This window comes from Bradyrhizobium sp. AZCC 1678 (assembly GCF_036924765.1).
Classification (GTDB): Bacteria; Pseudomonadota; Alphaproteobacteria; order Rhizobiales; family Xanthobacteraceae; genus Bradyrhizobium; species Bradyrhizobium algeriense.
In genome coordinates, this window is record NZ_JAZHSE010000001.1 from 3,411,143 (window position 1) to 3,526,485 (window position 115,343).

Consider the following 115,343-nt stretch of genomic DNA (forward strand, 5'->3'; position numbering starts at 1 on the left):
GCGCCTTGAACAGGCCGGCCAGCATGGCGGATTCCGCGAGATTGACGTCGCGCGCCGACTTGTTGAAGTAGAAATGCGCCGCGCCGTCGACGCCGAACGTGCCGCCGCCCATATAGGCGCGGTCCAGATAGAGCTTCAGGATCTCGTTCTTGGTCAGCCGCGTCTCCAGCCAGACCGCCAGAAACGCCTCCTTCACCTTGCGCTCGATGGTGCGCTCGTTGCTCAGGAACAGGTTCTTCGCCAATTGCTGCGTGATCGAGGAGCCGCCCTGGCGCACGCCGCCGGCTTGCGCGTTGGTGACGAGGGCGCGCGCGGTGCCGGGGAAGTCGATGCCGAAATGGTCGTAGAAGCGGCGGTCTTCGGTGGCGAGCGTCGCCTTGATCAAATTGTCCGGAAAATCTTCCAGCGGGATCGAGTCATTGTGCTTGATGCCGCGGCTGCCGATCGGATTGCCGTAGCGGTCGAGGAACGATACTGCGAGATCGGATTTCTTCAGCCAGTCGTCATCGGCGGTTTCGCGAAACGCGGGGATCGCGAGCGCCAGCATCACGATCAGCCCGCCGAGGCCGATCGTGGCGGCTTCCGAAAACGGTTCGATGAAGACCCAGCGCTTCCAGCGGCCGACATAGAAGCGGTCCATGAAGGTGGAGTAGCGCTCGTACAACTCGCGCAGGCCCTTGCCCGACGAGAACAGCGTCGAATCGATGCGCGCATCCAGATCCAGAAGGAAGTTCCGGATCTTCTGATTCCACTGCGGAGGTAGGATCTGGCGCACCGGGACCCTTGATCGTTTAAAACGCTCACGCACCCGGCCGGGCGCTGTCGAGACGTCATGCTTTGTTGTTGCGGCAAACCCAAGGCGCTTTTAGGACGCTTGGGGACTCGCAATTGTTCTATCCGAGCGGGGGCTATAAACCAATGCTCTCGCTCACCATTTTGGTGGTCAGCCCTAACGCGTTGCCACCCTTTTTTGTGCCCGTAGTCAGCCGGCTTGCGCCCCTGTCGCCGGACCTCCTAGAAGGGTTGCAACCGAACTCGAGCCGTAAACCAACCGACTTCATGACCGCACCGCCCAAGCGAGCTTCCAGCCAGGAGGGATTCTTCTGGAAAACCAAGACGTTGGAGGAAATGTCCAGCGCCGAATGGGAAAGCCTGTGCGACGGCTGCGCGCGCTGCTGCCTGGAAAAGCTCGAGGACGAGGATACCGGGAAAATCTACTTCACCCATGTTTCCTGCAAGCTGCTGGATTCCGGCCTATGCGCCTGCAAGGACTACCATAACCGTTCCGACAAGGTTCCGGATTGTGTCCGCCTGACGCCCGAGAACGTCCGCACCCTGACCTGGCTGCCGCCGAGCTGCGGCTACAAACTGGTCGCGGAGGGACGCGATCTCTATTGGTGGCACCCGCTGATTTCGGGGGACCCCAACACCGTGCATGAAGCCGGGGTTTCGGTGCGCGGCAGGGTGCTGGGCACCGAGGACGAGATTCCGGACGAAGACCTCGAAGACCATATTGTGCAATGGCCGGCGCTGTTGCCGAACCGGGCGCGGCTGAAGAAGCGGCCCAAAGCTTGAGTGTGGCGGCCGTGAACGGCAGGCGCTGATGCGGTGCGCCGGGCCCTCCGCGGACGACGGACAATTTCGGACGTGCTCGCGCAGGCCGGCTGACCCCGCCTTGATTTGACTTTGCCCGGACGCTACCTTGGCTTGTATTTTCGACAGATTGATTTTCAAGGATGAATTTTGAGGGGGAGCCGACATGCCGCGTGCTCACGCCAAGAAGACCCGGAACCCGACCTACAAGAAGACAGCCAAGAAGAAATCTGCCGTTCCTGTCACGAAATCTGCCATGCGCTTGTGTGCGCTGGCGCCGCGTACGGTTCGCCCCCTCAGCGCCACCGTAATGGCCGATCCGATCCGCGCGCGTTCGATCATGGTCTCGCAATCGAAATGGATGAACGGAACAGTACTGCATTATTGCTTCTTCACGTCGGGGCATTTCGCCGTTCCGAAACGGCAGGCGGCCGCGATCCGCAACGCCTTCGCCCGATGGAAGCGCGTCGGAATCGGGCTGCAGTTCAAGGAGGTGAAGGAACTCGGGGAAGCCGAGGTGCGGATCGGCTATTCGGTAAAGGACGGCGGCTCCTATTCGAGTGTCGGCCGTGAAGTGCTGAACGATCCGCTGACCCAGCCGACGACGGTCTATGGCTGGAGCCTCACCACGAAGGAAGGCCGCTCGACCGCGCTGCACGAGATCGGCCATGTGCTCGGCATGGAGCATGAGCACCAGAATCCATTTGCCGGAATCAAATGGCACGAGGAGGCGGTCTACAAGAATCTCAAAGCGCCGCCCAACGAGTGGACTCGCAAAGAGACGTTTGACAACATTCTGCAGAAACTCTCGCTGGAGCAGGTACAGGGATCGAAATGGGATCCAAAGTCGATCATGGAATATGAATTCGACCCGGGCCTCATCGCCGAGCCCAAGCGGTATGAGACCGAAGGTCTGTTTCCGCCGGGAACGCTGTCGGCGGCCGACAAGAAATGGGTCCGCAAATGGTACCCGCCGCTGAAAAAGTCACCGGACAGGCTGCACGCGTTAAAGCCCCTGGTCGTCTCGCTCGACGCCGGCAAGCAGATCGACTTCGTCATCGAACCGGCGTCGTCCAGGAAGTACACGATCGAGACCAAGGGGGCGTCGGACACGACGCTTGTCTTGTACGAAGTCATCGACGGTATGCCGCGCTATGTCTCGGGCGACGACGATAGCGGCGAAGAGCGAAACGCTGCGATCAGCCACAAGCTCTTCAGAGGCCGTCAGTATGTCGTGCGACTTCGCCTGGTGCACCCCGGTCCAACCGGCGAAGTATCGCTGGTGTACTCCTAGAGGGTCCAGTTTCCTACGAGGACCGTATCGTCCCGTACGATCACGGGATTGCGATGGTGCCTTCGCGGGATGCTCCCATGCGCGCAAGCGTCTGCCGCAAGGGAAATTTACCCTCTAAAGTGCGGGCGTTATGGCGATTCCATCTCGGCGGTTTTGGCCGCGCAGAACAATATTACGTCGGACATGAACAAGCACCAACGGCAGGACCGCGAGTCTGCCGACCAGACGACATTGCCTGACGATATCGGCAGCGAACTATCGCGCATCACGACGGAGGTCATCGATGTCAGCGATGCACCGCCGATTGCGCCACCTGCGCCCTTGAGCCCCGACGAGGTTCGCACCATCCTGATGAGTCTGTTGCTGACGATGTTTCTGGCCGCGCTCGACCAGACCATCGTGGCGACGGCGCTGCCGACCATCGGCCGCCAGTTCAACGACGTCAGCAACCTGTCCTGGGTCATCACGGCCTATCTCCTGGCCTCGACGGCGGTAGCGCCGGTGTTCGGCACGCTGAGCGACATTTACGGCCGCCGCGTGATGATTACCGTTTCGCTTGTCTTGTTCACGGTCGGCTCGATCCTCTGCGCGGTGGCGCCGAACATGCCGGTATTGATCGTCGCGCGTGGCCTGCAGGGGCTCGGCGGCGGTGGCATCATGCCGGTCGTGCAGACCGTGATCTCCGATGTGGTCTCACCGCGCGAGCGCGGCAGGTATCAGGCCTATTTCAGCGGCGTCTGGATGGCTGCAGGCCTGATGGGTCCCGTGCTCGGCGGCGTGTTCGCCGAGCATCTGCACTGGTCGATGATCTTCTGGATCAACGTGCCACTCGCCGTCGGCGCGCTGTTTCTGCTGCTGCCAAAGATGGGCAAGATCCCCGTGTTCCATCGCCGCCGCAAGGTCGACTGGCTCGGCGGCGTGCTGTTGATGGCGTCTGCGGTCGTCGTGATGCTGGTGCTGAGCTGGGGCGGCAACCGGTATGCCTGGCTGTCGCCGGCGATCATGGCGATGATTGGCGCGGCTGTCGCGCTGGCGTTCGCCTTCGTCTGGCACGCGCGCAATGCCGAGGAGCCGTTTCTGCCGCTGCCGCTGCTGGGTGGAACGGTGGTGCCTTACGCGATGGCGGCCGGCGGCTGCGCGCTGGGCGCCATCACCGCGCTCACCGTGCACCTGCCGCTGTATTACGAGGTCGTCTATCATTTGACCGCGAGCGAAGCGGGGCTTGCGCTGATCCCGCTCGCCGCGGTTTCGACCTGCGGTGCGGCGATCGCCGGACGGACCATGGCGCGCGCCAAGCACTACAAGCGCGTGGCGATTGCGGGTACTTCGGCGGCGGCGATCTTCGGTGCGGTGCTGACCGTGACGACGCTGCCACTGTGGGGCTTGCTGATCGTGCTGTCGCTGTTCGCGCTCGGGCTCGGCACCACATTCCCGGTCAGCGTGGTCTCGCTGCAGAACTCGGTGGCGCGCGCCCAGATCGGCACCGTGACGGGTGCGATGAATTTCTTCCGCTCGCTGATGTCGTCGTTCATGGTCGCCGCCTTCAGCGCGATCCTCCTGATGGCGCTGGGCGCGGGCATCTCGCTCGGCGAACACCGGGGACCGGCGAACGCAATTTCTGTAGCCGACATGATCACCGCGTTCCGCTACGTGTTCGGCGCCGCCACCGCGCTGCTGGCCTGTGCCGCGCTCTGCATCATTGCGATGGAGGAACGGCCGCTCGCCGGCCCAACGACGCCGGCGGAGATGGCGGAGTAGGGCTGCTTGGCTATTCAAGCTGCATACGGACACCCTTCGCGCCGTTGAGCAGCCGCTTCAGGTGAAAGTTGGCCAGAGGATCCTCGGCGTGTGAGCCGACAAGTGCAGCAAAGGCCGGCATTGCATTGCGATCACCGGCCTCAAGCTTGGCGAAAGCTTCGCCATACTGCGATGTCGCCGGCGCCCCGAAACTCGCTGCCGATAAGGGCTCGTAAGCGCGCAATGGTTCGCTGCGCCCACGCAGCATGAGATCGCCGACCGGTCGGCCCCTGAAATTCTCTACCGCGTTTGCAATTGTCGCGCTGACGCAGATCCGGGTGCCGAGAAACTTGTTCGCCGCTTCAAGCCTCGCCGCCGTGTTGATGGTGTCGCCGTAAGCCGTGTAGTCAAAGAAGCGGCTGCCCCCGAAATTGCCGACCAGTGCAGGACCGGCATGAACGCCGATGCGGGTGGCGCCGAAATTCACGCCTTTCGCCTTCCACCGTTCGCGAAACGCTTCCGCCCATACGTCAAGCTCCTGCGCGCAGGCGACTGCGCGCGTCGCATAGTCGGGCTGATCGCTGGGCGCATTGAACAGTACCTCGATCGCATCGCCGATCACCTTTGCCACAGTTCCCTCATGCGCGAAGACGACGTCGGTCATTCCGGCCACATATTGGTTGAGCAGTTCCCCAAGGAGTTCGGGCGCGGCAGTCTCCACGAGCGAGGTGAAGCCGGTTATATCGGTGAAGATGACCGCAACGTGGCGCCAAGTTACCTCCGTGCTGTCGCCCACGCTGGACGCAAGCCGCTTGGCGAGCTCGGGCGAGAAATAGCGGGAGAGCGAAGCATGGGCGCGCTCGGCTTCCGCCTGACGGCGACGTGTCTCGCGTAGCATTTCGATGTGCCGCAGGGTCTTGTCGATCGTCGCTTCGAGATCGGCGAAATCGATCGGCTTGGTCAGGAAGTCGAATGCGCCGCGATTCATCGCGGTGCGGATGTTGCTCATGTCGCCGTAGGCCGACACGATAATGGTAGATTTCTTGTCCTCGGATTCTTGCAGCTTGGCGAGCAGCGACAAGCCGTCCATTCGTGGCATGTTGATGTCGGCGACCACCAGGTCGACGTGCGGATGCGCTTCGAGCGACTGCAACGCCTCGAGCCCGTCACGCGCAAACATGAAGCTGACCAAACCCTCGCGAACCTGCCGTCGGAATTTCTGAAGGACCAACGCCTCCAGATCCGGCTCATCGTCGACCACGAGGATTGTTGCGGTCATGCGGCTTGCTCGAGCCTGGCATCGATCTCCTGACGCAGCGTCACGAAGTCGATCGGTTTGGTCAGAAGGTCAGTTGCGCCGTTCTCGAGTGCCTTGCGCCTGGTGTCGGCATCGCCATAGGCCGTGATCATGATGACGGGGACGTCGGGCCGCATTTCCTTGACCCTCGGCAGCATTTCCAGCCCGGTCATGCCGGGCATGTTGATATCGGACAGGATCAGGATCAGCGAATGTTCGGTGGGGGAGCCGACGCGCGCCAGCGCGTCCGACGCGGAACTGGCAAAGTCCATGACGAATCGCTGCGCGCGCAGGTCGCGGCGAAATTGCTGGCGGAACAGCGCTTCCACGTCGGGCTCGTCATCGACAACCAGGACCAGAACACTCACGGTTACCCTCTAGACTTTTCTGCAAAATTGCTTGTTCGCGGCAACACGATGCGGAATTCGGTGAAATGGCCCTGTTCGGTATCCACGTCAATGGTGCCGCCATGTTGCTTCACGATGATGTCGTGGCTCATCGATAGGCCCAACCCAGTGCCTTCGCCAGCCGGCTTGGTGGTGAAGAAGGGGTTGAACATCTTCTCCCTTACCTCGGCTGGAATGCCGGCGCCGTTGTCGCGAATGCGGATTTCGACGGCATCGCCAAGGTCCTTGGTGCTGGCCCGCAGCGTCGGCTCGAAGCCGGAGGCGCCGCTCTCCTTGTCGCGTTTGGTCACGGCATAGAACCCGTTCGAGACCAGATTGAGGAAGACGCGGGTGATCTCCTGCGGGAATAGGTCGATCTGGCCGGCGGCCGGATCGAAATCGCGCTCAAGTGTGACGTTGAAGCCGGGCTTCTCGGCGCGGGCGCCGTGATAGGCGAGGTTGAGGCTCTCGTCGATCAGCGCGTTGATGTCGGACGGCCGGTGCTCGCCGCCGCCCTCGCGGGAATGCAGCAGCATGTTCTTGACGATGGAATCCGCGCGCTTGCCGTGCTGCACAACCTTTTCGAGGTTGTCCTTCAAGAGCCCGGTCAGTTCTTCGACCTCGGCACGGACCTTCTCGGCGAACTCAGTGGGTTTGAGAACGTCATTCAACTCCTCGGTCAACTCGGCCGAAACGGCCGCGAAATTGTTGACGAAGTTGAGCGGGTTCTTGATCTCGTGGGCGATGCCAGCGGTGAGCTGGCCAAGCGAGGCGAGTTTCTCGGTCTGCACCAGGCGGTCCTGCGCGGTGCGCAGGTCTTCAAGCGATTTTGACAGCTCATGCGTTCTCGCCTGCACCTCCTCGAACAGGTGGACATTGCCGATGGCGATCACCGCCTGATCGGCAAAGGTTTGCAGCAGGGCGATCTGCTTGTCGCTGAATGGCTCTACCTCTTGGCGGCGAAGCGTGAGCGCTCCCAGGCTTTCGCCCTCGCGCAGCAGGGGAACGCTCAGTACGGTGCGGACGCCGTCCCCGCCGGTGTGATGCGAGAGTTCCCGGCTGCCGGCGAAGTCGTTCGCTTGCTCCGAAAAAACGTCGGTCACGTGGACTGTGGTTCGATCCAGGAATGCCCGACCGGCTGCCCAGTCGCGGCCAATCGGCCATTTCTCGACATTGATCTCGATCGGGCCATGATGTGCCCTAAAGCGCAGATCATCGCCGTCTCTGAGCTGCACGACCGCATCGCTGGCCGCGCACAGCTCGCAGGCGCTTTCGACGATAGACTGCAACACCGGATCGAGGTCCGTCGGCGAGGAGGCGATCACCTTCAGGATATTGGCGCTGCCGGTCTGGTAGGTGAGGGCTTCGGAGAGGTCGCGCGTCTTGGCCTGCACCTCCTCGAACAGACGAACATTGCCGATCGCAATCACGGCTTGGTCGGCAAAGGTCTGCAACAGGCTGATCTGCTTGTCGCTGAAGGCCACGGGCTCCAGACGGCGAAGCGCGATCGCGCCAATTGCTTCTCCCTCTCGCAACAACGGTACGCTCAGCGTACAGCGGTGACCCTGTTCGAGCGACTGCCGCTGCCCTTCGGGGAATTCGGCCGCGTCCGGAGCCTGGAAATCGGGCACCTGCACCGGTACGCGGTCGACGACCGAACGACCGGTGACCCAATCCCGATTGATCGGGCGGGCTTGCCGGCCCGTCGGAATGGGGCCGTGATGCGCGCTGAAATGCAAGTCGCTGCCGATCTTCAGCAGGATATTGGCATCGTACGCGTCGCAGAATTTGCAGGCGCTCTCAACAATCGCCTGCAGCGCCGGCCCGACCTCGGTCGGCGATGAGGCGATCACCTTAAGCACCTCCGCGGTCGCTGTCTGCTGCTGCAGCGCCTCGCTTAAATCCTCGGTGCGCTGCTGCACCTCATTAAACAGCCCGACATTCTTGATCGCGATCACGGCCTGGTCGGCGAACATCTGCAGCAAGCGGGTATGCTGTTCGCCGAATGGGCCGGGCGCGACGCGGGTGACGGTGATGATGCCGACGGCCTCGCCGTCGTTCATCAGCGGCGCGAACAGCATGCTGCGATAGCCGCGGGCCCGCGCAATGTCACGCGCCGCCGGCTCGCGTTCGGTATCAGGCAATTCCGCCGGCGCGCCGTTGCGCGTCAGCTGGTAGGGCGGAAACTGGTCCAGCGGGACCGGGAACGCAGATTGCAGGACGGCATCGCCGGCCGCGTCGGTCGGTGTAAAGGCGGTCAGATGAATCTTGCCGTCGATGTAGCGGAAGACCGCGGCCGAAAAGCCGCCGATCAACCGGTTGGCGCTGTCAGCAATGGCATCGAACACCGGCTGCACGTCGGAGGGCGAGGAGGCGATGACTTTCAGGATGTCGGCGGTGGCGGTCTGCCGTTCCAGCGCTTCTTTCGTCTCGTTGAACAGCCGCGTGTTCTCGATCGCGATCACGGCCTGGTCGGCGAAGGTCTGCAGCAACTGGACGTGATGCGGCGCGAAGGCGCCGGGCTCGGCGCGGGTGACGCTGATGATACCAACAGGGGTGCCCTGGTTCATCAGCGGGGTGAACAGCACGCTGCGAAAGCCGCGCAGCCGCGCCAACTCCCTGTTGGCGGGGGGCACATCACCAGCCTCGGTGTCCGGGAACTGGATCGTTTTTCCGTTGCGGACCAGTGCAAATACGGGGAGTTCGGCCAACGGCCGCGGGAACGACGATTTCAGCGCCTTATCGGCCTCGGGATCGGTGGGCGTGTAGGCCACAAGGTGAAGCTCTTCCCCGATGAAGCGCAATACCGTGGTGGAGAATGCGCCGAGCAGGGTCTTCGCGCTTGACGCGATGGCCTCGAACACGGGTTGGATGTCCGATGGTGAACTGGCGATGACCTTCAAGATCTCGGCGGTCGCGGTCTGCCGCTCCAGAGCCTCCCGGGTCTCATTGAACAGACGCGTGTTCTCGATGGCGATCACGGCTTGGTCGGCAAAGGTCCTGACCAGTGTCAGCTGCTTCTCGGACAGTCTGAAGCCCGCTTGCGGGGTGGTCAGATTGATGGTCCCAATGCCTTCACCCCGATGGATCAGGGGCACAAATGTCGCGCTTCGGAAGCCACCGGCCGCCGCAACCCGGCGGGTCAACTCGGGCGTACCGGGAGCTTCGATATCGGGAATCTCTATGATCCGGCGCTCCATGATTGCACGGCACGACGGGGAGCGGTCCGGGTCGAATGGGATCGGATAGATGGACTTCGCCTTTTCGTGGTCAAAACTCGGCCCGCTTGCTGCGATGGCGCGCCAATGCAGTTTGCCATCCTGCAGCGTCGTGATCACCGCGGTGTGCGGTGCGAACAGCTCGGCGGCGCTGTTCACGATGACATCCAGGACGGGCTGCACTTCGGAAGGGGAGGAGGCGATGACCTTCAGAATGTCAGCGGTTGCGGTTTGCCGCTCGAGCGCTTCGCGCGTCTCGTCGAACAGCCGCGCATTCTGGATGGCGATCACGGCCTGATCGGCGAAAACGTTCAGCAGGTCGCACTCCCTGTCCGCAAACGGCACCATCGAGGTGCGGCCCACGAAAATCGTGCCGATTGCCTTGTCTTCCCAGAGCATGGGTGCAATGGCCATCGAATAGTTTTGCCCGATCCTGCGAGCGGTCTCGCGCAGGTCGATCGGCACGTCCGAATCGTTCTGGACGTCGGCAGAACGCACCAGCCGCCGCTCGCGAATCGCAAGCTCGCTTGCGGTTCCTTCAATCGGAATTGGAAACCGCTCGCGCGCCGCCTCGGCGTTTGCACCGCGCGCGGCCGCAATTTGTAACAGGCCTTCTTCGCTGGTGAGGAAAATCAGGCTCTCCTCGCCGTCAAAAAGATGCTTGATGCTGGAGAGGATGCTTTCGAATACCGGTTTGGTATCGGCCACCGAACTGCTGATGACACTGAGGATGCCGGCGGAAGCCTTCTGCTGCTCACGCGCGAGGTTCAGTTCCCGACGCAGATTCGCATTCTCGATTTCGAGCTCGACCTGGCGCGCCTTCGCCCCGTCGCGTTCGGCGCGAACGGATTCGAGATGCGACTCCATCTCGGTGATGGCCGATCCCAGCTCATCGATCGCGACCGACATGTCCTCGGGAAGCGTCGCCATTCCAATGATCCATTGCGTCCGGGCGCGGGCAGGGCCAATTAGGCCGTCTTGCCGCGGTTCCAGTCGGATTATTTCATCCCGGAAGCGTTAGAGCCAGCGCTCATGGAGGTCTTAGGGCAGCCTTTTCTCGCGCGGTCGCCCATCTCACGTCACCTTGATCGCGTGAGGAAACGCGTGATCGCGCCTCCGAGCCTGACGTTTTCCAGCGGCTCGGTGAGCGAGGCCTTTGCGGCTGCGACCAGGCCGTCAGGTGCATGGCCTTTGGCCTGCGCCATCTCGCAGCAGGCCAGTGCGTAGCCGACGGAGAATTCCGGGTGTGGCTGCACCGAGAGCGTGGTGCCGCCGGCGTAAAGCAACCCGGCATGCGGCGTGAAATCCGAGGACAGGATGATCCTCGCGCCGACGGGTGGCGAGATGACCTGGTCCTGGTGCGAGGCGGCGAGGGCGGTGCGCTCGCCCTCGATCAGGCCATTATCAGGGGCGACGTCGTAGACGTGTCGCCCGATGCCCCAGCCTTTCTCCGACTTGCGCACCGTGCCGCCCAACGCCTGCGCGATCAGTTGATGACCGAAGCAGACGCCGGCCATCGGCACCTGCTTGTCGTGGGCTGCGCGCACGAAATCCTCGAGCGGCGCGATCCAGTCCAGGGGATCGTAGACGCCCGCCGCGGAGCCGGTGATGAGGATCGCCTCCAGCCCTTCGATATCAGGCAGCGGCTCGCCGGCTGGAATGCTGACGGTATTGAACGTGACGCTGGCGTCGGCGGCGCCGATCATCCGCTCGAACATCTGCGGATACGATCCGTGGAGTTCGCGGTTTTTGGGGCTGACGAGCCCGGTTTCAATGATGGTGACGCTTGACATGAGTGACGGTCTGGTTGCTTCGGGCTCAGGTCCCCGGCCGCGACACCTCGGTCTCCTTGCTGGTGATGAATTCCAGCAGCACCGGGACACCTTCTTTGGTCTTCGCAATGCCGCGCTGGATGGCGGGGATGATGTCTTCCGGCCTCAACACCCGTTCGCCATAGCCGCCGAACGCGCGCGCCATCGCCGCGTAGTCGCCGGAAATGTCGGTGGAGCGGTATTTCTCGGTCGAGATCGGCATCACCTTCAATTCGATAGCCATGGAAAAATTGTTCAAAAGGATCGACATGATCGGGATGCGCTCGCGCACCGCGGTTTCGAAATCCATGCCGGTGAAGCCGATCGCGGCATCGCCCCAGACATTGATGCAGAGCTTGTCGGGTTTTGCCAGCTTGGCGCCCATCGCCAGCCCAAGGCCGTAACCGAGCTGCGTGGTCTTGCCCCAGCCGATATAAGAGAGCGGTTCGACCGATTTCCAGAACGGCGAGAGCTGGTCGCGCGGGCTGCCGGCATCATGGGTGATGATGGTGTTGTTGATGTCGACGGTGTGCTGCAGATCCCACAGCACGCGGTAGGGGTTCAGCGGCGCGTCGTTATGGGTCAGCTTCGGCATCCATTTCGCCAGCCATTCTTTGTGGGAGGCCGCTATCTCGGCTGCGACCGCGGTCGCGTCGCGGTCCGTCGTGACGGTCTTGCCGATCTCTTCCAACAGCGCGTCGAGCACGAGGCCGGCGTCACCGACGAGGCCGATTTTGGCCTCGACGTCCTTGTTGAGATGGTTGGGGTCGAGCGTCGAATGGATGATGGTCTTGCCCTTCGGCATGGCGATGCCGAATGACGTCTCGGTGAACGAGCAGCCGATGCCGAAGATCACGTCGGCTTCGCTTAAGAATTTCGGCACCGCGCGCGGCACGGCGAGGCCGCCCGACCCCAGCGACAGCGGATGCGTCTCCGGAAAGGATGATTTGCCGCCAAGGCTGGTTGTGACGGGGATGGCGAGGCGCTCGGCCAGCCGCCTGAGCTGCGGCCAGGCTTTGGCGTAATGCACGCCCTGGCCGGCATAGATCACCGGGCGCTTCGCCGCGACGAGGAGAGCCGCCGCTTCCTTCACATGCAGGGGATCCGCGCCGTAGCGGGTGCGCAGCACCGGCGTGTAGTTCAGCGGTTCCGGCACTTCCTCGTTCCACATGTCGGCCGGAATTTCGACGATCACCGGCCCGCCGCGGCCGTTCTTCAGTTTGGTGAACGCGCGCCGGAAAATGTTGCAGACCTCAGTGGCGATGTTGATCGGCTCCGACGATTTCGAGAACGCCTTCATCGCCTGGCTGGAGTTGAAGTTCGGGTCGATGTTGGCGAGCCTGCGCGCATAGCCCATCGGCAGCACCAGCACGGGCACCGACTCGCCGTAACATTGCGCCACGCCGCCCATCGCGTTCTCGGCGCCGGGCCCATGCTGCATGCAGAACGCGCCGATCGATTGCCCCGAGGTGACGCGCGAGATCGCGTCCGCCATGTGAACGCCGATGCGTTCCTGGCGCACCATCACCGGGCGGATGTCGGCATTGGCGGCATATTCAATGAGATGATTGACCGGGTAGCCGCAGAGGATTTCGATCCCCTCCCGCTTCATGATTTCCGCAATGGCGGCGCCGAGCTTCATGACGGTCTCTCCTTGGATTGCAGGCCGGTTTGGTCCGGACGATTTGCAACAGTAGGAACAGGATTTTCCGGCCCGGTAAAGCGCTGACGAAGCATGCGTGCGGAAGTGCTGATATGCGTTTTGCCGCCTGACGGGCTCGTTCGGTCAGTTCCGCGCCCAGCGTAACTTCTGAGAACGACTTCCGGACCGGGCCGTTGTGCCCGGTCCCTTATTCAACGCCGCGGCAGCTGCACATCGCGGCCATCGGGCCCGTTTCGCGCTTCTGCGCTGTCATGTGCCTCGCTTCGTAAGACGCCGATCGGGCGACGATGGACGGGCGGCGCGCAATCGATGGTAAATTTTCCGTACCGTATGATTCCGGAGGCGCGGATTTCTTCGACCGCCTTAATCGATCGTTCATTCTGATCGTCAAGGCCTCTTCAACCGTTCCCGTCTAGAGTTTAACGAGTATGGCGCGGGAGAATTCCGGGGAGCGTCGATTGGAGTTTTGTCTATGCGTCGATTACTTGCACGATTTGTCGGCGATGAATGCGGTGCTACCGCCATCGAATATTGCCTCATTGCAGCTGGCATCAGCATCGTAATTGTCACCGCCGTCAACGGCGTTGGCAGCGCGCTCAACACGAAATTCAGCGACGTCAGCTCCTCGCTCAAGTAGCGGGGTTCGGCTGCACCATGCAGGAGCCGCTGCTCGGGCCACTGCCAACGGGGCGGGGGCGGCGATTGAAGCCGGCTAGCCCTCTTTCCCGTCCGCATTGAGCGCCCGCATCATCGCGATGCGTGCGAACATCAGCCAGCCGCCGCCGGTCTCCGCCGCATTGATCAGATTCTCGACTGCGATCTGCCAGTGCGCCTCGTGCTGCACTTTTTCCGGCAATGCCATGACGTAGTCGGCGGCCTGCTGCAGCGTCGCGAGCCTGCCTCCGCCGCGAAGCGCTATCGGGTCATCGAACGAGGTTGACCAGGGCATCGCGCGCTAGAAGATGCTATCGCACTCCTTGCCCAATCATCCGGCCTTCTTGGTACGGGCGGCTGATCGCGCCGGCTTCTCCGCCTTCTTCGGCGCTTCCTTAACGGTTTCCTTGGCCGTCTCCTTGGCGCCGCGTTTGCCGCCGCCGCTGATCGGCAACAGCATCTCGCGCTGGCCGGCGGCGGCCTTCTTCGGCTTCTTGCCCTTGGTCTTTTCTTGACCCTTTTCTTGACCCTTTTCTTGGGCCTTGGCGGCAGGGGTGGCCTGCTTTTCGCTGGCGAGGCTGCGCTTGAGCGCGTCCATCAGGTTGATGACGTTGCCGGTGGCTTTCGGGGCAGCCTTTGCCGTGGTGCTCAGGCCGTTGCGCTTCTGATTGATCAGGTCGATCAGCGCCTGCTCGTAGCGGTCCTCGAATTGTTCAGGCTCGAACGACCCGGACTTCTGCTCGACGATATGCTTAGCGAGATCAAGCATATCCTTGGTGATCTTCACGTCCTGGATATCCTCGAAATATTCCGTCTCGCTGCGGACTTCATAGGGGTAGCGCAGCAGCGTTCCCATCAGCCCCTTGTCGAGCGGCTCCAGCGCGATGATGTGTTCGCGGTTGGTCAGCACCACGCGTCCGATCGCGACTTTGTCCATGTTGCGGATGGTTTCGCGGATCACCGCAAAGGCGTCGTGGCCGACCTTGCCGTCCGGCACGAGGTAGTAGGGGCGAATCACGTAACGGCTGTCAATATCGGCCCTCGGCACGAACTCGTCGATCTCGATGGTGCGGGTCGATTCCAGCGCGAGTTCGTCAAGCTCGTCCTTCGTCACCTCGATGTAGGTGTCGGTGTCGACCTTGTAGCCCTTCATGATGTCGTCGTTGGCGACTTCCTCGCCAGTGTCGGCGTCAACCTTGGCGTATTTGATCCGATGGCCGGTCTTGCGGTTGATCTGGTTGAACGAGACCTTCTCGGTGTCCGACGTCGCCGGATAGAGGGCGACCGGACAGGTCACGAGCGAAAGGCGCAGAAAACCCTTCCAATTGGCGCGGGGGGCCATAGGGATACTCCGAAGACGCGACAGACGACCGGTAAGAATACCATCGGATCGCCGCCTCTCAAACACGGCGGGGCAGGGAATCGCGCAACGGCGTTAATTGCTGCACGGTCCCGTTCTGCGGCGGGCCTGCGGCCTTTTGGATGCTGCTGCCGCGCGGCACGGCCCGAAGGGCCGGAACATCGCTTCCGATCATGCGTTGCTTTAACCGGCGGTGTCGAAGCATTCGCTGGCATTACAGGCACTTACTCGAAGAGGTCCCTATGGCAACGCAACGACATGGCCAGATCGTCGAAACCCCAACCGAGGCGCGCCAGGCCGAGCCCGGCCCGTCGGTGCTCGCGCTCCTGACGGTTTCGACCGGGCTCGCGGTTCTGATCCTGGGCATCGTCTGGTTCGTATTTTTCCGCACGTGAGCGACTGACCGGTGAGGCGATCGGGCTTGCCGGCCCCTCTGCAGGCGGGGAGCGTCCCGCCTTTTCGGTAGTTGTCGACGCAAGCGACCTGGTGGCCCCCTTGGGGCAGTTAATTGGCTGTGCTAGGCGTTCGGCTTGCGGCCATGCCCGGCCGCGGAAAGCCCCATAACGAAAAAGTAACATTACACCGTGCGCCCCGTTCATGGCCCGTTCACGCCGGTTAGCCTCATCTTGAGATCTGATATCGTAGGGCTCACTTTTGGAGGCCAGCTTGCGCCTGCTTGTCGTTGAGGACGATCCGGATCTCAACCGTCAGCTTACGACGGCTTTGACGGATGCCGGTTATGTGGTCGATCGCGCGTTCGATGGTGAGGAGGGGCATTTCCTCGGTGACAGCGAACCTTATGACGCCGTCGTGCTCGACATAGGGCTGCCCAAGATGGACGGCATCTCGGTCCTGGAGGCGTGGCGCCGCGGCGGCCGCGCGATGCCGGTCCTGATCCTTACCGCGCGCGACCGCTGGAGCGACAAGGTGCAGGGATTTGACGCCGGCGCCGACGACTACGTCGCCAAGCCGTTCCACCTGGAAGAGGTGCTGGCGCGGATCCGCGCGCTGCTGCGCCGTTCCGCCGGTCACGCCCAATCCGAGTTGACCTGCGGTCCGGTCTCGCTGGATACCCGTACCAACAAGGTTACCGTCAACGGTAATTCGGTTAAGCTCACCTCGCATGAATATCGTTTGCTCGATTATCTCATGCATCACACCGGGCGCGTAGTGTCGCGTACCGAACTGGTCGAGCATCTCTACGACCAGGACTTCGACCGCGACTCCAACACCATCGAGGTGTTCGTCGGCCGCATCCGCAAGAAACTCGAGGTCGACATCATCCAGACCGTGCGCGGGCTCGGCTATCTGCTGACGCCGCCGTCGTCCGGGACTTGATTTGCTCGTTGTTTAATTCGAGCATGCCCCCATCCGAAGGCTGGTCTCCATCCTTCGGGTCGAGGCCTTAAAGACATGCTTTTCTGGATCGTGCCCTGATGCGCGGAAGCTCGCTCGCCACGCGCTTGTTCCTGTCGGCGACCGCGTGGGTGGTCGTGATCCTGGTCATCACGGGCGTGATCCTGTCGTCGGTCTATCGCAACGCGACCGAGCGCGCCTTCGACCGCCGCCTCAACCTCTATCTCCGCACCCTGATCGCCGAGGTCGCGACCCCGGACGAGCCGCCCGACCACCAGTTCCAGTCGCTCGGCGAGCCGCTGTTCGAATTGCCGCTGTCCGGCTGGTACTGGCAGATCGTCCGTACCGACGAGAAGGCCGAGACGCGGGCGTCGCGTTCGCTGTGGGACAAGAAGCTGCCGAAGCTCGAGGAGATCGGCGCGGAGCTGACCCCCGCCGGCATCCGTCTCGGTTACGTCGACGGGCCCGAGGGTCAGAGCCTGCGGGTCGTCGAGCGGCCGGTCGACCTCGGCGCCGACGGCAAGTTCCTGGTCAGCGTGGCCGGCGACGCATCGGAGATTTTCGACGAAATCCGCGCCTTCGACTATTATCTCGGCGGCACCTTCGCAGCGCTCGGCATCGTGCTGCTCCTGACCACGATCTTCCAGGTCCGCTTCGGGTTGGCGCCGCTCAAGCGCATTTCTGAATCGATCGCCGACATCCGCTCCGGCCGCGCCGAACGGCTGGAAGGCGAGTTTCCCGTCGAGATCGCGCCTCTGGCGCGCGAGACCAACGCGCTGATCGACGCCAACCGCGAGATCGTCGAGCGCGCACGTACCCATGTCGGCAATCTCGCCCACGCCATCAAGACGCCGCTCTCCGTTATCGTCAACGAGGCCTCTGCCCACGCGGTAGATTCCTTTGCCAGCAAGGTCTTGGAGCAGGCCGATGTGATGCGGGATCAAGTGGCGCATCATCTGGAACGGGCGCGCATCGCCGCGCGCGTCACCATCGTCGGCACCGTCACGGAGGTCGCGCCCGCCATCGAGGCGCTGCGGCGGACCATGGAAAAGATCCACCGGGATCGCAGCATCACGATCGCGGTGAAGGCCGACGCGCAAGCCAAGTTCCGCGGCGAGCGCCAGGACCTCGAGGAGATGGCCGGCAATCTGGTCGACAATGCCTGCAAATGGGCGGCCTCGCAGGTTCTCATCGAGGTGAGGGTGGAGCCGCCGTCGGAGCCCCGTGCCGGGCCACGGCTGCGGATCATTGTCGATGACGATGGCCGCGGATTGTCCGCCGCCGAGCGCGCGCAGGTGTCCCGGCGCGGCCAGCGCCTGGACGAGTCCAAGCCGGGTTCCGGGCTCGGGCTTTCGATCGTGGTCGATCTCGCCGGCCTCTATGGCGGCAGCCTTGCCCTGGGCGACGCCCCGATCGGCGGGCTGCGGGCAGAACTGGTGCTGCCGGGGGTCTGAACGCCTCGCCCCGGCTGGTTATCCGGGGTTGAGGGGATTGATCCGGCAAGCCTGAGGTTGATTTCGTTATTCCTAAACGACTTCTTAACGCGCACACTTCTAAGATCGGCGGTGGACGCGTTTTGCCGCCCACATGACACACGCATATCCACACCAGGCGAATGAGCCAGACATCGACCGAGCGGCTGAGGGACTATCTCGCCCAGCTCCCGCCGCAATCGCAGGCGCTGCTGATGCGGGAATTCGAGCGCGCCATTGAGCGCGGGGAGGACATCGCCGTCGCCAATTTCGTGCTCGAGCAGCTTCGCAAGGTCGCGCGCGGAACCGAGGAAGACGACGAGGCGCGTCCGCGGACCGACGATCCGGCGCGCCTGTTGTATGGTCCGCTCAAGCCTTTTCTGGTCGAGAGCAATTTTCCCGTCAGGGCCGGGCAGATCCGGCGTGCATCGCTGCTGCCGGTCTGGCAATGGCTGGGCCGCGACGGGGCGCCCGATGCCGCGCGCGCATTCGAGGCTGCGCTCGCCGAGATCCGGCAGAGCGGCAGCAACGCCGGTCTCGAAGGCGCGACCCGCAAGTTCCAGCTCGCCGCAGCCGACGCGATCATCAAGATCGCCACACCGGTCCCGGGCGACGACAGGCAGCGGACGCTCACCCGTATCGGCCCGCCCAATGTCGTCGAGGACCTGTTGTCGATCGGAGGCGTGCTGCGGGCACGCGAGACGCTGGATACGCTCGGCAGCCGGATGCCGGGCCAGATGCGGGTATTTTCGGAAGCCCAGATAGCCGCGGTGAGTTCGGCGCTCAACGTTCCCTCGTTGCAGACGCCGCAATTGCTGCCGTTCGCGCTGTCGCTGATCATGCAGCGGCTGGCGCAGCCGTGGCAGATCATCCGTCTAGCGATCAAGATGGCGGCATCCGATGACGAGATTCGCGTAGCCGCCACGCCCTACGGCATCGCCGTCACGATCGCGCTGCACGACCTGTCGTTCCTCACGGCCTGTCTGCGCACGGACATCAGGCGCAGCCATTTCGACAATGTCGGCGAGCAACTGAAAGCCCTGCACGATGGCGTGCGCGGGCTGCGCACCGAGCTCGATCTGCGCAACGATTCCGCGTGGGGCCGCCAGCTTACGGCGATCCGCGCCGAAATTTCCAATTCACTGCAGTCGGAGATCGAGAGCGTGCCCGGCCGGGTCCGCCGCATCCTGCGTCAGCGCGCCGACAAGGATATCGCTGCCGCGCCGAAAATCGACGCCCCGGAGATCGAAGAGATCGCCGCCCTGATCGACTTCGTGGCGGTGTGCCGCACCTATGCCAGCGAACTCGCCATCAACGAGGTCACGCTGCGGACCTATTCCGACCTGCAGCATTACGTCGAGCGATCCACCGAGAGCTTGGTGCAGGCGCTGCGCGGCGGCGACACCAGGGCGCGCGCCTACCGCCAGATGCAGGCCCAGGCGGCGATCCGCTTCTGCGAAATCCTGTTCGGCCATGACTATGCGTCGCTGATGAGCCGGGCGGCCGAAAATGCCGTGACCGGCGAGCGCAAAGCGACCAAGGCGAGCTAGGCCCGGTTTCGGCCCTATCACATCACGCTTTGCGTCGATCCTTGGCGTCGCGAAGAAATTCGGCGAAGGCCTTGAGGGTCACATCGGAAACATGATGTTCGATGCCCTCGGCGTCAGCCTCCGCGGCTTCCTGAGGAACGCCCAGCGCCAGCAGGACATCCACCACCAGACGGTGACGGGCACGGACGCGCTTGGCGAGAGTCTCGCCCTTTTCGGTCAGGAACACCCCGCGGTAGGGGCGGGCCGTGACCAGGTCTTCGCGCTTCAACCGCGCGATGGTGTCGATCGCCGTCGGGTGGGATACGCCCAGCCTGCGCGCGATGTCGGTCGGGCGCGCCTCGCCGGTCGTTCCGAGTAGATCCGAAATCAGTTCGACATAGTCTTCCAGAACCGCGGTCGACCGCGCCGATCGCGCCTTGCCAAAGCGGCGCGCCTGCGTCTGTTCCGTAGGCAGCGGCTGCATCGGTTTGGCCCGATCTGTCGAGGGCTTGCGCACCACTGCACCTTCCAGGCGAATCCATCCAGACGAGGCGCGACCATGGCGTGGTGCCGACCACATTGCAAGTTGGCGGCTTGTCGCCGATCTGTAACATTCCGGCGCTGGGCATTTGCGACTCGTTCGCAGCATCTTGACAGTTAACGGTCCAGCATTAACATGTAGCCTTACCTACGTTTTGGTGTCGCGGCTTATCCGGTGGCGTTGCTGAAGCGCGATCGGCTGGGGATGAATATGCGCGCGACGCGAATGGCTCTTGTGGGCACATCGGCACTGGCAGCGGTTTGTTTGAGCCACGCCGCGGCGCTCGCGCAAACGGTACCCCCTGCGCCGTCGGCGCCCCAGGCCGCGCCTCCTGCCGAACCACCGGCTCCCGCACCACCCCCGGCGGCGGGGCAAGCCCCGACCGAGCCGGCTTCCCCGCAGGCCGCGCCGGCCACGGCGGCCGGACCGCAAGCCACGCCGAGCGCGCCGGCGGAAGTTGACATGCCGCAAGTGACCGTCGAGGGGCGTCAGCCTAAACCCGCGCGGCGGGCGGCGCGAAGCGAGCCCGGTCGGCGTTCGACGACGGTGGCGGCACCGTTGCCGGCGCCAACGCCTGCAACCGCGCCGGCGTCGCCGTTCAATCCGCCATTCGCGCCGCTGTCGACGATCGGGAGCAACCAGATCCAGACCGACAGCAACAGCGGTGGATTCGGCAACTTGTTCACCAACATGCCCGGCGCGACTTCGGCGGGGCTTGCCCAGGAATCGTCCCGGCCCGTTCTGCGGGGCTTGTCGGACGCAAAAGTCCGTATTCAGGAGAACGGCGTCGGTGCGGTCGATGTGTCGGATATCGCGCAAGACCACGCGGTGCCGATCGACCCTCTCGCCATCCAGAAGGTTGATATTGTTCGCGGACCGGATGCGCTCCGCTTCGGTTCGCAGGCTATCGGAGGCGTTGTTGACGCCACCAACAATCGGATTCCGACCGCCGCTCCGCCGGGCGGGCTGGCCGCGGAGTTGAAGTCCGGTGTGACCAGCGTCAACAGGGGGTGGGAGAGCGGGCTCTTGCTGGATGCAGGCGGCCGCAACGCCGCCGTTCACGCCGACATCTACGGGCGATCCTCCGGCGATTACAGCGTCCCGAGTTACCCGTATCTCGTACCGCCAATCCCCGCGCCTGCCTTCAACGGCAAGCAACCGAATTCTGCTTCGCAAAGCGCAGGCGCGGCTGTCGGCGGCTCCTGGCTTTTCGACGGTGGTTATGCCGGCATCGCCGTCTCTCGTTTTACGAGCGACTACTACGTCCCCGGTATTGCCACCGCGGCAGCCCGCCAGCACAACGACCTCGAGCAAACCAAGATCAGCTCAAAGGGCGAGTATCGTCCGGACGCGAGCGCGCTGGCGGCCGTCAGGTACTGGACCGGATATTCGGAGTACAGGCACGACGAGACGGTGCTCGCCACCACCGGATTCCAGGAGATTACTGCCACGTTCAAGAACCGGCAGACCGAGGGCAAGCTCGAGTTCGAACTTGCGCCGTTCGCCACGCCAGTGGGTCCGCTGACCAGTATTTTCGGAGCCCAAGGCGCCTACCAGCAACTGGATACGGCAGGGCAGGCGATCTTGCTTCCGGCCCAGACCAGAACGGCGGCGGCGTACTTCCTCAATGAAGTCAGGCACACGGACACGCTGCGCACGCAATTGGCCGGACGCATCGAGGGAGTCAATGTCGCGGGAACGGCGTTCACCTTTCCGCCGAATTTTCTTCCGCCGCCGGACGTGCCGGGCCAGGCAGCCGCCAAGCTCGACTTCATGCCGAAGAGCGTCAGTTTCGGCATCATCAAGGATCTCCCAGCCTCGCTGGTCGGGAGTCTCACGCTGCAACGTATCGAACGCGCGCCACGCGCGCTCGAGCTGTTCGCCCAAGGTCCGGATGGTTCGGAGAAGACCTTCAAGATCGGCAACCCGAATCTCGGGATTGAAACCGCGCAGACGGCGGAAATCGGCCTGAAACGGACGGACGGCGATTTCAGGTTCGCCGCCAATGCCTACTACACGTCGTACAGCAAGTTCATTTTCTCGCGCGCCACCGGCATCTTCTGCCAGGAAACGTTTGCAACATGCGGCGCCGGCACCGATTACATCCAGGTCAACTACGATCAGCGCGACGCAAACTTCCGCGGCGGCGAACTGGCCTGGCAGTGGGATGCTGCAAGGCTCGGCGATGGCACCTTCGGCCTCGATAGCCAATTTGATGTCGTGCGGGCAACGTTCACCGACGGCAGCAACGTACCGCGCATTCCTCCGATGCGTCTCGGCGGCGGTGTCTACTGGCGCAACGACAACTGGTTTGTACGCGCAGGCTGGCTGCATGCATTTGCGCAGAATGACATTCCGCAGTTCGACACCACGACGCCCGGATACGATCTGGTCAAAGTGCAGGTCGAGCACCGGAAGTTCTGGAAGGATTCGCCGTGGGGCGCGGTCGAGGTCGCGACCGGGCTGATCGGCGACAATCTGCTCAACGCCAACATTCGCAACTCCGTTCAATTCCACAAGGACGAGATCCTGCAGCCGGGGCGGGGCTTCAAGCTGTTTCTCAATGTCAAATACGGCGTCGACCGGCCGAGCGGACCTCCAGGCACCTGGATCGGCGCGGCGAGACGGCCCGCCGGCAACGGATTCTACAAGAGTCCTGCGCTCGATGCGGCAGCCTGGAACTGGGCGGGCATCTATGCGGGCGGCAATGTCGGATATCTTAGAGGCGAGGGGGTTACCAACGCGGCGTTCAACGACGCTGCAACCGGTGCGTCACTTTCCGGGGCCCACCTGTCGGCAGCGCACAACACCGGGAGCTTTGGCGTTCAGTCCGGCTACAACTGGACATCGGGCCGGCTCCTGGCCGGCATCGAGGGAGATTTTGAATACCGCAATCAGCGCGGACGCAGCGCCACCGTTTGCCCCGGCAACATCTGCAACGCCGCGCTGGCTCCGCTGGACGCAACCGTGACGGCCGGCCTGGATTATCGTTTGGGGTGGGTCGCGTCGCTTCGCGGGCGCGTTGGAACACTTGTGACGCCGGATCTGCTTGCCTACGCCACGGCAGGCGTACCGTTCGGCAAGATAACAACGGCAACTTCCGTCGCAGGTTTCGATAATGCGGGTGTCGCGACGACGGCGTCTCTGGACCGCCACCTGTATCGATTTGGCTGGGCCGTGGGCGCCGGTCTCGAGACGCGGCTGGCGGACAACTGGACCGCAAAGCTCGAATATCTTCACATGGATTTCGGTTCGGTGCGTTCGACGCCGCCCACGGCCGCCAACGCTGCCGTTGCGTTCGACGCCAATACGCGGGTGACCAGCGATGGGGTCAGGATGGGTGTGAACTACAAATTCGCCGGCGGCGCGATCGTCACGGACTAACGGTCGAACGGACGCTCCGCGACCGGACGACCGGTCAAGTACCGCATGTCGTCCGTATTATTTGACGGTGAAACGGATCGGCTGCTTCACGACAACGAATTCGCCGGGAAACGTTGCGGGCGGCGCAGGGAAGGGTTGTGCGCGCTTGAGGAGTGCGACGGCTTCCTCATCAAGCGCGTTGGAGCCCGAGCTTTGAGTTACGCGCGAGCTGACAACCATTCCCTTGCGATCGAGCGTGAACGACACCTGCGCCGTCCCTTGCTCGCGCCGCGACCGTGCGGCCTCCGGATATCGCTTGTTCCTTTCGACCAAGGCAAGGACCTGGGTTCGCCACGTCACCACGGCCTCCGAATTTTTGTCATTCGGCACACCCTGGTTCGGCGCCACGGCTACCGGTGCGATCCGTTCGTTGACCGCTGGTGGCGCTGAGGTGGTGGCGGCCGCCGCCTGCTGCTGCGGCGTCACGTCAGGCTGTGGTTTGGTCGGCAGCGCCACGGCCGCGTCCGGGCTGGGAGCGGGCGGCAGTTCAGGCGTTTCATCTGGCGGCGTTTCCTCAGGCTTCGCCACCGGCTGCGCTTCCGACATTACCTGTTCCGGACCGGGCGCGATGTCGGTCGGCGTGGTCGAGGGGGCTGCGGCCAGCGGCGCCAGATCGACCACGATCGCGCCCGAAGGTTCAGCGGCCATGGTGTCGTCCGGATGGCGCCAGTTGGCGAGCATGGCGGTCAATCCGGCGTAGGCGCACAGCACCGCAAGGCTGCTGAACATCCACCGTTGCAGGTCGGAACGATCTTCGGCCGCAAGCTGCATCATGGCGACGAGGCTTGCTCCATTCCGACCAGCGCGACCTTGAGGTAGCCGGCGGCGCGCAGCAGATTCATCACCTGCATCACCTCGCCATACGGAACGAGTTTGTCGGCGCGCAGGAAAATGCGGGTATCCTTCTGGCCGCTGGTGCTGGCATCGAGCACGCCGGACAGCGCGCTGCGGCCGACCGTTTCGTTGCCGACGGAGAGCGACAGGTCCGGCTTCACGGTCAGGTAGACCGGCTTATCCGGCCGCGGCTGCGGCTGCGCGTTCGAGGCCGGAAGATCGACGGCGATATCGACGGTCGCAAGCGGGGCTGCGACCATGAAGATGATGAGCAGAACGAGAATGACGTCGATGAACGGCGTCACATTGATCTCATGGACCTCGGACAGATCGCCATTGCCCTGGTTCAGACTGGCGGCCATGGCTGCTACTCCGCCGCCGCGAGATGCCGCCGCACGAGCAGGGCGCCGCTGTCGAGGTCACGCCCAACGAGGCGGGTGATCTCCGCAGATCCGTCGCCAAGCAGCGCGCGGTATGAGGCGATCTGGCGCGCGAACAGATTGTAGATCACGACCGCGGGAATCGCCGCCACCAGCCCGAGCGCCGTCGCCAGCAGCGCCTCGGCTATACCGGGCGCGACCACGGCGAGGTTGGTGGTTTGCGACTTCGAGATGCCGATAAAGCTGTTCATGATTCCCCAGACCGTCCCGAACAGTCCGACGAACGGGCCGGTCGACCCGATGGTCGCAAGCACGCCGGTGCCGAAGGCGATCCGCCTGCTTGCCGCCGCCTCGATCTGCTGCAGCCGGGAAGTGATTCTCACCTTGATCCCGTCCTTGTCCATTCGATCGGTACTCAATCTCAATTCCGCCAGCGCGCCCTCGAGCAATTGGGCGACCACGCCCTGGCGGACCTGCTGCACGGCGTCGTCCACGCTTCGGGCGCTGGCGAGTTCGCGCACGGCGCCTCGCGCATTTTGCCGCGCCTTGATCAGTTCGATGGTCTTCGATAGCCATACGGTCCAGGTGACTGCGGTCGCAAAAACCAGGCCGACCATCACTGCTTTGACGACGATGTCGGCCTGCATGAACATGCCCCAGGGGCTGAGATCCCGGGGTAGCATCGCGGCTGCGACTGCGGTCCGATCTGTTGCATCCTGAGCAGAGGCCGGAAAGCACAGCAACAACAGCGGAAACGAAAGAAGCGGAGTGCCACGGCGAAGTTCGCGTCGGAGTGCTTTCCAGGATCGCATCAGGTTTGCCTCTGGGGAAATTAACGCCTTGGCCTCATTATGTAGCATCACCTACGTCTTGGTGTAAACACCAATGGCTCCCCTCCGTGCATCTTGGTTCCGATGCAATTTGGGCGGTCCCGCGCTTCCCCGCGACGACCTGCGGCGAAGCGGCCCAGACGACGATCGCGGTTTCGCCGTTCTTTCTGCCGCAATTGGCAATTGCCGGGCTTGCCGCCGGTGGTGTAAAGCGGCGTATCGGCGCTCGCCTGGACGCGCCGTTCCGCCCCCGGGAACCGCTTGATGACGTTGTGGTTTGTGTTCGCGCTGATGACGGTCGCGGCGATCTTCGCCGTGCTCTGGCCGTTGAGCCGCGGCTCTTCCGCGTCGGCCGGCGGCAGTGAGGTTGTGGTCTACAGGGATCAGCTCGCCGAGATCGATCGCGATGTAGCTGCGGGTCTGATCGGTGTGTCCGAGGCCGAGGCCGCGCGTGTCGAAATCGGCCGCCGCCTGCTTGCTGCTGCGGACGGCCAGCGCGACCTGCCGGCGCGGTCGAATCTTGGTCTGCGCCGCGCTTCCGCGATCGTGGCGCTGGTAGGGTTGCCGATCGCGGCCGTGACCTTCTACCTCGCGCTCGGTTCGCCGCGTCTCGGTGATTTTCCGCTGGCCTCGCGCACGCGCACGGCGGATGTCAACCAGCCGCTCGACAACATGGTGGCGCAGGTCGAGGCGCATCTCGAAAAAAATCCGTCCGATGGCCGCGGCTGGACCGTGCTGGCGCCGGTGCTGGCGCGTCTCGGCCGTTACGATGATGCGGTCCGCGCCTACCGTAATGTCATCACCTATGCCGGTGACAGCGCGGAGCGTCGCTCTGATCTCGGCGAGGCGCTAGTGATCGTGGCGGGCGGTGTCGTCACGGCGGAGGCCAAGGCCGAATTCCAACGCGCGATGGCGCAGAACCCCGATGAGCCCAGGGCGAATTATTTCCTCGGGCTCGCCGCCGAACAGGACGGCCGCCAGGCCGATGCCGCCGCGATCTGGCGCGGCATGCTCGCCAAGGCGCCGGCCGACGTGCCATGGCGGTCGCTGATCGAGGCGGCGCTGGCCAGGGTCGGCGATCCTGCCGCGCCAGCGCTGTCCAACGATGCGATGGCCGCCGCCAAGGATATGAACGAAGACGACCGCGGCGCCATGATCCGCGGCATGGTCGACCGCCTCGCGACGCGGCTGAAGCAGAACGGCGACGATGTCGAGGGATGGCTGCGGCTGATGCGGGCCTATATGGTGATGGGCGAACGCGACAAGGCGGCGAGCGCGCTGACGGAGGCGCGGCAGGCGGTCGCCAACGATACCGAGCGCTTGCGCCAGCTCAATGAGGGCGTGAAGAATCTCGGGCTTGGTGGGTGAGGCATGATGCCGGAACCCAAAGGCGAGGGCAGAGGATAGAAATGACGCGCAAGCAGCGGCGTTTGACCATGATCGGCGGCTCGCTCGCGGTGCTCGCCATTGCCGCGGCGCTGGTGCTGAACGCGATGCGCGATTCCATCGTGTTCTTTTCCACGCCGACGATGGCGGCCGAGAAGCAGATCCCGCCCGGCAAGCGGTTCCGTCTCGGCGGCCTGGTGCAACCGGGCTCGCTGGTGCGCGGCGACAATCTCGCGGTCAATTTCAGCGTCGCCGACGGCAGCGCCACAGTGCCGGTCGCCTACAAGGGAATTTTGCCGGACCTGTTCCGTGAAGGGCAGGGCGTCGTCACCGAAGGCGCGCTGGATGCCTCCGGCGTCTTCAAGGCCGATACTGTGCTCGCCAAGCATGACGAGACCTATATGCCCAAGGATGTCGCCGACGCCCTGAAGAAGCAGGGGCACTGGAAGGACGATTACGGCGCAAAGCCCGGCGCCGCGGCCGCGGCCGCCCCGGTCCAGGGGGCTTCGAAGTGATCGCGGAAGCCGGGCATTACGCGCTGGTGCTGGCGCTCGGACTGGCGCTGATCCAGTCCGCCGTGCCGTTGCTCGGCGCACGCTGGGGCGATCATGCCCTGATGAATGTCGCGCGCTCCACCGCGCTCGCGCAATTGCTGTTCGTGGCGGCCTCGTTCACGGCGCTGACCATGCTGCACGTCGTCTCGGATTTCTCCGTCGTCAACGTGTTCGAGAATTCGCACTCGATGAAGCCGCTGCTCTACAAGATCACCGGCGTGTGGGGCAATCACGAAGGATCGATGCTGCTGTGGGTGCTGATCCTCGCGCTGTTCGGCGGCCTGGTCGCCGCCTTCGGCAATAATCTGCCGCTGTCGCTGCGCGCGCATGTGCTGGCGGTGCAGGGCTGGATCGCGGCCGCGTTCTATCTGTTCATCCTGGTCACCTCGAATCCATTTTTGCGCATCGCAAGCCCGCCGATCGAGGGCCGCGACCTCAATCCTGTGCTGCAGGACATCGGCCTCGCCGTGCATCCGCCGATGCTCTATCTCGGCTATGTCGGATTTTCGATCTCGTTTTCCTTTGCGGTTGCCGCCCTGATCGAAGGCCGCATCGATGCCGCCTGGGCGCGCTGGGTGCGGCCGTGGACGCTGGTGGCATGGATCTTCCTCACGCTCGGCATCGCCATGGGGTCGTACTGGGCCTATTACGAACTCGGCTGGGGCGGCTGGTGGTTCTGGGACCCGGTCGAGAATGCTTCCCTGATGCCCTGGCTCGCCGGCACCGCGCTGCTGCATTCCGCCGTCGTGATGGAAAAGCGCAACGCGCTGAAGGTCTGGACCATCCTGCTGTCGATCCTGACGTTTTCGCTGTCACTGCTCGGCACCTTCCTGGTGCGCTCGGGCGTCCTGACCTCGGTGCATGCGTTCGCGACCGATCCGACCCGCGGCGTGTTCATTCTCCTGATCCTCTGCATCTTTATCGGCGGCAGCCTGTTGCTGTACGCTTGGCGCGCGTCGGCGCTGAAGCAGGGCGGGCTGTTCGCGCCGATCTCGCGCGAGGGCGCGCTGGTACTCAATAACCTGTTTCTCACCACGGCTTGCGCCACCGTCTTCATCGGAACGCTGTATCCGCTGGCGCTGGAGGTTGTGACCGGCGACAAGATTTCGGTCGGCGCGCCGTTCTTCAATCTCACTTTCGGTCCCTTGTTCGTGCCGCTGATGGCCGCGATGCCGTTCGCGCCGCTATTGGCATGGAAGCGCGGCGATCTGCTCGGCGCGGCGCAGCGGCTGACGGCGGCCGGCATTGCGGCGCTGGTTGCGATTGCGGTGTTGTTTGCGTGGACCCAGGGCGGGGCCACGTTCGCACCGCTCGCCATCGGGCTCGCGGTCTTCGTCATCGGTGGCGCGCTCAGTGATCTGGCCGAACGGACGGCGCTGTTCCGTGCTCCCTTGGCGACTGCGGTGGCCCGCGCGCGGGGATTGCCGCGGGCGACCTGGGGCACGGCGTTCGCCCATGCCGGCGTTGGCATCGCCTTGATCGGGATCGTCTGCGAAACTACCTGGAACAGCGAATATATCGGCTCGATGAAGCCGAACGCAGTCGCCAACGTCGCCGGCTATCAGTTGAAGCTCGATGGCGTAACGCAGCGGCAGGGGCCGAATTTTCGCGAGATGATCGCCCAGTTCACGGTTACGCTCGACGGTGAGGAGTTGCGCGTGATGACACCGTCGAAGCGCAACTTCACCACGCGGGAATCGTCGACCACCGAGGCCGCGCTGCTGACCCGCGGCGCCAGCCAGCTTTACGTTTCGCTCGGCGAAACCAATGCCGAGGGCGCCATCGCGGTGCGCATCTATCACAAGCCGCTGGTGCTGCTGATTTGGTGGGGCCCGGTCTTGATGGCATTCGGCGGCCTGCTGTCGCTCTCGGACCGGCGGCTGCGCGTCGGCGCGCCGAAGCCTGCCAAGAAGCAGGCCAAGGCTGCCCGTGCGCTGCAGCCGGCGGAGTGAGCCGTTGAGGAAGCTTCTCGCCAGCGTATTCGTCGTCGCCATGATGGTCGGATGCCCGGTGGCCTACGCCGTGCAGCCCGACGAGATCATGTCGGATCCTGTGAAGGAAGCCCGCGCGCGCGACCTGTCGCGCGAGCTGCGCTGCATGGTGTGCCAGAACCAGTCGATCGACGATTCCGACGCGCCGCTGGCACGCGACCTGCGGCTTTTGGTGCGCGAGCGGATCGCGACCGGCGACAGCGACAGCCAGGTGATCGATTTCCTGGTGGCGCGCTATGGCGAGTTCGTGCTGCTGAAGCCGCGCTTTACGCCGCATACGCTGCTGCTGTGGCTGCTGCCGCCGCTCGCGTTGATCGGCGGCGGACTGGCGCTTTGGATCTACAGCCGGCGCCGCTCGAATAATTCCGGCAGCCCGACCGATCCCTCGCTCCTGCATTTGACGGAAGAGGAAGAGGCGAGGCTGGATCGCCTGCTCGCGGCCGATGCGCCGGACAAGCAGGCTTAAGCCCGCGCCATTGCAAGCGGGCGGGTTTGCGCTATGACTCCCTCTGTTCAATAACAAATATTGCCCAGGGAGAATGCTGACATGGCCCTTTCACTCTACGACGCCAGCGTGGCGAATTATCTGCAGACCCTTGGTGCCGTCAGCAGCTGCCTCGAGCGCGGCCTCGTCTATTTCCGCGAACAGAACATCGATCCGGAAGCCATGGTCGAAGCGCGGCTGGCGCCGGACATGCTGCCGCTGCGGTTCCAGATCATCTCCGTCGCCCAGCATTCCCGCGGCGCCATCGAGGCCGTGCAGAGCGGAGAATTTCGTCCGCCTTCAGCGAAGACGGCATACGATTATGCAGGATTGCAGGCTCTCGTCGCGCAAACCATCGAGGCCTTGTCGGCATGGACGCCGGAGGCCGTCAATGCGCTCGGCGGCCGCGACGTCGTCTTTCTCCTCGGTGAGCACAAATTGCCGTTCACGGCAGAGGGCTTTCTGATGTCGTTCTCGCTGCCCAACTTCTATTTCCACGCCACCACCGCCTACGACATCCTGCGCACCAACGGCGTGCCGCTCGGCAAGCGGGATTTCATGGGCCGGCTGAAGCTGAAGAAGTGAGCGGGGCGCCCGCTGGCGGCGGAGAAATTCGCGTACCTCCATTCACCCGCGCAGCATGTTCCAGCCCGCCCAGGCGAGAACGCCGACATTGAGGTACATCGTGGCCGCCATGCCGAACGCCCGATAGAGCGGGTGAATCCGGTAGCCGACCCAGAATGCAAATCGAGCGACGATGAACACGATGGTCGCCGCAGCGATGACTTTGATCTGGCTGGCCGGGAGACTGACGCTCAGGGCCAATGTGCCGATCACGAACAGCACATATTGCTGCAGCGTGTTGTCGAGCACGCGTCCGTTGATCAGCGTTGCCTGATCCTCCTTGTGCAGCGTCGGATCGATCGCGTCGCTGAGGAAGCGGTTGTTGGCGACGGTGATAGTGCCGACCAGCAGCGGGATCGCGGCGAGCGCGTTTGCCTTCAGGGTATAGCCAAGCCGGCCGGCGATATCGCTCAGGGCCGGAGTATCCGCAGAGATCAGCGAGATGCCGGCGACTGCGGCCACCATGGTCAGCGCGCCGCTGGCGGCGCCGATCGCAACGGTTTTCTGTTCATGGGTCATGGGGCGTCTCCACTATCAGTGGCCGGACGAAACCGGACCGGCGTGAACCGCAGCGCTGTCCGGCATCCGGGCCGAGATCGCGGCAGCCATTTGCAGCACGACGAACAGGCCATGCAATGCCGTGGTGACGTAACCGACTAGCAGCATGTCGGACACAATGAAGAGCTGCCAGAATACCAGATTGGCGGTCCCGAGCAGCGCATGGATTGCGGCAGCGGCGAGGTGCCAGGCGCGCGCTGGCTGAGCGCGCCACATCAGGATGCCCAGGATGAAGGCCAGTCCGTGCGCTTCGATGAAGCCGATTCCGGAATAGGGGGCTTCGGCCACGATACGGGCGACCGGCCCGAGGCCTAAGAAGATTCCGCGCACGTCGCTTGCAAAGCCGCTTGCGGACGCGGCCAGGAGAAACACTGCATTGGCGCGCAGGATGACGTGTCGCATCGCCTTAGTCATTGGAGACCTCCATTGTGACGGTGCATATGAAGACGAAGACCCGAGGTGATCCGGCAGAGGCGACCCCGGCTTTTCGTCAATGTGCACAGCGTGGGTCACAGCAGCACCACGCCCTGGATTAGATAGACGGTGGACACCGCACCGATCACGTAGCGCGACCAGGCGCGGAATTGCTTCTCGCTGATGGTCTCGAGCACGAACCGCGAGAGATAGCCTCCGGCGATCGCAAGCGACATAGCCGCGATGACGGCGATCGGCGACAGGGTCTCGCCGCCGGCGAGCAGGTGGCCGAAATAGGCGGCCTTCAGGAAGTGTCCTATCACTTGCACGGTGGCCTTGGTGGCGATCAGTTGCCGGCTGTTGAGCTGCGAGCGCACGAAGAACACGTCGAGGATAGGACCGGAAACCCCGGCCAGGAGCTGCAGCAAGGTGCACAGCGCGCCGCAGCCGTGACCATGGCTGGGCTTTCCAATGTCGGGCGCGAGGCGGTCGGGAAGCAGAAGTCCCAAGAACGGGCTTACACCAACGATAATTAGGGCTATCGCCTTGCTAACCTCCAGCGCCATGGCGCCGACCACGGCTGCTGCGGCGCCGGCGCCGGCGGCATAATGGGCGACGATCCGCCAATCGATATGCGCGCGCCACTGCCAGGCGCGCCAACCGTTCGAGGCTATCTGCACCAGGCCGTGCAGAACCATGGCCGGCGCCAGCGGCATGAATATCAGCAGGATACCCATCAGGATCATGCCGCCCGCCATCCCGAAGATACCCGAGATGAAGGAGGTCGATACGATGGCGGCGGCGAATCCGGCTGCGATCGGGAGGCTGAGCATGGGCATCGTCCGGTTAAATCCGATGCCGCTCCATGCGCGTTTGACACGCGCTTCGCAAACGCGTTTAGTTCAGCCATAGGCCAATGAAAAGTTAGTCTAACGAGGCGATCCTATGCGCCGCCTGCCTTCGCTGAACGGTTTGCGCGCCTTCGAGGCCGCGGCGCGTCACGGCAGCTTCGTCGGTGCGAGCCAGGAACTGAATGTCACCCAGGCGGCGGTGAGCCGCATGGTGCGGCTCTTGGAAGCGCGCCTCGGATTTCCGCTGTTCGAGCGGCTTCCCAACGGCCTGGTGTTGACCGCGCAGGCGAGGGCGCTGCAGCCAAATCTCACGGCAGCCTTTGACTCGATCGCGTCGAGCGTCGCGCAGGTTTCGGCGATGCGCACCACGCCGGTTTTGACGATCGGCGTCGGCCCGTCCTTTGCGACACGCTGGATGATTCCGCGCCTCGCGAGCTTTTATCATGCGTATCCCGACATCGAGGTGCGGCTCGCGACCGGCGGCGCCATCAATCCGTTCAAGGACGATTGGACCTGCGGCATCCTACTCGGCGGCGGCGATTGGCCGGAGCTGGCGGCTGAGCCGTTGTTTTCCGCTGACCTCTTTCCCGTATGCGCCGCAACCATCGCCCGGCGGCTCGGCAAGCCATCGGACCTGATGCGCGAGAGCCTGCTGCAGGTGGCTCACTCGCCGGAGGATTGGCCGCTGTGGCTGGCCGCCGCGGGCGTGAAACGGCGTCGTGCCGCACTTGGTCCGAGCTTCGCCAATTACGGGATGGCGCTGCAGGCAGCGCTCGACGGCGTGGGCGTGGCCATCGGCCTGCGCCCCTACGTTGAAGACGACATCGCCATGGGGCGTCTGGTAGCGCCGTTTTCGCTGTCAGTTCCGAAGGGCAGGGCCTGGTACCTGGTGTATCGGCTGTTCCGCGAAACCGATCCTGGCCTGATCGCCTTTCGGGACTGGCTCCGGCAGAATTTCAGGGAAAGGTCGCCGAGTTCATCACCGATGCCGGCGGTTCGGATTCGCTGATCTTCAGTGTCGCCGACGTCACAACGCTTCAGTTCTTGATGTGGTCGGCTTCTTCGATCCGGCCAACACGAATACCCTTGAATTCGTGTTCGACATCGACGGCAACGGCATCCAGATCTGCTAAATTGTGACACCTAAGAAAATGGCGCAGGAGGGGAGCCGCTGCGCCGTTCCTCTTAAGAGGCGGTCGCTGTTATTGGCCCATCAGCGCGTCGCGCTGGGCAATGAGATTCGCGCGGGCGTCGCTGTTGTCCCGGATGTCGCTCGAGATGAAATCCATCATGCTACGTGTAGCCGCCAAAGACTTCTGCTGATCCTCGACTGATGCTGCAATACCTTCTTTCCGGGTCGTCACGGTGCCGTCGCCCCGGAAATTGTACTGGATACCGTCTTTCACGAAGCCATAGGTAACGTTTGGGCCCAGAGGAGGCAGTGTCCGGCCGGCGTCCTTTAGCATCTGCAATGCCTTGGCGGCGTCCGCAGCATTGAGCGTTACTTCGGGAGATATCGGAGAGTTCAGCATCTTGTCGTAAGATTTCTGAAGTCTCCCGATGCCGGCCTTGTTCGTGTCCTGCCTTGCGTCCTGCAAATCGAGCAGAGTGAGCTGGCTGTTGATTTTGGCCAATTCTACCCGGCGATCCATGGCCTGCTTTTGTCCCTGGAAGCGATCCTCGCTTGCTTGCGACCAGGTATCCAGGCCTTGCTGCGCGGCGCCCGGGCCTTGCTTGAATGCGGCCATCAGGCGATCCAGTGCATCCTGCGACAACGACACCTGCGTGGCCGGGCCACGGTCGCTGTCATCAGGCGTCGCGTTCGATGCGGGCTGTTTGGAACGGTCGTCCCCGTCGAGAGCCGTATAGGCGAGGGGATTCAATGTGGCGGCTTGGCTGGAAACGGCGCTGACCATGGTTTTCTTCCTGATCCTTGTCGTTGACGGCGGGATGCAAAATTCGCCTTCGGCGACCCGCAACCTCGCCCTCCTTGTTCGTGCAGAGGTTGTGACACGGATAGGTTTAACGTAAGATTTAGGGGAGCTTCGAGAGTCTGCGCCTTCTCGAAATACGGGCGGCGGAGGGAAGCTGTCTTTCCTCCGAAAGTCGTTTTTTAGTCTACGCTAACCCATTGATTGCCTGCGCTATTCTGCCGCACGCATGAGGCCCGCGCATTACCAAAGTTTAATCCCCTAGCCAGCGCGCGGTAAGGCGGCAGGCCCCATCTTCCGACGTGACAGGTGCCCAGCCCCCGCACCGTGGAAGAATGAAGAATTCACGCTCTGGAGATTTTACAGACATGACCGAACGTCCCATCGATCTTTCCTCGCTACCGTCGCACGGCGCAGCCCGCCGTTCGCTGTTCTCCGCCCGCAAATTCGCGCTGATGGCTTCCGTCGTCGCCGGCCTCGGCGCCGCCGTTTATGGTTTCAGCCCGCAGGGCCCCGTCGATGTCTTCACCAGTGCGGCGCACGCGCAGGTCAACAATGAGGTCCGCAAGGTCGAGCGGCCGATCGGCTTCGCCGACATTGTCGAGCGCGTGAAGCCGTCGGTGATCTCGGTCAAGATCAACATCGCCGACAAGAGTTCCAAGGACGACAGCGCCAACAAGGACGAGGACTCGCCGTTCCAGCCGGGCTCGCCGATGGAGCGCTTCTTCCGCCGCTTCGGCGGACCGGATGGCTTGCCTCCGGGCCTGCGCGGCGGACCGCGTGGCGGTCGTGGCCCGGTGACGGGTCAGGGTTCCGGATTCTTCATCTCGCCTGACGGCTTTGCCGTGACCAACAACCACGTGGTCGACGGCGCCGACAAGGTCGAAGTCACCATGGATGACGGCAAGACCTACACCGCGAAAGTGATCGGCACCGATCCGCGCACGGATTTGGCGCTGATCAAGGTTGCCGGCCGCACCGATTTCCCGTTCGCCAAGCTGTCCGACAGCAAGCCGCGGATCGGCGACTGGGTGCTCGCGGTCGGTAACCCGTTCGGCCTCGGCGGCACCGTGACCGCCGGCATCGTCTCGGCCTCCGGCCGTGACATCGGTAACGGCCCCTATGACGACTTCATCCAGATCGACGCGCCCGTGAACAAGGGCAACTCCGGCGGTCCGGCGTTCGACACCAATGGCGAAGTGATGGGCGTCAACACCGCGATCTATTCGCCGTCCGGCGGCAGCGTCGGCATCGCGTTCTCGATCCCTGCTTCGACGGTCAAGAGCGTGATCGCCCAGCTCAAGGACAAGGGCTCGGTCAGCCGCGGCTGGATCGGCGTCCAGATTCAGCCGGTGACGTCTGACATCGCCGACAGCCTCGGCATGAAGAAGGCGGAAGGCGCGCTGGTAGCGGAACCGCAGGCCAATGGCCCGGCGGCGAAGGCCGGCATCCAGTCGGGTGACGTCATCACCGCCGTCAATGGCGAGCCGGTCAAGGATGCCAAGGAACTCGCCCGCACCATCGGCGGTCTCGCGCCGGGCAATGCGGTCAAGCTCAATGTGCTGCAGAAGGGCCAGGACAAGGTCATCAACCTCACGCTCGGCCAGTTGCCGAACACGATCGAGGCCAAGGCCGACACCGACAAGGAAGACAAGGGCGGCCCGACCAAGGGAACCGGCGTGCCGAAGCTCGGCCTGACGGTTGCCCCCGCCAACAGCGTGGCCGGCGCCGGCAGGGAAGGCGTCGTGGTCACCGAGGTCGACCCGAAGAGCGCGGCGGCCGAACGCGGCTTCAAGGAAGGCGACGTCATTCTCGAGGTCGCCGGCAAGAGCGTTGCGACAGCCGGTGAGGTGCGCGAGGCGATCGACGCAGCGCGGACCGACAACAAGAACAGCGTTCTCATGCGCGTGAAGAGCGGCGGTTCGTCGCGCTTCGTGGCGGTGCCGCTGGCGAAGGGCTAAACGAGGACTAGATATCAGATGGAGGGTTTCGCCGGCATTCGTCGCCCCCGCCGACGTCTCCTTCCGGGGAGCGGGTCCAAAGCTCGCTCCCTTTGGCAACCTTCCAGCGGAATACGCCCCCCTCCGTCGGAAGGGCCTAAGGGCGGTGAGGTCCCCCAGCTTCGCCGCCCGCTTTTTTCACTTGATCGCGAGTATGGCCGGTCGCCTTGCATGTGCAGGGCGGCCGCGCCATGGTGAGAGAAAGCCCATTCCCGTGACCGCAACTGCCCCGCAAATGCGCCTGCTGATCATCGAAGATGACCGCGAGTCCGCCGACTATCTGGTCAAGGCGTTCCGTGAAGTCGGCCATGTCGCCGATCTCGCCAGCGATGGCGAGGAGGGGCTGTCGATGGCCGATGGCGGCGACTACGACGTGCTCGTGGTGGATCGCATGCTGCCCAAGCGCGACGGCCTGTCCGTGATCGGCGCGCTGCGCGAGAAGGGCAATCGCACGCCGGTCCTGATCCTCTCCGCGCTCGGCCAGGTCGACGACCGCATCAAGGGCCTGCGCGCCGGCGGCGACGACTATCTGCCAAAGCCCTATTCGTTCGCTGAGTTGCAGGCGCGCGTCGAAGTGCTGTCGCGCCGCAATGTCGGCCCGGCCGAAGAGACCACCTACCGCGTCGGCGATCTCGAACTCGACCGTCTCTCGCATCGCGTTGCCCGCGGCAAGGACGAGTTGACGCTGCAGCCGCGCGAGTTTCGTCTGCTCGAATATCTGATGAAGCATGCCGGCCAGGTGGTGACCCGCACCATGCTTCTGGAAAACGTCTGGGATTATCATTTCGATCCGCAGACCAATGTCATCGATGTGCATATTTCGCGGCTGCGCTCCAAGATCGACAAGGGCTTTGAGCGGCCCTTGCTGCACACGATCCGCGGCGCCGGATACATGATCCGTGACGGCCTTCGGTAAACTGATCCGCACCACGGCGTTCCGGCTGACGCTGGTCTATCTATTCTTGTTCGCGCTGTTCGCGGCGTCGCTGCTCGGCTATTTCGCCTGGAATACGCGACGGCTGATCAACGAGCAGATCACCGCCACGGTGAACGTCGAGACCGCCGAGATCACCGACATCTACACGCGCCGCGGCCTCCACGGGCTCGCCTACACGCTCGGCAGCCGCGCGCTGCGGCCGGGGGCCAATCTTTATCTCGTCACCACGCCTGAGGGGAAAGCGATCGGCGGTAATGTCGGCGCGCTGGCGCCGGGCGTGATGGGTTCGATCGGCTGGTCGGAGACTGGCTATCGCCGGCTCGACGAACAGGACACGGCGCATCATCGCGCGCTGGTGCGCGTCACCGAACTCACCAACGGTTTCCGCCTGCTGGTCGGCCGCGACCTCGAAGAGCGCCGCCGGCTGTTCGGCATCGTCGCCAAAGCCGCGCAATGGTCGCTGCTGGTCGTCATCGTGCTCGGCATCGGCGGCGGCATCTTCGTGGCGAGGCGGGTGCTGCAGCGGATCGACGCCATGACCGGCACCACAAGACGCATCATGGCCGGCGACCTTTCCGGACGCCTGCCGGTCGGCCGCTCCGGCGACGAGCTCGATCGCCTCGCGGAAAACCTCAACGTCATGCTGGAGCGTATCGAGGCACTGATGATGGGACTGAAGGAAGTCTCCGACAACATCGCCCACGACCTGAAGACACCACTGACGCGCATGCGCAACCGCGCCGAGGAGGCGCTGGCGAGCTCCGGCAGCGAGGCCGAATACCGTGCAGCACTCGAGCGGACCATCGAGGAATCCGACGGCCTGATCCGCACCTTCAACGCGCTGTTGATGATCGCCCGCGCCGAGTCCGGGCAGGCGCGCGGCAACATGGATGATTTCGACGCGGCCGACGTCGCCAAGGGCATCCACGAATTGTACGAACCGCTGGCCGAGGACGACGGCATGACCCTGCGCGTCAAGGCCGCGACTGCGCGGCTGCATGGCAACCGTGAGCTGATCAGCCAGGCACTCGCCAACCTGGTCGAGAACGCCATCAAATACGGCAAGCCGTCGCCGGTGGTGCAGCCGCTGGACCCTGCCGCCGCTGCGCGTACCAGGGAGATCCTGATCGAGGCGCGGCGCGAGGGCGACCATGTGCTGCTCAGTGTCGCCGATCATGGGGCCGGTATTCCCGAAGGGGACCGTAAGCACGCGGTCGAGCGGTTCGTGCGGCTGGAGGCGAGCCGGACGCTGCCGGGTTCCGGGCTTGGCTTGAGTTTGGCGTCCGCGGTGGCGACCCTGCACGGCGGTGAACTCAGGCTCGGCGATTCGCACCCCGGCCTGATCGCGACGCTGGTCATCCCGGCGCTATCTGCCGCGGGTGACAGGCTTGCGGCTCAAACGCCGGATGTGCCACAGAAGGTGGCATGAATTCCTCCGCCTTGGCCGCGCGGTTCGTCAGCGGGCCGTGCATCACTGCCAGCAGCAACGCCGAACAACGCCTGGGAGACTGGCTCGCCGAGCTGGAGCCGCAGCAATCGGCTGAGATCGGCGCGTGGCTGGAGCGTCCGCCGGCCCGGGCCATCCTGCTCGGCATCGCCGAGTTCTCGCCATACCTGTTCGACCTGATCCGCGCCGATGCCGCGCGACTGATCCGCCTTCTGGCATGCGACCCGGAACCGCATCTCACCGCACTGATCGAGAGCACCTCGCGCGACGTGCTCACTGCCGCTAGCGAGGCCGACGTCATGCATCTGCTTCGCCGCATGAAATCGGAGGCCGCGTTGCTGATCGCTTTGTGCGACATCGGTGGGGTCTGGCCGGTGATGCGGGTGACGGCGGCGCTGACCGATCTTGCGGTAACCTCCGTGCAGGCGGGCTTGCGCTTTCTGTTGCGCCAGGAAGTCGCGCGCGGCCGCATGACCGCCTTCAATCATGACCGGCCGGAGGAGGGAAGTGGCCTGATCGTGCTCGCGATGGGCAAGATGGGCGCTGGCGAACTGAACTATTCCAGCGATATCGACCTGATCGTGTTTTTCGATCCCGCCGCGACGTCGCTGGCAGCAGACATCGAGCCGGCGCCGTTCTTCGTGCGCGTGACGCAGGTGCTGGCCCGCCTGCTGCAGCAGCGCTCCGGCGACGGCTACGTGTTCCGCGTCGATCTGCGCCTGCGGCCCGATCCGGCCTCGACGCAGGTCGCGATTTCGACCGAGGCGGCGCTGCATTATTACGAGCGCGAAGGGCGGACCTGGGAGCGCGCCGCGATGATCAAGGCGCGCGTCTGCGCCGGCGACGCCAGGGCAGGCGAGGCGCTGATCGCGGAACTTGCGCCGTTCGTCTGGCGCAAGCACCTGGATTTTGCCGCGCTCGCCGACGTCCACGACATGAAGCGGCAGATGCAGACCTATCGCGGCCAGAGCGAGATCGCGGTCGAAGGCCATAACGTCAAGGTCGGCCGCGGCGGCATCCGCGAGATCGAGTTTTTCGCGCAGACGCAGCAGCTCATTGCCGGCGGTCGTCACCCGCAATTGCGGGTGCGCCCCACGCTGCACGCGTTGCAGGTGTTGGCCACCAGCAACTGGATCACCTTTCAGGCCTTTGACGAACTGACGGCGGCTTATGAATTCCTGCGCCGGGTCGAGCACCGGCTGCAGATGATCGCGGACGAGCAGACCCATGCACTGCCGGAAGACGCCGAGGCCGTCGAGCGCTTTGCGAATTTCTTCGGCTATGAGAGCAGGGCAGCCTTTGCCAAGGATCTGCTCGGGCATCTCAACATCGTGCAGGGCCATTACGGCAAGCTGTTCGAGGGCGATCCGACCGGCACGGTGAAGCTGCCGCAGCTCAACTACGCCGCAGGTCCCGAGGATGCACGCCTGCTCGATCATCTGGCGACGCTCGGCTTCAAGAAGCCGGTCGCGGTGGCTGGCACCCTGCAGCTCTGGATGCAGGGCAATTACCGCGCGCTCCGCAATGAAGCGACCAAGGCAGCCTTCATCGAATTCATGCCCGGCCTGATCGACGGGCTGGCGCATGCCGAAGACCCCGACGACGCCGTGACTGCGTTCGATCGCTTTCTCGGCGCCTTGCAGCGCGGCGGCCGGCTGATTTCACTGTTGAGAGAGAACCGTGAGCTGGTCGCGCTGGTGGCCTTGATCCTCGGTGCGGCGCCGCGGCTCGGCGACATGCTGGCGCGCCAGCCGCAGATCATGGACGGCCTGATCGATCCCCGTTTTTTTGGTGCGATGCCGGACCAGAAAGAATTGTCGGCGCGGCTGGCGGTGACGCTGAAGGACGCGGATTCTTACGAAGATTTTCTCGATCGCCTGCGGTTGTTCGGGCAGGAGAGCCTGTTTCTGATCGGCACGCGCATCCTCTCTGGTACGGTTTCCGCCCAGCAGGCCAGCGTCGCCTTTGCCGACGTCGCCGAGGGCATTGTGCACACCGTGCACGGCCTGGTCAGGGATCAGTTCGCCAGCCAGTACGGCCGCATCAGGGGGCAGGAGACCGCGATCCTCGCGATGGGCCGGCTCGGCAGCCGCGAGATGACGGCATCCTCCGACCTCGACCTGATCCTGCTGTACGATTTCGACTCGGATAATCCCGATTCCGACGGCGAACGATCGCTGCACGGTGCGCAGTATTTCGCGCGGCTGACCCAGCGGCTGATCTCGGCGTTCACCACGCGGACCAATTACGGCGTGCTCTATGACGTCGACATGCGGCTGCGTCCCTCGGGCCGCGCCGGACCGCTGGCGTCGCGGATCGATTCCTTTGCCGACTACCAGGAACGCGAAGCCTGGACCTGGGAGCACATGGCGTTGACGCGGGCGCGGGTGATTTCGGCGTCACCGGCGTTTCGCGCAAAGATCGAGGATATCATCCGCAGCGTGCTGACGCGGCCGCGCGACGCGGCCTCCACCGCCGGCGACGTTGCCGACATGCGCCGGGCGATTGCGCTCGAAAAGGGCGAGGACGACATCTGGGGCCTCAAGCTCGCCGCCGGCGGGCTCGTCGATATCGATTTCATCGCGCAGTATCTGCAGCTCGTGCACGCCTCGGAGAAACCCGAAATCCTTAGCGTCTCCACGCTGCAGGTGCTCGACAACGCAGCCCGCCTCGGCGCGCTGCCGCAATCCGACGTCGAGATATTGCGCCAGGCAGCGCGGCTCTATCACGACCTGACGCAGATCCTCAGGCTTTGCGTCACCGGAAAATTCAATCCGGAAACCTCCGGCGATAATCTCTTGCACGTGATGGCGCGCGCCGGCGACACGCCTGATTTCTCGACGCTGGAAGCACGCGTGCGCGAGACGCAGGCGGACGTGAGGCGGGTGTTCCTGGGATTGGTGGGCGGCGGTTCTTCCGCTTGAAGGGTCCCGGTTCTTTTTGGACCCGGACGATCGGAACTCTTATGGCCGATTTGGGATTGTTGCGGGAACAGGAGGCTGGGATGCATACCGAAATCAACATCTTCGACAAGCCCATTGAGCGTATCAGGAAGACGTGCGAGCTCCTGGGTCTCGGCGCCGATTTCGACCGCAAGCTGCCGGCACTCGAAACATATCTTGAAGGGCTCGTAGCCGAAGGGGAAACCAGTGAGGAGCGGCTGACCGCCAGCGGTCTGACCTTCCTCAAGCAGGTTCCATAGCGATGGCGTGACGGCGTCAGGAAATTTCCTCCGGAAGCTTCCCGGCTGGATCCGGCGAGCAACCCTCTTCCCCGATTTCCTTCACGTGGTAGTGGGCAGGCAGAACCTGTCCACCTGCCTCGTCGGCCACCGGAACATCAGAAATCAGGCGGCAATCGAGAGCTTGCTTCCAGACATCCGCTTCGGTCGGAAAGCCCGACCCGATCTGTCGGTCACCATCGAAAAGCGCGTAAGGCACGAACCTCTCCCAAATTAAAACCCCGCCAGCTATCACAATAACTGACGGGGCTTTTGAGCTGATATTTCGGGTGGATTTCTCCTTTCCTGAACTACCCGCTCATATCTTTAACGTGAGGCAGCCGGTTTCGTTCCCGAATATCTTGATTTCCGCGCGAAAAAGTTGACAGTCGCGCGCGCTTGGACTCGCCCCTTAGCGAGCGCGTATCCAGTACGGAAACGGCCGATGCCGTCGCCGGCCTGAAAACGATAGAGGTATCTGAAGGGCTACCGAGAAGGTGCACAAGCCAGGAACAGGCAAGATGTCAGCGCGTACCGATGCGTTGTTATCGCGGGCAGAAACCGGCAAAATAGCACCGCGTCCATCATCTCCGCTAGGCCGGTTGTCACCCGGCATGTGCGTGCGTCAACGTCCAGCGTTTGCAAAAGTTGCTTGAAGGCCGTCTGGCGATGCATTGCAACGTGGCGTCGAATGGCCTTGTTGGTTGCGCTTTCAGCTTTTCGAAAGAAGATTTCGTTGCGCTTTTGAAGTCCGTCTCAAAAGCGCGGAACTATTGCCATTTTTTCCTGTTCTGACACCTGCGCAACTCAACCGGAATGGATGGTCCATGCGTAAACTACTTTTGGGAATGGCGCTCACAATGCCAATCGCCTTTCTTTCTCCAGCAACAGCGCTGCCTTTGGCTCATCCATCGATGCACGGTGCCCAGGTCAACGCCGATCTGATCGAAGTAAAGGGCGGACGCGGCCACGGGCATGGTTGGGGCCGTGGACACGGCTATCGACCGTTTGGTTGGAGCCGCGGCCGCAAGGTCGGCTGGCGGGGCCGTGGCTGCCCGCCCGGTCACTGGAAGAAGGGTTGGTGCTAAACTAGACTGAACCGGCTGCCGTCACGTACGAGCAGCACGGCTCGGCCATTACAACGCCCGTGCCGCATTGCCCTTGAACAGGATTGGGCCGGTCGGCCGTCCGATGGGTGAGCCGCCTTCAGGTTCCAGCGTGATCTCGAACAGCTGATTTTGCACCGTCTCCGGCAACGACTCCAAATTCAGCTGCAGCGTGCGCGACTGGCCGGTGAGGCCGATCGATTTCGGGCCAACGGCGCGATCCCACAGCGTCCAGACCTGCAGCGTGCGGCCGGCGGGAACCTCGATCGGGCGTAGCGGAATGAGCTCGACGCGGCCGTTCGAAAATGCGTTGACGATGGCTCCGGCCTCTTTGGTCGCGTCATTCACCAGCACGGCGACGTAGACGGGCTTGCTCTGCGCCAGCGCAATCAGGTCGTTGCGAAGGTGACGCGACGTTGTCAACGCGCCGACCATGATCACCGCAAACAGCAGCGCGGCGAGGGTGCCGCCGATACCGAGGCCGCGCCAGAACCTGATGTCGTGCCAAAGCGTGGCGCCACGCAGCGCGGCGCGTGCGGAGGGCAGGGCGTCGATCGGCGCGATTTTGGTTGCATCCGCGATGCGCTGCCAAAGCGCCGCGCCCGGCGGGGTTTCCTCGGCCGTGAGATCGAGGTCCGCAAGCCGTTCCCGCCACGCGCTGACGGCCTGGGCAAACGATTGGTCGGTTGCGATGCGCCGTTCGGCGGCGGCCTGCTCCTCACCGTCCAGCAGGCCCATCACGTAATCGGCGGCCATGGCGTTATCGGCGTCGTGCGGGTTCATCCCATGCACTCCTGCAACGCAAAGAGGCTGCGCCGTACCCAGCTTTTGACCGTGCCGAGCGGAACCTTGAGCCTTCCTGCCAGTTCGCCGTGGCTCATGCCGTGAACATAGGCCAGCACCACCACGTCGCGGCGGGGGCGGTCGATCTGCTCGAGACACCGGCGCAGCGCGCTGGTCTCCGGCATCCGCGACAGGGTGGCCTCGCAGTCGACATCCTGGACGCTTTCATCTGAAGCCTCATAGCGATGCTCGTCGCGATGAATGCTGAGGGCGCGGTTGCGCACCACCGCATAGAGCCAGCCGCGCGCGCTGCCGCGGCGCGGATCGAAGCCGGCCGCGCCGCGCCAGATCCGGATAAAGGCGTCGTGCACCGCCTCTTCCGCAAGGTCCTGCCGAAACAGGATGCGGCGCGCGATGCCGACCATGCGCGGCGCCTCGCTGTCGTAGATCACGCGCAATGCGGTGCGGTCGCCGGCCGCGCAACGCGCGAGCGCCGCGGCAAGCTGCGCCTCGCGCTCCCGATCAAGCAGGTCGGGAGCCTGCAGGCTCGCGGTGATGGTGCCATTTCCGGTCATGTCTATGCCTTTGCATAGCTGTTCTACCTTGAGATGCGGCATTTGGATGCATGTTCCGAAAATTATTTTTGGTGTGCTGCATCCGTTTTGCCGCGCCGCCGGTACCCGCTGTGTTGGTCCCGAGAGGATCATGGCAACACAGGGAGCTCACCGATGAATTATCGTTCTATTTTCGTCACCTCAGTCGCATTATTGCTGTCCTCCGCAGCCGCCAACGCCGCGCAGGTCGCAGCCCTGATCGGCGGCGACAGCATTGCGATGGTCGATACCGCGCAAAAGAAGGCGACCGGGTCCGTCAAGGTCACCGGCATTTCCGGTGCGCTGGTCGGCATCGACGTGCGCCCGGCCGACGGCATGCTCTATGGACTGGTCGATGATGGCACCATCGTGACCATCGCGACGGACGGCAAGGCCACGCTGAAGTCGAAGCTCGACACCATGCTTGCCAAGGGCGTGGCCGCGACGGTGGATTTCAACCCGGTGGCGGACCGCCTGCGCGTGATGGGCGCCGACGGGGCGAACCTGCGGGCGAATGTCGACGACGGCAAGGTGACCAAGGACGGCGACCACAAATATGCCGAGGGCGACATGCACAAGGGCGAGAAGCCGAACATCGTTGCCGGCGCCTATACCAATTCGGTGAAGGGCGCCAAGGAGACGGCCCTGTTCAACATCGATGCAACCATCGGTGGATTGATCAAGCAGGCGCCGCCGAACGACGGCGTGCTCGGCGCGATCGGCAAACTCGGGATCAAGGCGAATAGCGTCGCGTTCGACATCTGGTCCGACGGCGCCGGCAAGAACGAAGCCTGGCTGATGGCGGACGGCACGCTCTACAGCGTCGATCTCGCCACCGGAAAGGCGACCGAGGCCGCAAAGATCAGCGGCGTCAGCGGCACGGTGAAGGACATCGCGATTATGGGAATGTAGGGGATTCCTGAAGCACGCTGAACGTAAGTTGGCGCGAAGCTCACTTCTCCCTCGCCCCCGCTCTTGCGGGGGCGAGACGAGCGAAGCTCGCTCTTGGAGGGGCCCTGACCGGAGGCATACCGTCCAACTCGGCAATGCGGCGGTCAATCTCACTGATCACGCGCTTCGAGAACGGCCCGAGGTGCAGGTACAGCGCCATCAGCATCACGATGTAACGCAGCGCGCCCGGATTGGTCTTGGCGACTTCGACGAAGGTCTTCCAGAACGGCTCGCGAACCTCAGGCAGGGTGCGCATGACCTTGTGTACGCTGTCGATGCCGCCAAGCCTCTTGCGCATATCGCCGTCTGGCAGGTCGCGGCGGCGGTCGGAGCGGTCGAGCATGGCGGCAAGCCGTGACAGTCGTCCCGCGTATGCCGTCGGGCAGAAAACGTGCTCGAGCACGGCCTTGTAATCCACAAGGATGTCGCGAAGCGGACGCTTGGTGTCGAAATTGCATCCGAGCGTACATTGGTCGCCCGCCTGCTCGACATTCATGAGGTCATGGCCGTTGTGCAGGCGGCCTTCCTTGGCCAGCCGCCGCGTCAGCTGCGTGCCAGGCAGCGCATAGAGTAGTCCAACCATGCAGACTGGAATGTTGGTCTCCTCGATGAAGTCGATCATCGCCTGTCCCATCGAAACTTTCTCGGTATCGAACCCGACGATGAAGCCGGCGGTGATGAACATGCCGTAGCCGTAAATCTTGTGGACGCACTCCGCGATGTTGCGCCTGGTGTTCTGCTTCTTCTTCATCTGCACGAGCGCCTCCGGATCCGGGCTCTCGATGCCGACAAAAATAGCGAAAAAGTTTGCGTCCTTCATCGCCTGCAACAGATCGTCGTCGTCCGCGATATTGATCGAGGCTTCGGTCGAGAACTCGAACGGATAATCGCGCTCTTCCAGCCAGGCTTTGAGCCGCGGCAGTAGCGTGCGAAGGTTTTTCTTGTTGCCGATGAAATTGTCGTCGACGAAATCGACATGCCCGCGATAACCGTGATCGTAGAGCGCTTGCAGCTCGGCGAGAATCTGATCGTTGGTCTTGGTGCGCGGCACGCGACCATATAGCTCGATAATATCGCAGAACTCGCAGGTGAATGGGCAGCCACGCGAATATTGCACGCCGATGAAGAGATAGTGATCGAACTTGATCAGATCGTAGCGGGGCATCGGGCTTAGCGTGACGTCGATCTTGAATTTCTCGGCGATGAACACGCCCTTGCGCTCACCTCTTTCCCAGGCGGCGATGAAGTGCTGGATGACTTGCTCGGCCTCGCCGATCACCTGGAAGTCCGCCTCCGCGTAAAGATGCGGGCTGGAGGACACATCAGGTCCACCGACGCATACTGGCTTGCCGTGCAGATGGGCGAGATCGATCAGGTAGATGAAATCAGGCTGCTGGTTGAGCATACCGCCGATCATCACGAGATCGGCCCAGTCGAGGTCCGCGTCCGTCAAAGATTCGGTGTTACGGTTGACGAGACGGACGTCCCAATGCTTCGGCAGCATGGCGGCGACCGTGATCAGGCCGAGTGGCGCGGCCGGATACTTCGCGCCAACCAGTTCGCAGGCTTCCGTATAGTTCCAGAACGAGTTCGGAATGAACTTCGGATAGACCATCAGGACACGGCAGAGAATCGTCATGTGCCTCCCCGTAGGTTTGCTAGTGGATGCACACATCTTTGGAGCTCTTGCAGCCAGCGGCGTGCGCGACGAAAAAACACGAGTCATTTCAATGCTGGCGCAGTGCCGATGGCTCATTCGCTTATGAAATCGACCGCCAGCTAAGTGCTTGTTTCTGAGTCGATTTCAGAGATGTGTGCATCCACTAGCGTAGGTTTGGAGGCAGGGTGTCACGCAGTTTGTCGGGACTCAAGGGGGCGATTCTTCCGAAGAGTTCCATTGCCGGAAGTGATTGGCCGACCTATTCGATCACCTCGACGCGTGTCAGCAAGGTCGGTGAAATGTCGAGTCGGCGTCCTTCAGCCGGCTGTCTGTGCGCGCCCCCAGGCTGCCCGCTCGAAGTCGATCATGGAATCGCGCGTGATCGGCACCGCATCACGTTTGGTCGACAGCAGAATTTGAAACACCATGTGAGAGCCATGCAGGAATTCGAGTTCGATGGCGGCGAGATAGAATTCCCACATGGGGCGGCAAGCGGTTACTGGCTGGTTAATAGCCGATTGCAGCCGGCTTGTTGCCGGATTCCGGAACCGGTTGCGTTCGTCAGGCGAGGGGCGTCTTGACGAGCGCTTTCGCGGATTCGATCGTCTTTTTCAGAACAGACGGGGCACCAGCATCGCCACCTTTTCGCGATAGCGACGGTATTCACTGCCGAACAACGCCACCAGGTCGCGCTCTTCGAGATAGATGCCGACGAAGATGTAGGCCGTCGTCACCGCGGCGAACAGCAGATGGCCGAGCGTCATCGTCGGCGTCGACCAGAAGGCAATGATGAAGCCGAGATAGATCGGGTGCCGGATCAGGCGATACAGGCCCGGCGTCTTGAACTTCATGGGCTCAGCCACGCGCCCGGCAAAATGCGTCACCACCTGGGTCAATCCGAACAGCTCGAAATGGCTGATCAGGAAGGTGCTGTAGAGCACGATGAGCCAGCCCAGGAATCCGCCCGCGGTCGCGAGGCCGGCGAGTGCGGGATTTTCGATGTTCCAGACCACCGCCGGCATCGGCTGCCACTGCCAGTACAGCAATATCAGCGTCAGGCTTGCCAGCAGCACATAGGTCGAGCGTTCGATCGCGGGCGAGGCGAAGCGCGTGAACAGTCTCTTGAAGCCCTGCCGTGCCATGCCGCTGTGCTGCACGGCGAAGATCGACATCACCACCAGATTGATCAGCAAGGCCGTCGTCAGCGAGGACGTCGATCCGGTATCGACGGTCTTATCGACGGTCTTGGGGACGACATATCCCGAGACGAAGCCGACCGCGTAGAGAAACGTGCCGAAGAAAATCAGATAGGCGAGGCCGCCGTAGCAGAGGGTGAGCAATCTCATGGCAAGGGAGCTGACGGCCGTACGCGCTGCATTCGGGCCGGTGTGCATCGTAATCGACATCTTAAATCTCCTTGGTTTGGAATATTGACGTCGGGACTTGTCTTGAAATTGTCTTGGGGCAATTGTCTTGCTCAGGACTGCTTGAGGCGTCTCCGCTTGCGCAGCCGCGCGGCTCTTTCGAGGGCGTCATCGAGCGGGCCGCGGTAGATGCGCTTGTTGTGCAGGCCGCGATTGCCAGCCTGGTGCAACGTGAGCAAAGCAGCCTGCCGTTCGCGGTAGGCGATGGCGGCGGCCATCCAGCCGTTGAGAAGGCGCTTGAGGCGCGCGGGCGGGATGAGAGGGCTGGCGACGGGGCTTGGGCGGATCCTCGCGCTGGGCTGCATGGCAGCCTCGTGCGGCAACAAGCCTTGCGAAACATCCGCCTTGGTGGGATTGAGCAACAGGCCGGTCATGGCCATCTCCTACGATTGTACGATGATGGACCCGGCTGTAGATTGAGATGCCTGTTCCAGCTTGGCGGATTCCTTGAGAAGACCTTTGTTTTTCCTCCGGAAGCGACTGTTTTTACTTAGTTTGTAGCTTGAACCGCCCGATAGGGGCGGAGCCTCGTACCGGATCAGCAGAAGTGGTATTAAAATACCGATTTGCCGAGTTCGAGATCGACCTCAGCCAGCACGAGCTGCGCCGGCTTGGGGAAGCCGTACATATTGAGCCGCAGGTATTCGATCTCATCGTTCATCTGGTGCGCAACCACGACCGGATTGTCAGCAAGGATGAGCTGATCGAGACGATCTGGAACGGCCGGATTATCTCCGAGGCGGCGCTCTCCAGCCGCATCAATGGCGCCCGGCGTGCGCTTGGCGACAACGGAAACGACCAGGCCCTCATTCGGACGCTGCACAAGCGTGGCTTCCGCTTCGTCGGTGATGTTCAGGCCATCGACGCGCCGAAAACGGATGCAGAGGCGGCGCGACTTGTTCCCGACGCGCCGGGCAGCATTCCGGGCCGCGTCTCGGTTTCTTCCGAAGTGTCCCGCCTCGATGATGTCGTCTCGGAATCCGTGAAGGCGGAGGCCGTCACGCGATCGTCCATTGCGGTGATACCGTTTGGAAACATGTCGGATGACCCCGAGAACGACTACTTCAGCTACGGGTTGACCGAGGACATTATTCGCCTTCTCGCCCGTAACCGGTGGCTTTCGGTCATCTCGCGACACTCGACCATTGCGTTCCAGGGACGCGTGGTGGATGCCCGCGAAATCGGTGAGTTGCTGGGCGTCAGGTATGTGATGGTCGGCAGTGTTCGCAAGAACCGCGATGCCGTGCGGATAACGGCGGAACTCGTCCGCGCAGCGGATGGAAAGCAATTGTGGGCCGATAAATACGACCTGCAGCTGGAATATATCTTCGATATCCAGGAGGAGATGGCTCGCCAGATCGCCGCAACGATCGAGCCCGAGCTGTCGAAGGTCGAGCAGCAGCTCGCCGCCCGCAAGGCGCCGGAAAGCCTGGACGCCTGGGATTGTTATCAACGTGGTCTATGGAATTTTTGGCGCTTCACCACGCCGGGATTTGACACGGCCGAACGTTATTTTCAGCGGGCGATTGCGGCCGATCCGAATTTCGCGCGCGGCCATGGCGCGCTCAGCTACGTCAATGTGCAACGCGCCTTCATTGACGAACCGAAAGATCGCGCGGCGCGGCTGGAAACCGCGTTGCGCCAGGGGCGCCATGCGGTAGCGCTCGACGAGCTCGATTGTTTCTGCCACTGCGCGCTCGGACGCGCTTTGTGCCTTACCCATCAGAACGACGAGGCGCTGGCGGCGCTCGACGTATCGCTGGAGCTCAATCCAAGCTTTGCGCAGGCCTATTTCGCCCAAGGGTTCAACTTACTCTGGTATGGGCGAGAGATTGAAGCGGAAACGCTGCTCGATCGCGCGATCATGCTCAGCCCGCGCGACAGCCATATTTCTGCTTTCCACCATGTCCGCTCCTGGGCGCACTTCTCCCTTGGCGAGTATGACATAGCGGTCGAATTCGCGAGGCGGGCGACACGGCAGTCCAATGCCACCTATCAGACGTTTGCGACACTTGCGGCGTCGCTCGGACTTCTCGGGGATCGGGCGCAGGCGGCAACGGCGGCCGCGGAACTGCTGCAACGCAAGTCAAACTACAACGTTGAAACGGCGCGACAGGAGTTCTTCTTCTGCAATGATGTGGGCTTCATCAATCGGTTCGTCGAAGGGTTGCGTGTAGCCGGTATTGCAAACGCCTAGATAGCGCCTTTTCCGTTCCGATGGAATCGGAACGGGGCTCCAGGGTCAGGACCCATTAAATTTCGGGGTAACGTGACCGGTTAGAGCGCATAGAGCCGCTGGCTGCTGCGTCCGGTGCAGCATACTGATCCGAGACACCAGATTTCAATCGGGGAGAGCGACTGATGGAGGCTGCCGTAAGGAAGCTATTTGAGCGATACGAAAGTTTTTTTAACAGGTCCCTCGGCGATGGCGTGGATATGGATAAGGTCGCATCGCTGTATGCTTCGGATTTCATCGCGGCCTCGCCGGCCGGTGTCATGACCGGGAAAAACGACGATCAACTCAAGCAGGTCATGGAGCAAGGATACGCCCGCTATCGGGCAATAGGGACCAAGGAGATGCGGATACGCGATGTTCGCATCTCCCCGATAGATCAACACCATTGTTTGGCCCATGTCGCCTGGACGGCGACCTATGCTCGCGAGGATCAACCGGACACGGCTATAGACTTCGAGGTTCACTACCTCGTGCAGAAGCTGGATGACGAGGCGAAAGTTTTCGGCTGGGTGTCAGGCGATGAGCAGGCGCTTCTTAAGAAGCATGGCATCGGCTAGCGGCGACTTCGTCCACAGATCAGCCGTTTGCCTCGGCCGGATTCCATGGCGAAGGTCTCGTGATCACGGCTGCGGGCCGGACAAGTTCATTTCACGCTCGGCCCTGAAAACATTGCTGTGCAGGTTTGCGATCCATTGACGTCCACTTGAGGTGACATTGAGATAGCGTATGGCGGTCTGGATCTGCGGCGCGACGTTGTTCCAGTAGAACTGCGGATATCTGTAGACAACGTCTGCCGGCGTGTCGTAGCCGAGCGTTTTGTTCATGCCGACTTCTTCGAATTCGTAGAACAGGGCATTCGCTTTTTTCAGGTAGTTGGGGTCGCCGAGTTGTCCGATAAGGTCGGCCGCGCGCAGTAGCAGGCCCTCTTCCTCGTTCAGTTCGTCGTTTGACGATGAAGCAACATAGGGAAATCGCGTATACTCGATTGCCCTGGCGATCCGGCTCGCATCGACTTCTTCAAAAGAGTCGAACCGCTCGAAGACGAACAGTTTCGAGCGGTCCACATGGTAGGGCCCCAGCGCGGCATCGGATGAACCGCGTGGCAGGCGAATGGTACGGCCGCCGAGATCTGCGACATAGGAGTCCCCGTCATCGCCCTGGACGATTCCGCGAACGTATCCGATGTCGTGGGTGAGGCACGCCAGGATGAAATTGGTGTAGTCGGCCGGTGTCGTTGTCCGCAGCATCGTCCGGCCCATGAGGATGTCGTGGCCGGCGAGGGTCACGAGCAGGGTGTGTTCGATGTTGTGATACAGGGCGTCGCTGTTGCCGATGCATTCCAGTGTAAGCCTGGCTGCATAGGGGAGATACTCAGCGAGCCGGGCTTGGGAGGAGCCAAACCTGCTCCTGGTATCCGACGCCAGAAACGATCCCAAGGCTTGCGCGACCAGTTCCGGGATTGTGATCATGAGGCCTCTCCCAACTCGGTTGTGCGACGCCGCCGGTATCAATGTAGCACGTCGTTGGGCCAGACCGGGTGTCGCTCGCGCCGCGCAGGTGGGCGCAACGCAGATTTGACGGTTGGTCAGTCGCCGTGACGTATCTTGGCGCGACGCCGCGGGCAGTGGCCGGACACAGCCACCAAGCCAAAATCAAGATTATCTTTAGATTATCTGCATACGGGCTCTAAGCGCGGCAAGCCGGTCCGGGCCATATTGGCCGGCATGGATCGACGAGATTTCATTGCGTTTCTGGGGGCGGCGATGGCGTGGCCGGCCGCCGCACTCGCGCAGGATTCGACAAAAGTTTATCGCATTTTTTGGGTATCCACCGACTCCCAGCCCGACCCGTTCCTGGCCGGGTTTCGCGAGGGATTGCGGGCGCGCGGCTACGTCGAGGGAAAGAACGTTACCTTCGAGCTGCACTATGCGCCCGGCAATCCGCAGGCGCTCCGCGAGGTCGTATCCGAACTGAGGCGAGGGAACATCGACCTGGCCGTGTCGAGCGGCCCGGCGACGCGCGCGATGACGGCGGTAACGGACGTTCCGGTACTGTTTGCGTTGAGTGGCGACCCGGTGGAGTTGGGCCTCGTCAGGAGCCTCGGAGAGCCGGGCGGCAATTTCACGGGTTCGACCTTCCTTTCGCTTGAGCTGGCGGGGAAGCGGGTTGAGCTGCTGAAGGAAGCCGTGCCGGCTGTGCGCAGGCTTGCCGTGTTTTCGAACAGCCTTCATCCGGGAGAACAATCGGAGTGGCGCGCGACCAGGGAAGCCGCCAAGGCGCTGGGCATCGAGATCGTCTACGTTCCCTTTGCCGGCAAAAACGAACTGGACAAGGGACTGGCGGCGGCGGGAGACGCGCGTGCCGACGCATTGCTCGTCTTCCCGGATGTCCTCACGCTGGTGCATCGGGACAAGATTGCCCGGTTCGCCATCGCGCATCGGCTGCCTTCGATGTTCGGTTGGAGCGAATATTGCGACGCTGGCGGACTTCTGAGTTATGGCGCGAACCAGCGCGCGACCTATTTCTGGCTTGCGACCTACGCCGACCGGATCCTGCGTGGCGAAAAACCCGCCATCCTTCCCGTCGTGCAGCCCACGAAGTTCGAGCTGGTCGTGAATCTCAGGACGGCTGAACTGCTCGGCATTGACCTGGACAAATCGTCCGTCCTGTTTCGCGCCAACAGGGTGATCGAATGATCCCGGCGCGTCTGAATCTGGTTCGAAACTCCGTCTATAGAATGCCCGTTCGGTGACCCGTCCGCGCCGTTCCCTGTTCGTCAAGTACTTCGTCACGCTGTTTGTCGCAGTGGTGGTGCCGCTGACGCTTGGTTCGGCGACCGAAGCCTGGTTTGCCTTTCGTGATAATCGGCTTGATCTCGATGAAATTCTTCAGGTCGAGGCGCGCTCGGCGGCCGACCGGATACAGGCCTTCACCGACGGAATACGCGATCAGCTCGGTTGGGTCGTGCAGTTTCCCTGGACGGCGGGCGAGGACGACCAGCGCAGGGTCGACGGGTTGCGTTTACTGCAGCAGGTGCCGGCGATCGTCTCGCTCTCGCTGGTCGACCCGACCGGCACCGAACGCGTTTTCGTATCCCGCGTGAGCATGAACAGAACCGGCCGCGGCGCGGACATGTCGGCGGATCCTGCGGTTGTCGGCGCGCGCGCCAACCGGGTCTGGTATGGCCCGGTGCACTATCAGCGCGATTCCGAGCCTTACATGCGGATCGCGGTTGCGGGAAACCGTGCGGCCGCCGGCATCGTCGTTGCCGACATCAACCTCAAACTGATCTGGGATATCATCGCGGCGATCAGGATCGGCGACACCGGACATGCCCTTGTCGTCGACGACTCCGGGCGTCTGATCGCCCACCCGGACATCAGCCTTGTGCTGCGCAGCGGTGCCGGGGCAGGGGAGTTCGACCGCCTCAAGTCCGTCGTCAGCGCCGCGAATGGATCGGCGGTCGCCACGACCGGCGAGGACGGCAAGCCCGTCGTTGCGCTCTCGGTGCGTGCCCCCAACGTGGGCTGGACGGTGATCGCGGAGCAGCCGGTCCTGGAGGCGTTCGAATCCATCCGTGCCGCGCTGCGGCGCTCCCTGATGCTCATCGGTTTCGGAATCGTTTTCGCGCTTGTCCTGGCCTATTGGCGAGCATGCCGCATGTGGGGACCGATCAGGCAACTCGAGGATGGCGTCGAACGGATCGGGATGGGGCAGTTCGACCATCGCATCACGATCAAGAGCCACGACGAACTGGAGCAATTGGCGATCCGGTTCAACCAGATGGCGGGAGAACTTGCCACTTCGCAGCAGAAGTCCGAGCGGATCAATCGTCTGAAGCAATTCCTTGCGCCTCAAGTGGCTGAACTGGTCGAACACTCCGATCAGGGGGTGCTGGACGGACAACGACGCGAGGTGGTCGCGATTTTTGGCGATCTGCGCGGCTTCACCGCGTTTTCCGCGCGCGCCGAGCCTGACGTCATTATCGCCGTGCTGAGGGAGTATTATGAGGCGATCGGCGCCGTCACGGCCCGCCATGCCGCCACCCTGATCCGCTTCGCCGGTGACGGCGTGATGGTCCTCGTCAACGCGCCGGTCGCTTGCGAAAATCCCGCGCAGCGCGGTATCCGGCTTGCGATCGACATGCAGGCTGCGGTGCAATCCCTTGCGAACTACTGGAACGCCCGTGACTGCGCCATTGGTTTCGGCGTGGGTATCGCGATGGGACCTGCGACCGTCGGAACGCTCGGCTGGCACGGACGCCTCGACTACACGGCCATCGGAAACGTCGTCAATCTGGCATCGCGGCTTTGCGATTTGGCGGAGGACGCGCAGATATTGGTGGATCCGGTTGTCACCGGGCATGTCAAGGATAGCACCGCCCTTGCATCCATTGGAGAGCGGGCCATCAAGGGCTACGACCGTGCTCTGGAGGTTTTTGCGGTGGTTCGCAACGCCGGACCGCTGCCGCATCCCGGCTGTCGGCTCCGGCCTGCTGACGTTCGACCCGTTGAAGCAGGATTTGGCAGACTAGCGCCGGAGCTTTCTCCGACAGACGCTGGCTGAATGACGGAAAAAAGTCCTGTAGCCGGGATGAGCGCAGCGATTTCCGGGACGCTGTTGATGTCCGGGACGGTGTTGGCGTGGCCCCGGATTTCGCGGAGCCCATCCGGCTACAAGAAATCCTCAATGACGGACTGATAAGATTGAAAAATGAGGCGATATGAGAACCGAATTGCCCCTGAAATCGAGCCCTCCGGACGCCGCTTTTGACGTATTGATGGCCGCCGGTCCGTGCTATTTCTGGCCACCGGGCGACCGCCTTTGCCACCACATTTCCTGGGACCATCTCCTTGATCGACAAGCTTGAACTGCTGCTGGCGCTCGCAAAGGAGCGGCATTTCGGACGGGCCGCGGAGGCCTGCGGCGTCACCCAGCCGACCATGTCGACCAGCCTCAAGCAGCTCGAGGAAATCCTCGGCGTGATGCTGGTGCAGCGCGGGTCGCGGTTCCAGGGATTTACGCCGGAGGGCGAACGCACCCTCGACTGGGCGCGGCGCATTGTCGGCGACACCCGCGCGATGCGGCAGGAGATCAACAGCCTCAAGGACAAGCTCTCCGGCGAGATCCGGATCGCCGCGATCCCGACCGTGCTCGGCATGGTGGCGTCGCTGACGACGCCGTTCCGCGCGCGCTACCCCGAAGTGCGCTTTCGCATCCAGTCCTGCACGTCGGCCGATGTGCTGGGCTTGCTGGAAAATCTCGAGGTCGATGCCGGGCTCACCTATATCGAGAACGAACCGATCGGCAAGGTGCGCACCATTCCGCTCTACAACGAGAGCTATCGCCTGCTGACGGCGCCCGATGCCATGTTCGGCGATCGCAAGCAGGTCACCTGGAAGGAGGTCGGCCAGGTTCCGCTGTGCCTCTTGACGCCCGACATGCAGAACCGCCGCATCATCGATCGCGCGCTGGCATCGGTCGGGGCCGAAGCCACGCCGACGCTGACCTCGAACTCGCTTGTGGTCCTCTACACGCATGTGAAGACCGGGCGCTGGGCGAGCGTGATGCCGGCAAAGCTCGCGGAGACCCTGGGCTTGGCCGACACCATCCGCAGCATTCCGATTGTCGATCCCGTCGTCGATTACAGCGTCGGGCTGGTGATCCCGCAGCGCGATCCGATGACGCCCCTGATCGCGGCGCTGGTGCAGGTCGCGCGTGAAGTGGCGCCGACGCTGGAGTAGATCGCGCCAGTTCCTAATAGCTCGCAGGCATCAGCCGTAATCGCGGGTAGAGCCGGTCGATGGCGGCCATGTCGCTGCGCATCTGCTCGATGATCCAGTCGCGGATCTCGCCGACGACGGGGCGGATCGACCGGTCATGCGGGTGCACCAGTTCGCAAAGCCGCTGTGTCGTGCTGAGCGTTTCCGAGGCCGGGACCAGCGCGCCGGTCAGCAGCCAATGGGCTGCGACCGTGAGCCAGCCGAGCGCAATGCCCTGGCCGAGCAGCGCCGCCTGCACCACCACCGCATAGTCGGAAAAACTCAATGACTTGGCGGGCCCGGACCGTTTGGTGAGAAAGGCCGGATATTCCGCAGCCCAATCGCCGGGGGTATCGGCGAGGCGGATGATGGTGTTGGGCTCGATCGGCCCGTCCGCGCTATCAGCGTCGCGATAGGCCGGGCTGCAGATCGGCAGCATGACTTCCTTCATGACCAGCGCGCCGTTCCGCTCGGGATCGTATCGGTCGCGAAACCGCATGCCGAGATCGACATTGTCGACCGGGCCACGCAGCGGCCCGGAAATAAGCTGGAAGCGGAGATCGACGGTCGGAAACTGGCGCTGCAGCTTGTCGATGCGCGGCATCAGCCAATGCGTGGTGAACGCCGAGGAGACTGAGAGCGTGACCGTCTCGGTGCCCTTGCGGCGGCGGTCGATCTCGATCAGGCCGCCCTCGATGCTGCGGAATCCATCAGATACGTGGCGATAGAGGATCTCGCCGTCTTCCGTCAGGGCCGCGCGGCCATTAGTCCGGTCGAACAGCCGAACGCCCAGATAATCCTCGAACTGTCCGAGCATTCGGCTGACCGCGGGCTGGGTGACGTTCAGTTCGGCCGCCGCTGCCGTGAAACTGCCGTTGCGCGCCGCGGCGTCAAAGACGAACAGCGCGTGGCTTGATGGCAGCTTCCGGCGGAGGTCAGGCATAACCTGATGTTATGCCGCCGGTGAGAATTTGGCAATTGCCCCTGCCGGGCAACTCTGGTTGGCTTGCCCGATCGCCCGCCAGTACGGGCAAGATTGAAAATCCGGCGCGGCGGGGACGGCCTTGGGAGCCGCCCTGAAGTGCCCGGTCTATAAGACGAGATCATGCCGGTTTCAACCGTCGCTTGCGCCATCGCAGGTGACGTCGATGGCGCGCATCGGTGCACGCCCTCGGTAACGCAACGGGGTCGATCATTTGGACCAGGGCGGAGAGAGCGTCGACATCAGGGCCGCGAGCAAGAACTATGACGCCGTCCGCGCGCTGGACAACGTCACCCTCAACGTCGCGCCGCGCGAGTTTGTCTCCCTGCTCGGGCCGTCCGGATCCGGCAAGACCACGCTGCTCGGCATCCTCGGCGGCTTCATTCAACCCTCGTCGGGCTCGATCCATTTCGGCGACCGCGACGTCACGTTCGTGCCGCCGCACAAACGCGACATCGGCGTGGTGTTCCAGAACTACGCGCTGTTTCCACACATGAGCGTCGGCGAGAACGTCGCCTTTCCGCTGCGCGCGCGACGGATTGCAAAGGCGGATTGGGCTGCGAGAGTACGCGCCGCGCTCGCGATGGTCGGGCTGTCGGGCTACGAGGCGCGCGGCATCGCCCAGCTCTCCGGCGGCCAGCGCCAGCGCGTGGCGCTGGCACGCGCCATGATCTTCGAGCCGCGCCTGATCCTGATGGACGAGCCGCTGTCGGCGCTCGACAAGCAGTTACGGGAAGCGATGCAGATCGAACTGCGCGAGCTGCACAAGCGGATCGGCGCCACGATCATCTACGTCACCCACGACCAGCGCGAGGCGCTGACGATGAGTGATCGCGTTGCCATCCTCAAGGACGGGCGGCTGGTCCAGATCGATCGCCCGGAGCGGCTGCACGATTATCCCGCCGACTCCTTCGTGGCGAGCTTCATCGGCGAGGCGAGCCTGTTGCCGGTCCGGCGCATCGACGCCTGCAGCGTGGCGCTCGGGCCGGCCGTCCTGAAAAGCGCGCGTGCGATTCCGAGCGGCGAGGCGCTGATGCTTGCGGTGCACAGCGAGAAGCTCCTGATTGCGGACGGCGTAGCGGATACCGCGCTTAACCGTTTGACCGGCAAGGTCACCGACATCGTCTATCAGGGCGAAAGCCTTCGCGTGTTCCTGCAACTGGCCGACGGTACGTCCTTAAGCCTGCGTCAGCCCAGCCACTACCACGCTTCGCGCCTGTTACCTCCGGTTGGCGGCGACATCACCGTCACGCTCCACCCTGAAGACACCATCGTCGTGCCCAAAGCGCAAGAAAAGGCGCGGGAATGAGCGTCGATCACAAACCCCGAGTGCAACACCAGACCAACCAAAACAAGAGATGAAAATGTCCTATGATAGCTTCAAGGTTCTCACCTTCGACGTCGTCGGTACCTTGATCGATTTCGAAGCCGGCGTGCTCGATGCCGTGCGCAAGATCTCCGGCCGAAAGGCGGCCGAGCTCAGCGACGATCAGATCTTCGCGTCCTACAAGCGCGGCCGCGACGCCCATCCGGAGCGGTCGAGCGAAGTGATGTTCCATGTCTACCGCTACCTCGCCAAGGAGCTGGGACTGCCGGCCGACGATGCCGCCTGCGATTCCTTCCAGCTCGCCGTGTTGCGCTGGCAGCCGTTTTCGGACTCGGTCGAGGCGCTGAAGCGCCTGCGCACCAAATTTCGATTGGTCGCCATGACCAACGCGGATCGCGTCGCGCTGTCATGCTATGCCCACGCGCTCGACAATCCCTTCCACGATACGATCTGCGCCGACGATACCGGGGTTGCGAAACCCAATCCGGAATTCTTCGCCTACAACAAGGGCCGGCAGTCGGCGTTCGGATACAAGCAGTCCGAAATCCTGCACGTGGCGCAGAGCCAGCATCACGACATCGGTATCGCCCGCAAGCTTGGCTACAAGGTCTGCTGGATCGAGCGGCGCCAGGGCATGAAAGGTTTTGGTGGCACGCCTGAGGTGCCGGAGCTCACAAAGCCCGATTTCCATTTTGCCACGATGAAGGCATTCGCCGACGCCGCGGTTGGAAGCTGAGACGGGCAGGGCGGCTGATATGGCAGAGGTCTGGACCCCCATAGCACCGGCCGCCTCGCTCTGGGCGGATACGGCGGAGCCGTTGCCTGCCTTTCCGAAGCTTGCCGGCGAAGTGAAGGCCGATGTCGTCATCATCGGCGCGGGTTACACGGGATTGTCGGCAGCGCATCATATCGCGAAGAGCGGTCTTTCGCCGGTCGTACTTGAAGCCAATCATCCCGGCTGGGGTGCGAGCGGCCGCAATGGGGGCGTCATCACCGCCAAATTCCGCCTCTCGTTTCGCGACATAGACGCCGCCCACGGCCGTGCCATGGCCAGGCGCATGTACGAGATCGCGCATGACTCCGTCGAGATGGTCGATGAGCTGGTCTCCGAATTCGGCATCGAGAGCGCGCGGCTGACACGCAGCGGACAAGTCAAGGCCGCGCATAACGATGCGACGCTGCGGACCGCGATCGACGAAGCCGCCTGGATGACGCGCGAGATGCGCGACACCGAGGTCAGGATCCTCGATCCGCACCAGGTGCGCGACGAGACCGGCTCGCGGGGCTTTGTCGGCGGGATTCTCAATCCCGGCTCCGGCGGTATCCATCCGCTGAACTATCTGCGGGGCCTCGCCAAAGGCGTGGCGCAACGCGGCGTGCCGGTCTTTCAGGAAAGTCCGGTGCTCGCGCTGCGTCGCGATCGTGACGGTGTCGTGGCGGAAACGCCTGACGGTGTCGTGCGGGCGCGCCAGGCGATCATCGCCACCAACAGCTATTCCGATTTGACGTCGGCCACCGCGCGCGTGCAGCGGACGCTGGTGCCGTTCCGCAGCGCTCTCATCGCCACCGAAAAATTGTCGCCGAACCTCGCCGGCAGCCTGATGCCGACGGGGCGCACCTACACCGAGACCAAGCGCATGATGCGCTGGTTCCGCAAGGTCGACGACCGCGTCATCTTTGGCGGACGCGGCGCCTTCGGCAAGCAGGATTCCGAAAGCGCCTTCGATGCGCTGCGCAAGGCAATGGTCGGCATCTTCCCGGAGCTTGCGGATATTCCGCTCGCGTTCAAATGGTCGGGCCTTGTCGCGATGACGCTCGATTCCGTGCCGCATGTCGGCCGGCTCGATGATCGCACCCTTTATTCGGTCGGCTACAACGGCGCCGGCGTCGCGATGTCGAGCCTGATGGGCCGCTACCTCGCGGCCCTCGTGCGCGGGGAGAAGGTCGATCTCGGCCTGCTCGATGCTGGCCGTCTCAAGACCATTCCATTCTATGCGTTCCGCGAACCGGCCGTCCGCGCGGTGGCCGGCTGGTACCAGTTTCTGGATGCGATCGGGCGTTAAGAGTCCTAACGCCTGATCATAACAAGAGGGGTTGAACATGATGATTACATCTTGCGGCCGGCATGCACTGTTCGGCGTGTCCCTTGGCGCTTTGGCGACGCTGTCGGCACTTCCGGCCAATGCGGACCAGATCACCTTCGTTTCCCAGGGCGGCGCCTACCAGAAGGCGCAGACGATCGCGATCCTCGATCCCTCCGCCAAGAAGCTTGGCATCACCATCAATCAGGACAGCATCCCCGACGCCTGGCCCGCGATCAAATCGCAGGTCGCCAGCGGCAAGCCGACCTGGGATGTGGTCGACGTGCCGACCGGCTATTGCCTGCGCGGCGGCGAGCAGGGGCTGCTCGAAAAACTCGATTTCTCGAAATTGCCAAACGGCGCCGCGATGCCCGATGCCTATCGTTCTCCTTACTCGGTGGCCTACGAGTTTTATTCGAGCGTGCTGGCCTACAGCCAAAAGAAATACACGGCCGAGGCGGCGCCCAATAGCTGGGCCGATTTCTGGGACGTGAAGAAGTTCCCGGGCCGGCGCGCGCTGCGCAATCACCCGATCGCCACGCTCGAGGCGGCGCTGATGGCCGACGGTGTTGCGCCCGACAAGCTCTATCCGCTCGATGTCGACCGCGCCTTCAAAAAGCTCGAGGAGATCAAGCCCAACATCACGGTGTGGTGGACCTCGGGCGCGCAATCGGCGCAGCTTCTCAATGACGGGGAAGTCGATATGGTGATGGCCTGGAACGGCCGCGTCAGCGCGCTGACCAAGGAAGGCGCCAAGGTCGCTTATACCTACAATCAGGGCATCCTGCAGAGCACCTCGCTCTGCATTCTCAAGGATGCGCCCAATCTCGCGACCGCAGTCCGCTTCCTCAACGAGGCGGTCGATCCCGTCCACCAGGCCAATTTGCCGCTGCATATCGACTACGGCCCGGCCAACCCGAAGGCCTTCGATACCGGCGTCATCAAGCCGGAGCGGGTCGCGCAACTGCCGAGCGCGCCCGAAAACGCGGCGAAGCAGGCGCTGATGTCCTACGCCTGGTGGTCGTCGCCGGCAGGGGAGGCTGCGGAAAAACGCTGGGTCGGCTTCATGCAGAAATAGTTCCATCAACCCGGCGCGGCGTGCGTCGGCACGCCGCGCCATCGCAGGATCATCATGAGCAGCCCCGTGCAGGACCTCTCGGTACTCCACCAACGTCGCGAGCAGCGCCTGATGCTGGCGCTGGCGCTGCCGGCGCTGCTCGTGATCCTGCTGTTGGTCGTGCTGCCGGTCGGCTGGCTCGCCTGGCAGTCGGTCTATCACAACGGTTTTACGCTCGAGAATTACCGCCGGATCTGGAGCGAGGGCATTTACTGGCGCAGCTTTGCGCTGACGTTTGAAATCAGCCTGCTGGTGACGCTGCTGGCGCTGCTGCTCGGTTATCCCATTGCCTATGCGGCGAGCATTGCGCCAAAACGGTGGGGCATTATCATGCTGGCGCTGGTGGTGCTGCCGTTCTGGACCAGCGTGCTGGTCCGCGCCTATGCCTGGCTCGCGCTGTTGCAACGGACCGGCGTCATCAATCAATTGCTGCGCCAGCTCGGTCTGATCGACGAGCCGCTGGCGCTGGTTCACAATACTTTCGGCACCGTCGTTGCGACGCTGCATATCCTGCTGCCGTTCATGGTGCTGCCGCTCTACGCCACCATGCAGCAGATCCCGCGCGATCTGATGCAGGCCGGCGCCAGCCTGGGCGCCGGTCCCATGCTCACCTTCTGGCGGATATTTTTGCCGCTGTCGCTACCCGGGGTGCTGGCCGGCAGCACGCTGGTCTTCGTGCTTGCCCTCGGCTTCTACATCACGCCGGAACTGCTCGGGGGCGGCCGCACCATCATGATATCGATGCTGGTCAGCCGCAATGTCGAACTTTACGACCAGTGGGGCGCCGCGAGCGCCGTCGGCGTGGTGCTGCTGGTCGCGGTCGGCGCGATCTTCTTCGCCGTCAGCCGCTTCATTCCGCTCGATCGCGTGTTGGGGCAAAAATGACGATGTCCCGCCCATTCCGCATTGCGCTGGTCGTGACCTGCGCGCTGGTGCTGCTCTATCTCATCGTGCCGATCCTGATCATCGCGCCAATGTCGTTCTCGGCCGCGCGCTACCTGAGCTTTCCGCCGCCGTCGCTGTCGCTGCGCTGGTATCAGGAATATGTCGGCAATCCGGCCTGGATGCAGGCGACCCGCGTGACGCTGACGGTCGCCGTGCTCACCGTCGTCATCGCGACGCCGCTCGGCGTTGCGGCGGCCTATGCGATCAGCCAGTCGAAATGGCGCATCATGCGGCTGATCCACATGACCCTGCTGCTGCCGCTGGTGGTGCCGATCATCATCACCGCGGTCGGCATCTTCTTCGTCTATGCCAAGGTCGGCTTGGCCGCGACCATGACCGGCCTCGTGCTCGCCAACGTCATGCTCGGTCTGCCCTACGTCGTCATCTCGGTTGCTGCGGGGCTGCAGAGTTTTGACGCCACGCAGGAGATGGTGGCGCGCAGCCTCGGCATGAACCGCTTGCGCAGCTTCTTCGTGGTGACGCTGCCACAGATCAAGCCCAGCGTGATCGCGGGCGGCATCTTCGCGTTCATCTCGGCGATGGACGAGACCATCGTCGCGCTGTTCATTTCCGGCGGCCAGTATCAGCCGCTGACCAAGCGGATGTTCACCGCGCTTCGCGACGAGATCGACCCGACGATTGCCGCCATCAGCACGCTGATGACCGCGGTCTCGTTCATGCTGGTGCTGGTTGCAACCAGCCGGTCGAAGAAGGGCGCGTGAGCGGCAGGTCAGGCGGCGACCTGGTTCTTCGGCTCGGTTGAACGCATGTCGCGCGGCAGCGTGATGCGCACCACGGTGCCGGTGCCGAGCTTCGAGCGCAGCCGCATCGTTCCGCCATGCAGGCTGGTCAGCGACCGCGCGATGGCCAGGCCAAGGCCCGAGCCCTGGTAGGTCTTGGTGAGCTGGCTCTCGACCTGTTCGAACGGCTTGCCCAGCCGACGCAGCGAGGCGGGCGCGATGCCGATGCCGGTATCGGCGATCATCAGCACGATCGAGTTGGGCAGCACGTGGCTGCGCACGGTTATCTTGCCGTCGTCGGGGGTGAACTTGACGGCATTGGACAACAGGTTGACGAAGATCTGCTTGACCGCGCGGCGGTCGGCCGTCACGGAAATGGTGCTTTCGATATCGGCATCCAGCGTCAAATGCTTGTCCTCGGCGCGCCCCGAGACCACGCGCACCGACTCCGCCAGCAGTTTCGACAGGTCGAGCCGCTCCATGTCGAGCTTCATGCGGCCGGCTTCGATCTTCGACATGTCGAGGATGTCGTTGATGACTTCGAGCAGGTATTTCCCTGATGTGAGGATGTCGTGGCAGTACTCCTGATACTTGTCGGAGCCGAGCACGCCGAACATGCCGCTGCCCATGATCTCGGAGAAGCCGATGATGGCGTTCAGCGGCGTGCGCAGTTCGTGGCTCATATTGGCGAGGAATTTGGATTTCGCCTGGTTGGCTTCCTCGGCGCGGTTCTTTTCCTGCGAGTATTTTTCCGCGAGGTCGGCAAGCTCGGCTTGCGAGCGCTTGAGGTCGATCACGTTGGCGCGCAGGCGGGCGTCGTTTTCGATCAGCTTCTGCTCGTGCTCCTTGATGCGGGTGATGTCGGTGCCGACCGAGACGTACCCGCCGTCCTTGGTGCGGCGCTCGGAGATGTGCAGCCAGCTGCCGTCGTCGAGCTGCGCTTCGAAGGTGCGGGCTCCCGGCGTTTGCGCGCCGGTCTCCTGCAGCCTGGTGCGCACTTCCGGCATGCTGCCGACCTCGATCACGGTCTCATACGACGTGCCGGGGGTCACCGCCGTATCCGGCAGCTTGTGCAGGCGCTGGAAATGCGAATTGCAGAGCACGAGACGGTCTTCCGCGTCCCACAGCACGAAGGCTTCCGGGATGGTCTCGATCGCGTCGCGCAGCCGCAGATCAGCCTCCACGGTCTTCTCGGCGAGGCTCTTCTGTTCGGTGATGTCGACCGCGATACCGATCAGGTGCAAGCCGCCGTCGGCGGAGTCCTGGCTGAGCTCGCAGCGCACCCGCAGCCAGATCCAGTGGCCGTCGGTGTGCTGCATGCGGAAGGTCTGGTCGATGTGGTCGATCTTGCCGGCGATCATCTGGTCGGCGATCTCAAACAGGTCGATGTCGTCGGATTTCACCAGCGCATTGACTTCGCCGAAGGTGAGGAGGTCGTTGCGGGAGTCTAGCCCGAGCATCGTGAACATCGATGCTGACCAGAAGATCCTGCCGCGCGAGAGGTCCCAGTCCCACAATCCGCAGCGGCCGCGGTTGAGTGCGGTGTCGATCCGGCCGCGCACGGCGTCGTTGATGAGGTCGCCCTCGCGGGCGCGGGTCGACTGCCAGTGGAAGGCGAAGCCGAGGATCAGCACGACGAAGCCGGTGGTGGCCGACAGCGTCACCGACAATGCGGCGTCCGAACCCCACAGCGGCTCGTTCTTTTCCTGGATGACGATGACCTGGCCCGGCAGCGATTTGACCAGCCGCGAGATCGCCATCGCGCCGTTGCCGTTCGGCAGCGTCATGTCGCTGATGACGCCCTGCTGACCGGGGGCGGCGAGCAGTTGCGCCGTGCTGATGACGTCGAGGATGCGATCGCTGTCGCCAAGACTGCCCTCGACGGGGACGCGGGCCAGAATCCGGTGATCGGAGCCGGTGATGATGACGTGGCGGCCGGCGGCGGCGCCCCAGGCCGGAATCAGGTCGGGCAGCAGGCTCTGCAGCCGTTCGATGCTGGCGGCGCGGTCCTGCCGGACCGAGCCAAGGCGGTCGAGGCGTTCGGCCAAGAGGTCGGTGAGCGCGGAGAGGTCGCGCTTCATGGCGGCGCGTTTTTGCCGGCTCTGGTCGATCACCTGCACGAAGGCGCCGAGGCAGATGGTGATGAGGAAGGCAATGATGAGCGTCGGCACGGCGCGACGAAGCGCCGGCTCTGCGATGAGCAGCCGGTGGTAGGCAGGTTTTGCGATCGACTGCGCCAATCCCTTGATCGAATCGGATTGGACACATGCGTTCGCCGCATGCGCGCGCGCCATGCTTTAGACCCCCGCCGAAGGCTCTTTTGCACATTGTCCGGAAGGAACCCCACGTCATTCCGAATCACCGCGATTTGAATCCAGTTTTTCCGGGCTGTCGAGTGTCAACGATTCGTTAATTCGAAATAAATGTTGTCCAACGCGAATTAAGGCGCCCTCAGGGTGAGTCCGAAACGGGAACGGGTCCGCCAAAATTACGCACGGGGCGGTTCGGCATGACTGATCACGCGCTTGATGGTCGGAAACGCGCGGCGCAGCGCGCGCTCGATCTCGTCGACGTTCTCGTGCACCTTGACGACGCTCATCGACGGCGCGGCGCGGCAATGGAAATTAACGATTTCGCCCGCGTCAGTGTCGCGCACCCGCACATTGTGAATGTCATGGATCGCGCCGTTGCCGGCAAAGCGCGTCAGCGCGGCCTTGATGGTCTCGATGCGCTCGGGGGCGGCGTCGGTGCCGTGCGGCAGTTCCGGATCGAGCGGCTCGATGTGGGTGTCGACCTCGACATCCTCGCCGAAGTCTTCGCGGATGTTGCGCTCCAGCACGCGGGTCACCTCGTGGGCCGCCGCAAGCTCCATGTCGCCGTCGACTTCGAGGTCGATGCCGACGATCAGCTTCTCGCCGAGATCGTGCACGGTGACATGGTGGATGGCGAGGCCGGAATTGCGGGCGATTACCATGATGCGCTCGCGCACGCTCTCATTGTCGCGCGCGACCGGCATCGCGGTGAAGGTGAGGTCGGCGTCGCCGAGCGCTTCGCTGACGGCTTTCTGCGCGGTCTTCTTGATCGCCTCGACGCGATCGATCGGGTAGGTGCGCGGCACCTTGGCGATGGCATCAATGAAATGCGTCGGCCCGACCATGCGAGCGCGCAGGCGCTCGACGCCGACCACGCCCGGCACCGCGCGGATGGCGGCGGCGGCCTTTTCCGCCACGCCCTCCGGCGCGCGATCGAGCAGCGTTTCGATGGTGGAGCGCCCGAGCCGCAGGCCGAGGATCGATATCATCACGGCAACCGCAATGGCGGCGACCGAATCGCCCCAGGCATAGCCGAGACCGGTCAGCACCAGCCCGATGATGACGGCGATGGAGCCGAGCACGTCGGAGGCGAAATGCAGCGCGTCCGCCGCCAGCGCCTGGCTCCGGGTCTCGCGCGCCGTGCGATGCAGCGCCCGCGCGCGCCAGAAATTCACGGCAATGTCGATCACCAGCACCACGAAGGGGACAGCCGAGAGCGTCGGCGGCGCTGCGCCCTCGCGCAGGCGGCTCCAGGACTCGACCAGGATGCCGCCGGCGAGCACGTAGAGCAGCGCGATGACAAAGAGCGCCGACAGGCTCTCGAACTTGCCATGGCCGTAATGATGCTCTTCGTCGGCCGGCTGGTCGGACACCCGCACCACCAGCCAGGTGATGACGGTCGCGACCACGTCGACGGAGGAGTGCAGGGCCTCCGAGATCAGCGCCAGCGAGCCGATCGCAATGCCGACCGCGAATTTCGCCGCAGCCATGCCGGCGCTGGCGAAAATCGAGATCGCCGCGACATTGGTCTTGATGGTGGGGGTGTGACTCATGGGCGGCGGTTTAGCAGGGCGTCAGGTAAGATTAAAGCCGACAATCGGAAGCGCAATCGCCACTCACTCGCAGGAGCGATTTGTTGCGAATTGTTCTGAGTTGAAGGGCCGTCATTATGGGCTAACCGCTCGTCATTGCTGTCGATGTTCACTAATTCGCTGATTGGATCGCGGTGGCCTTGGTAGCGGCGAAGGCCTTGGGAGTTTGCCCTGCCAAGGCCTGATGGGGCCTGTGGTTGTTGTAGTAGATCAGGTACTCGAACAGTTCGTTGGCGAAGTGGTCGAGATTGTCGAAGGTGGCGCCCTCGATGACGTCCTCATCGAGCGTGCGCCAGAAGCGTTCGACCTTGCCGTTGGTCTGCGGCCGATAGGGCCTGGTGTAGCGGTGTTTGATGCCGAGCTCGAGCAGCATGGCCTCGAACGGATGCTCGTCCGGCTTGGTGCGGGCGGCGAACTCGGCGCCGTTGTCGGACAGGATTTCGGTAAAGACGAGCCCGTAGGTGACGTTGAGGGTGTTGATCATTTTCAGGGTCTTGAACATGACCGGCAGCGCCTTCTTGGAGGTCAGGACCTCGGCCCAGGCCAGCCGCGAGCAACTGTCGATCAGGCTGACGATGTAGGCCGTGGCCGGGGGTGGCGCGAGAAACATATCGCGCGGCAATTGATGCAGATCGACGTGGCCGAGCTCTCCGAGCTTGTCCTTGATAATGCGGCGTTTCTCCTCGCGCATCGCCGGCGTGCGGCGGTTCAGCCCATAGCGTGTCAGCACCCGATAGATGGTCGAGGGCGAGGGTATCGTGTCGCGCCGCTCGCGCAAGACGGCATGGATCTCGTAGCGGTTCATACCCTTCTGCCGGCATGCAACGATCTCCGCCTCGATGCCCTCTGGCTCGCGCCGTTCCCGCCATTTGGGTCCACGGCGGCGCGGCAACAAATCTGCCTCATCGCCGCTCTGCAGATAGCGGTTGTAATACTTGCGGAACGTCTGCGAGCAGGTTCCGTGGTGGCGGTAGAAATCCCCAACCCGCTTGAACAGCTTCGACCGGCCCGCCTTTACCGCCTCGTACTCCGGGATCAGGAACCGCCACTTCTGCAGGTAATTGCGTTCAATCGTCCGGTCATAGCTGTTATCGCGCATTGGATCGTCCTCCAGAGGAGCGATCCAATCAGCGAATTAGTGAACATGCACAATTGCGAGCGAAGCGAAGCAATCCATCTTTCTGTGGGGGAGGTGACAATGGATTGCTTCGCTTCGCTCGCAATGACGTGGATACAGTTTCGCATTCTCGCGGCACCTTGCGCCCGAGGTTTGCATGAATCTTGTCCCTCAAAGAAGAAGAGGGCGCAGGGAATGCCGGGTGCTTGCTGCACCCGCGGTCTCGTGTGCAACGTGCACAAGAAAGTGCGCACACGAGCATACAGGTACAGCCGGAGCAGCCCGGCATTCCCTGCGCAGTGGTTTGACGGCTTATACCGCGCTCTCCCCGGAGACGAATTCCTCTTGCCTCCGTCGCCGGCGGATTAAAGGATTGCCGAACCCGGTTGGGTCGACTTTTCCTCCGCCGGCTTGACACCAGCAACGGGTGCCAGGACCACACGGCTTTGCCGTACGCTTCAGCGCCAGTCGTCCGCACGTTGTGTTCGCTCACGGACCAAGGCCCGCCCTGCCAACACCACCACGCGCCCAACGCTGCCGCGTCCACCGCAACCCGCCCCAACGTTCGTGACGATGGCCAACGCCCCTCTACCGGGACGGGATGGCGGGATTTGTAAGGGTGATTTGGGTCTGCGGCGAAGCAGTATATTTTTAATGCGACGACTGGACGGGGCAAATCACGTTGAAGTTGCTAGAGAAATTGCCTATTCGAGAAAAATCGATTTTCGCAACGCGCCGCACGGCCGTTTGCCTAACTCCTAAACCATTAGACCAAAGCGGCGAACTGAAGGAGCCCGCAGGGGGCGCGCTGACTTCAAATGCTGCTGCATGAGTTAGTAGCTGGTCCATACCGGATGTCAGCCTTGACCATTATGTCAGCTTTGACCATTGCGGACCTTCATCTTCGGTCGCGCCATCACACCTCGCTATGGACCGGCGCGGCACCTAATGTCCCCATTGGCTCGCGCTGGATCACGGGCGGCCCCGCGTGCAGTACAGCGGTCCGTTCTCGTGAGTTGAGCGGCGGATCCGTCACCTGTATTACAGTCGCCACGTGACCGCAGCGAGAGACCGTGTAGCATGTGGCCCGACTACCTAGATAATCCGCAAGCGATCCGCAGCGCTTTCCCTAACACGGTTCCGGAGCTGAACGGCCTGCGGCCCGGAAGGCTCGTTATCGACTTCGCCGGAAACATATGGCTTGGACTCGAGGTGCAACCGCTGCCGGATGGCGGCCCGTCCCGTTGGCGCGAGCAAGGGAATGACGGCCTCGAATACAGATTTATGTTTTACGATACGTCCGATCTGTCGATCTTCGGGATGACGCAGCATCAACCGAGCGTCACGCTTGAACTGGATAACGGAGCCGCGAGTTTGTTTTCGCAGGACCGCGCTTTCAGGGCCGCTTTCAAGTTCCGCGGTGTGCGGATCTCTCTCCGTGCGTTCTCGGGGGGGGCGCCGTGTTGATCAGCAGGATTTTTGGCCACCTTCGTGGAATCGTTAGCGCGCCCACTTGCGGCCGGAACGCTCAACGGATCTCATCATTGCTTCTTCCCAGAATTGGACATAGCCGACTTCCCCCTGCGCGAACGCCGCCAATCACCCGCGCTATTGTGGCTTCAACTGACCGATGACGGCAGCTCCCTCTGCTGCGTCGATTTGATAGAGGGCGGCGCCGGAAAAGCCGGCCATGAGCGCGGACGTCGGCCGCATTTGCTCTCCGCTGCTGCCGGCAAGAGCCTGATTGAGAAGATTTTGACCGGGTGCTGCCACCTGCGGCGTACCGATGCCGAAATAGTAGGTTTTTCCAGCCTCAATTTCTATTTCGGCTTCATAATCCATCATGATCGGATTGACGCAGGCTATCCGGTATCTTCCCGGCGGTTTTTCTGAAAAGAAATAGAACCCCTTGGTTACCGAACCGACCGGCTTGCCATCGACCTTGATTCCCACCTCAGCGCCGGGAAGTCCCTTCTCGCGCAGAAAATATAATCTCGCGAGCCGGGCATCCCGCGGTTTGGTTTGAGGCGGAGGTTCAAGCGCCACTTCGGAAACCGTCGATGATTTGCACCCACCGAACGAAGCTACAAGGCCGAACACCAAAGCCCACACCACAAGACGCCGCATAACAAGCCTGACCCTCATTGACCATGGACAAAAACCACAAGTTGTAAGTTGGCGCAATTGTAATTGCGCCACATCTGCGGTCAGCCGTTCAAGTCGTTATCCGCTTCCGGCCACAGCGGATGTTGCTGGACGCATTGCAGCGCGGCATTCTTGCCATCTGGACACGGGCCGGCCGCATTGTCCAAAATCGCCGGCAAAAGAGCGGAGGCGACGATGCCCATCATCGATTCCCAGGTCCATGCCTACGAGGCGAACAGTCCGAAGCGGCCCTGGCACAGTGTGCCGAACTGGCCCGATCACGTCACGGGTGACGAGATGGTGGCGGCAATGGACAACGTCGGCGTCGACGGCGCGATCTTCATCTCCGCCTTTTCGTTGTACCGCTACGACGCCAGCTATGCCGTGGAAGTGCAGCGGGCCCATCCCGGTCGGCTCGCCATCGTAAAGCCGGTCGACCCTGACGACCCTGATGTGGCCGACGTCGTCGCGGAGTGGAAGAAGACGCCGGGCGCGGTCGGCATCCGCGTCATGCTGAGGAAGGAGGAGAAGCGCGCGACCGATGATCCCGGCCTCGACCGGATTGCGCGCGCGGCCGTTCGTTACGATTTTCCACTCAACATTCTGTGCTGGGACAATCTGGACGCGGGCAGGGCGCTGATCGATCGCCATCCTGACACGCGGTTCATCATCGACCATCTGGGCATCCTGCAGCCGCGCGTGCCGCCGGCGCCGTCCGAGCCTTTTGAGCCCTGGGCCGACCTTCCGAAGGTGCTCGAACTCGCCAAGCGTCCAAACGCCGTGATCAAGGTCAGCGGCGCCTGCACGCTGTCGCGCGAGCCGTATCCCTTCGCTGATATTTGGGACCCGCTCGCCCGCGTGTTCGATGCCTGGGGCTTCGATCGCTGCTTGTGGGGCACGGACTGGACGCGGGCGTTTGCCGTCGTCAACTACGAGCAGGCCGTCGAGCCCTTCCGCAAGACCAGCCGCCTGAGCGACGCCGAGCGGGCCATGCTGATGGGCGGTGCCTCCGTCAAGGCTTATGGCTGGTCGCCGAAGAAAGAATAGCGCTATTGCGGTAACACGCCAGCACGGTCACCGTAATTCGGAAGACATCTACTTGGAGTGCGTAGGGCGGATTGGCCGAAGGCGTAATCCGCCGCTGCGTCTCAAAGAAGATGGCGGATTGCGCTGCGCTAATCCGCCCTACGCAAGTCATCGTAATTCGAAGGACATCTGCTCGGAGTGAGTTCTTCTGAGTTTGACCCCATAGCAAACCTGCATTCCATCCTAGGGATGCTCGCTTTCCATCGAAGTCAACGTCGTCTGACCGGCAATCTCGTCAGCTCGCCAACAGCGGACCGAGTGTCCGTCGGGACGCGTTTCAAGCGATGGCCCAGGCTCACGATGACACACGGCTTCGGCGTAACGACAGCGCGGACTGAACGCACATCCGTCTGGCGGACTTAGCGGATTGGGAGGCTCGCCCTTTGTCGTCGCGAGCGGTGCGCGGCGTAGCGGATCGGGAATGGCGGCGATAAGGGTTTGCGTATACGGGTGCGCCGGTCGTTCGAAGATTTCGCGCCAGTCGCCTGTCTCCACAATGCGGCCGAGATACATCACGGCGACCCTGTCGCTCATGTGCTCGACAACACCGAGGTCGTGGCTGATCATGATGTAGGAGAGGCCGAGAGTTTCCTTCAATTCCAACAGCAGATTGATGATCTGGGCACGGATGGAGACATCCAGCGCCGATACAGGTTCGTCACAGATGACAATTTTGGGATTGAGGATCAGCGCGCGAGCAATGCCGATGCGCTGACGCTGGCCGCCCGAGAATTCATGCGGGTAGCGGCCGGCCTGTTCGGGCCGGAGGCCCACATGCCTGAGCATCGCCGCAACGCGCCCGTCGATCTCGCTTTTGGCCGTCACGCCATGCAGGCGTAGCGGGGCTTCAAGCGTGCGACGAACGGTCTGGCGTGGATTGAGCGAGGCGTAGGGGTCCTGAAACACCATTTGTACGATGCGGGCCAATGCCTTTCGATCGCCCGATTGCCGGCCCGTCACGATCTGCCCGTCCAGCACGATGCGGCCCCGCGTCGGCATCTGCAGGCCAAGTATCGAAAGCGCGACGGTCGACTTGCCGCAACCGGATTCGCCGACCAGACCGAGGCATTCACCGCGCTTCAGTTCGAGATCGATGCCGTCGACCGCACGCAACAGCCGCCGGCCGCCACCCAGCAAGCCGCCGCCAACCGGAAAATGGACCGCGAGATCCTTCACGCTGAGGATGACATCGTCGCCAGGTCTCTGCGCAGATTCATGCATGGTGATGGCACCTGACTAGTCCGCCTGCACCGAGCAATGTCGTCTCCGGCGCGATGGCCCGGCAAATGTCGGTCGCCCGCGCGCAACGCGGATTGAACCGGCAACCGTCCGGGAAATCCGCGATCGCCGGTACGACGCCCGCGATCTCCCTGAGCCGCGTCCGGCCAAGAGCTGCGCGACTCCCCAGCCGCGGCAGCGAGTCGACCAGGCCTTGCGTATAGGGATGCGCGCATACGCGGAAGATATCGGCCGAGCCGCGCTCCTCGACAATGCGACCGGCATACATGACGGCGACGCGGCGGCAGACGTTGGCGACCAGGCCCAGATCGTGGCTGATCATCAAAATCGCCGTACCTCGCTCGGCGCATAAATTCCGCATCAGCTCGATGATCTCCGCCTGCACCGTCACGTCGAGCGCGGTTGTCGGCTCGTCGGCGATCAGAAGATCCGGCCCGCATGCGAGTGCGATGGCGATCATCACGCGTTGACGCATGCCGCCCGAAAGCTGGTGCGGGTAATCCTTCACCCGTCGCTCGGGTGCGGGGACGCGGACGCTCGCCAGCGCCTCGACGGCCAGTTGGTTGGCTTCCCGCCAGTTCTTGCCCTTGTGCAGCACGAACATCTCCGCGATCTGCCGGCCAACAGGGGAAACCGGATTAAGCGCCGTCATCGGCTCCTGGAAGATCATGGCGATGCGATTGCCGCGCAACGCGCGTTGCTCGGCCGCGGCAAGTCTCTGGATCTCCCGGCCGTCAAATCGTATGGCACCGGCACCGATCGAAAGCGGCTGGCGCAACAGGCCGATCAGAGCGAGAGCTGTAATACTCTTGCCGCAGCCGGATTCGCCGACAAGGCCGAACGTCTCGCCACGATCGATGCGGAATGAAACGCCCTCGACCGCCGCGACATGGCCGGATCGGTCGTTGAGATCGATGCGTAAATCCTCGACTTCGAGCAGAGGAGGGCTCGTCATGTGCGCCGGCTCCGCGACTGTGGATCGAGAACGTCACGCAAGCCATCGCCGAGCAGATTCAGGCCGAGCACCGTCAAGAATATGGCGAGGCCGGGGAAAATCGAGAGCCACGGCGCCGTTGTGATCTGGTCGCGGGCCTCTGACAGCATGCTGCCCCAGCTTGGATAGGGCGGGCGGATTCCGAGGCCAAGGAACGAAAGCGCGGCTTCGGCCAATACCGCGCCGCCCATGCCCAGTGTGCCGATGACAATGATCGGTCCCAGCATGTTCGGCAGCAGCTGCGTGATCATGATGCGCAGATCGCCGTAGCCGAGCACCCTTGCCGCCTGGACATAGCCCTGGCTCTTGAGCGACAGCGTCGACGCCCGTGCTATCCGGCAAGTGAACGACCAGTTGGTCAACCCGAGCGCGATGAGCAGGCTGGTCAGGCCGGGTCCAAGGACCGCCATGATGGCAAGCGCGAAGATCAGCGAGGGGATCGCGAGCATCAGATTGGTCAGGCCATTGACGACGTCGTCCCACCAGCCGCCCCAATAGCCTGCGGTCACGCCCAGTGTCACACCGATGACGCTGTTGACCAACTGCGAGACGATGCCGACCGTCAGCGAGATGCGCGCGCCGTGCACGACGCGGGAATAAATGTCGCGGCCCTGCGCGTCGGTGCCGAACCACCAGATCCAGCTCGGTGGCTCTTCCGCATTCAGCAAATTGGCATCCATGACAGGATCGGTATGCGCCAGCCAGGGTGCAAACAGGCCGACGAAGATCGCAAGCGCGAACAACGCCCCGCCGATGATGAGACTGGCTCCGAGCTTCATCGCGGCCGCCCCGCCGGGGCAGGCGATTCAGTCAATCGCGCACAGGCATGATGGAGCCGGCCGGCGCTCATGCGTATCTGATCCTGGGATCGATCACGCCATAGAGCACGTCAATCAACAAATTGATCGCGAGAAAGAACAGCACCACAACGAAAATAGAGCCCTGGACAGCGGGAATGTCACGCTGCAGCACACTGTCGACGAGCAGCGAGCCGATGCCCGGCCAGGAGAACAATTTCTCGACCACGACCGCCTGTCCCATCAACGCGCCGAATTGCAGGCCGATCGTCGTGAGAATGATGACGAGAGCATTGCGCATCACATGCCACTTCACGACCCGGGTCTCGCTCATGCCCTTCGAGCGCGCCGTCCGGACAAAATCCGCGGTCATGATCTCGAGAACCGCCGCGCGCGTCGTCCGTGCCAGCAGCGCCATTGGCGAGACACCGAGCGTCACCGCAGGCAGGATCAGATATTTGAGCCCTCCATCGCCATAGCCAAAACTCGGCAGCCAGCCGAGTTTCAACGCAAACAGGTACATCAGCAGCAGCCCGAGCCAGAATTTAGCCATTGAAAGGCCGGAGACCGCCACGACCATTGAGATCGTGTCGACGATGCCGCCCGGCTGGAGCGCTGCGATGAACCCGAGCGGTACGCCGATCACAATCGCAAACATCATGGCGGCAAATATCAATTGCAACGTTGGCCACATTCGTTTGGCGATCATGGTCGTGACCGGCTCGCGCGTCCGGAACGACGTCCCCAAATCGCCTGTCGCGAGCCTGGCAATGTAGGCGCCGAAGCGGACGTAGACGGGATCGTCGAGGCCGAGCTGCTTTTTCATGCGCTCCGCGACCTGCGGGTCCGCCGCACCCCGGCCGTCATCGCTCATGCTCGATACGATACTGCCCGGAACGACGCTGAACAGCACAAAGATCACCAGCACGACAGCCAGCACGGTCGGAACGGTTTGCAGGATTCGACGGATCAGGAAGGCGAGCATTGCAACTATTTCTCCCTTCCTCCATCGTTGCTTGCGATGGAGGGAGGGTGAGCGCGCGTGTCACTTCGCGGGCGAGGTTTCGTCGACCCAGAGGTCTTCGACGTTTTGATGGGTCAGTTCCGTCGCGTTCAACTGAATCCCCTTGAGCCACGGCTGCACCGCCATGACCGCCTTGTTATAGTTGAAGAACCAGACCGGCGCTTCGTCATAGAGCAGGGCATTGGCCTTTTGCAGCAGCTGGACGCGCTTGGCGGCGTCGTCGGTCTGACCGGCCTCATCGATCATCTTGTCGAAGTCCGCGTTCTTGAAGGTCGTGTAGTTGCAGGCTGATTGCGGTGTCGATGAGTAGAAGCATTTCAGCGCTGCCTGGGGATCCGGGCCGGTCGCCATGGAATAGACATAGGCCTGGAAGTCGCCCTTGCGAAGGACCTCCGCCAGCACCGCGGTCTCGACCTGCTTGACCTTCACCTTGATGCCCACTCTGTCCAACATCGGAATAATGGCCTCGACGATCGGCAGGCCCCAGCTTTCATTCTGGCTCGTCGTCCATTCGAATTCAAAGCCGGTGGGATAGCCGGCGTCCGCAAGCAACTGCTTCGCCTTCGCGGGATCGAAGGCGTAGGGCTTCATCGTCTTGTCGTAGAGCGGCGAGGTCGAGGTCAGGGGCAGCCAGCTTGTCGCGCGATAGGCCTTGCCTTTGACCAGCTTGCTGATGATCAGGTCGGTGTCGATCGCATGGTTGATCGCCTGCCGGACCCGCTTGTCGGCAAACGGTTTGAATCCCGGATTCATCCCCATGTGACGCGTGAAGACCTCGGCGACTTCAGCGATAGTGCCCTTAAGGTTGGGGTCGGCCTGATAGGCGACGTATTGCGCAGGTCCCAGCACAGAGGTGTCGATTTCCTTGTTGCGGAAGGCGACGTCGCGCGCCGCGGCTTCGCCCATGGTCGAGACGATGAGCTTGTCGGCATACGGCTTGCCGGGCTTGTAGAACCTGTCCCACCGCTCCAGAACGACGCGCGATCCCGGCACATGCTCGACGAATTTGAACGGCCCAAGACCGATCGGCTTCTGGATGAAGCCCTCCTTCGCGCCTTCGTCGGCGGGATAGATCGAAGTTATCGCGGTGAAGAAGTAGAAGCCTGGATCGACCTTCTCGGTCAGCTTCATTTCAAGCGTGAAGTCGTCGATTTTCTTCAGGCCGGAGATTTCCTTGGCCTGGCCCTTCTCGACCTCGGCCGCGCCCTCGATCACGCGGACAAAACGCGCCCCGGGATAGGCCTTGGAGCCGTCCATGATGCGATTGAAGCTCCAGATGACGTCATCCGCCGTCATCTTGCGGCCGTGATGGAAATAGGCGTCGTCGCGCAGCTTGAAGGTGTAAACGAGACCTCCGCCCGAGACGGTGACCTCCTTGGCAAGCTCCGGAACCGGCTTGCCCTCAGCGGAATCCCAGAAGTAGAGCGAGCGATGCAGGCCTTTGGCGAATATCTCGTCCTGGGCGCGCTGTGTCGTATGGATGTCCATGCTGGAGAAACTGGAGCCATAGGGCGCCGTCATACGAATGGTTCCGCCCTTGCGCGGTGTCTGGGCCTCCGCCGTGGCGGCGAGTGCCAGTCCCAAACCAGCCACGATCGCAATCTTCTTGAACATCACGGTTTTCTCCGACAGTGCAGGAGTATTCCGATCAGCGAGTTGACCACTCGCAGCGTATCAGGCGCAAGCTCCCCATTATGGCGATCGGGACCAATACTTGTGCAGCGTCAGCGCGAGGGGTGGGACGACCATAGAACGGAAGCACGTGGTGCGCCATCTGGACGGCGGCAAATATCAAGGTTGAGTAACGGCATTCGACATTGCATAATCTTCGGTCAGTCGGAGCGCGTAGGGCGGATTAGCCGAAGGCGTAATCGCCGCTGCAGCTCAAATGAGATGGCGGATTACGCTGCGCCAATCCGCGCTGCGCGCCGTCAGCGACCGCAAACGCATGGCGCCGTTGCTCTGGACACGAGCCTGCCGCATTGTCCAAAATCTCCCGGTACAGAGCGGAGGCGCCGATGCCGATCATCGATTCCCAGGTTCATGCCTATGAGGCGAACAGTCCGACGCGGCCCTGGCACAGTGTGCCGAACTGGCCCGATCACGTCACGGGTGACGAGATGGTGGCGGCGATGGACAAGGTTGGCGTCGACGGCGCGATCTTTATCTCCGCCTTTTCGTTGTACCGCTACGATGCCAGCTATGCCGTGGAAGTGCAGCGGGCCCATCCCGGCCGGCTCGCCATCGTCAAGCCGCTCGACCCCGACGACCCTGATGTAGCCGACGTCGTCGCGGAGTGGAAGAAGACGCCGGGGGCGGTCGGAATCCGCATCATGCTGAGGAAGGAGGAGAAGCGCGCGACCGATGATCCCGGCCTCGACCGGATTGCGCGCGCGGCCGTTCGTTACGATTTTCCACTCAACCTCCTGTGCTGGGACAATCTGGACGCGGGCAGGGCGCTGATCGATCGCCATCCTGACACGCGGTTCATCATCGACCATCTGGGCATCCTGCAGCCGCGCGTGCCGCCGGCGCCGTCCGAGCCTTTTGAGCCCTGGGCCGACCTTCCGAAGGTGCTCGAACTCGCCAAGCGTCCGAACGCCGTGATCAAGGTCAGCGGCGCCTGCACGCTGTCCCGCGAGCCGTATCCTTTCCCTGATATTTGGGATCCGCTCGCCCGCGTGTTCGATGCCTGGGGCTTCGATCGCTGCTTGTGGGGCACGGACTGGACGCGGGCGTTTGCAGTCGTCAACTACGAGCAGGCCGTCGAGCCCTTCCTCAAGACCAGCCGCCTTGATGACGCCGAGCGGGCCATGCTGATGGGTGGCGCCTGCATCAAGGCCTATGGCTGGTCGCCGAAGAAAGGTTAGCGCGCCCGAGGGGAACCCCGCTAACCCCCCGCCGCAGTCCTTGACGTTCCCCCAATTCGTGTCCATATGTCGGATAATCGACACTTGGCCGAACTGCTGGGCGCTTTGCCTTGCCACTGACAGGCACGCACGTTTCAGACCCTTCCCCAAAAATCGATCAACCGACGAAGGTGCCGATCCGTCGGTGTCTCGATCCTACGTGCACCGTCAGAAGGAAATATCTCTTTGCATAAGACAGCTGTGCAGTGCTCTACCACGCAAGAGGGCGCTGGCTTCATTCAACCTGCCTCCATTCATCCTCCTGATGGCGGCGAGGACGTCCTCAAGGCCCGGCGCTGGCAGCGCATCTTGAGCAACTACAGCACCCCAAGTCGGCTGCGCAGCATTGCCGAACTGGCGATCACGGCCCTGCCGCTGGTGATGCTGTGGGCCGCGGCCTGGTTCACGTTCTCCCTCGGCCATGCCTGGGCGTCATTACTTATCGCTATTCCGGCGGCCGGCTTTCTCGTGCGCCTGTTCATGATCCAGCACGACTGCGGTCACGGCACCTTTTTTGCCGGCCGTCTGGCGAATGACTGGGTCGGCCGCGTCATTGGCGTGCTCACGCTCACGCCCTACGACTGCTGGCGCCGCTCGCATGCGATTCATCATGCCACCACCGGCAACCTCGATCGCCGCGGTATCGGCGATCTCGATACGCTGACCGTGCGCGAATACCGGGCGCTTCCCTGGTGGGGCCGTCTGAAATACCGCCTTTACCGCCACCCGCTGATCATGTTCGGGGTCGGGCCGGCCTATCTGTTTCTTTTGCAACAGAGGCTCCCGGTCGGCCTCATGCGCAATGGTTGGCAGCCCTGGGCCAGTACAATGGCAACCAATCTCGCGATTGCCGTGATCGTCGCCGTGCTCACATGGTTTATCGGCATCAAGGCGTTCCTGCTCGTGCACCTTCCGATTACGCTCCTGGCCGGCACGGCCGGCGTATGGCTGTTCTACGTGCAGCATCAGTTTGAGCACACGATGTGGGACCGCGACGACAGCTGGGACCTGCGTCAAGCCGCGCTGCACGGCAGCTCACATTATGAACTGCCGGCGCTGCTACGCTGGTTCACGGCCAACATCGGCATTCACCACGTGCATCACCTCAGCAGTCGTATTCCCTATTACCGGCTGCCGCGCGTGCTGCACGACCATCCTGAGCTGCGCGACGTCGGTCGCATCACGCTCCTGCAGAGCTTTCAGTGTGTACGGCTTGTATTATGGGACGAGGCGCAGCGCCGCCTGGTGTCGTTCCGGGAAATCTGAGTCCCGGGAATTTTCAGGAAGCCGCGCGTAGGGCGGAGGGCGGATTTAGCCCAACGGGTCCGCGCAAAAGCGCGGCCCGCCATGAGTGCAATTGCGCTCGCGCAGTGATGACAGGCTCCGGCGTAATCCGCCGCCAAGTCTCAAGTAAGATGGCGGATTACGCTGCGCTAATCCGGCCTACACGCCGCCATCAAAGCCATCGAGCGCGCTTGAAACGCACGTAGAGCACCGTGCAAAGCAGGACGATAATGCCGACGATGATAAAGTAGCCGTATTGCGTCTTCAACTCGGGCATATTTTCAAAATTCATGCCGTAAATCCCGGCGATCGCGGTGGGTACGGCCAGTATCGCGGCCCAAGCGGCCAGCTGCCGCGTGATCACGCCCTGACGCTGCTGCTCCAGCAGATTGCTCACTTCAAAAACCGAAGTCAGAACGTCTCGCAAGGAGTTCACCATCGCATCGACGCGTCGCACGTGGTCCAGGACGTCCTGGAAATAGGGACGAGCGTTAGCATCGAGGCACGGTGTATCAAGGTGGACAAGCCGGCCGCAAACCTCCGTCATGGGGCCGATGATCCTCTTAAACCGGATCAGTTCCTGGCGTAGCCCGAAGATCCGCTTGACCTCTGCACGGCTGAGGAAGTTGTCGAGAGCGCTTTGTTCCATGGCTAGGACGCGTTCCTCGATCGTTTCGACAATCGGGAGATAGCCATCAACGATAAAGTCGAGGATGGCGTGGAGAACATAGTCTGGGCCTTGGCCCAGCAGGCTAGGCGCCGCTTCGAGTTGCGCGCGGAGTTCGCTATGCGCCCGTGCCGAGCCATGCCGAACCGAAATGATGAAATTTTTCCCGGCAAAAATTGCGGTTTCGCCATAGGCGATGTGGTCGCGCTCAAGATGAGCGGTGCGTGTCATTACAAACAGTTGATCGCCGTAAACATCAACCTTCGGTATTTGGTTGGCTTTGAATGCGTCCTCAATCGCAAGAGGATGGAGTCCATAGTTTTTCTCAAGTTGCTCAAGTTCTCGTTCCGAAGGCTCGAATAAGCCGATCCAGACAAACTCGGATTTTCCCTTGCAATCGATAGGCTCGTCCAAGGAAACGACTTTTACATTCTTGCCATTACGATACAGGTGGGCTGCCACGACGCTCACAACGAGCTTCCTCCGAACTTATTGAGCGGGGTGCACCATCCAATCAATTGAGCCGCTTGGCTACATTTGTTGCAGTCCCTGCAGCGCTCGCGCCCGCGGATTCAACCGGCGGGCCGGGCGTCGGCTCTCCCCCGTGCATGTTGACGGTCAAGCACCAGGGCCAAGACACGCACAACGATGCTGACCAGCGTATCTGGTGCCGAAGGGCGTTCGTCCGGGTCGAATGCTAGTCCAATGACGGCATTCGGGCCTTCGGCCGTCTTCACAGGCCAAAAGTCAAACCGCGAGGCCAGGTTCGGGTAGACGTCGCTGCGCATGACAGTCCCGGTTGCCAGCGACGATCGCGCCGCCTCCAATTCGGCCTCCTGGGGTTCTACGTCGCCGACTCTCTCTAGGGAAACCACTCTGTCGCCCTCCGTAACGAGCATCACGACGGCAGGAACCTGGAAGAGCGCGGCAAGGGCTTGCGAAGTGATCGAGACGATCGCCTTCGTATTGCCGGCCGCGACGACGTCACGGCTGTAGCCTTGCAGCATAGCCGTCTGTCTTCTTAGCAGTGCCGCCTCGGTCGCCCTCTGGCGGGAGGTGAAGGCAACGCCGCTCACGATGAGACCGACGACAAGCAGCAGTCCAATCGCCCAGATGTTCGCCGCGTCGTCGACGGCCAGCGAGTAGCGAGGCTCGGTCAGGAAAAAATTGAAGGCCAAGGCGCCAAGGATCGCCGAACAGAGTGACGGGCCCAGGCCGAGGCTGACGCCCGCGATGATCACCGGAACGACAAACACCAGGGACAGGTTTGGAATGCTCACCCTGGTGTCGACACCGACAGCCACGACCGTCGCGACGGCGGTCATTGCAATGGAAGCAAGGTAGCGCATCACTTCCGATGTGACAGGGCCAAAAAGGGGAACGGCATCGGGCGCCGGGGTCATGTCCTGCAGCTTCGATTCAACGTCGGTCACCGCTTCAACTCCTGGCTTTAACTCCTGCCTGGCACCTGGACGACAACGCGTTGGCCGAAGAGCAAACCGGCCAAAGCCCTGATAAGCTGACCCGAGTATATCCCAACTTCACCGGCGCGTGAGCCGCATGAAACTTGAGTTCCATATGTCATCCAGACCACGGCGACATCTGGAACGCAGGAAACGGGCTTATGGCCTGCTGCCGTCGGCGAGGATGATCATCGCGTTGACCGCGATGCTGACGGCCAGAAGGCCGCCGAGCAGCACGGCCAGGCGCATGGACTTTTTCGACATCCATTCCGCCAAAAGGGCGCGCCATTCCCAAACAACGGCTTGCGCAGACATGGCTCATTCTCCATTCCGTTCGGTCGTGATTTTCGACCGCACGCGAGAGATCGGTCTGCCGGCATATAAAATCGAGAGGACGAGCCGGCCGGCGGTATAGGAACGTCATAAAGGTTCCATGCCCGCTGACTGCGCGGAGGGCGGATTAGCCCAATGGGTCCCGCGCAAAAGCACGGCCCGATGACAGGCTTCGGCGTAATCCGCCGCTGCATCCCAAATAAGATGGCGGATTACGCTGCGCTTGATTCGCCTTGTGGTGCTCCCCGCCGCACCTTCCGATCATCGGTTCAAACGCGCTACGACGAGGTGATCGAACCGGACCTCTGTTTACTGCGGGGGCCTTCAGTTTAACGCGGTGTATGGGGCTCAACCGGCAATTTTCGGACCTCAGCCTTGGATCCCAGCCTTGGACCTCAGCCTTGGACCTCAGCCTTCCTGGGCGGCTCGGGGCTCATTTTTCTTTGGCTTGGTTCGAACGGTGGCCGGAGCTGCGATCTTGTCCCTCATTTCAGCACAGGTCTTGCGTACCTCCGCCATCACCAGCGAATAGGTCTCAATCTGGAGGAAGACGCGCTTGGCCTCCTGGCGGTATCGCTCCGCGGTTTCCTTGAGCTCATCGATCACGACGAGCGTCTCGCGGCTCATGGCCTCGCATTGCTTGACGTGCTCGACCAGCTCAACGCCGAGGGCCTCGATGTCTTTCGCCACAGCTTCGTATTCGCGGACAACAGCCTCCGCCGACAGCTTGCCGATCTCGGTGGCCCCGTCGCGATGCTCGACATAGTCGGGCAGCGCGAGATCCGGCGCGCGTACCGAAGGCGGCGCGAAATCGCTCGGCTGGGATTCGCGATCCTGCGGCAGCTTTCGAAATTCTTCCTCGATCTCGCGTTCAAGATCGATCGCATCAAAGATCGGCGGTTTGGTCGACTGCGCCATGACAATGCTCCTTGAATGAAAATGTGAGCGGGCAGGCAAAAATGCTGCTAAAGGGTTAGCTGCTCGGGAAAACCAAGCAACAGAAGCCCTTTGGTAAGCTTATTAGTTAAGCTTTATGTCCGCGCTGCGGGTTAATTCTGGAACCGCAAACGCTCCCAATAGGGATGGCGGATTACGCTGCGCGTGCGCCGTACGCGCTGAAAGCGGAAGACGTAATCAGACTCGGTCGCCTTGGGCTGCAGCTAGTTCACGGGTCCCTGGCCGCCCATCGTCTCCATCTCCGGCTCCTCGGGTCTGACGCCCTGGGCGCGGTTGACCAGCATCGTGATCACCCAGAGCACGACGCCGATGGCGATCAAGACCCCGGCGACGTGGTACTGAACGATCGCCCGTCCGGTCCATGGCCCGGCCAGGAATGCGCAGGTGATTGCGCCCAGCACCGGCAGGATCGTCGGCGTGCGAAAATGGTCGTGCGCAACGCTATCCTTGCGCAGCGCCAACACCGCGATATTGACCACCGCAAACACACAGAGCAGCAGCAGCGCGGTCGTTCCGCCGAGCGCAGGCACTTCGCCGACGATGGTGATCAGTCCGAACGCCAGCAGCGTGGTGAAGCCGATCGCGATATAGGGCGTACGCCGGCTCGCATGCACCTTGCCAAGCAACGGCGGCAGCACATGTTCGCGGCTCATGCCGTAGACGAGCCGGCTCGCCATCAGCATGTTGATCAGGGCGGAGTTGGCGACCGCAAACATGGTGATGAAGCCGAAGATCCAGACCGGAAAGTTCGGCGCGCCGGCCTGCACCACTTTCAACAGCGGCGTCTCTCCTTCGCCGAGCTGCGCCGGCGGAACCAGCGTAATCGCCGAGACAGAGACCAGCACGTAGATTGCGCCGGTGATGAACAGGCCGGCGAGCAGCACTTTTGGGAAATCCCGTGTCGGCTCCTTGCATTCCTCGGCCATGTTGACGGAATCTTCGAAGCCGACCATGGCGAAGAAAGCGAGCGTGGTCGCGGCGATTATCGGCCAGATCAGACCGGCATCGCCTGCCTTGAACTGCATGACGCGCGAGACGTCACCCTGACCCAGGCTGATCGCCCACAGGCCGATGACGATGATGATCAGCAGGCCGGTTAGTTCGACGCAAGTCAGAACAACGTTCGCTTTCACGCTTTCGCCGACGCCGCGGAAGTTGACCGCGGCAACGATCGCCATGAAGACGAGACCCGTCATGGTGATGCCGAACCCCGACAAGCCCAGGCCAAGCGCGCTCGACATGTTTGCAGAGAAAGCTCGCGAAGCCGTGGAAGCGGAGGTAATTCCCGAGCACATCACCGCAAACGCAATGATGAACGTGATAAAGTGGATGCCGAACGCCTTGTGGGTGTAGAGCGCGGCGCCTGCGGCCTTTGGATATTTGGTGACGAGTTCGAGATAGCTCAGCGCAGTGATCAGCGCCACGACAAAGGCGACAAGGAACGGCAGCCAGACGACGCCGCCCACCTGGTTGGCCACCTGGCCGGTGAGTGCATAGATGCCGGTGCCGAGAATGTCACCGACGATGAACAGCAGGAGGAGCCACGGGCCCATGACACGATTCAGGCTCGGCTCGGCATCAGTGGTGGCAGGTGATACAGGTGTCGCGGCTTTCAAGGAGAGATCGGTCATCGCACAGCCTCTCAACTGATCTTGCACGCGCATTCTTGTCGCAAAGCTGATACCGCCTGTTGCGACTCACGCGTGCGTCTGGCGTCGTTGCCAGCACACAGCGTATTGGCTTTCACGCCGCCGCCAAGACTTATTTGCGGTGATGATCGAACTGCGATGTGGAAAGCGCGGTGCGGGTGCGAAATGGAACCCGCACCGCGCCCGTCTCGAAGCCGTTCAGTGGCGGGTGATTGGGATGGTAGTCGCGCAAGCCGAAGAAGAATTGAGTAAAGTTTTCCCACTTCCACTTTTGTGGGCGCCGATCATCACGGCGGCAAATATCCAGGTTGAGTAACGGCCGTTCGACCTTGCATACTCTCTCTAACCATTCGGAGGAAAAGCGATGCAATTGCGGGTCTTTGGGCGCACGGGAATGCGGCTTTCGGTGCTGGGCTTCGGTTGCGGCGCGGTGGGCGGATTGATGGTGCGCGGCGATGCTGCCGACCAGGAGCGAACCATCGCGCGGGCGATTGCCGCCGGCGTCAACTATTTCGACACCGCCGTGCAGTACGGCGACGGCGAATCGGAGAAGAACCTTGGCCGCGTTTTGCAAAAGCTGAAGCCGGCCAACGTCGTCGTCGGCACCAAGGTCCGATTGCCGGCTAGCGAGACCGGCCGCATTGATGATGCGGTCGGAGCATCACTCGAAGGCAGCCTGACGCGGCTGCGTCTTGAACAGGTCGACATCCTTCATCTTCACAATCCGATCACCGAGAACGGCGGCGGATCGGCGCTCAGCGTCCGGCAGGTGCTCGACGGTGTGGTCCCGGCGTTCGAACGCCTGCGCCAGCAGGGCAAGATTCGCTTCCTCGGGATGACGGCGCTCGGCGACACGGCGGCGCTGCATCAGATGATTGGTGCGCGCGTCTTCGACAGCGCGCAGGTCGTCTACAACATGCTCAATCCATCCGCGGCCTGCGAATTGCCGGCGCGCTATCCGGCGCAGGACTATGCGCGATTGTTCGATGCGACCCAGGCTGCCGGCGTTGGGGTCGTGGGCATCCGCGTGCTGGCCGGCGGCGCGCTGTCGGGTTCGGCCGAGCGTCATCCGATTGCGGGGCCGGCGCCTGAGCCGATCGGCTCGGCGGTGAGCTACGATGCCGATATCGATCGCGCGCGCCGCCTCATGCCGCTGATAGAGGAGGAGTTCGCCACCAGCCTGACCGAAGCCGCCACGCGGTTTGCCCTGTCTCATCCGGCGATGGGTACGATCCTGGTCGGCATGGCGACGCCGCAACAATTCGAGGACGCGCTCGCTGCTGCCGAAAAAGGTCCGCTGCCGCAAGCTGCGCTCGACCGGCTTTCGGCGCTGCGGCAGGCCTTTTCAGGCGAACCGCGATAAGCATTGATGGTGGGCACGGCGTGAAGAACGCCTTTGCCCGCCCTGCAAAGCTGCGTCGATCTTGCTGTCCGAATTCTGCAGCGCGGGCGCCAGCGTGGCGTCGGGCTGCGGTGTGATCACCGGCAGGGTCGGGCGCTTATACGGATGCGGATCCTTTCGTCGAACGCCAAAATGGCAAATGACAGTGTCGATGCTTTCATCTGGCCTTCGCAATCTTCGTCCATGCTGCGCCAGCCAGGCCTGTATCCTTGCGATCGAAGCCCGGCCGACCCCGCTGATCTCCGAAAGCTCACGCCTTGTGTGCAGGGATATGATCTCGGGAAGGAAAACGGCGCGATCGGCAGCGCACCGCACGACGAATGATGCGTATGGCGCATTCGTCATCAACTGGATGATCCTGTCCGGCAGATCCGCGCCGGAAGTGACGGCAACCTTGTTTGCTCTCGTCATATGAAGCAGCTTGATCCTGAATACGATAGGTGGGGTGAACCTGAATCATCCTAAGGTTGCTCGCAATCATGCATGACCGCGTCAAATTATCACGCGCCATGAATTGATGTGCTCAACGCAGTCAGCACTTTAGAATTAGAACAATTAGAAACTACTGCGCTCAACTCGGGCAATCGACTTGCAACGTTGCCCGGTTGTCACAGACGCAAATCGTCGTGCACGCACACCATCATCTTAGATGACTTCTACTCGCCCATTCGACTTGGGAAGTTAGAACGACTTCGTGAGAGTTGGGGTGAAAGTATGACGTATGCGATTGCGACCGGAAATGTTGTGCGTGTTATTTCGTTGGGGGCGGTGAGCTATCTTGCTCTTTCGCTGGATTTTGCAAGTGGTCAGAAAGCATTCGCGCAATCGAATTTGCCGCCGGTCACCGTCGATGCTCCAGGGCAGCAACGTGCGCGGCCCGCAGCACAGAGATCGCAGACATCCACCTCGCGTGTGCAACGGCGTGTTGCTGCACCGGCGCCTCGCCGCGTCGAACCGGTCCCATATGTGACGCCTTCGACCGGAACGCTCGGCGCACCGCCGGCTCCCTATGCTGGCGGACAGGTGGCGACGGGCGGCAGCCTCGGATTGCTCGGCAACCGCGGCGTGATGAATACGCCGTTCAACCAGACCAGTTACACGGCAGAACTGATTGCAAACCAGCAGGCACGCACCGTCGGCGATGTCCTGTTCAACGATCCGTCGGTCCGGATGAAGACGCCCGCCGGCAACGGCATCGACGGCCTCTACATCAGAGGTTTCTACCACGACAGCGGCGACTTCTTGATGAACGGCCTCTATGGAATGGCACCGTTTTATGCATCATCGGCGAATTTCCTCGATCGTGTCGAGGTTCTGAAGGGGCCGGGTGTGCTGCTCACCGGCATGCCGCCCGCAGGTGGCATCGGAGGCAGCATTAACCTGGTGACGAAGAGCGCGCCCGACTTCGACATCACGCAGTTGACCACGAGATATATATCCAAATCCCAAGTCGGAGCGCTGGTCGATGTGGCACGGCGCTACGGCGAGCACAAGGAATGGGGAATCCGGTTCAATGGTGGGGGAGGAGGCGGACGGACCGCGTTCGACCGGCAGACCGATCAGATCGGCAACGCCGTACTCAATATGGACTACCGCGGCGAGCGTGTGCGCTTCTCCGCGGATCTCGGTTACCAGGCCGAAAATCTTTCGCCGCCGCTGCGGTTCCTGACGTTCACCACCAGCCCTCCTTTTGCGACCACCATTCCGGTTCCAGCCTTACCGAAGCCCGGCGCCAATTACATGCCGGACTGGGCGTCGTGGAAGCCGAGGGACACGTTCGCAATGGCGCGCGGCGAAGTCGATCTGACCGAGTCGGTCACAGCATATGGCGCGTTGGGATACCACAAGAGCGAGATCGACTACATCTATCCGTCGCCGCGCATTACGAACGCCAACGGCAACTGGACGGCCGCTCCCTTCAATGGACGCGACGTCTATGACAATTATGCGGGTGAGGTCGGCGTTCGCGCTTCGGTTGACACCGGCCCCGTCAACCACCTCCTGACCGTCAACTACTCGGCCTTCGATCGGGACTACAGTTCGTTCGGTAAGGCCGGCGCGGCCGTCAATTCAAACCTGTACAACCCGGTCGCGATCCCTTACCCGAACTTCGCCACCGTCGTCCAAAATCTGGAGACCCGGACGAAGCTTTCGAGTGTCGGCATCGCGGACACGATGTCGATGTTCGACAACAGGCTTCAGTTCGTCGTTGGGGCCAGACGGCAGACGGTGGGTGTGGACAGTGTAAATCTCCTGAGCGGCGCCAAATCGAGTATCGATGTTCCGATCTGGAGCCCCGGCTATGCAGTAATCGTTAAGCCGGTGGAGAACGTCTCGCTCTACGCGAACTACATCGAGGGTCTCAAGGTGCCGGAAGTTGTCACCGGAGCCACGACGTACTCGAACGTCGGAGAAATCATTCCGCCTGCTCAGACCAAGCAGAAGGAAGCCGGCTTCAAGATCGATATGGGCCGCATCACCTTCACGGCGAGCGTGTTCGATATCACCAGCCCGAACACGATGTCGGTCCCTGTGCCGGGAGTAGTACTACCCGCAAAGCGACTTGCCGGCGAGCAGCGCAATCGTGGCCTCGAGCTGTATACCTTCGGCGAACTGACGCCGACGTTCCGAGTCCTGGGCGGCGTGACTTTCATCAACGGCGAAGTGGTCAAGCAAGCGGTCTCGGTTGGACCGATCATTATCAGCTACAACGGCAATACACCCGTGGGTGTATCGGCGACAAACCTCAATCTTGGCGCCGAATGGGACACTCCGTTCATGCGTGGGCTCACGCTGACGGGTAGGGTCATCTATACCAGCGAGAGTTACGCCAACGATGCGAATACGCAGGAGCTGCCGGCGTGGACGCGAGTCGACCTCGGTGCGCGCTACACCTTCACGTCACCCTGGAACGGCAAGCCGATTGTCGTTCGCGCCAGTGTCGAGAACGTCTTCAACGAGGCGTACTGGAACTCCTATCGCACGGTTAGCAGCGCCGTATCCCTCGGCGCTCCCCGAACCTATCTGCTGTCGACGACGTTCAATTTCTGAGGTGAGGAGAGGCAACTTGGCGGCTGCGAACTCCAGCACTGCGGAACCCGGCCGCCTGCATCCCTGGCTGCGCGCGTTGCTGGCCGGACCCTGCGCCGTGGGGCTCACGGTTCTCATCATCGCCGTGATGCCGTTCTGGGTGCCCAAAGGGAGCGGCGGAGTTGACCACATCGCGTTGCCGTTGTTCTTCATGCCGGCGATCTGGGGCTTGATCTTCTTCTATGCCTTGCTCGACCGGAGCCTCGGCCGCATCGTGATCATCATGACGGGCATCGCCGTCATTCACCTGATCGCGTTAAGAGCTATTCTGTTCGGCTGAGACGATCCTTCGACCCCGCGGAGAAGCCGTGATTAACCTGAAAGCACGCGAAACCAAGACGCTGGTGGCGGTCCACGGCTGGGCCGGCGCATTGCTGGGCCTGTTGCTGTACGCCGTCATCGTAACCGGCACGGCCGCCGTGTTCGCGAACGAAATCAAGGCCTGGTCGGGCGGGCTGCTCGGAACGAGCGAGCCGCTGAGCCAGCCGCTCCATGCCGTGCTCGCGCGGCTGGAGGCGGAAACGCCCGCTCAGTTCCGCGAGGACCTCTCCTTGCGGGCGACGCCCGCCGGCAATGTGTGGGTGTTCTTCCACACCGACGAGACGATCAACGGCGCGCGCCGCGAGCGCGGAATCCTCACCACGATCGGGCCGGAGGGCCGGATCGTCTCGCGCGCCGAAGGTTTTGGCAACGAACTCGCGGCCAACGATCCGTTCACGGCGCTCGGGCGCTTTTACGTCGACCTGCATGTGCGGCTGCACCTGTCGAATCCGTGGGGGCTGATCCTCACGGGCATTCTCGGTCTCGCCATGCTGGTGGCGGCGGTCTCGGGCATCCTGATGCACCGGCACTTGTTCAGGGACATCTTTATCCTGCGCGGACGTGACCGGCTGGTCGGCCTGCGCGACCTGCACTCCGTCGCAGGCACCTGGACGCTGCCGCATGCCTTCGTGCTCGCGTTCACCGGCGCCTATCTCAGCTTCACCATCGCGGTCGCCTTGCCGATGCTGGCGAAGATCGCGTTCAAGGGCGATGTGCGCGCGATGGTCACGACGCTCAACGGGATGCCCATGGTCGATCCGCGTCCTGCCGCATCCGCCAATCTCGACGACATCCTGTCCGATGCGCGCAGGCGCTCCGACGCGCCGCTGTTGTTTGCCGCGTGGGAAAACCGCGGCCGCGCCGACGCGCGCATTACCGTATTTCCGGCGCCCAGGCGCGGCGATCTGTCGGCGTCGCGCCTGATCTACAATGGGGCGACCGGCGAACTCATTCGTGAGCGGCCGATCGTCGGCACAAAACCGTCGCTCGGGGCATCCTTGCTCGGTCTGATCGGCCCGGTTCACTTCGGCAATTTCGCTGGATGGTGGTCGCGCGCCGTGTGGTTTGCGCTTGGCGCGGCCAGCGCCTACGTGGCCTGGAGCGGATTGAATCTCTGGGTCCGGCGACGCGCCGACCAGCGCGGCTGGCGCGTGATCGGGCGCGTGACCGCGTGGGTGGGAGGCGGCCTGCCTTTTGCGATGGCAGCGGCAGCCGCGGCCTATTTCATCAGCCTGCCGTCGCTGGCATCCGTGTTCTGGACGCCGGCGGCCTTTCTGATCGCTGCCGCACTCGCCGTTGTCCCGGCACTGCGGATGCGATCGATCGAGCGGGTCCCGCCGCTGCTGTTCGGCGCGACCGGCGTGTTGCTGATGGCGCTTCCGCTGCTGCGTGCCGCGGCCGGCGGCCCAAATTGGCGCGCAGCGCTTGCGACCGGGCAGAGTGCGGTGCCGGTGATGGATGTCCTGGTCGCGCTCGGCGGCGTCGCATGCGTGTTGTCCGCCACCATGGCATTGCGAACCCGCGAGCCGGCCGCATTCGAGGCGGGCTCCTTCGTGCAGTCCGCCGAATGATGCTGCTCGGCTGGCTCGGCCTGTCCGGCGCGCTGGCCAGCGCCGCCTGCATCGCGCTCCTTGCGGCGGTCGATCCGAAGCGTCGCGGCGCAGCTCCCGCGCGGCCCGGCTTACGCGGGTTGCTCTTGCTTGCGACATTCATGCCCGGCCTCGCCCTTGGCGTCGCCGGCCGCTGGAGCGATTTCCTGATCTGGGTCGGCGCGGCCGCCATCTCCGGATGGGCGATCGCGGCGCTGGCCAACAGGCGCCGCAAGCCGCGTCAGTAGCGGCGGATTCCGCTGCGCTACTAATCCATCCTACTAGCTAAACCCGACTTCATTTAGAGACTTGGCCAAAGGTCCATCCTTCTTCGCCAAAAGGGCCCAGCCCGGTTTGGCCCCATCCTTCATCACTGCAACCAATTTCCTCTGTATCAATATGCGCGCCAAACACGCGCCATCTTCGCAAGACCAATCTATATCGATGTCAGCGGAGGAGTTAGGAAATCGAAACTCCGAGGAGCTTCGGACGTAGTCCAATGGATTTGCGAAGGGCGCACCACTTGGATCATGCCACTCGGGCACGTCCGGAGCAGGACAACGGTTGTAAAGCCACACGTCGCCGCAGATATCGCCCCGGGAATCCAGAAGGTACGCATATCCGACCCGTCCATCGTCCTCAATCACGAGGGCACACTTGCCGTCACTCGCGGTGAACCTGACCGTCTCGCCAATCACAATTGATCTCTCCATAGATGCTATGCCGAGGCCACGCTAATCTCCTGCTATCTCATTCCAGCGCCCGAAATCCCGCCGCATCTCAAACAAGATGGCGGATTGCGCTGCGCCAATCCGCCCGACGATCGCAAGTACGCATCGCAGCGTCATCGGCTACAGCGTCACCACGATCTTGCCGAGGTGCTTGTTGGCTTCCATGTGCTCGAACGCTCTTCCGATCTCGGCGAAGGGATAGACCTTGTCGATCGGCAGTTGCAGTTTTCGCGATTCCACCGCGCCCCAGATGTCCTTGCGGACTTCGTCGAAAATCTCGCGGATTTCCTCGATGGTGCGGGTGCGGAAGGTGACGCCGATATAGTTGATGCGGCGGGCGGCGTGGAGGTCGAAATTGAAGTCGGCGTGGGTGCCGCCGAGCCGGCCGACATTGACGATGCGGCCCTTGACCTTGGTTGCCGCGAGATTCTGGTTCGCAACCTTGCCGGAAACCTGGTCGACGATCAGGTCGACGCCTTCGCCATTGGTGGCTTTCAGCACCTCGTCGACCCAGCCGGGATCGCTGGAATCGATCGCCAGATCGGCGCCGAACTCCTTCAGCCGGCCGCGGCGCATCGCATCCGTCGAGGAGCCGATGACGAGTTTTGCGCCCTTGAATTTTGCGATCTGCATCGCCATCAAGCCGACGCCGGAACTGGCGCCCTGGATCAGGACCGTCTGGCCTTTCTGCAGCGCGCCGTTGGTCACGACCGCGTTGTGCATGGTGGCGAGCGCGACCGGGAGGGTGGCGGCCTCCTCGAAATTCATGTTTGAGGGCGCGCGGAACAGCCGGCCATGGTCAGCCAGCGTATACTCGGCAAACGCCGCACCGCCCGAGCCCATGATCTTGTCGCCGACCTTGACGCCCTTTGCATCAGGGCCGAGCTCGGCGACTTCGCCGGCCCATTCCATGCCGAGCACGGTGCCGACGCCGCCGGCCGCGCCATGCACATGGCCCTTGGTCATGCCGAGATCGGCGCGGTTGAGGCCGCAGGCATGGACCTTGACCAGCACCTGCGTGCCCTTCGGCGAAGGTTTTGCAATTTCGGTGATTTCAGCGCCGTTGGCGCCGTAGACATAGGCTTTCATGGGCTCTTCTCTTTAGTTGGCCACGCAGGGGCCGCTTGCTCGGCGGCCTGTCTTTTTTACTTGCGTCAAGCCGCCTATTCGGCCGCCTGCCGCTGGGCGCCCGACATCATGCCTTCGAGCCGGCTGCGGATGATCGCTTCCGCATCGCGCATGATGCGCGACACCAGTTCGGCGCAGGTCGGAATGTCGTGGATCAGGCCCTAGACCTGGCCGGCCGACCAGATGCCTTCATCGGCATCGCCTGTCGCGTAGACCATCTTGCCGCGGGCGCCGGCGACCAGTTCGCGCACGTCCTCGAATTTTGCGCCTTCCTTCTCCATTGCAACGACCTTGGTCGAAATCGTGTTCCTGGCGACACGCGAGGTGTTGCGCATGGTGCGGAAGATCAATTCGGTCTCGCGCTCGTCATTGGCGACGATGCGCTCCTTCACGAGCTGATGGATCGGGCTTTCCTTGGTGCACATGAAGCGCGTGCCCATGTTGATGCCCTCGGCGCCGAGCGCGAGTGCGGCGACCAGGCCGCGGCCGTCGCCGAACCCGCCCGAGGCGATCATCGGGATCTTGATCTTGTCGGCGGCGGCCGGGATCAGGATCAGGCCGGGGGTGTCGTCCTCGCCGGGATGTCCGGCGCATTCAAAGCCGTCGATCGAGAGCGCATCGACGCCCATCCGCTCCGCCGACAGCCCGTGACGGACGCTGGTGCATTTGTGGATGATCTTGATGCCGTGCTTCTTGAACTCGGTGACGTGTTCCTGCGGCTTGTTGCCGGCGGTCTCGACGATCTTGATGCCGGCCTCGATGATCGCCTGGCGATACTCGGCATAGGGCGGCGGCTTGATCGCGGGAAGAATGGTCAGGTTGACGCCGAACGGCTTGTCGGTCATGTCGCGGCAGCGCGCGATTTCCTTGGTGAGATCCTCCGGCGTCGGCTGCGTCAGCGCCGTGATCAGCCCGAGCGCGCCGGCATTGGCGACGGCCGCGACCAGCTCGGCGCGGCCGACCCACTGCATGCCGCCCTGGACGATCGGATGCTCAACGCCAACGAGTTCGGTAAATCGCGTCTTCATGTCTGCCCTCTGTGTTTCCATAAGCATTTTCCAATTGGAAAATGCGTTTCCTATAATTTTATGTCCGCGGGAGGCCGCGCACGTCATCTTGTGAGATTTCGGAGAACAGGATGCCGTCACCCCCCACAAAAGTCTACGGGGAGCGGGCGTAGGTCAGGGCAACGCCATCATGCAAAAGCGAGGACTTGTTCCGCAGTGCGAACAATTGCGCATGGAGTCCGGCATTTCCTGAGAACACCTCGCTAATCGGATATGCTGCGGACACGCCAAAATCGACTTTTTTGACCTGGACCGGACATGGGCTGAACGGGCATTGCGACGCAACACATTGCTGCTTTGGTTTTCATCCAGGGTGCTGCGCACGATGCATCCAGGGACTTGCCGATCTTAAGCGCCATGAACGATCCTCGCAAAGTCGACATCTACTCAGCCGAGCACAAGCGCGACCCGTTTCCGTTCTATGCGTTTCTTCGCAGCGAGGCGCCGGCTTTCGAAGTTGGCGTACCCGTCCTGAAGCGGGCGTGGCTGATTACGCGTTACGATGACGTGGCCCTGTGCCTCCAGGACAGCGCCAGGTTCGTCAAAGACGCGGGCAATGCCGGCTTGCGCTCGCCCAAGTCCATGCCGTGGTGGACACCGGCGAGCCTCAGGACACTCTCGGAGAACATGCTGGACCTGGACGATCCCGCACATCGAAGGCTGCGGGCCCTCATCAACAAGGCGTTCGGCCGTGCACGCATCGAGCAGTTGCGAAACCGCACCGAAGTCCTGGCTGAGGGTCTCGTCGATCGGTTGCGCGCCAAGTCGAAGCCCGACCTTATCGAGGATTTCGCGCTTCCGCTGCCGTTGACCGTGATCTCGGAGCTGCTGGGCCTGCCCGAAGAGGCCCGGACGCGCTTTCGGAAGTGGACCAATGTTTTTCTCGGAGCGCGATCGGAATTTCGCATGGCGCTCTTGCTGCCCTCGATCTTTGCATTGATGCGATATTTGCGGCGCCTCGTTGCCACGCGCCGGCGCGCCCCGAAGGATGATCTCATCTCCGCGCTGATCGCCGTGGAGGAGGGGGGCGATCGGCTGAGCGAGAGCGAGCTCATTGCCATGCTGGTGCTCCTGATCATCGCCGGCCACGAGACGACCGTGAACCTGATCGGGTCCGGAATGCTGGCGCTGATGGAGAATCCGCGCGAAAAAAAGCGGCTCCTCGGAGATTTCTCGCTCCTTGGATCTGCAGTCGAGGAGTTGTTACGCTTCACGGCACCCGTCGAGACCGCAACGGAGCGATATGCGGCACAGGACATCGACCTGCACGGCACCACGATCAGGCGCGGCGATGTTATCTTCCCCGTCATTGCCTCCGCCAACCGGGATGCGAAGAAATTCGCGGAGCCCGATCGGCTGGACTTGGCCCGCAAGCCCAATCCGCATCTTGCGTTTGGAGATGGCGTTCACTTTTGCGTCGGCTCGCATCTGGCGAAGATGGAGGCCGAGATCGCGTTCGGTTGCCTGCTGCGACGCCTGCCTGAGTTGACGCCTGCCTGTCCTGCTCACGAACTGCAGTGGCGCGCCGCGCCGGTCGTTCGTGGCCTCAAGTCGTTGCCGGTCATCGCGTAGTCGTTGTTGCGCCGGAAGACCCGTCGGGCTTTCACCGCCAAGAACCCCGCACGGTTGCCCAACAGCGGACCAAATTCGAACTGGCGATATCCGAGTCAGGGGCGTCTCGGTGCCCGAAGTGCGTACAGTCTTTGGTAGATCATCGAGTCCGGTATCCAATCAAGCAAGGTGTGTCCAAGTGGCAGCTTGATCAGGCCAGCGATAATTCTGGATGAAGGCGGATACCAATAAACCGACAGGTTATAAAATTTAAGCGGAGTGAACCCCAAAGTCGTAAACTCGTGCATCAATCGCTTATGACTGAAGTGCCTTCTGTAATCCACAATTGGACCCGAGAGCAGAAGTATTTTGTCAGGGTGTTCTTTGGCAACTTTCTCCAGGAACGCTCCCTGCTCTTGAAAGGACAGATAGTAGACGCATTCGAGGGCCGCAATCACATCGTAACCCTCGAATGAAGCTTGTAAAAAATCAGCGCATTCAAATCGGGCATTTGGCAGGTTCAGCGATTTAGCGCGAGCAATCGCTACATCGCTTATGTCGATGCCAACCACGGATCGTGCTTTGTTAAAAATTGTTTGGGTCAGGTGACCTTCACCACAACCCAGTTCAAGAACGGATTTGCCGCGGATGAACGGCTTCAGGCGTCGGCGCAAGACCTTATCCCTGAACTGCGCGTGGGAAATATGCCAGGGGTCAGGAGTTGCGTAATAGAGATTGAAATCTGCGGCCGTTCGCATTGCTGGTTTCCGCATTACGCCTGGTTAGAAAACAAGAGTTCTTCGCGAGTTCCCCAAAACTGATTGTCGGTGCTGCACAGGCGCGATCCCGGCGCTTAGCGACTTTCCTTTGGGGCAACGCCTATTGCATTTTCACCCTTTCGCGCCATCGCGCTTCGAAACTGTCAGAACCTTCCAGTGCTCGGGCTTGCGCATCTAACGGATCGCCAGGCTTCTCTGTGACAACGCTTTGAACTTCTTCTCTGTCGGAAACGGGTTGCGCGAATGCCCCCTTGGGCCATTCCAACAACGATTTTGAAAGCATGGGCTTGCCTTCGTACCAGCACTTTCGTCCATCGATCAGACGATAGGACCACCAACGCCCGTGCGGATTTGATGGTGCTGCGGCGCTGCATTGTTGTTTGGCCTGCGCGGCGGTTGGCGTCCCAACTGGTAGGAGCGTAGCAACCCAGGCGGCCAAGGCGATTGCTGGCAGTTTCCTCATTTGCGCACTGAGAGATTGCTCTGCTGCTGCAAGCGACTTACAGCAACTACCAAATCGGGGCGTTCGAGAACTTCCACGAGCTTGTCGAGGATAAGCTCATTGTTTTGCGGCCGGGGCCGAAGGTATTCTTCCAGTATGAGTTGCGCTTCGTTAATCGCCTGAAGAGCCAATTGCTGATCAGTCATCTCTTCTTCCTCCCCATCAAAGAAATGCCGTCCGACCGGGAAAAAGAGGCAAGAAATCAAGCCTCCTTTTGGGAGATATCCCCGCTTTTTCTGGATTATCCGATCAATTTTTATTTCAACGCGGGAGGCGTTTTCTGGTTCCACACGCTTCCGAAGTTCCTTGGCACCTTCGAACGGCGCGCCGCGCCTGAGCCGGAGCGTTTTGTGAAGTTCCGCTCTGGCGGCGCTGTTCGGAAGTGGGGCGGTCTCCGACCTATCCGCAAATGACCGTCGAAACGCGAAGGAAGATCTTCGATCGCGCGGTTGCCGACAAGCTCACCATTTCGGGTACTCGCTGGTTGATGCCGACCGTCGGCACGCTGGCCAAGGATGGCAGCAGCTACGTATTCGCAGCCGAAGGGTAATCGTTGCGAGAGTGGCACCTTCGTTTCCACGAAGGGCGCTCGACGTGCTTGCTGACATGCCAAAATCGACGCTTTAACCCGAAGCGGGACACCCGGGCTCTTGCTTGAACTGACGACACCGCACTTCACGGTAAACTGAGACCCCACCACCGGGCGCCTCGTGCTAATCTGGCTAAGGCAGGTTCTGCGTGTGTGCGGTCCAGCATGCCAAACGGACCAAAAGGGCGATGCATCTTCTTCACCGAGCGTGGTCGGCTGATTGCGCTAGCCGTCGCGGTGGGCTTGGTGTTCGGCCTGGCCGGACCTACCTCTGCACAGTTTTTTAATTTCGGCGAATATCAGCAGCGACCGCAACCGCAACGTGGCGGCGGCTGGTTTGGTAACGAACAACGCGGTGGAGGCTGGTCCGGTAACGAACAACGTGGTGGAGGCTGGTTCGGCAACGACACGTTTGCGCCGTACCAGCAGCAGTACGCGCCGCCACCTCGTTCGCATGGGCGGCAAGCGCCCCCGGCGGTGCGCGAGGATTTTTCAAAGGCCCCGCCGCCCGAGAAGCGCAACACTGTACCCGAGCGCCACATTCTTGTGCTCGGTGACGCCATGGCGGACTGGCTCGCCTATGGGCTTGAGGACGTCTATGCCGATCAGCCTGAGATGGGCGTGATCCGCAAACACAAGTCAGCCTCCGGCCTGATCAAGTATCAGCCGAAGGGCGATCCAGCCGATTGGGCCGCCGCCGCCAAAGGCATTCTCGCCGTCGAAAAAGCGGACGCCATTGTCGTCATGCTCGGGCTTGACGACCGCGTCGCAATCCGCGAGCCGACACCCGAAAAATCCGACAGTAAGCCGGGGGACAAGAAGGACGCCAAGGCCAAACCTGATGGCAAGCCCTCGGTCGCAAAACCCGCGGTGAAGCCCGATGGTGCAACCAAGGTGACGGATACCGAATTGTCGCCAGACGATGCCGCCGACAACAATGACGCGCGACCGGTCACTGGACCGGAGAAGAGCGCGGGCTCGCCGAACGGCCTCCATGAGTTTCGCGAGAAGCGCTGGGTCGAACTCTACAGGGAAAAGATCGACGAGATGATCGGCGTACTCAAGTCCAAGGGTGTGCCAGTGCTGTGGGTGGGTCTGCCGGCGGTACGCGGCCCCAAGGCGACCGCCGACACGGCGTTCCTGGATACGCTCTATCGCGATGCGGCCGGCAAGGCCGGCATCACCTATATCGACGTCTGGGACGGATTTGTCGATGAAGCCGGCCGCTTTTCACAGCAAGGCCCCGATTTCGAAGGGCAGATCCGCCGGCTGCGCTCCTCCGATGGCGTGTACTTCACCAAGGCCGGCGCGCTCAAGCTCGCGCATTATGCCGAGCGTGAAATCAACCGGCTGCTGGCTGCGCGTTCCGCGCCGATTGTGCTGCCCACCGAACCGGCAACGCCCGACGCCAGTGCTCGGCCGGATCAGCCGGCGCCGCGTCCGCTGGCCGGGCCGATCGTTCCCTTGGTGGGCTCTTCTGTCGGCACGGATCAACTACTCGGCGCTCCCGGGGCGCGGCCGATGGCGATCGATGCGCAAGCCGCCCGGGTCTTGATCACAGGTGAGCCCTTGTCGGCACCAGCCGGTCGCGCCGACGATTTTGCCTGGCCGCGACGCGAAATTGGACGCGAAGGGGCCAAGGGTGACACGCCAGTGGCGTCAACATCGCTCGATGCCAATGCGCGAGCGCCGGCGGCGTCGCTAAAGCCGAAAAAGCAGCGCCGCTAGAGCCCGATCGCTTTTGGCGCTCCCGAAAATCCGGTGTCCCACTTCGCTTGAGGGGTTACCACCTGCCGCCCTATGATGCGCGGTTGAGAAAGATCGGCTGCCCGCGCTTATTGGTGTAGATGGGACGGTAGCGGTCCGTGTTGTACGTGCTGGCGACGTCCAGCTTGCGCGGCCCGAGCCTGACATCAGGGATGGGCACGAGGTCGTAGCGGCCCTCCACCAGCGCCGACATGAGGCCGGTCTTGCCTTCGAGGACGGCATCGTACGCCATATTGCCGAAAGTCAGGGCCACGAGCTTGTCCATGAAGTCAGGATTGCCCGATCGCAGGTCGTATGTGAGATCGGAGGTGATCGTCTCCTCGCCGACGCGTCGCTTGATCTCGTCGGCGAACGATTCCGCCACACTCGCCTTCTTGCGATGACCGTAAGCATCAGGCTCACCGTATTCCTGCACTTCGTAGCCCTCCCACGCGGCGCCCTCGCTGAGCACGACGAGCGCATAGTTGCTTGGGTTGGCGCGCTTCTCCTCGACGAGCAACTGGATCAGTTTGTCGAGATCGACCTTGTACTCCGGTATGACGCACCGTATCGAGGTGGCGTACGCGGTGTAGAGCGCCGTAAATCCGGCATCGCGGCCAAAGACGCGGAAAATACCGATTCGCTCGTGCGATCCGACAGTGGTGCGCTGCCGCTGGATGGCGTCGCTGGCGCGGGTGATCGCGGTCGAGAAGCCGATGCAGTACTCGGTGTTGCGGACGTCGTTGTCCATCGTCTTCGGGATGGCGATGATCTTGACGCCGAGGTCGTTGAGCTTGGCTGCGTAACTGAGCGTGTCGTCGCCGCCGATGGCGATCAGATGTTCGATGCCGAGCCCCGAGAGGTTAGCCAGCACCTGGCCGGTGACGTCCCACGTCCTGGTTGCGATGCCGCCCTTCGTGCTGAGCGAGGCCGGAAAGTCGTGGCCTGCGAGATGATCTGGCAGCTTCTTCATCCTGGACGGATTGGTGCGGCTCGAGTGCAGCACAGTGCCGCCGCTCCGGTCTATAGTGCGCGTGTTGTCACGGTTCAGCGGGATGATGTAGTGGGACCTGGAGGCCGGGTCCTCGAGGTTCACGTGCGTGAGGGCCTCCCAACCACGGCGGAGGCCGACGACCTCGATGTCGTTCTCGCTGCCGCGATATGTCACGCTCTTGATGACTGCGTTGAGACCGGGAACGTCGCCGCCGCCCGTGAGAATGCCGATACGCCTTTTTGCCATACCCACCTCGCAGGCAGTCCCTTACTCGGCCGCTTCCGGCTTGCGCTCCTCGCGCACCTGAAAGCGCTTCAGCAGTGAGGACACGGTGTCGCGGAAGCCACCATACTCCAGCTCGGAATAGGGCAGCATCGCGGCACCTGACCAGCCCTGGCTGCGCATCTCGATTGCCTTGCGCTGGGCGCGCCTGCGGACCTCGTCCCACGCCGGATTGTCGAAGAAATCGGTAAAGGACTCTGAAAAACGGCCGTCCTTGTCGATCGAAAAGCCGGTGCAGGAAACGATCGGCAGGCAGTACATGCCCGTCACCGGAGTGTTAAGTGGCACCGGCATGAGCGGCATCACGTGCGAGCCGCGCGCATCGCCGCCTACGAAGTGCGCCTTCGCGAACGGTGAAACGATTTCTTCGGGTGCCGGGAAAATCCCCTGGTTCCTGACGATCGCGACCGGATCGTCCTTGCCGGTGTACTTGCCTGCGATCGCGTGAAGACGCTGCGCCGAAACGGCGACGGCGACCTCGCCATGGGTCCGGGAAACAATGCGATCAATGCCAAAGCGCTCGTTGTCGCGGAGCAGCGCGGCAATGTGGTAGCCATCCGCGGGCGCGTCGAGTTCGATCACGCTGTCGCCGGCCGTGTGATCCATGTCGATGACATGAAAACGGAATCCCTTGATCATCGGGGGCAGCATCAGCCCGGCGCAATACATGGGATCGGCGAAGGCGAGGTAGAGCGGCAGGTTGTAGGCGCCGGGGCCGCATTTGTCGGCGGCGAACACCATGAAGGACTCCGCAGGTCTCGTGCCCGAGAGGCTGTGGTCGAAGCTGAGCTCGGCGACGCCCGGTCCGGCGCCGCGAACGTTTCCGGAAGGTGCGTCGACGAGAAGATCCTGGCCGGCGCCATAAAGCCCGGAGGTTTTCGCGACCGAGGTGGCCGCGAGGAACGCCTTCCAGGCAAGTTGATGCACCTCGGAGCTCCCTTCGCCCCGTGTGTGTGTCATGATGATCGCAATGTCGTCGCCGGTGTGGCAGACGAAAGCGTCGATCAGCAGGCCATCGCAGATCGCCTTCGCGACCTCGCCCTCGACGGCCGCCATCATGCGTGTAGACGGTTTCGTGTGGCCGCCGACGGAGCCTATGTCAGCCTTGATGACCGAAAGGGTGAGTCTCATGAGCGTTCCCTCCGCCAGCGCAGCGCACCGCCTCGGCGTCTGCGCTTGCTGCGCCGGGGCGACGGCGCTGCTCATTTCCGCGAAAAAGAACGTCTGAGGTTCCGTTACGTTCCACAAATGCCGTTCTCGAAATGCGGGCTCATCCGGTAGCCGGGAGTTGGTTTTTTCGCGGGAATCGAATTCAGGTCATTGCCGGGCGACCATGGCGTTCCACCACGGACAAACGCCGCTTAGCCTCTGGTAGTTGCCGTCCATCACCTGGAGCGGGGCACGGCGTCCTTCGGGCGGCGCCGGCAGGCGCACGAGCAGCAGATCATCAAGGTTCATTTCGGCCGCTCGCCCCGAAAGCGCCAGCAACGCGGCAATGCCGGCCAAACAGGCGAATTTTCGAAGACGCGGCTTCTGATCGCGCATCGAATTTGCGCAGCGCGGCAACAAGTTTGCACTGCCATCAGGCCGACAATTGTGCTCTCTTTGGCTGCGCGACCTCTCGCTGATCATTTCAACCGCAGCCCCATGGTGGCTCGAGAGCGAGCGCCGCCCCGGCGTTGATTCGAGCCGGTCGCCTTGTTCATGAGTTCACCTGGAGTGACAGCCATGGTGCAGAACCTAGTAGCCGGATTGGTCGTGATGGCCTTGATTATCATGGGCGTGCTTGCCTACGCCCAGAAACATGAGGGGTGCTTGCACGGGCGCTCGCTCCAAACCTTCAAGCCCTGCGGATCAGTTAGCGTTGACCTGTAGCGCTGGCGCGACGCCGCGGCCAACCTTGCGCGATTTGGTGCCCATGATCCCAGGCAAATCCCGGTTCGCCTATTTCCGTCTGTATGGGCCGAGCCGTTCTTCAATCGAACGTGGGTTCTTGACAAACTGAGCGACTGATCAGGCGACGCTTTGGGCTCGCTTCCGTTGGTGGTCTGTTGAAGTCTGTTCTTGGCCCCAGCGGATATGCCGACCCTTCCGACTGGTCTCTGCTTCCGTGGGGAAGACCGGACATGGCGAAGTAATCGCCGCTTCCGCCAATTGACCACAACCGGAAATTTTCGAACCCAACCGGCGGCGCCGGCGTTCGAAAATTGCTGGCATGCAAAAATTCCGCACCTCTTGAACATAAAACATTTGACGCGCTGAATTTTCTCTGCGCTTAGATCATGACATTCGTCCTGGGTGAGATTGCCTGCACTCTTGAGGACCGTAATGCGCAACGCACGACACATCGCAGAGACTACCGCCCGCGTCCGGCCGCTTAATTGGCTGGCCGATTGGTCGTGCATGTCCGTGATGACACGGGGTCCGAATTTTCAGCTCCAAGCGGGGCTGATCCGCAAGGCAAGAGTGTAACTCTCGGCGCAGGGCCGCTCCCTCCGCCGAACCGGCAGGAGGGCAAGATGAGCGCCCGCAACGACGTCAAGAGACCATCCGATCATGGCTTGGATGCGAGGCTTGTGCTGGCCGCGGCTCGACTGCGATTTGCCACGCGGGTTGATTTTCTCGTGGCTCGCTGGCTCGAGCGCTGCGCCACGAACGTCGAGGCCGCACAATTGTTGTTCAAGACTGATCGGAAGCCCACACGTGAGGTCGGGATGGGCGTGAGCCTTGTTTCATCTCCACGTTGGGATGACTCCCCATGACGGGGTCAGCCGGGGTGGAAATAGCATCAAGGTAGAAAGAGGCTGCCTACATGGCAGCCTCCCACTCCATTGCAGATCACCAGTGTTGAATTGGTGGATCCTCAAAAGCGAGGCTCTTCCTCGAACGCGCGGCCTTCGATGTCGACTCTTCTCGAACCGGACTTGACCGACTGATCTGACGATGTCTGCGTACGCGGGCAAAGCAGATCTCGCCGTTGCACCTCCGGACTTCCGAGTTTGACCCTGGCTGTGTGACCCACAACGGACATGCGCGGCGCGCCTTTGAGCTTAAGTACTATAAACTCAGCGAACCAAATGGTATCTGCCAAGGCCAATTGCAAAAGCAACGGAAACACGCACATGCAAGACCTTATCGGACGAACAGCCTTCGTCACCGGAGCAGCATCAGGCATCGGATTAGGGATCGCCACGGCGCTGTCGCGGGCGGGGGTGAAGGTCATGCTATGCGACATCGAGGAAGAGGCGTTAGCAACGGCGGTAGAGAAATTGAAACTTACCAACGCCGACGTTGACGGCGTGAGAGCGGATGTATCGCTCAAAGCAGAACTCCAAGCCGCAGCGGACGCCACCGTGGCGCGGTACGGCAGGGTCCATATTCTCGTCAACAATGCGGGGGTCGGCGGCGGCCGGGGTTACGGTCATTGGACAGATGCAGGTTGGAATTGGGTTCTCGGCGTCAATCTGATGTCGGTGATTTGGGGCATCGAGATTTTCGGTCCGCTGATCGAGGCGCATGGCGAAGGAGGGCAGATTGTTTCCACGGCGTCCGTCTCCGGACTGATTGCGGGACCAAATCCTGGGTACGATGTGAGCAAATATGGAGTAGTGGCTTTGTCCGAAGGACTGCGGACGGTGCTCGCGCCGCGGAAAATCGGGGTATCCGTTCTGTGTCCGGGCGTCATCCGCACTCAGATCATGAATTCTCGGCGCAATGTGCCGCAGCGGTTCGCCGGGAAGATCGGCAGCCCGCCGCCGACGGAAGGACCGCTCGCCGAGTTCATCAAGGCGCTTCAGGAACGGATCAACAATGGCATCGATCCGCTCTATGTCGGCGAACTGGTTCGCGAGGCAATCGAAAATGACTGGCCCTACATCTTCACCGACACCGAGCACGAACCCTTCATCGACAAACGCTTCGCCGCTATCAAGCAGGGCTTCGATCGCATACGTGGAAGGACGCCGCGGCGCTAGCTATCGCATCTGTGATTCAATCAGAACCGAAAGGGCTCTACGTCACAGCGACTGGAGCACCTCGCGGTGCGCCGGACGCGTTCGCCGTGATGCTCTCATTGAGTTTCTGATTGACGATCTGGACCGTACGGTCGATTTCGGCATTGGGTGCGCCAAGCTGATGCGAAATCAGCTTCACCAGCAGGTCGACGCGTTCGATGGAAGGCGCGCCACCAGCGACCGCTCGGGCTGCTGACGAGGGCCTGAGAAGGCTTTCCGCCGCTTTGGCATATTTCTCGAAAGGTACCTGATCCGTGGGATCGGCGCCCAAACGCTGGGCGATGGCATCGACGTGGTCATAGATCGATTGCGAGAGGTTGATATCGCCGTGCACCGCGTCGCGGATCGATTGCGGCTCTTGCGGCGTGATGCAGCGGTAATTCCCGGTCAACAGCATCGACCATTTGGCCAGAGGGACGAACATCGAATCGAACACTTTGAGCTTCACCGGAACGTCCTGGCCATCCAGCTTCACCCCATCGATGTCGGCTTCCAGCTCTCGAAGCAGCAAATTGTGCTTCTCGTCCGCAAATGACGCGGCCTTGAAGTTTGTCGGCAAGCCGACGTGAAGAACATTCGCCGCTTCCTCTGGGGGACGGAAGGCCTGCGGATCCGGAGAGCAGAGCGACACCAGGCCTGGCTCAAACCGATCCCATACCGCAGCGTTGGTATAGGCCTTCTCCAACTCCATTTCCGCAAGGGCCGGGATGCGCTTGAGATAGGGCAGAGGGGGCATGTTCATGATCGAAAGGCAAGGCAGCTTCGCTTCGGCGATTTTGATCATCAGAAGCCGCATCGCGGGAGCAGCGTATTGCGGTTCCTGCATCGCAAGACCAACCAGATCATAACGGGAAGGATCGACGTCGGCGGGCTCGACTGCGTCCAAGATGCCAGGCAGGTCGCGCGAGAAGATCGGCCGGTGGGCCGCCTCGTCGCGCAGCTTGATGCGAACTTCGGTGCCGTCGCGATTGATGAGTTCTGCCGTCTGCTTCCGGCAAACCAGGGTCACGTTGTGACCCGCCATCAAAAGCTTTGTCGCCAGCAACGAGCCATACGAGGCCCCGAGGATCAGAATGTTACGCGCCATGCGCCCTCCCACAGATGATGTTTTCCGGCGCCACTACTCCGGCGCAGATTTGCGAGCGCCTGCTTTGCGACAGGAGTTAAGCCGACTATTGCGGTGCGATACCGTCTTCCCTGGGAGTGCAGCCCAAAAAATGCCGGCGCAGTTCGAAGCGACGGTCAGGCCGATGCGGCGAGCTTAAAGGGCGTTGCTTCGTCGTCGAACGCGTTGAAGATATCGCGAATGCTGATGACGCCGATCAGGCTGTAATTGTCGATCACCGGCACGTGGCGGATGTGATGCTTGCTCATGAGGTGGCGGACATGCTCGAGCGTATCCGTCGACGTGCAGGAAACGAGCTGTTGCACCGAAATGAATTGCGAAACGCGCATGTTCACGCCGGCTGCGCCGTGTGCGGCAATCGCGCGAACGACGTCGCGCTCGGTGAACATGCCGACCGCCGTGTTGCCTTCGGTGCGGACGACATCCTTGACGACCAGCGCGCTGATATTGCTGGAGCGCATCAGTTGGGCTGCGATGGCGACGGTCTCGTTCATGCGAACCGTTGCGACACGGGCGGCTTTGTTGCGCAGGATATCTCCGACTTGCATGGCAACCTCCTTGGGGTGAAATATTGATCTAAGTCTGGTATACATAATGCCAATTGTCAACACGTTTGGCCGTGGAAATCTCTCGCCGGGATGAAGATAAATAGGCAGCATTACTGACGTTATTGAAGCGCTCCATTCCGACCCGAGGAGAGGGAGACGTCCCTGGAGCGTGCCGAAAGGCGATCTGGTATACCAGAGGCCGCCCAGGCAAAAGAAAAACGCGCCCATCCCGGAGGATGAGCGCGCTTGTTTCGAATAACCGTACCGGTTTGGATCAGGCCGTCAGCTGCGATTTGGCAACCACCGACTTGCGCCAGGGCTTGAGCAAGGCGATCGCCAGCACCGAGGCCAGGATGTTCGCACCGGCCGCGACGATGAACACGGTGTCCCAGGTGCCCGAAGATTGCTGCATGTAGTTCGCGACAGGCACCAGCAGCGCCGCGGTGCCCTTTGCCGTGTAGAGCAGGCCGGCATTGGTAGTCGCGAATTTCGCGCCGAAGGTGTCGGTGCAGGTCGACGGGAAGAGGGAATAGATCTCACCCCAGGCAAAGAACACGAAGCCCGACAGCAGCACGAACCACACCGGATCGTGGCCCAGCATGTACAGGCCCCAGATGCCGATGCCTTCCATGCCGAACGCGATGAACATGGTGTTCTCGCGCCCGATCATGTCCGAGATCCAGCCGAAGAAGGGACGGGTGAGGCCGTTGAGGACGCGGTCGATGGTGGCCGCGAACGTCACTGCCGTCATCGTCACCGCCATCAGTGTGACGGGTACGCTGTCGACCTTCCAGTCGACGGCGATCGGCTTGAGGTTGGCGGTGACCATCAATCCGCCGGCGCCGACGATCACGAACATGAAGTACATCAGCCAGAAGATCGGCTGACGGATCACCTCGGTCGGCTGATAATTGCGCCGGGTCTGGATGATGTTGGCATTCTGCGTCACCGCAGGCACCTGTCCGACTTTGGGCGCGAACATCAAGAAGGCGAGGATCACGATGATGATGCCTTGTCCGAGACCGAAATAAAGGAAGGTGGTCTGGAAGCCGGAGTCCTTGATCATCGCCTGGATCGGCGCGACCGTCAGCGCCGAGCCCGCGCCGAATCCGGCGGCGGTGATACCGGCAGCAAGGCCGCGCTTGTCCGGAAACCATTTCAGCGCGTTGCCGACACAGGTGCCGTACACGCCGCCGGCGCCGATGCCTGCGATGATCATGCCAAGATAGAAGCCGTTGAGGGTGGTCGCCTGGGCGTTGATCGCCCATCCGATGGCGCAGAGGATGCCGCCGACCAGGACGACGAGGCGCGGGCCGTATTTATCGACGAACCATCCTTCGACCGGGACCAGCCAGGTCTCGAACAGCACGAACAGCGTAAATGCCCACTGGATCGAAGCGCGATCCCATCCGAATTTCTTCTGGATGTCGGGGACGAAGAAAGTCCAACCATATTGATAATTGGCGATCATGACCATTGCGGCGACGCCGATGGCTAACTGGGTCCAGCGATAAGCATCGCTGACTCGGGCCGCCGCGACGGGGGCCGCTCCGTGCACTGTGTCCGTCATCTTCCCTCCATAGGCTGTTCTATCGATACCCGACAGCTCAAGGGAAGAGTTTGGTATATGTTATGCCAGTAGACAAGAGAAATCTTGCCAGTTTGTCGCATTTCCTGTTGCTACTGAACACGCGTCATTAGAACAGCGGTGATCAGGCCGCACGTTAAAATACTGAAACAAAAAAGAAATTAGTAGATGAGCGCTGCTGGCTGCATTCGTTATGAGATCTTGCACTTTCTCGCGCCTGATATCCCAGCGCCCAAAAAAACGATGATGGCCGGGACAGTGCCCGGCCATCGTGACCCGTTTCAGGTGGTTAAATGAAGCCTGACTACGCTCCTCGTAGTCAGACTTCAGGGAAGGATTTTGTTCGCTCTGGCGATGGCGCCTTGCTCCCTTCAGGCAACGGCGCCGCGCAAGCGGGTATAGCCTTGCTGGATCACCGACCAGAACAGCGCAACCAATCCCAGGATCATGATCGTGCTGACCAGCGTGTTGGAAAAGAATATGCCGAGCGAGCCCTGGGATCCCAGCAACGACTGCCGGAATGCCTCTTCCGCCTTGTCGCCGAGCACGATGGCCAGCACCAGCGGGGCGAGGGGATAGTTGCACTTCTTGAGCAGGTAGCCGATCACGCCGAACACCAGCATCAACACCACGTCGAACGTGCTGCTGTGAACCGAGTAGGCGCCGATCGCGCACAGCACCAGGATGAGTGGCGCGATGATGCTGAAGGGGACGCGCAGGATGGCCGCGAAGACAGGCACGCAGGTCAACACAACGATCAGGCCGACGAGATTGCCGAGATACATCGAGGCGATCAGGCCCCAGACGAATTCCTTCTGTTCGACAAACAGCATCGGCCCGGGCTGCAGGCCCCAGATCAGGAGGCCGCCGAGCAACACGGCGGCTGTTGGCGAACCCGGAACGCCAAGCGAAAGCATCGGCAGCAACGCCGCGGTGCCCGCAGCGTGCGCCGCGGTCTCCGGCGCGACCACGCCTTCGATTTCTCCTTTGCCGAAATTGGCGCCTTTCTTCGACACCCGCTTGGCGATGCCGTAGCTCATGAAGGATGCCGGCGTTGCGCCGGCCGGCGTGATGCCCATCCAGCAGCCGATCACGCAGGAGCGCAGCGACGTCACCCAGTAGGCCGGCAACTCTTTCCAGGTCTGCAGCACCACCCGCAAATTGATCTTGGCGCTGCCGCCGCGGAAGGCGAGCCCTTCCTCCATCGTCAGCAGGATCTCGCCGATGCCGAACAGCCCGATGACGGCGATCAGGAAGTCGAACCCGTTGAGCAGATGGGTAACGCCGAATGTCAGCCGTAGCTGTCCGGTGATGGAATCGAGGCCGACAGCGGCAAGCGCAAATCCAATCATCATCGCCGCGATGGTCTTGAACGGTGGTTCCTTGCTCAAGCCGACGAAACTGCAGAACGCCAGAAAATAAACCGCGAATTTCTCGGCTGGTCCGAATTGCAACGCAAAGCTTGCGACCAGTGGCGCGACCAGCGTGATCATGATGACGGCGAACAGGGCGCCCACGAACGACGAGGTGAAGGCCGCCGTCAAAGCTTCGCCGGCCTTGCCCTTCTGCGCCATCGGGTAGCCGTCGAACGTCGTCGCGACCGACCATGGTTCGCCGGGTATGTTGAAGAGAATCGAGGTGATCGCTCCGCCGAACAATGCGCCCCAATAAATACAGGACAGCATGATGATGGCCGACGTCGGCGGCATCGAGAATGTCAGCGGCAACAGGATCGCAACGCCATTGGCGCCGCCCAATCCCGGAAGCACGCCGATGATGACGCCGAGCACGATGCCGAGGACCATCACCATGATGTTGAAAGGCTGCAGCGCGACCGCAAAGCCATGAAACAGATTGACGAGTTCTTCCATCCCGATAATCCTGACTGTGCGTCGATGTTACAGACCGAGCCACTCTTCGATCGGCCCCTTGGGAAGCGGGACCAGAAAGTAGCGCTCGAAAATGAAATAGGTGACAATGGGCATGCCAAGCGCGACGGCCAGCACGGTAATCCAAGGGTACTTGCCCAGCCATCGCATGAACCATGCGATGAAGACGATCGAGGCGAGATAAAGCCCGGTGAACGGCATGGCGCCGACATAGATCGCGGTTGGAATGACGACGCTCATAACCTGGCGAAGCTGTCCCCATTCCGCGAACAGCTCGTCATTGTCGTCGCGCAGTCCGTTCCACAGGTTTATCCCGCTGGATGCGACGATGAAGATTCCGATGTAGAATGGAAAGAAGCCGGCGCGCGGACCTTCCGCGCCCCAGTTAATGCCGGCCTTCAGGCTGCCGACGATAACGATGACGCCGAAGAGGGCGATCAGCAACGTGATCCCAGCCTCCACCAGCTTGTGGGTGGGGCCTGTCTTGCTCGAGCTGCCTGTTGTCATCAAAACTCCATGCGCGGCCGGGCCCGAGGCCCGGCGCCTGCGTTATGATCCCGGTTGCGGGCGATGCGTCGATCAGTTGCCAGGTGCGGCAAGGAAACCGGCATCCTTCATCAGGACCTCGTGGCGCTTTTCCTCGACCTCGACCCATTTGGCATATTCTGCCCCGGTCAGGGAGGTCGTGTTGAACGCGCCGCTCTTCATGAAATCCTGCCACTCGGGCGTGGCGCGAACCTTCTTGAACAGCTCGACGTAATATTCGATCTGATCCTTGGTGGCCCGTGGCGACATGAAGATGCCGCGCAGCATCAGATATTCCATATCGAGACCCTGCGACTTGCAGGTCGGAATATCCTTCCAGCTCTTGCCGTCCGCGACCTGTTCGTCATAGCCCATCGGCTGCGCGTCGAACACGCAAAGCGGACGCAGCTTGCCACCACGCCATTGCGCGACGGCCTCAATCGGATTGTTGACAGTGGAGTCGACATGGTTGCCGACGAGCTGAACCGCGACTTCGCCGCCGCCCTTGTAGGGAATGTAGGTGAACTTGCTGCCGGTGGCTTTCTCGACCGCGACCGTAATGATCTGGTCTTCCTGCTTCGAACCGGTGCCGCCCATCTTCATAGTACCGGCGGGAGCGGCCTTCACGGCATCAATATACTCTTTCGTCGTCTTGTACGGTTTTTCGGCGTTCACCCACAGCACGAACTCATCGAGCGCCAGCATCGTTACCGGCGTGAGATCCTTCCAGTTGAACGGGATGCCGGTGGCAAGAGGGGTGGTGAAGAGGTTGGAGAGCGTGATGATGATCTTGTGCGGATTGCCGCCCGATGTCTTGAGGTCGAGGAAGCCTTCGCCGCCGGCGCCGCCCGCCTTGTTGATGACGACCATCGGCTGCTTCATCAGGCTGTGCTTGGTGACGATGCCCTGGATCGTCCGCGCCATCTGATCGGCGCCGCCGCCGGTGCCGGCAGGAACGATGAACTCGACTGGCCGTACCGGTTCCCATGCGGCGGTCGCAGGAACAGAAATCCCAATCGCGCATAAGGCGGCGATTGCGCCCAACGCCGTTTGTGCAGTGTGCTTCATTTTGTTTCTCTCCCGTCGAACTGTGGTTACGTCGGTCTTTGCCGGCTTTCTAGTTCTGTCCCCGACCATTCGATCGGGTTGTTCTCGCACTCATGACTGTTACACCGCAACGGTTGTCCCCGTGCGATGACTGCAGGCTCGAATTGTAAGAGGGACCTTTCGGTGCGGCATCCGCTCCTTTCGGCCAATTGTGTATTTGCATAACGCCGAAGAGGGCAGGTGAGATGCACCGCCGGCTTCGCGCCAGATCGCCTTGGCTGTCCTCGTGGACCGCACGACCTTATCCCCCCAAAATGCGCCCTTCTTTTCGGTGCGGGCGCCCTTGATGTATCTTTGTATGCGATATGCCAGGACGCAAACGGTTATTGCGGCGAATTGGCATTCGGGCTGATTTGTCGCAGATGTTGGTAAAAGTCGGCGGCCCGCTGCAAACGAAAAATGGCCCCGGAAGCCGGGGCCATTGCTACAGAGAGATCATGCGGAGGACCGTTCGCCTGGAGAAGACCTTCGATCGCAAATCGCTTATTTTATAGGCTCAGAGACCGAAACGGGGGAGGTCGCCGTTGCGGATGGCGATACGGCTGCTCGCGGTCAGCAGGCGGTCGATGGAAGCCATCAGACGGCTGAACAGGGTGCTGGAGGGCAGGAGGCCCACGGATGCAGTCTTGGACATGTTTGTCCCCTTTTCTTGGAGCGGAACCATTCCGCTTGGTAATCTCGAGACAATTTATGTATACCAGATGCCAGCCACAACGGGCCTGTTTGCATAGCAGCAATTAGCTGTTTGCATTGCAGCAAAATTAACGAAAGTGGCATTCCAGACGGAACATCCCAGACAGAAAAAGGCCGCCGGAAACCGGCGGCCTTGGCATTTTGTGTTCTCTTAAGAGTTGGCTTATTCGGCCGCCTGCTTCCGCGGCGGATCGAGCGCGCCGGAGTCGTGGATCTCGGCGACCTGGTGATCGGAGAAGCCGAGAACCTGGCGCAGGATCTCGTCGGTGTGCTCGCCGAGCAGCGGCGAACGCGTCACCTCGCTCGGTGAGTCCGACAGCTTGATCGGGTTGCCGACCGAAATGTACTTGCCGCGGGTCGGATGATCGACCTCGACCACGGTGCCGGTCGCGCGCAGCGACTGGTCTTCGGCGATCTCCTTCATCGACAGGATCGGACCGCAGGGGATGTCGTCCCTGTTGAGGATTTCCATCGCCTCGAACTTGGTCTTGGTCATCGTCCACTGCTCGATGCGCGCGAAGATCTCGTTCAGCCGCGACAGGCGGGCAGGCGGCTTGGCGTAGTTCGCATCGGTCTTCCAGCTAGGCTCACCGATCACGTCACAGATCTTCTCCCACACCGGCGCCTGGGTGATGAAATAGATGTAGGCGTTGGGATCGGTCTCCCAGCCCTTGCACTTCAGGATGCGGCCGGGCTGGCCGCCACCAGAATCGTTGCCGGCGCGCGGCACCGCGTCGCCGAACGGAATGCCTTCGCCGAACTGGCTGTATTCCTTCAGCGGACCATGGGCGAGGCGCTGCTGGTCGCGCAGTTTGACGCGCGCGAGGTTGAGCACGCCGTCCTGCATCGCAGCCGTAACCTTCTGGCCCTGGCCGGTCATGGTGCGCTGGTAGAGCGCGGTGACGATGCCGAGCGCGAGATGCAACCCGGTGCCGCTGTCGCCGATCTGCGCGCCGGTGACGAGCGGCAGCCCGTCGCGGAAGCCGGTGGTCGAAGCGGCGCCGCCGGTGCACTGGGCGACGTTCTCATACACCTTGCAGTCTTCGTAAGGCCCGGGACCAAAGCCCTTGATCGAGGCCACGATCATCTTCGGGTTGATGGCGTGGATCTTCTCCCAGGGGAAGCCCATGCGATCGAGCACGCCGGGGCCGAAATTTTCCACCAGCACGTCGCAGCTCTTGATCAGGGCGGTGAGGACTTCCTTGCCCTTCGGGTTCTTGGTGTCGAGCGTGATCGAGCGCTTGTTGTGGTTGAGCATGGTGAAATACAGGCTGTCCACATTGGGAATGTCCTGCAACTGGCCACGCGTGATGTCGCCGACGCCGGGGCGTTCGACCTTGATCACGTCGGCGCCGAACCAGGCCAGCAATTGCGTGCAGGTCGGACCCGACTGAACGTGGGTGAAATCAAGAATACGAACGCCCTTGAGCGCCTTTGTCATCGTCTTTGCTCCGTACTGTGTCTGTCTGCGCCTTGCGCGTGCAGGATGAAATGGGTTGAAGTCGGTTATTTCTTTTTCAGAACGCTTTGCGGATTGAGGTTGCCGATGCGGCCGCTCTCGGAACCGGCCGCCGGATCGATCACCGCGTTGATGAGCGTCGGCTTGCCGGAATCCATCGCTGCGTTGACAGCGCGCTTGAGTTCGTCGGGCGAGGTGGCATTGATGCCGACGCCGCCGAACGCTTCCATCATCTTGTCGTAGCGCGAGCCCTTGACGAACACCGTCGTCGCCGGATCGGAGCCGCCCGCATTGACGTCGGTGCCGCGATAGATGCCGTCATTGTTGAAGATGACGATGCAGACCGGAAGCTGGTAGCGGCAGATGGTCTCGATCTCCATGCCGGAGAAACCGAAGGCCGAGTCGCCCTCGATCGCGAGCACCGGCTTGCCGGTCTCGACGGCGGCGGCGATCGAATAGCCCATGCCGATACCCATGACGCCCCAGGTGCCGACGTCGAGGCGCTTGCGAGGCTTGTACATGTCGATGACGCCGCGGGCGAGGTCGAGCGTATTGGCGCCTTCGTTGACCAGGATGGCGTCGGGCCGCTCCTTGATGATGGTGCGCAGTGCGCCGAGTGCGCCGTGATAATCCATCGGCGAAGCGTTGCTCATCAGCTTCGGCGCCATCTTGGCGACGTTGTCGTCACGCTTCTTGTTAACGGTCGAGACCCAGTCGGCGGGTGCAGCCGGCCAGCTGCCGCCCATGCCCTCGAGCAGCGCGGAGACGCAGGAGCCGATATCGCCGACCACCGGGGCCACGATCTCGACGTTGGAGTCCATTTCCTTCGGCTCGATGTCGATCTGGATGAATTTCTTCGGCGCGTCGCCCCAGGTCTTGCCCTTGCCGTGCGACAGCAGCCAGTTGAGGCGGGCTCCGATCAGCATGACGACATCGGCGTCCTTCAGCACGGTCGAGCGTGCCGCACCGGCCGACTGCGCATGCGTGTCGGGCAGCAGGCCCTTGGCCATGCTCATCTGCAGGAACGGCGCGCCGGTCTTTTCGACGAAGGCGCGGATCTCGTCGTCGGCTTGCGCATAGGCCGCGCCCTTGCCGAGAATGATGAGGGGGCGTTTCGCCCCCTTGAGCACGTCGAGCGCGCGCTTGACGGCGGATGGGGCAGGGATCTGGGCCGGCGCAGCGTCGATCACCTTCACCAGCGACTTCGCGCCGGCAGCCGCGTCCATCACTTGGCCGAAAAGCTTTGCCGGCAGGTCGAGATAAACGCCGCCCGGGCGACCCGAGACGGCGGCACGGATCGCGCGCGCCAGGCCGATGCCGATGTCAGCCGCATGTAGGACGCGGAAGGCGGCCTTGCAGAGCGGCTTGGCGACCGCAAGCTGGTCCATCTCTTCATAGTCGCCCTGCTGCAGGTCGACGATCTCGCGCTCGGAGGAGCCCGAGATCAGGATCATCGGGAAGCAGTTGGTGGTGGCGTGGGCGAGCGCGGTGAGGCCGTTGAGGAAGCCGGGCGCCGAGACGGTGAGGCAGACGCCCGGTTTCTTGGTCAGGTAGCCGGCGATCGAGGCGGCGTA

At 62.3% G+C, this 115,343-nt stretch carries 104 protein-coding genes and 1 pseudogene (2 of these 105 running past the window's edge); 47 read left to right on the forward strand and 58 right to left on the reverse strand.

The features are described 5' to 3' along the window. Window positions 1–775, reverse strand: the start of a protein-coding gene (locus V1294_RS16075; RefSeq protein WP_334482201.1) for a transglycosylase domain-containing protein. It extends 1,511 nt beyond the left edge of the window; the window shows 775 of its 2,286 coding nt (coding positions 1–775); it begins with the start codon at window positions 773–775; the stop codon falls past the left edge of the window. 284 nt (window positions 776–1,059) lie between these two features. Here V1294_RS16075 and V1294_RS16080 point away from each other — a divergent pair, with 284 nt between their 5' ends. From V1294_RS16080 to V1294_RS16090, 3 genes are all read left to right on the forward strand, one after another. Next, on the forward strand, window positions 1,060–1,575 hold the full coding sequence (locus V1294_RS16080) for a YcgN family cysteine cluster protein (RefSeq protein ID WP_334504659.1): 516 nt from the start codon (window positions 1,060–1,062) through the stop codon (window positions 1,573–1,575). 184 nt (window positions 1,576–1,759) lie between these two features. Beyond that, on the forward strand, window positions 1,760–2,887 hold the full coding sequence (locus V1294_RS16085; RefSeq protein WP_334498517.1) for a M12 family metallopeptidase: 1,128 nt from the start codon (window positions 1,760–1,762) through the stop codon (window positions 2,885–2,887). Between the two features lie 183 nt (window positions 2,888–3,070). Continuing rightward, window positions 3,071–4,645 (forward strand): MDR family MFS transporter, encoded by a 1,575-nt coding sequence (locus V1294_RS16090; protein ID WP_334498519.1) that lies wholly within the window; start codon window positions 3,071–3,073, stop codon window positions 4,643–4,645. 10 nt (window positions 4,646–4,655) lie between these two features. On the opposite strand, the gene V1294_RS16095 is transcribed toward V1294_RS16090, so the two are convergent. From V1294_RS16095 to V1294_RS16115, 5 genes are all read right to left on the reverse strand, one after another. Continuing rightward, complete coding sequence (locus tag V1294_RS16095; protein WP_334498521.1) at window positions 4,656–5,903, reverse strand: adenylate/guanylate cyclase domain-containing protein; 1,248 nt, start codon at window positions 5,901–5,903, stop codon at window positions 4,656–4,658. Continuing rightward, entirely contained in the window at window positions 5,900–6,289 is a 390-nt protein-coding gene (locus tag V1294_RS16100; RefSeq protein ID WP_334498523.1) for a response regulator, read from the reverse strand. Before V1294_RS16100 ends, V1294_RS16095 begins: the two co-directional genes overlap by 4 nt. Window positions 6,290–6,291: 2 nt before the next feature. Beyond that, entirely contained in the window at window positions 6,292–10,455 is a 4,164-nt protein-coding gene (locus V1294_RS16105; RefSeq protein WP_334498525.1) for a GAF domain-containing sensor histidine kinase, read from the reverse strand. A gap of 149 nt (window positions 10,456–10,604) precedes the next feature. Continuing rightward, window positions 10,605–11,318, reverse strand: a complete 714-nt coding sequence (locus tag V1294_RS16110; RefSeq protein WP_334498527.1) for a type 1 glutamine amidotransferase — start codon at window positions 11,316–11,318, stop codon at window positions 10,605–10,607. Window positions 11,319–11,343: 25 nt separating this feature from the next. Next, window positions 11,344–12,996, reverse strand: coding sequence for a thiamine pyrophosphate-requiring protein (locus tag V1294_RS16115; protein ID WP_334504661.1), 1,653 nt, complete (start codon window positions 12,994–12,996; stop codon window positions 11,344–11,346). Window positions 12,997–13,471: 475 nt separating this feature from the next. Between V1294_RS16115 and V1294_RS16120 the strand changes: the two genes are divergently transcribed. Continuing rightward, on the forward strand, window positions 13,472–13,636 hold the full coding sequence (locus V1294_RS16120; protein WP_334482191.1) for a Flp family type IVb pilin: 165 nt from the start codon (window positions 13,472–13,474) through the stop codon (window positions 13,634–13,636). Between the two features lie 75 nt (window positions 13,637–13,711). Here the strand turns inward: V1294_RS16120 and V1294_RS16125 are convergent, their stop codons facing one another. Both V1294_RS16125 and ku read right to left on the reverse strand, forming a co-directional pair. Further along, window positions 13,712–13,948 (reverse strand): hypothetical protein, encoded by a 237-nt coding sequence (locus V1294_RS16125; RefSeq protein WP_334498529.1) that lies wholly within the window; start codon window positions 13,946–13,948, stop codon window positions 13,712–13,714. A 36-nt stretch (window positions 13,949–13,984) separates the two neighbouring features. Continuing rightward, window positions 13,985–14,995, reverse strand: coding sequence for a non-homologous end joining protein Ku (gene ku, locus V1294_RS16130; RefSeq protein ID WP_334498530.1), 1,011 nt, complete (start codon window positions 14,993–14,995; stop codon window positions 13,985–13,987). Between the two features lie 260 nt (window positions 14,996–15,255). Between ku and V1294_RS16135 the strand changes: the two genes are divergently transcribed. From V1294_RS16135 to V1294_RS16150, 4 genes are all read left to right on the forward strand, one after another. Continuing rightward, window positions 15,256–15,408 (forward strand): hypothetical protein, encoded by a 153-nt coding sequence (locus V1294_RS16135; protein WP_190241678.1) that lies wholly within the window; start codon window positions 15,256–15,258, stop codon window positions 15,406–15,408. Between the two features lie 271 nt (window positions 15,409–15,679). Then, entirely contained in the window at window positions 15,680–16,351 is a 672-nt protein-coding gene (locus V1294_RS16140) for a response regulator transcription factor (RefSeq protein ID WP_334498531.1), read from the forward strand. Window positions 16,352–16,449: 98 nt separating this feature from the next. Beyond that, window positions 16,450–17,823: a sensor histidine kinase gene (locus V1294_RS16145; protein ID WP_108513052.1), complete on the forward strand. Its 1,374-nt coding sequence runs from the start codon at window positions 16,450–16,452 to the stop codon at window positions 17,821–17,823. Between the two features lie 161 nt (window positions 17,824–17,984). Beyond that, on the forward strand, window positions 17,985–19,391 hold the full coding sequence (locus tag V1294_RS16150) for a hypothetical protein (RefSeq protein ID WP_334498533.1): 1,407 nt from the start codon (window positions 17,985–17,987) through the stop codon (window positions 19,389–19,391). 22 nt (window positions 19,392–19,413) lie between these two features. Here the strand turns inward: V1294_RS16150 and mntR are convergent, their stop codons facing one another. After that, window positions 19,414–19,902 (reverse strand): manganese-binding transcriptional regulator MntR, encoded by a 489-nt coding sequence (gene mntR, locus V1294_RS16155; protein ID WP_442895448.1) that lies wholly within the window; start codon window positions 19,900–19,902, stop codon window positions 19,414–19,416. A gap of 471 nt (window positions 19,903–20,373) precedes the next feature. Here mntR and V1294_RS16160 point away from each other — a divergent pair, with 471 nt between their 5' ends. After that, on the forward strand, window positions 20,374–23,295 hold the full coding sequence (locus V1294_RS16160) for a TonB-dependent receptor domain-containing protein (protein ID WP_334498537.1): 2,922 nt from the start codon (window positions 20,374–20,376) through the stop codon (window positions 23,293–23,295). Window positions 23,296–23,352: 57 nt separating this feature from the next. Here V1294_RS16160 and V1294_RS16165 read toward each other — a convergent pair whose 3' ends face one another. Genes V1294_RS16165 through exbB form a run of 3 tightly spaced genes read right to left on the reverse strand, consistent with a single transcriptional unit; the run spans window position 23,353 to window position 25,195 of the window. Then, window positions 23,353–24,108 carry an energy transducer TonB gene (locus V1294_RS16165; RefSeq protein ID WP_334498539.1) on the reverse strand — a complete coding sequence of 252 codons (756 nt, stop codon included), beginning with the start codon at window positions 24,106–24,108 and terminating at the stop codon, window positions 23,353–23,355. Further along, on the reverse strand, window positions 24,105–24,530 hold the full coding sequence (gene exbD, locus V1294_RS16170; RefSeq protein ID WP_334482180.1) for a TonB system transport protein ExbD: 426 nt from the start codon (window positions 24,528–24,530) through the stop codon (window positions 24,105–24,107). Before exbD ends, V1294_RS16165 begins: the two co-directional genes overlap by 4 nt. A gap of 5 nt (window positions 24,531–24,535) precedes the next feature. Further along, window positions 24,536–25,195: a tonB-system energizer ExbB gene (gene exbB, locus V1294_RS16175; RefSeq protein WP_442895342.1), complete on the reverse strand. Its 660-nt coding sequence runs from the start codon at window positions 25,193–25,195 to the stop codon at window positions 24,536–24,538. Window positions 25,196–25,642: 447 nt separating this feature from the next. Here exbB and ccmI point away from each other — a divergent pair, with 447 nt between their 5' ends. From ccmI to V1294_RS16200, 5 genes are all read left to right on the forward strand, one after another. Beyond that, on the forward strand, window positions 25,643–26,746 hold the full coding sequence (gene ccmI / locus V1294_RS16180; RefSeq protein WP_334498543.1) for a c-type cytochrome biogenesis protein CcmI: 1,104 nt from the start codon (window positions 25,643–25,645) through the stop codon (window positions 26,744–26,746). Between the two features lie 41 nt (window positions 26,747–26,787). Then, the gene (gene ccmE / locus V1294_RS16185; protein WP_334434592.1) at window positions 26,788–27,279 is read left to right on the forward strand and encodes a cytochrome c maturation protein CcmE; all 492 of its coding nucleotides are present in this window, start codon (window positions 26,788–26,790) and stop codon (window positions 27,277–27,279) included. Further along, window positions 27,276–29,270 (forward strand): heme lyase CcmF/NrfE family subunit, encoded by a 1,995-nt coding sequence (locus V1294_RS16190; protein WP_334482176.1) that lies wholly within the window; start codon window positions 27,276–27,278, stop codon window positions 29,268–29,270. Before ccmE ends, V1294_RS16190 begins: the two co-directional genes overlap by 4 nt. Before the next feature lie 4 nt (window positions 29,271–29,274). Further along, the gene (locus tag V1294_RS16195) at window positions 29,275–29,775 is read left to right on the forward strand and encodes a cytochrome c-type biogenesis protein (RefSeq protein WP_334498545.1); all 501 of its coding nucleotides are present in this window, start codon (window positions 29,275–29,277) and stop codon (window positions 29,773–29,775) included. An 81-nt stretch (window positions 29,776–29,856) separates the two neighbouring features. Then, on the forward strand, window positions 29,857–30,378 hold the full coding sequence (locus tag V1294_RS16200; protein WP_334498547.1) for a DUF1993 domain-containing protein: 522 nt from the start codon (window positions 29,857–29,859) through the stop codon (window positions 30,376–30,378). 42 nt (window positions 30,379–30,420) lie between these two features. On the opposite strand, the gene V1294_RS16205 is transcribed toward V1294_RS16200, so the two are convergent. The 3 genes from V1294_RS16205 to V1294_RS16215 all read right to left on the reverse strand — a co-directional run bounded on the left by V1294_RS16205 (window position 30,421) and on the right by V1294_RS16215 (window position 32,222). Beyond that, window positions 30,421–30,936: an MAPEG family protein gene (locus tag V1294_RS16205; protein WP_334498549.1), complete on the reverse strand. Its 516-nt coding sequence runs from the start codon at window positions 30,934–30,936 to the stop codon at window positions 30,421–30,423. A gap of 15 nt (window positions 30,937–30,951) precedes the next feature. Further along, window positions 30,952–31,389, reverse strand: a complete 438-nt coding sequence (locus V1294_RS16210) for a hypothetical protein (RefSeq protein WP_334498552.1) — start codon at window positions 31,387–31,389, stop codon at window positions 30,952–30,954. A 95-nt stretch (window positions 31,390–31,484) separates the two neighbouring features. Continuing rightward, complete coding sequence (locus V1294_RS16215; RefSeq protein WP_334498554.1) at window positions 31,485–32,222, reverse strand: TSUP family transporter; 738 nt, start codon at window positions 32,220–32,222, stop codon at window positions 31,485–31,487. 112 nt (window positions 32,223–32,334) lie between these two features. Between V1294_RS16215 and V1294_RS16220 the strand changes: the two genes are divergently transcribed. Next, window positions 32,335–33,249, forward strand: a complete 915-nt coding sequence (locus tag V1294_RS16220; RefSeq protein WP_334498556.1) for a LysR substrate-binding domain-containing protein — start codon at window positions 32,335–32,337, stop codon at window positions 33,247–33,249. 193 nt (window positions 33,250–33,442) lie between these two features. On the opposite strand, the gene V1294_RS16225 is transcribed toward V1294_RS16220, so the two are convergent. Next, on the reverse strand, window positions 33,443–34,156 hold the full coding sequence (locus V1294_RS16225) for a hypothetical protein (RefSeq protein WP_334498558.1): 714 nt from the start codon (window positions 34,154–34,156) through the stop codon (window positions 33,443–33,445). Window positions 34,157–34,539: 383 nt separating this feature from the next. Between V1294_RS16225 and V1294_RS16230 the strand changes: the two genes are divergently transcribed. The 5 genes from V1294_RS16230 (at window position 34,540) to V1294_RS16250 (ending at window position 41,757) form a co-directional block, all read left to right on the forward strand. Then, complete coding sequence (locus V1294_RS16230) at window positions 34,540–36,132, forward strand: Do family serine endopeptidase (RefSeq protein WP_334482172.1); 1,593 nt, start codon at window positions 34,540–34,542, stop codon at window positions 36,130–36,132. A 274-nt stretch (window positions 36,133–36,406) separates the two neighbouring features. Then, window positions 36,407–37,087, forward strand: a complete 681-nt coding sequence (locus V1294_RS16235; RefSeq protein ID WP_057848354.1) for a response regulator transcription factor — start codon at window positions 36,407–36,409, stop codon at window positions 37,085–37,087. Next, on the forward strand, window positions 37,071–38,537 hold the full coding sequence (locus V1294_RS16240) for a sensor histidine kinase (RefSeq protein ID WP_334498560.1): 1,467 nt from the start codon (window positions 37,071–37,073) through the stop codon (window positions 38,535–38,537). The genes V1294_RS16235 and V1294_RS16240 overlap by 17 nt, the downstream gene beginning before the upstream one ends. Continuing rightward, the gene (locus tag V1294_RS16245; RefSeq protein WP_334498562.1) at window positions 38,534–41,479 is read left to right on the forward strand and encodes a bifunctional [glutamine synthetase] adenylyltransferase/[glutamine synthetase]-adenylyl-L-tyrosine phosphorylase; all 2,946 of its coding nucleotides are present in this window, start codon (window positions 38,534–38,536) and stop codon (window positions 41,477–41,479) included. Before V1294_RS16240 ends, V1294_RS16245 begins: the two co-directional genes overlap by 4 nt. 80 nt (window positions 41,480–41,559) lie before the next feature. After that, entirely contained in the window at window positions 41,560–41,757 is a 198-nt protein-coding gene (locus V1294_RS16250) for a hypothetical protein (RefSeq protein ID WP_334498564.1), read from the forward strand. 16 nt (window positions 41,758–41,773) lie between these two features. On the opposite strand, the gene V1294_RS16255 is transcribed toward V1294_RS16250, so the two are convergent. The 3 genes from V1294_RS16255 to V1294_RS16265 form a co-directional block, all read right to left on the reverse strand. Beyond that, window positions 41,774–41,995, reverse strand: a complete 222-nt coding sequence (locus tag V1294_RS16255) for a hypothetical protein (RefSeq protein WP_334498566.1) — start codon at window positions 41,993–41,995, stop codon at window positions 41,774–41,776. A 916-nt stretch (window positions 41,996–42,911) separates the two neighbouring features. Further along, complete coding sequence (locus tag V1294_RS16260; RefSeq protein WP_108513039.1) at window positions 42,912–43,664, reverse strand: anti-sigma factor; 753 nt, start codon at window positions 43,662–43,664, stop codon at window positions 42,912–42,914. Then, the gene (locus V1294_RS16265; protein WP_108513038.1) at window positions 43,661–44,239 is read right to left on the reverse strand and encodes a sigma-70 family RNA polymerase sigma factor; all 579 of its coding nucleotides are present in this window, start codon (window positions 44,237–44,239) and stop codon (window positions 43,661–43,663) included. Before V1294_RS16265 ends, V1294_RS16260 begins: the two co-directional genes overlap by 4 nt. Before the next feature lie 153 nt (window positions 44,240–44,392). On the opposite strand from V1294_RS16265, the gene V1294_RS16270 reads away from it, so the two are divergent. Next, window positions 44,393–45,169 carry a DUF4394 domain-containing protein gene (locus V1294_RS16270; protein ID WP_334498567.1) on the forward strand — a complete coding sequence of 259 codons (777 nt, stop codon included), beginning with the start codon at window positions 44,393–44,395 and terminating at the stop codon, window positions 45,167–45,169. Between the two features lie 40 nt (window positions 45,170–45,209). Here the strand turns inward: V1294_RS16270 and V1294_RS16275 are convergent, their stop codons facing one another. From V1294_RS16275 to V1294_RS16290, 4 genes are all read right to left on the reverse strand, one after another. Beyond that, window positions 45,210–46,847 carry a B12-binding domain-containing radical SAM protein gene (locus tag V1294_RS16275; protein WP_334498569.1) on the reverse strand — a complete coding sequence of 546 codons (1,638 nt, stop codon included), beginning with the start codon at window positions 46,845–46,847 and terminating at the stop codon, window positions 45,210–45,212. Window positions 46,848–47,185: 338 nt separating this feature from the next. Further along, window positions 47,186–47,350 carry a hypothetical protein gene (locus V1294_RS16280; RefSeq protein ID WP_442895343.1) on the reverse strand — a complete coding sequence of 55 codons (165 nt, stop codon included), beginning with the start codon at window positions 47,348–47,350 and terminating at the stop codon, window positions 47,186–47,188. 129 nt (window positions 47,351–47,479) lie between these two features. Beyond that, window positions 47,480–48,274, reverse strand: a complete 795-nt coding sequence (gene mddA, locus V1294_RS16285) for a methanethiol S-methyltransferase (protein ID WP_442895344.1) — start codon at window positions 48,272–48,274, stop codon at window positions 47,480–47,482. A 71-nt stretch (window positions 48,275–48,345) separates the two neighbouring features. Beyond that, window positions 48,346–48,666 (reverse strand): hypothetical protein, encoded by a 321-nt coding sequence (locus tag V1294_RS16290; RefSeq protein WP_334482159.1) that lies wholly within the window; start codon window positions 48,664–48,666, stop codon window positions 48,346–48,348. A gap of 128 nt (window positions 48,667–48,794) precedes the next feature. Here V1294_RS16290 and V1294_RS16295 point away from each other — a divergent pair, with 128 nt between their 5' ends. Next, a complete protein-coding gene (locus V1294_RS16295; protein WP_334498571.1) occupies window positions 48,795–50,489 on the forward strand; it encodes a winged helix-turn-helix domain-containing tetratricopeptide repeat protein in 1,695 nt (564 codons plus the stop codon). 164 nt (window positions 50,490–50,653) lie between these two features. Next, entirely contained in the window at window positions 50,654–51,085 is a 432-nt protein-coding gene (locus tag V1294_RS16300; protein ID WP_334498572.1) for a nuclear transport factor 2 family protein, read from the forward strand. A 63-nt stretch (window positions 51,086–51,148) separates the two neighbouring features. Here the strand turns inward: V1294_RS16300 and V1294_RS16305 are convergent, their stop codons facing one another. Continuing rightward, window positions 51,149–51,997 (reverse strand): metal-dependent phosphohydrolase, encoded by an 849-nt coding sequence (locus V1294_RS16305; protein ID WP_334482152.1) that lies wholly within the window; start codon window positions 51,995–51,997, stop codon window positions 51,149–51,151. A gap of 294 nt (window positions 51,998–52,291) precedes the next feature. Here V1294_RS16305 and V1294_RS16310 point away from each other — a divergent pair, with 294 nt between their 5' ends. From V1294_RS16310 to V1294_RS16320, 3 genes are all read left to right on the forward strand, one after another. Beyond that, window positions 52,292–53,224, forward strand: coding sequence for an ABC transporter substrate-binding protein (locus V1294_RS16310; protein ID WP_334498574.1), 933 nt, complete (start codon window positions 52,292–52,294; stop codon window positions 53,222–53,224). 52 nt (window positions 53,225–53,276) lie between these two features. Further along, window positions 53,277–55,094 (forward strand): adenylate/guanylate cyclase domain-containing protein, encoded by a 1,818-nt coding sequence (locus tag V1294_RS16315; RefSeq protein WP_334498576.1) that lies wholly within the window; start codon window positions 53,277–53,279, stop codon window positions 55,092–55,094. Window positions 55,095–55,381: 287 nt separating this feature from the next. Continuing rightward, window positions 55,382–56,272: a LysR family transcriptional regulator gene (locus V1294_RS16320; protein ID WP_334482147.1), complete on the forward strand. Its 891-nt coding sequence runs from the start codon at window positions 55,382–55,384 to the stop codon at window positions 56,270–56,272. Between the two features lie 13 nt (window positions 56,273–56,285). Here the strand turns inward: V1294_RS16320 and V1294_RS16325 are convergent, their stop codons facing one another. Beyond that, window positions 56,286–57,233 (reverse strand): LysR family transcriptional regulator, encoded by a 948-nt coding sequence (locus V1294_RS16325; protein WP_334498578.1) that lies wholly within the window; start codon window positions 57,231–57,233, stop codon window positions 56,286–56,288. Window positions 57,234–57,486: 253 nt separating this feature from the next. On the opposite strand from V1294_RS16325, the gene V1294_RS16330 reads away from it, so the two are divergent. The 6 genes from V1294_RS16330 to V1294_RS16355 are packed head-to-tail and all read left to right on the forward strand — an operon-like array spanning window position 57,487 to window position 63,464. Then, on the forward strand, window positions 57,487–58,581 hold the full coding sequence (locus V1294_RS16330) for an ABC transporter ATP-binding protein (RefSeq protein ID WP_334498580.1): 1,095 nt from the start codon (window positions 57,487–57,489) through the stop codon (window positions 58,579–58,581). Window positions 58,582–58,636: 55 nt separating this feature from the next. After that, window positions 58,637–59,335 (forward strand): HAD family hydrolase, encoded by a 699-nt coding sequence (locus tag V1294_RS16335; protein WP_190241675.1) that lies wholly within the window; start codon window positions 58,637–58,639, stop codon window positions 59,333–59,335. A gap of 19 nt (window positions 59,336–59,354) precedes the next feature. Further along, window positions 59,355–60,662, forward strand: a complete 1,308-nt coding sequence (locus V1294_RS16340) for an NAD(P)/FAD-dependent oxidoreductase (RefSeq protein WP_334498581.1) — start codon at window positions 59,355–59,357, stop codon at window positions 60,660–60,662. Between the two features lie 40 nt (window positions 60,663–60,702). Beyond that, window positions 60,703–61,758: an ABC transporter substrate-binding protein gene (locus tag V1294_RS16345; protein ID WP_442895449.1), complete on the forward strand. Its 1,056-nt coding sequence runs from the start codon at window positions 60,703–60,705 to the stop codon at window positions 61,756–61,758. A gap of 54 nt (window positions 61,759–61,812) precedes the next feature. Continuing rightward, window positions 61,813–62,682: an ABC transporter permease gene (locus V1294_RS16350; protein WP_334498583.1), complete on the forward strand. Its 870-nt coding sequence runs from the start codon at window positions 61,813–61,815 to the stop codon at window positions 62,680–62,682. Next, on the forward strand, window positions 62,679–63,464 hold the full coding sequence (locus V1294_RS16355; protein ID WP_334498584.1) for an ABC transporter permease: 786 nt from the start codon (window positions 62,679–62,681) through the stop codon (window positions 63,462–63,464). Before V1294_RS16350 ends, V1294_RS16355 begins: the two co-directional genes overlap by 4 nt. A gap of 8 nt (window positions 63,465–63,472) precedes the next feature. Here V1294_RS16355 and V1294_RS16360 read toward each other — a convergent pair whose 3' ends face one another. The 3 genes from V1294_RS16360 to V1294_RS16370 form a co-directional block, all read right to left on the reverse strand. Continuing rightward, entirely contained in the window at window positions 63,473–65,776 is a 2,304-nt protein-coding gene (locus V1294_RS16360; protein WP_334498586.1) for a PAS domain-containing sensor histidine kinase, read from the reverse strand. Between the two features lie 194 nt (window positions 65,777–65,970). Next, complete coding sequence (locus V1294_RS16365) at window positions 65,971–67,347, reverse strand: cation-efflux pump (protein ID WP_334498589.1); 1,377 nt, start codon at window positions 67,345–67,347, stop codon at window positions 65,971–65,973. A gap of 151 nt (window positions 67,348–67,498) precedes the next feature. Continuing rightward, a complete protein-coding gene (locus V1294_RS16370; protein WP_334494773.1) occupies window positions 67,499–68,485 on the reverse strand; it encodes an IS481 family transposase in 987 nt (328 codons plus the stop codon). A 1,098-nt stretch (window positions 68,486–69,583) separates the two neighbouring features. Between V1294_RS16370 and V1294_RS16375 the strand changes: the two genes are divergently transcribed. Then, entirely contained in the window at window positions 69,584–69,970 is a 387-nt protein-coding gene (locus V1294_RS16375) for a hypothetical protein (protein ID WP_334498591.1), read from the forward strand. Window positions 69,971–70,111: 141 nt separating this feature from the next. On the opposite strand, the gene V1294_RS16380 is transcribed toward V1294_RS16375, so the two are convergent. Together V1294_RS16380 and V1294_RS16385 are read right to left on the reverse strand one after the other, a co-directional pair. Then, window positions 70,112–70,630: a DUF2846 domain-containing protein gene (locus tag V1294_RS16380; RefSeq protein WP_334498593.1), complete on the reverse strand. Its 519-nt coding sequence runs from the start codon at window positions 70,628–70,630 to the stop codon at window positions 70,112–70,114. Window positions 70,631–70,710: 80 nt separating this feature from the next. Next, a complete protein-coding gene (locus tag V1294_RS16385) occupies window positions 70,711–70,851 on the reverse strand; it encodes a hypothetical protein (protein WP_334498595.1) in 141 nt (46 codons plus the stop codon). On the opposite strand from V1294_RS16385, the gene V1294_RS16390 reads away from it, so the two are divergent. Next, on the forward strand, window positions 70,844–71,695 hold the full coding sequence (locus tag V1294_RS16390; protein WP_334498597.1) for an amidohydrolase family protein: 852 nt from the start codon (window positions 70,844–70,846) through the stop codon (window positions 71,693–71,695). The genes V1294_RS16385 and V1294_RS16390 overlap by 8 nt on opposite strands. 222 nt (window positions 71,696–71,917) lie before the next feature. On the opposite strand, the gene V1294_RS16395 is transcribed toward V1294_RS16390, so the two are convergent. The 5 genes from V1294_RS16395 to V1294_RS16415 form a co-directional block, all read right to left on the reverse strand. Continuing rightward, entirely contained in the window at window positions 71,918–72,955 is a 1,038-nt protein-coding gene (locus V1294_RS16395; RefSeq protein ID WP_334482125.1) for an ABC transporter ATP-binding protein, read from the reverse strand. Continuing rightward, complete coding sequence (locus V1294_RS16400) at window positions 72,948–73,928, reverse strand: ABC transporter ATP-binding protein (RefSeq protein ID WP_334482124.1); 981 nt, start codon at window positions 73,926–73,928, stop codon at window positions 72,948–72,950. Before V1294_RS16400 ends, V1294_RS16395 begins: the two co-directional genes overlap by 8 nt. Next, on the reverse strand, window positions 73,925–74,746 hold the full coding sequence (locus V1294_RS16405; RefSeq protein WP_334482122.1) for an ABC transporter permease: 822 nt from the start codon (window positions 74,744–74,746) through the stop codon (window positions 73,925–73,927). Before V1294_RS16405 ends, V1294_RS16400 begins: the two co-directional genes overlap by 4 nt. Window positions 74,747–74,813: 67 nt before the next feature. Continuing rightward, window positions 74,814–75,749, reverse strand: a complete 936-nt coding sequence (locus tag V1294_RS16410) for an ABC transporter permease (protein ID WP_334482121.1) — start codon at window positions 75,747–75,749, stop codon at window positions 74,814–74,816. Window positions 75,750–75,809: 60 nt separating this feature from the next. Next, a complete protein-coding gene (locus V1294_RS16415; protein WP_334482119.1) occupies window positions 75,810–77,402 on the reverse strand; it encodes an ABC transporter substrate-binding protein in 1,593 nt (530 codons plus the stop codon). Between the two features lie 404 nt (window positions 77,403–77,806). Here V1294_RS16415 and V1294_RS16420 point away from each other — a divergent pair, with 404 nt between their 5' ends. Then, window positions 77,807–78,658 carry an amidohydrolase family protein gene (locus V1294_RS16420; protein WP_334498599.1) on the forward strand — a complete coding sequence of 284 codons (852 nt, stop codon included), beginning with the start codon at window positions 77,807–77,809 and terminating at the stop codon, window positions 78,656–78,658. A gap of 291 nt (window positions 78,659–78,949) precedes the next feature. Continuing rightward, a complete protein-coding gene (locus V1294_RS16425; RefSeq protein WP_334504666.1) occupies window positions 78,950–79,963 on the forward strand; it encodes a fatty acid desaturase in 1,014 nt (337 codons plus the stop codon). A 190-nt stretch (window positions 79,964–80,153) separates the two neighbouring features. Here the strand turns inward: V1294_RS16425 and corA are convergent, their stop codons facing one another. The 6 genes from corA to V1294_RS16455 all read right to left on the reverse strand — a co-directional run bounded on the left by corA (window position 80,154) and on the right by V1294_RS16455 (window position 85,420). After that, the gene (gene corA / locus V1294_RS16430) at window positions 80,154–81,119 is read right to left on the reverse strand and encodes a magnesium/cobalt transporter CorA (protein ID WP_334498601.1); all 966 of its coding nucleotides are present in this window, start codon (window positions 81,117–81,119) and stop codon (window positions 80,154–80,156) included. A gap of 101 nt (window positions 81,120–81,220) precedes the next feature. Then, complete coding sequence (locus V1294_RS16435) at window positions 81,221–82,081, reverse strand: DUF4118 domain-containing protein (protein ID WP_334498603.1); 861 nt, start codon at window positions 82,079–82,081, stop codon at window positions 81,221–81,223. A 189-nt stretch (window positions 82,082–82,270) separates the two neighbouring features. Further along, complete coding sequence (locus V1294_RS16440; RefSeq protein WP_334498605.1) at window positions 82,271–82,426, reverse strand: hypothetical protein; 156 nt, start codon at window positions 82,424–82,426, stop codon at window positions 82,271–82,273. A gap of 426 nt (window positions 82,427–82,852) precedes the next feature. Further along, window positions 82,853–83,362: a hypothetical protein gene (locus tag V1294_RS16445; RefSeq protein ID WP_108513011.1), complete on the reverse strand. Its 510-nt coding sequence runs from the start codon at window positions 83,360–83,362 to the stop codon at window positions 82,853–82,855. A 242-nt stretch (window positions 83,363–83,604) separates the two neighbouring features. Further along, on the reverse strand, window positions 83,605–85,032 hold the full coding sequence (locus V1294_RS16450) for an APC family permease (RefSeq protein WP_334498607.1): 1,428 nt from the start codon (window positions 85,030–85,032) through the stop codon (window positions 83,605–83,607). Between the two features lie 130 nt (window positions 85,033–85,162). Then, window positions 85,163–85,420: a hypothetical protein gene (locus V1294_RS16455; protein WP_334498608.1), complete on the reverse strand. Its 258-nt coding sequence runs from the start codon at window positions 85,418–85,420 to the stop codon at window positions 85,163–85,165. Between V1294_RS16455 and V1294_RS16460 the strand changes: the two genes are divergently transcribed. After that, window positions 85,415–86,413 carry an aldo/keto reductase gene (locus V1294_RS16460; protein WP_334498610.1) on the forward strand — a complete coding sequence of 333 codons (999 nt, stop codon included), beginning with the start codon at window positions 85,415–85,417 and terminating at the stop codon, window positions 86,411–86,413. The two genes, V1294_RS16455 and V1294_RS16460, sit on opposite strands and share 6 nt — an antisense overlap. On the opposite strand, the gene V1294_RS16465 is transcribed toward V1294_RS16460, so the two are convergent. After that, window positions 86,396–86,800: a hypothetical protein gene (locus V1294_RS16465; RefSeq protein ID WP_334498612.1), complete on the reverse strand. Its 405-nt coding sequence runs from the start codon at window positions 86,798–86,800 to the stop codon at window positions 86,396–86,398. The genes V1294_RS16460 and V1294_RS16465 overlap by 18 nt on opposite strands. Before the next feature lie 366 nt (window positions 86,801–87,166). Between V1294_RS16465 and V1294_RS16470 the strand changes: the two genes are divergently transcribed. Genes V1294_RS16470 through V1294_RS16485 form a run of 4 tightly spaced genes read left to right on the forward strand, consistent with a single transcriptional unit; the run spans window position 87,167 to window position 91,700 of the window. Beyond that, window positions 87,167–89,503, forward strand: a complete 2,337-nt coding sequence (locus V1294_RS16470) for a TonB-dependent receptor (RefSeq protein WP_334504668.1) — start codon at window positions 87,167–87,169, stop codon at window positions 89,501–89,503. Between the two features lie 16 nt (window positions 89,504–89,519). Continuing rightward, complete coding sequence (locus V1294_RS16475) at window positions 89,520–89,822, forward strand: hypothetical protein (RefSeq protein ID WP_334498615.1); 303 nt, start codon at window positions 89,520–89,522, stop codon at window positions 89,820–89,822. A gap of 28 nt (window positions 89,823–89,850) precedes the next feature. Continuing rightward, on the forward strand, window positions 89,851–91,434 hold the full coding sequence (locus V1294_RS16480) for a PepSY-associated TM helix domain-containing protein (protein ID WP_334498617.1): 1,584 nt from the start codon (window positions 89,851–89,853) through the stop codon (window positions 91,432–91,434). Next, on the forward strand, window positions 91,431–91,700 hold the full coding sequence (locus V1294_RS16485) for a hypothetical protein (protein ID WP_334498619.1): 270 nt from the start codon (window positions 91,431–91,433) through the stop codon (window positions 91,698–91,700). The genes V1294_RS16480 and V1294_RS16485 overlap by 4 nt, the downstream gene beginning before the upstream one ends. A gap of 603 nt (window positions 91,701–92,303) precedes the next feature. On the opposite strand, the gene V1294_RS16490 is transcribed toward V1294_RS16485, so the two are convergent. Then, window positions 92,304–93,272 (reverse strand): zinc-binding dehydrogenase, encoded by a 969-nt coding sequence (locus V1294_RS16490; RefSeq protein ID WP_334498622.1) that lies wholly within the window; start codon window positions 93,270–93,272, stop codon window positions 92,304–92,306. A 74-nt stretch (window positions 93,273–93,346) separates the two neighbouring features. After that, window positions 93,347–94,339, reverse strand: a pseudogene (locus V1294_RS16495) (NAD(P)H-dependent flavin oxidoreductase). Between the two features lie 396 nt (window positions 94,340–94,735). On the opposite strand from V1294_RS16495, the gene V1294_RS16500 reads away from it, so the two are divergent. Next, window positions 94,736–95,950 carry a cytochrome P450 family protein gene (locus V1294_RS16500; protein WP_334498624.1) on the forward strand — a complete coding sequence of 405 codons (1,215 nt, stop codon included), beginning with the start codon at window positions 94,736–94,738 and terminating at the stop codon, window positions 95,948–95,950. 95 nt (window positions 95,951–96,045) lie between these two features. Here the strand turns inward: V1294_RS16500 and V1294_RS16505 are convergent, their stop codons facing one another. Further along, on the reverse strand, window positions 96,046–96,687 hold the full coding sequence (locus tag V1294_RS16505; RefSeq protein WP_334482091.1) for a class I SAM-dependent methyltransferase: 642 nt from the start codon (window positions 96,685–96,687) through the stop codon (window positions 96,046–96,048). 480 nt (window positions 96,688–97,167) lie between these two features. Continuing rightward, window positions 97,168–97,356 carry a hypothetical protein gene (locus tag V1294_RS16510; RefSeq protein ID WP_334482089.1) on the reverse strand — a complete coding sequence of 63 codons (189 nt, stop codon included), beginning with the start codon at window positions 97,354–97,356 and terminating at the stop codon, window positions 97,168–97,170. On the opposite strand from V1294_RS16510, the gene V1294_RS16515 reads away from it, so the two are divergent. The 3 genes from V1294_RS16515 (at window position 97,342) to V1294_RS16525 (ending at window position 99,527) form a co-directional block, all read left to right on the forward strand. Continuing rightward, window positions 97,342–97,623, forward strand: a complete 282-nt coding sequence (locus V1294_RS16515) for a hypothetical protein (protein ID WP_334498627.1) — start codon at window positions 97,342–97,344, stop codon at window positions 97,621–97,623. The two genes, V1294_RS16510 and V1294_RS16515, sit on opposite strands and share 15 nt — an antisense overlap. Continuing rightward, entirely contained in the window at window positions 97,620–97,760 is a 141-nt protein-coding gene (locus tag V1294_RS16520) for a hypothetical protein (protein ID WP_334482086.1), read from the forward strand. Before V1294_RS16515 ends, V1294_RS16520 begins: the two co-directional genes overlap by 4 nt. A gap of 204 nt (window positions 97,761–97,964) precedes the next feature. Then, window positions 97,965–99,527, forward strand: coding sequence for an SGNH/GDSL hydrolase family protein (locus V1294_RS16525; RefSeq protein ID WP_334498629.1), 1,563 nt, complete (start codon window positions 97,965–97,967; stop codon window positions 99,525–99,527). Window positions 99,528–99,597: 70 nt separating this feature from the next. Here the strand turns inward: V1294_RS16525 and V1294_RS16530 are convergent, their stop codons facing one another. The 3 genes from V1294_RS16530 to V1294_RS16540 form a co-directional block, all read right to left on the reverse strand. Beyond that, window positions 99,598–100,785: a 6-phosphofructokinase gene (locus V1294_RS16530; RefSeq protein ID WP_334482082.1), complete on the reverse strand. Its 1,188-nt coding sequence runs from the start codon at window positions 100,783–100,785 to the stop codon at window positions 99,598–99,600. A gap of 21 nt (window positions 100,786–100,806) precedes the next feature. Further along, window positions 100,807–101,952 carry a fructose-1,6-bisphosphatase gene (locus V1294_RS16535; RefSeq protein ID WP_334482081.1) on the reverse strand — a complete coding sequence of 382 codons (1,146 nt, stop codon included), beginning with the start codon at window positions 101,950–101,952 and terminating at the stop codon, window positions 100,807–100,809. A gap of 186 nt (window positions 101,953–102,138) precedes the next feature. Beyond that, window positions 102,139–102,366, reverse strand: coding sequence for a hypothetical protein (locus tag V1294_RS16540; RefSeq protein WP_334498631.1), 228 nt, complete (start codon window positions 102,364–102,366; stop codon window positions 102,139–102,141). A 974-nt stretch (window positions 102,367–103,340) separates the two neighbouring features. Between V1294_RS16540 and V1294_RS16545 the strand changes: the two genes are divergently transcribed. Together V1294_RS16545 and V1294_RS16550 are read left to right on the forward strand one after the other, a co-directional pair. Next, window positions 103,341–103,583: a hypothetical protein gene (locus V1294_RS16545; RefSeq protein WP_334482079.1), complete on the forward strand. Its 243-nt coding sequence runs from the start codon at window positions 103,341–103,343 to the stop codon at window positions 103,581–103,583. Window positions 103,584–103,898: 315 nt separating this feature from the next. Continuing rightward, window positions 103,899–104,795 carry an SDR family NAD(P)-dependent oxidoreductase gene (locus V1294_RS16550; RefSeq protein ID WP_334482077.1) on the forward strand — a complete coding sequence of 299 codons (897 nt, stop codon included), beginning with the start codon at window positions 103,899–103,901 and terminating at the stop codon, window positions 104,793–104,795. Between the two features lie 37 nt (window positions 104,796–104,832). Here the strand turns inward: V1294_RS16550 and V1294_RS16555 are convergent, their stop codons facing one another. From V1294_RS16555 to oxc, 9 genes are all read right to left on the reverse strand, one after another. Continuing rightward, complete coding sequence (locus V1294_RS16555) at window positions 104,833–105,921, reverse strand: ketopantoate reductase family protein (RefSeq protein WP_334482075.1); 1,089 nt, start codon at window positions 105,919–105,921, stop codon at window positions 104,833–104,835. A 155-nt stretch (window positions 105,922–106,076) separates the two neighbouring features. Beyond that, window positions 106,077–106,508, reverse strand: a complete 432-nt coding sequence (locus tag V1294_RS16560; RefSeq protein ID WP_334498634.1) for a CBS domain-containing protein — start codon at window positions 106,506–106,508, stop codon at window positions 106,077–106,079. Between the two features lie 274 nt (window positions 106,509–106,782). Further along, window positions 106,783–108,078 carry an oxalate/formate MFS antiporter gene (oxlT, locus tag V1294_RS16565; protein ID WP_334498636.1) on the reverse strand — a complete coding sequence of 432 codons (1,296 nt, stop codon included), beginning with the start codon at window positions 108,076–108,078 and terminating at the stop codon, window positions 106,783–106,785. Window positions 108,079–108,467: 389 nt separating this feature from the next. Beyond that, window positions 108,468–109,967 carry a tripartite tricarboxylate transporter permease gene (locus V1294_RS16570; protein ID WP_334482069.1) on the reverse strand — a complete coding sequence of 500 codons (1,500 nt, stop codon included), beginning with the start codon at window positions 109,965–109,967 and terminating at the stop codon, window positions 108,468–108,470. 27 nt (window positions 109,968–109,994) lie between these two features. Next, window positions 109,995–110,492: a tripartite tricarboxylate transporter TctB family protein gene (locus tag V1294_RS16575; RefSeq protein ID WP_334482067.1), complete on the reverse strand. Its 498-nt coding sequence runs from the start codon at window positions 110,490–110,492 to the stop codon at window positions 109,995–109,997. A 72-nt stretch (window positions 110,493–110,564) separates the two neighbouring features. Continuing rightward, a complete protein-coding gene (locus V1294_RS16580) occupies window positions 110,565–111,578 on the reverse strand; it encodes a Bug family tripartite tricarboxylate transporter substrate binding protein (protein WP_334498639.1) in 1,014 nt (337 codons plus the stop codon). A gap of 535 nt (window positions 111,579–112,113) precedes the next feature. Then, complete coding sequence (locus tag V1294_RS16585) at window positions 112,114–112,251, reverse strand: hypothetical protein (RefSeq protein ID WP_334498641.1); 138 nt, start codon at window positions 112,249–112,251, stop codon at window positions 112,114–112,116. Window positions 112,252–112,473: 222 nt separating this feature from the next. Continuing rightward, window positions 112,474–113,751, reverse strand: a complete 1,278-nt coding sequence (gene frc, locus V1294_RS16590; protein WP_334498643.1) for a formyl-CoA transferase — start codon at window positions 113,749–113,751, stop codon at window positions 112,474–112,476. 65 nt (window positions 113,752–113,816) lie between these two features. Then, on the reverse strand, window positions 113,817–115,343 hold the 3' portion of the coding sequence (oxc, locus tag V1294_RS16595) for an oxalyl-CoA decarboxylase (protein ID WP_334498645.1). The gene runs 204 nt beyond the window's last position; 1,527 of the gene's 1,731 nt are visible here — the last part of the coding sequence; the start codon falls outside the window, past its right edge; its stop codon occupies window positions 113,817–113,819.

Bases quoted from the DNA above. Each gene is read 5' to 3' on its own strand.
- V1294_RS16215 (WP_334498554.1), bottom strand. From the start codon at position 32,222: ATGCTCAGCCTCCCGATCGCAGCCGGATTCGCCGCCGCCATCGTATCG.
- V1294_RS16230 (WP_334482172.1), top strand. From the start codon at position 34,540: ATGACCGAACGTCCCATCGATCTTTCCTCGCTACCGTCGCACGGCGCA.
- V1294_RS16225 (WP_334498558.1), bottom strand. From the start codon at position 34,156: ATGGTCAGCGCCGTTTCCAGCCAAGCCGCCACATTGAATCCCCTCGCC.
- V1294_RS16305 (WP_334482152.1), bottom strand. From the start codon at position 51,997: ATGATCACAATCCCGGAACTGGTCGCGCAAGCCTTGGGATCGTTTCTG.
- V1294_RS16200 (WP_334498547.1), top strand. From the start codon at position 29,857: ATGGCCCTTTCACTCTACGACGCCAGCGTGGCGAATTATCTGCAGACC.
- V1294_RS16080 (WP_334504659.1), top strand. From the start codon at position 1,060: ATGACCGCACCGCCCAAGCGAGCTTCCAGCCAGGAGGGATTCTTCTGG.
- V1294_RS16485 (WP_334498619.1), top strand. From the start codon at position 91,431: ATGATGCTGCTCGGCTGGCTCGGCCTGTCCGGCGCGCTGGCCAGCGCC.
- V1294_RS16440 (WP_334498605.1), bottom strand. From the start codon at position 82,426: ATGTCTGCGCAAGCCGTTGTTTGGGAATGGCGCGCCCTTTTGGCGGAA.
- V1294_RS16535 (WP_334482081.1), bottom strand. From the start codon at position 101,952: ATGAGACTCACCCTTTCGGTCATCAAGGCTGACATAGGCTCCGTCGGC.
- V1294_RS16145 (WP_108513052.1), top strand. From the start codon at position 16,450: ATGCGCGGAAGCTCGCTCGCCACGCGCTTGTTCCTGTCGGCGACCGCG.
- V1294_RS16385 (WP_334498595.1), bottom strand. From the start codon at position 70,851: ATGGGCATCGTCGCCTCCGCTCTTTTGCCGGCGATTTTGGACAATGCG.
- V1294_RS16265 (WP_108513038.1), bottom strand. From the start codon at position 44,239: ATGACCGGAAATGGCACCATCACCGCGAGCCTGCAGGCTCCCGACCTG.
- V1294_RS16275 (WP_334498569.1), bottom strand. From the start codon at position 46,847: ATGACGATTCTCTGCCGTGTCCTGATGGTCTATCCGAAGTTCATTCCG.
- V1294_RS16560 (WP_334498634.1), bottom strand. From the start codon at position 106,508: ATGCAAGTCGGAGATATCCTGCGCAACAAAGCCGCCCGTGTCGCAACG.
- V1294_RS16420 (WP_334498599.1), top strand. From the start codon at position 77,807: ATGCCGATCATCGATTCCCAGGTTCATGCCTATGAGGCGAACAGTCCG.
- oxlT (WP_334498636.1), bottom strand. From the start codon at position 108,078: ATGACGGACACAGTGCACGGAGCGGCCCCCGTCGCGGCGGCCCGAGTC.
- V1294_RS16500 (WP_334498624.1), top strand. From the start codon at position 94,736: ATGAACGATCCTCGCAAAGTCGACATCTACTCAGCCGAGCACAAGCGC.
- V1294_RS16290 (WP_334482159.1), bottom strand. From the start codon at position 48,666: ATGACCGGCCTGTTGCTCAATCCCACCAAGGCGGATGTTTCGCAAGGC.
- V1294_RS16345 (WP_442895449.1), top strand. From the start codon at position 60,703: ATGATTACATCTTGCGGCCGGCATGCACTGTTCGGCGTGTCCCTTGGC.
- V1294_RS16570 (WP_334482069.1), bottom strand. From the start codon at position 109,967: ATGGAAGAACTCGTCAATCTGTTTCATGGCTTTGCGGTCGCGCTGCAG.
- V1294_RS16450 (WP_334498607.1), bottom strand. From the start codon at position 85,032: ATGACCGATCTCTCCTTGAAAGCCGCGACACCTGTATCACCTGCCACC.
- V1294_RS16365 (WP_334498589.1), bottom strand. From the start codon at position 67,347: ATGAGTCACACCCCCACCATCAAGACCAATGTCGCGGCGATCTCGATT.
- V1294_RS16510 (WP_334482089.1), bottom strand. From the start codon at position 97,356: ATGACTGATCAGCAATTGGCTCTTCAGGCGATTAACGAAGCGCAACTC.
- V1294_RS16280 (WP_442895343.1), bottom strand. From the start codon at position 47,350: ATGTGGGAATTCTATCTCGCCGCCATCGAACTCGAATTCCTGCATGGC.
- V1294_RS16390 (WP_334498597.1), top strand. From the start codon at position 70,844: ATGCCCATCATCGATTCCCAGGTCCATGCCTACGAGGCGAACAGTCCG.
- V1294_RS16530 (WP_334482082.1), bottom strand. From the start codon at position 100,785: ATGGCAAAAAGGCGTATCGGCATTCTCACGGGCGGCGGCGACGTTCCC.
- exbB (WP_442895342.1), bottom strand. From the start codon at position 25,195: ATGCAGGCCGACATCGTCGTCAAAGCAGTGATGGTCGGCCTGGTTTTT.
- V1294_RS16405 (WP_334482122.1), bottom strand. From the start codon at position 74,746: ATGAAGCTCGGAGCCAGTCTCATCATCGGCGGGGCGTTGTTCGCGCTT.
- ccmI (WP_334498543.1), top strand. From the start codon at position 25,643: ATGACGTTGTGGTTTGTGTTCGCGCTGATGACGGTCGCGGCGATCTTC.
- ccmE (WP_334434592.1), top strand. From the start codon at position 26,788: ATGACGCGCAAGCAGCGGCGTTTGACCATGATCGGCGGCTCGCTCGCG.
- V1294_RS16335 (WP_190241675.1), top strand. From the start codon at position 58,637: ATGTCCTATGATAGCTTCAAGGTTCTCACCTTCGACGTCGTCGGTACC.
- V1294_RS16460 (WP_334498610.1), top strand. From the start codon at position 85,415: ATGCAATTGCGGGTCTTTGGGCGCACGGGAATGCGGCTTTCGGTGCTG.
- V1294_RS16410 (WP_334482121.1), bottom strand. From the start codon at position 75,749: ATGCTCGCCTTCCTGATCCGTCGAATCCTGCAAACCGTTCCGACCGTG.
- V1294_RS16090 (WP_334498519.1), top strand. From the start codon at position 3,071: ATGAACAAGCACCAACGGCAGGACCGCGAGTCTGCCGACCAGACGACA.
- V1294_RS16355 (WP_334498584.1), top strand. From the start codon at position 62,679: ATGACGATGTCCCGCCCATTCCGCATTGCGCTGGTCGTGACCTGCGCG.
- V1294_RS16540 (WP_334498631.1), bottom strand. From the start codon at position 102,366: ATGCGCGATCAGAAGCCGCGTCTTCGAAAATTCGCCTGTTTGGCCGGC.
- V1294_RS16105 (WP_334498525.1), bottom strand. From the start codon at position 10,455: ATGGCGACGCTTCCCGAGGACATGTCGGTCGCGATCGATGAGCTGGGA.
- V1294_RS16360 (WP_334498586.1), bottom strand. From the start codon at position 65,776: ATGGCGCGCGCGCATGCGGCGAACGCATGTGTCCAATCCGATTCGATC.
- V1294_RS16505 (WP_334482091.1), bottom strand. From the start codon at position 96,687: ATGCGAACGGCCGCAGATTTCAATCTCTATTACGCAACTCCTGACCCC.
- V1294_RS16205 (WP_334498549.1), bottom strand. From the start codon at position 30,936: ATGACCCATGAACAGAAAACCGTTGCGATCGGCGCCGCCAGCGGCGCG.
- V1294_RS16165 (WP_334498539.1), bottom strand. From the start codon at position 24,108: ATGATGCAGCTTGCGGCCGAAGATCGTTCCGACCTGCAACGGTGGATG.
- V1294_RS16380 (WP_334498593.1), bottom strand. From the start codon at position 70,630: ATGCGGCGTCTTGTGGTGTGGGCTTTGGTGTTCGGCCTTGTAGCTTCG.
- frc (WP_334498643.1), bottom strand. From the start codon at position 113,751: ATGACAAAGGCGCTCAAGGGCGTTCGTATTCTTGATTTCACCCACGTT.
- V1294_RS16545 (WP_334482079.1), top strand. From the start codon at position 103,341: ATGAGCGCCCGCAACGACGTCAAGAGACCATCCGATCATGGCTTGGAT.
- V1294_RS16160 (WP_334498537.1), top strand. From the start codon at position 20,374: ATGCCGCAAGTGACCGTCGAGGGGCGTCAGCCTAAACCCGCGCGGCGG.
- V1294_RS16340 (WP_334498581.1), top strand. From the start codon at position 59,355: ATGGCAGAGGTCTGGACCCCCATAGCACCGGCCGCCTCGCTCTGGGCG.
- V1294_RS16235 (WP_057848354.1), top strand. From the start codon at position 36,407: ATGCGCCTGCTGATCATCGAAGATGACCGCGAGTCCGCCGACTATCTG.
- V1294_RS16415 (WP_334482119.1), bottom strand. From the start codon at position 77,402: ATGTTCAAGAAGATTGCGATCGTGGCTGGTTTGGGACTGGCACTCGCC.
- V1294_RS16125 (WP_334498529.1), bottom strand. From the start codon at position 13,948: ATGCCCTGGTCAACCTCGTTCGATGACCCGATAGCGCTTCGCGGCGGA.
- V1294_RS16400 (WP_334482124.1), bottom strand. From the start codon at position 73,928: ATGACGAGCCCTCCTCTGCTCGAAGTCGAGGATTTACGCATCGATCTC.
- V1294_RS16250 (WP_334498564.1), top strand. From the start codon at position 41,560: ATGCATACCGAAATCAACATCTTCGACAAGCCCATTGAGCGTATCAGG.
- V1294_RS16470 (WP_334504668.1), top strand. From the start codon at position 87,167: ATGACGTATGCGATTGCGACCGGAAATGTTGTGCGTGTTATTTCGTTG.
- mddA (WP_442895344.1), bottom strand. From the start codon at position 48,274: ATGTCGATTACGATGCACACCGGCCCGAATGCAGCGCGTACGGCCGTC.
- V1294_RS16085 (WP_334498517.1), top strand. From the start codon at position 1,760: ATGCCGCGTGCTCACGCCAAGAAGACCCGGAACCCGACCTACAAGAAG.
- V1294_RS16555 (WP_334482075.1), bottom strand. From the start codon at position 105,921: ATGGCGCGTAACATTCTGATCCTCGGGGCCTCGTATGGCTCGTTGCTG.
- V1294_RS16270 (WP_334498567.1), top strand. From the start codon at position 44,393: ATGAATTATCGTTCTATTTTCGTCACCTCAGTCGCATTATTGCTGTCC.
- V1294_RS16110 (WP_334498527.1), bottom strand. From the start codon at position 11,318: ATGTCAAGCGTCACCATCATTGAAACCGGGCTCGTCAGCCCCAAAAAC.
- V1294_RS16585 (WP_334498641.1), bottom strand. From the start codon at position 112,251: ATGTCCAAGACTGCATCCGTGGGCCTCCTGCCCTCCAGCACCCTGTTC.
- V1294_RS16210 (WP_334498552.1), bottom strand. From the start codon at position 31,389: ATGACTAAGGCGATGCGACACGTCATCCTGCGCGCCAATGCAGTGTTT.
- V1294_RS16150 (WP_334498533.1), top strand. From the start codon at position 17,985: ATGAGCCAGACATCGACCGAGCGGCTGAGGGACTATCTCGCCCAGCTC.
- V1294_RS16395 (WP_334482125.1), bottom strand. From the start codon at position 72,955: ATGCATGAATCTGCGCAGAGACCTGGCGACGATGTCATCCTCAGCGTG.
- V1294_RS16095 (WP_334498521.1), bottom strand. From the start codon at position 5,903: ATGACCGCAACAATCCTCGTGGTCGACGATGAGCCGGATCTGGAGGCG.
- V1294_RS16375 (WP_334498591.1), top strand. From the start codon at position 69,584: ATGTGGCCCGACTACCTAGATAATCCGCAAGCGATCCGCAGCGCTTTC.
- V1294_RS16120 (WP_334482191.1), top strand. From the start codon at position 13,472: ATGCGTCGATTACTTGCACGATTTGTCGGCGATGAATGCGGTGCTACC.
- V1294_RS16520 (WP_334482086.1), top strand. From the start codon at position 97,620: ATGACCGTCGAAACGCGAAGGAAGATCTTCGATCGCGCGGTTGCCGAC.
- exbD (WP_334482180.1), bottom strand. From the start codon at position 24,530: ATGGCCGCCAGTCTGAACCAGGGCAATGGCGATCTGTCCGAGGTCCAT.
- V1294_RS16575 (WP_334482067.1), bottom strand. From the start codon at position 110,492: ATGACAACAGGCAGCTCGAGCAAGACAGGCCCCACCCACAAGCTGGTG.
- V1294_RS16325 (WP_334498578.1), bottom strand. From the start codon at position 57,233: ATGCCTGACCTCCGCCGGAAGCTGCCATCAAGCCACGCGCTGTTCGTC.
- V1294_RS16350 (WP_334498583.1), top strand. From the start codon at position 61,813: ATGAGCAGCCCCGTGCAGGACCTCTCGGTACTCCACCAACGTCGCGAG.
- V1294_RS16260 (WP_108513039.1), bottom strand. From the start codon at position 43,664: ATGAACCCGCACGACGCCGATAACGCCATGGCCGCCGATTACGTGATG.
- V1294_RS16220 (WP_334498556.1), top strand. From the start codon at position 32,335: ATGCGCCGCCTGCCTTCGCTGAACGGTTTGCGCGCCTTCGAGGCCGCG.
- V1294_RS16525 (WP_334498629.1), top strand. From the start codon at position 97,965: ATGCCAAACGGACCAAAAGGGCGATGCATCTTCTTCACCGAGCGTGGT.
- V1294_RS16245 (WP_334498562.1), top strand. From the start codon at position 38,534: ATGAATTCCTCCGCCTTGGCCGCGCGGTTCGTCAGCGGGCCGTGCATC.
- V1294_RS16135 (WP_190241678.1), top strand. From the start codon at position 15,256: ATGGCAACGCAACGACATGGCCAGATCGTCGAAACCCCAACCGAGGCG.
- V1294_RS16490 (WP_334498622.1), bottom strand. From the start codon at position 93,272: ATGAAAGCCTATGTCTACGGCGCCAACGGCGCTGAAATCACCGAAATT.
- V1294_RS16310 (WP_334498574.1), top strand. From the start codon at position 52,292: ATGGCGTGGCCGGCCGCCGCACTCGCGCAGGATTCGACAAAAGTTTAT.
- V1294_RS16445 (WP_108513011.1), bottom strand. From the start codon at position 83,362: ATGGCGCAGTCGACCAAACCGCCGATCTTTGATGCGATCGATCTTGAA.
- V1294_RS16300 (WP_334498572.1), top strand. From the start codon at position 50,654: ATGGAGGCTGCCGTAAGGAAGCTATTTGAGCGATACGAAAGTTTTTTT.
- V1294_RS16370 (WP_334494773.1), bottom strand. From the start codon at position 68,485: ATGCGCGATAACAGCTATGACCGGACGATTGAACGCAATTACCTGCAG.
- ku (WP_334498530.1), bottom strand. From the start codon at position 14,995: ATGGCCCCCCGCGCCAATTGGAAGGGTTTTCTGCGCCTTTCGCTCGTG.
- V1294_RS16580 (WP_334498639.1), bottom strand. From the start codon at position 111,578: ATGAAGCACACTGCACAAACGGCGTTGGGCGCAATCGCCGCCTTATGC.
- V1294_RS16550 (WP_334482077.1), top strand. From the start codon at position 103,899: ATGGTATCTGCCAAGGCCAATTGCAAAAGCAACGGAAACACGCACATG.